At 67.4% G+C, this 113,160-nt stretch carries 107 protein-coding genes and 1 pseudogene (1 of these 108 only partly in view); 56 read left to right on the forward strand and 52 right to left on the reverse strand.

Annotated elements, in window-relative coordinates:
* Positions 1-1,055 (reverse strand): serine/threonine-protein kinase (locus tag A4X16_RS16190; protein ID WP_157560260.1); only part of this gene is annotated, 1,055 nt, incomplete at its 3' end.
* Between the two features lie 226 nt (positions 1,056-1,281).
* Here A4X16_RS16190 and A4X16_RS16195 point away from each other — a divergent pair.
* The 3 genes from A4X16_RS16195 to A4X16_RS16205 all read left to right on the forward strand — a co-directional run bounded on the left by A4X16_RS16195 (position 1,282) and on the right by A4X16_RS16205 (position 3,663).
* Positions 1,282-1,509, forward strand: coding sequence for a DUF2188 domain-containing protein (locus tag A4X16_RS16195; RefSeq protein ID WP_067122680.1), 228 nt, complete (start codon positions 1,282-1,284; stop codon positions 1,507-1,509).
* Positions 1,509-2,315, forward strand: coding sequence for a 3-keto-5-aminohexanoate cleavage protein (locus A4X16_RS16200; RefSeq protein ID WP_231880405.1), 807 nt, complete (start codon positions 1,509-1,511; stop codon positions 2,313-2,315). Before A4X16_RS16195 ends, A4X16_RS16200 begins: the two co-directional genes overlap by 1 nt.
* A 142-nt stretch (positions 2,316-2,457) precedes the next feature.
* Positions 2,458-3,663 carry a MalY/PatB family protein gene (locus A4X16_RS16205; protein ID WP_067122683.1) on the forward strand — a complete coding sequence of 402 codons (1,206 nt, stop codon included), beginning with the start codon at positions 2,458-2,460 and terminating at the stop codon, positions 3,661-3,663.
* A gap of 213 nt (positions 3,664-3,876) precedes the next feature.
* Here the strand turns inward: A4X16_RS16205 and A4X16_RS16210 are convergent, their stop codons facing one another.
* Positions 3,877-5,058 carry a MalY/PatB family protein gene (locus tag A4X16_RS16210; protein WP_067122686.1) on the reverse strand — a complete coding sequence of 394 codons (1,182 nt, stop codon included), beginning with the start codon at positions 5,056-5,058 and terminating at the stop codon, positions 3,877-3,879.
* A 268-nt stretch (positions 5,059-5,326) separates the two neighbouring features.
* Here A4X16_RS16210 and gnd point away from each other — a divergent pair, with 268 nt between their 5' ends.
* The 6 genes from gnd to A4X16_RS16240 all read left to right on the forward strand — a co-directional run bounded on the left by gnd (position 5,327) and on the right by A4X16_RS16240 (position 9,707).
* A complete protein-coding gene (gnd, locus tag A4X16_RS16215) occupies positions 5,327-6,436 on the forward strand; it encodes a phosphogluconate dehydrogenase (NAD(+)-dependent, decarboxylating) (RefSeq protein WP_231880406.1) in 1,110 nt (369 codons plus the stop codon).
* Positions 6,437-6,528: 92 nt separating this feature from the next.
* Positions 6,529-6,993 (forward strand): GNAT family N-acetyltransferase, encoded by a 465-nt coding sequence (locus A4X16_RS16220; protein ID WP_067122690.1) that lies wholly within the window; start codon positions 6,529-6,531, stop codon positions 6,991-6,993.
* A gap of 200 nt (positions 6,994-7,193) precedes the next feature.
* Complete coding sequence (locus A4X16_RS16225; protein WP_067122693.1) at positions 7,194-7,757, forward strand: dihydrofolate reductase family protein; 564 nt, start codon at positions 7,194-7,196, stop codon at positions 7,755-7,757.
* Positions 7,758-7,915: 158 nt separating this feature from the next.
* Positions 7,916-8,098, forward strand: a complete 183-nt coding sequence (locus tag A4X16_RS16230; protein ID WP_067122696.1) for a hypothetical protein — start codon at positions 7,916-7,918, stop codon at positions 8,096-8,098.
* A 169-nt stretch (positions 8,099-8,267) separates the two neighbouring features.
* Positions 8,268-8,570, forward strand: coding sequence for a hypothetical protein (locus A4X16_RS16235; RefSeq protein WP_157560263.1), 303 nt, complete (start codon positions 8,268-8,270; stop codon positions 8,568-8,570).
* 177 nt (positions 8,571-8,747) lie between these two features.
* A complete protein-coding gene (locus A4X16_RS16240; RefSeq protein WP_067122702.1) occupies positions 8,748-9,707 on the forward strand; it encodes a hypothetical protein in 960 nt (319 codons plus the stop codon).
* Positions 9,708-9,828: 121 nt separating this feature from the next.
* Here A4X16_RS16240 and A4X16_RS17945 read toward each other — a convergent pair whose 3' ends face one another.
* The gene (locus tag A4X16_RS17945) at positions 9,829-10,392 is read right to left on the reverse strand and encodes a hypothetical protein (protein ID WP_157560265.1); all 564 of its coding nucleotides are present in this window, start codon (positions 10,390-10,392) and stop codon (positions 9,829-9,831) included.
* Positions 10,393-10,496: 104 nt separating this feature from the next.
* On the opposite strand from A4X16_RS17945, the gene A4X16_RS16245 reads away from it, so the two are divergent.
* A complete protein-coding gene (locus A4X16_RS16245) occupies positions 10,497-11,066 on the forward strand; it encodes a TetR/AcrR family transcriptional regulator (protein ID WP_231880407.1) in 570 nt (189 codons plus the stop codon).
* Between the two features lie 72 nt (positions 11,067-11,138).
* Here A4X16_RS16245 and A4X16_RS16250 read toward each other — a convergent pair whose 3' ends face one another.
* The 3 genes from A4X16_RS16250 to A4X16_RS16260 form a co-directional block, all read right to left on the reverse strand.
* Positions 11,139-11,402 (reverse strand): hypothetical protein, encoded by a 264-nt coding sequence (locus A4X16_RS16250; RefSeq protein WP_197491862.1) that lies wholly within the window; start codon positions 11,400-11,402, stop codon positions 11,139-11,141.
* A 77-nt stretch (positions 11,403-11,479) separates the two neighbouring features.
* Positions 11,480-12,655, reverse strand: coding sequence for an ATP/GTP-binding protein (locus A4X16_RS16255; RefSeq protein ID WP_067122708.1), 1,176 nt, complete (start codon positions 12,653-12,655; stop codon positions 11,480-11,482).
* An 84-nt stretch (positions 12,656-12,739) separates the two neighbouring features.
* Entirely contained in the window at positions 12,740-13,732 is a 993-nt protein-coding gene (locus A4X16_RS16260; protein ID WP_067122711.1) for an SDR family NAD(P)-dependent oxidoreductase, read from the reverse strand.
* A 132-nt stretch (positions 13,733-13,864) separates the two neighbouring features.
* Between A4X16_RS16260 and A4X16_RS17625 the strand changes: the two genes are divergently transcribed.
* Together A4X16_RS17625 and A4X16_RS16265 are read left to right on the forward strand one after the other, a co-directional pair.
* On the forward strand, positions 13,865-15,142 hold the full coding sequence (locus A4X16_RS17625) for a DNA cytosine methyltransferase (RefSeq protein WP_231880408.1): 1,278 nt from the start codon (positions 13,865-13,867) through the stop codon (positions 15,140-15,142).
* Positions 15,143-15,145: 3 nt separating this feature from the next.
* Entirely contained in the window at positions 15,146-16,102 is a 957-nt protein-coding gene (locus A4X16_RS16265; RefSeq protein WP_067122714.1) for a NaeI family type II restriction endonuclease, read from the forward strand.
* 210 nt (positions 16,103-16,312) lie between these two features.
* On the opposite strand, the gene drmB is transcribed toward A4X16_RS16265, so the two are convergent.
* From drmB to A4X16_RS16290, 5 genes are read right to left on the reverse strand one after another with little or no spacing between them, the layout of a single operon-like run.
* Positions 16,313-18,229 (reverse strand): DUF1998 domain-containing protein, encoded by a 1,917-nt coding sequence (gene drmB / locus A4X16_RS16270; RefSeq protein ID WP_067122717.1) that lies wholly within the window; start codon positions 18,227-18,229, stop codon positions 16,313-16,315.
* Positions 18,226-21,744, reverse strand: coding sequence for a helicase-related protein (locus A4X16_RS16275; RefSeq protein WP_067122720.1), 3,519 nt, complete (start codon positions 21,742-21,744; stop codon positions 18,226-18,228). Before A4X16_RS16275 ends, drmB begins: the two co-directional genes overlap by 4 nt.
* Positions 21,741-23,441: a nuclease-related domain-containing DEAD/DEAH box helicase gene (locus tag A4X16_RS16280; protein ID WP_082914526.1), complete on the reverse strand. Its 1,701-nt coding sequence runs from the start codon at positions 23,439-23,441 to the stop codon at positions 21,741-21,743. Before A4X16_RS16280 ends, A4X16_RS16275 begins: the two co-directional genes overlap by 4 nt.
* The gene (locus A4X16_RS16285) at positions 23,429-24,943 is read right to left on the reverse strand and encodes a hypothetical protein (protein ID WP_067122723.1); all 1,515 of its coding nucleotides are present in this window, start codon (positions 24,941-24,943) and stop codon (positions 23,429-23,431) included. The genes A4X16_RS16280 and A4X16_RS16285 overlap by 13 nt, the downstream gene beginning before the upstream one ends.
* Positions 24,940-25,881: a hypothetical protein gene (locus A4X16_RS16290; RefSeq protein ID WP_197491863.1), complete on the reverse strand. Its 942-nt coding sequence runs from the start codon at positions 25,879-25,881 to the stop codon at positions 24,940-24,942. The genes A4X16_RS16285 and A4X16_RS16290 overlap by 4 nt, the downstream gene beginning before the upstream one ends.
* A 217-nt stretch (positions 25,882-26,098) precedes the next feature.
* Between A4X16_RS16290 and A4X16_RS16295 the strand changes: the two genes are divergently transcribed.
* Complete coding sequence (locus A4X16_RS16295; protein ID WP_067122930.1) at positions 26,099-27,184, forward strand: type I restriction endonuclease; 1,086 nt, start codon at positions 26,099-26,101, stop codon at positions 27,182-27,184.
* A gap of 493 nt (positions 27,185-27,677) precedes the next feature.
* Here A4X16_RS16295 and A4X16_RS16300 read toward each other — a convergent pair whose 3' ends face one another.
* Positions 27,678-28,346 carry a DUF6998 domain-containing protein gene (locus A4X16_RS16300; protein ID WP_157560267.1) on the reverse strand — a complete coding sequence of 223 codons (669 nt, stop codon included), beginning with the start codon at positions 28,344-28,346 and terminating at the stop codon, positions 27,678-27,680.
* 73 nt (positions 28,347-28,419) lie between these two features.
* Here A4X16_RS16300 and A4X16_RS16305 point away from each other — a divergent pair, with 73 nt between their 5' ends.
* On the forward strand, positions 28,420-28,998 hold the full coding sequence (locus A4X16_RS16305; RefSeq protein WP_231880409.1) for an HAD family hydrolase: 579 nt from the start codon (positions 28,420-28,422) through the stop codon (positions 28,996-28,998).
* Positions 28,999-29,055: 57 nt separating this feature from the next.
* On the opposite strand, the gene A4X16_RS16310 is transcribed toward A4X16_RS16305, so the two are convergent.
* The 6 genes from A4X16_RS16310 to A4X16_RS16335 all read right to left on the reverse strand — a co-directional run bounded on the left by A4X16_RS16310 (position 29,056) and on the right by A4X16_RS16335 (position 35,752).
* Entirely contained in the window at positions 29,056-29,940 is an 885-nt protein-coding gene (locus A4X16_RS16310; RefSeq protein ID WP_067122729.1) for a phosphodiesterase, read from the reverse strand.
* A 40-nt stretch (positions 29,941-29,980) separates the two neighbouring features.
* Positions 29,981-31,006, reverse strand: a complete 1,026-nt coding sequence (locus A4X16_RS16315; protein ID WP_067122732.1) for a LacI family DNA-binding transcriptional regulator — start codon at positions 31,004-31,006, stop codon at positions 29,981-29,983.
* Positions 31,003-32,829: an ABC transporter permease gene (locus A4X16_RS16320; protein ID WP_197491864.1), complete on the reverse strand. Its 1,827-nt coding sequence runs from the start codon at positions 32,827-32,829 to the stop codon at positions 31,003-31,005. Before A4X16_RS16320 ends, A4X16_RS16315 begins: the two co-directional genes overlap by 4 nt.
* 70 nt (positions 32,830-32,899) lie before the next feature.
* Positions 32,900-33,916: an ABC transporter ATP-binding protein gene (locus tag A4X16_RS16325; protein ID WP_067122939.1), complete on the reverse strand. Its 1,017-nt coding sequence runs from the start codon at positions 33,914-33,916 to the stop codon at positions 32,900-32,902.
* Between the two features lie 57 nt (positions 33,917-33,973).
* Complete coding sequence (locus A4X16_RS16330; protein WP_067122735.1) at positions 33,974-35,053, reverse strand: extracellular solute-binding protein; 1,080 nt, start codon at positions 35,051-35,053, stop codon at positions 33,974-33,976.
* A 189-nt stretch (positions 35,054-35,242) separates the two neighbouring features.
* Positions 35,243-35,752 (reverse strand): MarR family winged helix-turn-helix transcriptional regulator, encoded by a 510-nt coding sequence (locus A4X16_RS16335; RefSeq protein ID WP_067122738.1) that lies wholly within the window; start codon positions 35,750-35,752, stop codon positions 35,243-35,245.
* Positions 35,753-35,842: 90 nt separating this feature from the next.
* On the opposite strand from A4X16_RS16335, the gene A4X16_RS16340 reads away from it, so the two are divergent.
* The 4 genes from A4X16_RS16340 (at position 35,843) to A4X16_RS16355 (ending at position 38,544) form a co-directional block, all read left to right on the forward strand.
* Positions 35,843-36,772, forward strand: a complete 930-nt coding sequence (locus A4X16_RS16340; protein ID WP_067122741.1) for an NADP-dependent oxidoreductase — start codon at positions 35,843-35,845, stop codon at positions 36,770-36,772.
* Positions 36,773-36,875: 103 nt separating this feature from the next.
* Positions 36,876-37,199: a hypothetical protein gene (locus A4X16_RS16345; protein ID WP_157560269.1), complete on the forward strand. Its 324-nt coding sequence runs from the start codon at positions 36,876-36,878 to the stop codon at positions 37,197-37,199.
* A 248-nt stretch (positions 37,200-37,447) separates the two neighbouring features.
* A complete protein-coding gene (locus tag A4X16_RS16350) occupies positions 37,448-38,128 on the forward strand; it encodes a DUF433 domain-containing protein (RefSeq protein ID WP_197491865.1) in 681 nt (226 codons plus the stop codon).
* Positions 38,128-38,544, forward strand: a complete 417-nt coding sequence (locus A4X16_RS16355) for a hypothetical protein (protein WP_067122750.1) — start codon at positions 38,128-38,130, stop codon at positions 38,542-38,544. The genes A4X16_RS16350 and A4X16_RS16355 overlap by 1 nt, the downstream gene beginning before the upstream one ends.
* A gap of 42 nt (positions 38,545-38,586) precedes the next feature.
* Here the strand turns inward: A4X16_RS16355 and A4X16_RS16360 are convergent, their stop codons facing one another.
* The 3 genes from A4X16_RS16360 to A4X16_RS16370 form a co-directional block, all read right to left on the reverse strand.
* Positions 38,587-38,808: a hypothetical protein gene (locus tag A4X16_RS16360; protein ID WP_067122754.1), complete on the reverse strand. Its 222-nt coding sequence runs from the start codon at positions 38,806-38,808 to the stop codon at positions 38,587-38,589.
* 46 nt (positions 38,809-38,854) lie between these two features.
* The gene (locus A4X16_RS16365) at positions 38,855-40,561 is read right to left on the reverse strand and encodes a dipeptide ABC transporter ATP-binding protein (RefSeq protein WP_082914527.1); all 1,707 of its coding nucleotides are present in this window, start codon (positions 40,559-40,561) and stop codon (positions 38,855-38,857) included.
* A gap of 121 nt (positions 40,562-40,682) precedes the next feature.
* A complete protein-coding gene (locus A4X16_RS16370; protein ID WP_067122757.1) occupies positions 40,683-41,624 on the reverse strand; it encodes a LysR family transcriptional regulator in 942 nt (313 codons plus the stop codon).
* A 133-nt stretch (positions 41,625-41,757) separates the two neighbouring features.
* Between A4X16_RS16370 and A4X16_RS16375 the strand changes: the two genes are divergently transcribed.
* The gene (locus A4X16_RS16375; protein WP_082914528.1) at positions 41,758-43,071 is read left to right on the forward strand and encodes a glucarate dehydratase family protein; all 1,314 of its coding nucleotides are present in this window, start codon (positions 41,758-41,760) and stop codon (positions 43,069-43,071) included.
* A complete protein-coding gene (locus A4X16_RS16380; RefSeq protein WP_231880410.1) occupies positions 43,068-44,066 on the forward strand; it encodes a 2-hydroxyacid dehydrogenase in 999 nt (332 codons plus the stop codon). Before A4X16_RS16375 ends, A4X16_RS16380 begins: the two co-directional genes overlap by 4 nt.
* 9 nt (positions 44,067-44,075) lie before the next feature.
* On the opposite strand, the gene A4X16_RS16385 is transcribed toward A4X16_RS16380, so the two are convergent.
* Genes A4X16_RS16385 through A4X16_RS16400 form a run of 4 tightly spaced genes read right to left on the reverse strand, consistent with a single transcriptional unit; the run spans position 44,076 to position 48,352 of the window.
* Positions 44,076-44,801 carry a sulfite exporter TauE/SafE family protein gene (locus tag A4X16_RS16385; RefSeq protein ID WP_067122761.1) on the reverse strand — a complete coding sequence of 242 codons (726 nt, stop codon included), beginning with the start codon at positions 44,799-44,801 and terminating at the stop codon, positions 44,076-44,078.
* A 6-nt stretch (positions 44,802-44,807) separates the two neighbouring features.
* Positions 44,808-45,770, reverse strand: coding sequence for an ABC transporter permease (locus A4X16_RS16390; RefSeq protein WP_067122763.1), 963 nt, complete (start codon positions 45,768-45,770; stop codon positions 44,808-44,810).
* Positions 45,763-46,752: an ABC transporter permease gene (locus A4X16_RS16395; protein ID WP_082914529.1), complete on the reverse strand. Its 990-nt coding sequence runs from the start codon at positions 46,750-46,752 to the stop codon at positions 45,763-45,765. The genes A4X16_RS16390 and A4X16_RS16395 overlap by 8 nt, the downstream gene beginning before the upstream one ends.
* Before the next feature lie 31 nt (positions 46,753-46,783).
* The gene (locus A4X16_RS16400; protein ID WP_067122767.1) at positions 46,784-48,352 is read right to left on the reverse strand and encodes an ABC transporter substrate-binding protein; all 1,569 of its coding nucleotides are present in this window, start codon (positions 48,350-48,352) and stop codon (positions 46,784-46,786) included.
* Between the two features lie 260 nt (positions 48,353-48,612).
* Between A4X16_RS16400 and A4X16_RS16405 the strand changes: the two genes are divergently transcribed.
* The 5 genes from A4X16_RS16405 to A4X16_RS16425 all read left to right on the forward strand — a co-directional run bounded on the left by A4X16_RS16405 (position 48,613) and on the right by A4X16_RS16425 (position 54,067).
* Entirely contained in the window at positions 48,613-49,590 is a 978-nt protein-coding gene (locus A4X16_RS16405) for a 2-hydroxyacid dehydrogenase (protein WP_067122769.1), read from the forward strand.
* A gap of 116 nt (positions 49,591-49,706) precedes the next feature.
* Complete coding sequence (locus A4X16_RS16410) at positions 49,707-50,642, forward strand: 5-dehydro-4-deoxyglucarate dehydratase (protein ID WP_067122772.1); 936 nt, start codon at positions 49,707-49,709, stop codon at positions 50,640-50,642.
* A gap of 35 nt (positions 50,643-50,677) precedes the next feature.
* Positions 50,678-52,258 carry an aldehyde dehydrogenase (NADP(+)) gene (locus tag A4X16_RS16415; protein ID WP_067122775.1) on the forward strand — a complete coding sequence of 527 codons (1,581 nt, stop codon included), beginning with the start codon at positions 50,678-50,680 and terminating at the stop codon, positions 52,256-52,258.
* A complete protein-coding gene (locus tag A4X16_RS16420; protein WP_067122778.1) occupies positions 52,255-53,577 on the forward strand; it encodes an enolase C-terminal domain-like protein in 1,323 nt (440 codons plus the stop codon). Before A4X16_RS16415 ends, A4X16_RS16420 begins: the two co-directional genes overlap by 4 nt.
* Before the next feature lie 97 nt (positions 53,578-53,674).
* Entirely contained in the window at positions 53,675-54,067 is a 393-nt protein-coding gene (locus tag A4X16_RS16425) for a hypothetical protein (protein WP_067122781.1), read from the forward strand.
* A gap of 89 nt (positions 54,068-54,156) precedes the next feature.
* Here the strand turns inward: A4X16_RS16425 and A4X16_RS16430 are convergent, their stop codons facing one another.
* Complete coding sequence (locus A4X16_RS16430; RefSeq protein WP_067122784.1) at positions 54,157-55,659, reverse strand: SulP family inorganic anion transporter; 1,503 nt, start codon at positions 55,657-55,659, stop codon at positions 54,157-54,159.
* A gap of 154 nt (positions 55,660-55,813) precedes the next feature.
* Here A4X16_RS16430 and A4X16_RS16435 point away from each other — a divergent pair, with 154 nt between their 5' ends.
* The 4 genes from A4X16_RS16435 to panB all read left to right on the forward strand — a co-directional run bounded on the left by A4X16_RS16435 (position 55,814) and on the right by panB (position 58,992).
* Positions 55,814-56,299: a hypothetical protein gene (locus tag A4X16_RS16435; protein ID WP_067122787.1), complete on the forward strand. Its 486-nt coding sequence runs from the start codon at positions 55,814-55,816 to the stop codon at positions 56,297-56,299.
* Positions 56,300-56,498: 199 nt separating this feature from the next.
* Positions 56,499-57,278: a DUF2520 domain-containing protein gene (locus tag A4X16_RS16440; protein ID WP_067122790.1), complete on the forward strand. Its 780-nt coding sequence runs from the start codon at positions 56,499-56,501 to the stop codon at positions 57,276-57,278.
* Positions 57,275-58,126 (forward strand): pantoate--beta-alanine ligase, encoded by an 852-nt coding sequence (gene panC / locus A4X16_RS16445; protein ID WP_067122792.1) that lies wholly within the window; start codon positions 57,275-57,277, stop codon positions 58,124-58,126. Before A4X16_RS16440 ends, panC begins: the two co-directional genes overlap by 4 nt.
* Positions 58,126-58,992 carry a 3-methyl-2-oxobutanoate hydroxymethyltransferase gene (gene panB / locus A4X16_RS16450; RefSeq protein WP_067122795.1) on the forward strand — a complete coding sequence of 289 codons (867 nt, stop codon included), beginning with the start codon at positions 58,126-58,128 and terminating at the stop codon, positions 58,990-58,992. Before panC ends, panB begins: the two co-directional genes overlap by 1 nt.
* Before the next feature lie 115 nt (positions 58,993-59,107).
* On the opposite strand, the gene A4X16_RS16455 is transcribed toward panB, so the two are convergent.
* The 3 genes from A4X16_RS16455 to A4X16_RS16465 form a co-directional block, all read right to left on the reverse strand.
* On the reverse strand, positions 59,108-59,317 hold the full coding sequence (locus A4X16_RS16455; RefSeq protein WP_067122798.1) for a helix-turn-helix domain-containing protein: 210 nt from the start codon (positions 59,315-59,317) through the stop codon (positions 59,108-59,110).
* Positions 59,317-59,805: a DUF2975 domain-containing protein gene (locus A4X16_RS16460; RefSeq protein ID WP_067122801.1), complete on the reverse strand. Its 489-nt coding sequence runs from the start codon at positions 59,803-59,805 to the stop codon at positions 59,317-59,319. Before A4X16_RS16460 ends, A4X16_RS16455 begins: the two co-directional genes overlap by 1 nt.
* Positions 59,806-60,234: 429 nt before the next feature.
* Entirely contained in the window at positions 60,235-61,452 is a 1,218-nt protein-coding gene (locus A4X16_RS16465; RefSeq protein WP_067122804.1) for an MFS transporter, read from the reverse strand.
* Between the two features lie 105 nt (positions 61,453-61,557).
* On the opposite strand from A4X16_RS16465, the gene A4X16_RS16470 reads away from it, so the two are divergent.
* Both A4X16_RS16470 and A4X16_RS16475 read left to right on the forward strand, forming a co-directional pair.
* Positions 61,558-61,863, forward strand: a complete 306-nt coding sequence (locus A4X16_RS16470) for an ArsR/SmtB family transcription factor (protein ID WP_067122807.1) — start codon at positions 61,558-61,560, stop codon at positions 61,861-61,863.
* A 119-nt stretch (positions 61,864-61,982) separates the two neighbouring features.
* Complete coding sequence (locus A4X16_RS16475; RefSeq protein ID WP_067122810.1) at positions 61,983-63,359, forward strand: HNH endonuclease signature motif containing protein; 1,377 nt, start codon at positions 61,983-61,985, stop codon at positions 63,357-63,359.
* 23 nt (positions 63,360-63,382) lie between these two features.
* Here the strand turns inward: A4X16_RS16475 and A4X16_RS16480 are convergent, their stop codons facing one another.
* Positions 63,383-64,141, reverse strand: coding sequence for an SDR family NAD(P)-dependent oxidoreductase (locus tag A4X16_RS16480; protein WP_067122813.1), 759 nt, complete (start codon positions 64,139-64,141; stop codon positions 63,383-63,385).
* 1 nt (position 64,142) lies between these two features.
* A complete protein-coding gene (locus A4X16_RS16485; protein ID WP_067122950.1) occupies positions 64,143-64,418 on the reverse strand; it encodes a helix-turn-helix domain-containing protein in 276 nt (91 codons plus the stop codon).
* Positions 64,419-64,478: 60 nt separating this feature from the next.
* On the opposite strand from A4X16_RS16485, the gene map reads away from it, so the two are divergent.
* Positions 64,479-65,249 (forward strand): type I methionyl aminopeptidase, encoded by a 771-nt coding sequence (gene map, locus A4X16_RS16490; protein WP_067122815.1) that lies wholly within the window; start codon positions 64,479-64,481, stop codon positions 65,247-65,249.
* A gap of 56 nt (positions 65,250-65,305) precedes the next feature.
* On the opposite strand, the gene A4X16_RS16495 is transcribed toward map, so the two are convergent.
* On the reverse strand, positions 65,306-66,841 hold the full coding sequence (locus A4X16_RS16495) for a glycosyltransferase family 2 protein (RefSeq protein ID WP_067122818.1): 1,536 nt from the start codon (positions 66,839-66,841) through the stop codon (positions 65,306-65,308).
* Positions 66,842-66,942: 101 nt separating this feature from the next.
* Positions 66,943-67,083 carry a hypothetical protein gene (locus A4X16_RS17950; RefSeq protein ID WP_157560271.1) on the reverse strand — a complete coding sequence of 47 codons (141 nt, stop codon included), beginning with the start codon at positions 67,081-67,083 and terminating at the stop codon, positions 66,943-66,945.
* 43 nt (positions 67,084-67,126) lie between these two features.
* On the opposite strand from A4X16_RS17950, the gene A4X16_RS16500 reads away from it, so the two are divergent.
* Together A4X16_RS16500 and A4X16_RS16505 are read left to right on the forward strand one after the other, a co-directional pair.
* Positions 67,127-67,723, forward strand: a complete 597-nt coding sequence (locus tag A4X16_RS16500; RefSeq protein ID WP_067122820.1) for a PadR family transcriptional regulator — start codon at positions 67,127-67,129, stop codon at positions 67,721-67,723.
* A 24-nt stretch (positions 67,724-67,747) separates the two neighbouring features.
* Complete coding sequence (locus A4X16_RS16505) at positions 67,748-69,430, forward strand: ABC1 kinase family protein (protein WP_067122823.1); 1,683 nt, start codon at positions 67,748-67,750, stop codon at positions 69,428-69,430.
* 6 nt (positions 69,431-69,436) lie between these two features.
* Here the strand turns inward: A4X16_RS16505 and A4X16_RS16510 are convergent, their stop codons facing one another.
* Positions 69,437-70,606, reverse strand: coding sequence for a Fic family protein (locus A4X16_RS16510; protein WP_067122953.1), 1,170 nt, complete (start codon positions 70,604-70,606; stop codon positions 69,437-69,439).
* Positions 70,607-70,755: 149 nt separating this feature from the next.
* On the opposite strand from A4X16_RS16510, the gene A4X16_RS16515 reads away from it, so the two are divergent.
* Entirely contained in the window at positions 70,756-72,777 is a 2,022-nt protein-coding gene (locus A4X16_RS16515) for a BCCT family transporter (protein ID WP_231880411.1), read from the forward strand.
* A gap of 219 nt (positions 72,778-72,996) precedes the next feature.
* Here A4X16_RS16515 and A4X16_RS16520 read toward each other — a convergent pair whose 3' ends face one another.
* Positions 72,997-74,592, reverse strand: coding sequence for an SDR family oxidoreductase (locus tag A4X16_RS16520; protein ID WP_067122825.1), 1,596 nt, complete (start codon positions 74,590-74,592; stop codon positions 72,997-72,999).
* 90 nt (positions 74,593-74,682) lie between these two features.
* On the opposite strand from A4X16_RS16520, the gene A4X16_RS17955 reads away from it, so the two are divergent.
* From A4X16_RS17955 to A4X16_RS16530, 3 genes are all read left to right on the forward strand, one after another.
* Positions 74,683-74,937, forward strand: a complete 255-nt coding sequence (locus A4X16_RS17955; RefSeq protein WP_157560273.1) for a hypothetical protein — start codon at positions 74,683-74,685, stop codon at positions 74,935-74,937.
* A gap of 55 nt (positions 74,938-74,992) precedes the next feature.
* Positions 74,993-75,163 carry a CsbD family protein gene (locus tag A4X16_RS16525; protein WP_067122828.1) on the forward strand — a complete coding sequence of 57 codons (171 nt, stop codon included), beginning with the start codon at positions 74,993-74,995 and terminating at the stop codon, positions 75,161-75,163.
* A 100-nt stretch (positions 75,164-75,263) separates the two neighbouring features.
* Entirely contained in the window at positions 75,264-76,841 is a 1,578-nt protein-coding gene (locus A4X16_RS16530; RefSeq protein ID WP_082914531.1) for an MFS transporter, read from the forward strand.
* A gap of 57 nt (positions 76,842-76,898) precedes the next feature.
* Here the strand turns inward: A4X16_RS16530 and A4X16_RS16535 are convergent, their stop codons facing one another.
* Together A4X16_RS16535 and A4X16_RS16540 are read right to left on the reverse strand one after the other, a co-directional pair.
* Complete coding sequence (locus A4X16_RS16535) at positions 76,899-77,456, reverse strand: MarR family winged helix-turn-helix transcriptional regulator (RefSeq protein ID WP_067122831.1); 558 nt, start codon at positions 77,454-77,456, stop codon at positions 76,899-76,901.
* Positions 77,456-77,698, reverse strand: coding sequence for a hypothetical protein (locus tag A4X16_RS16540; RefSeq protein WP_067122834.1), 243 nt, complete (start codon positions 77,696-77,698; stop codon positions 77,456-77,458). The genes A4X16_RS16535 and A4X16_RS16540 overlap by 1 nt, the downstream gene beginning before the upstream one ends.
* 125 nt (positions 77,699-77,823) lie before the next feature.
* On the opposite strand from A4X16_RS16540, the gene A4X16_RS16545 reads away from it, so the two are divergent.
* From A4X16_RS16545 to A4X16_RS16580, 8 genes are all read left to right on the forward strand, one after another.
* The gene (locus tag A4X16_RS16545; RefSeq protein ID WP_067122837.1) at positions 77,824-78,264 is read left to right on the forward strand and encodes a MarR family winged helix-turn-helix transcriptional regulator; all 441 of its coding nucleotides are present in this window, start codon (positions 77,824-77,826) and stop codon (positions 78,262-78,264) included.
* Positions 78,265-78,338: 74 nt separating this feature from the next.
* Complete coding sequence (locus tag A4X16_RS16550; protein ID WP_067122959.1) at positions 78,339-78,671, forward strand: DUF7882 family protein; 333 nt, start codon at positions 78,339-78,341, stop codon at positions 78,669-78,671.
* Between the two features lie 2 nt (positions 78,672-78,673).
* Entirely contained in the window at positions 78,674-79,015 is a 342-nt protein-coding gene (locus A4X16_RS16555) for a hypothetical protein (RefSeq protein WP_157560275.1), read from the forward strand.
* Between the two features lie 108 nt (positions 79,016-79,123).
* On the forward strand, positions 79,124-80,347 hold the full coding sequence (locus A4X16_RS16560) for an MFS transporter (protein WP_067122843.1): 1,224 nt from the start codon (positions 79,124-79,126) through the stop codon (positions 80,345-80,347).
* 166 nt (positions 80,348-80,513) lie between these two features.
* A complete protein-coding gene (locus A4X16_RS16565; protein ID WP_067122846.1) occupies positions 80,514-81,821 on the forward strand; it encodes an ABC transporter substrate-binding protein in 1,308 nt (435 codons plus the stop codon).
* 64 nt (positions 81,822-81,885) lie between these two features.
* Positions 81,886-82,758, forward strand: coding sequence for a carbohydrate ABC transporter permease (locus A4X16_RS16570; protein WP_067122849.1), 873 nt, complete (start codon positions 81,886-81,888; stop codon positions 82,756-82,758).
* A complete protein-coding gene (locus A4X16_RS16575) occupies positions 82,755-83,648 on the forward strand; it encodes a carbohydrate ABC transporter permease (protein WP_082914533.1) in 894 nt (297 codons plus the stop codon). Before A4X16_RS16570 ends, A4X16_RS16575 begins: the two co-directional genes overlap by 4 nt.
* Before the next feature lies 1 nt (position 83,649).
* A complete protein-coding gene (locus A4X16_RS16580; RefSeq protein ID WP_067122852.1) occupies positions 83,650-84,375 on the forward strand; it encodes an alpha/beta fold hydrolase in 726 nt (241 codons plus the stop codon).
* Positions 84,376-84,601: 226 nt separating this feature from the next.
* Here the strand turns inward: A4X16_RS16580 and A4X16_RS16585 are convergent, their stop codons facing one another.
* Genes A4X16_RS16585 through hisD (A4X16_RS16595) form a run of 3 tightly spaced genes read right to left on the reverse strand, consistent with a single transcriptional unit; the run spans position 84,602 to position 87,446 of the window.
* Positions 84,602-85,342, reverse strand: a complete 741-nt coding sequence (locus A4X16_RS16585) for an HpcH/HpaI aldolase family protein (protein WP_067122965.1) — start codon at positions 85,340-85,342, stop codon at positions 84,602-84,604.
* A 17-nt stretch (positions 85,343-85,359) separates the two neighbouring features.
* On the reverse strand, positions 85,360-86,118 hold the full coding sequence (locus tag A4X16_RS16590) for an SDR family NAD(P)-dependent oxidoreductase (RefSeq protein ID WP_067122855.1): 759 nt from the start codon (positions 86,116-86,118) through the stop codon (positions 85,360-85,362).
* Positions 86,115-87,446, reverse strand: a complete 1,332-nt coding sequence (gene hisD, locus A4X16_RS16595) for a histidinol dehydrogenase (RefSeq protein WP_067122859.1) — start codon at positions 87,444-87,446, stop codon at positions 86,115-86,117. The genes A4X16_RS16590 and hisD (A4X16_RS16595) overlap by 4 nt, the downstream gene beginning before the upstream one ends.
* Before the next feature lie 100 nt (positions 87,447-87,546).
* Between hisD (A4X16_RS16595) and A4X16_RS16600 the strand changes: the two genes are divergently transcribed.
* From A4X16_RS16600 to A4X16_RS16615, 4 genes are all read left to right on the forward strand, one after another.
* Entirely contained in the window at positions 87,547-88,560 is a 1,014-nt protein-coding gene (locus tag A4X16_RS16600; protein ID WP_067122862.1) for a LacI family DNA-binding transcriptional regulator, read from the forward strand.
* A gap of 146 nt (positions 88,561-88,706) precedes the next feature.
* On the forward strand, positions 88,707-89,687 hold the full coding sequence (locus A4X16_RS16605; RefSeq protein ID WP_067122865.1) for a nuclear transport factor 2 family protein: 981 nt from the start codon (positions 88,707-88,709) through the stop codon (positions 89,685-89,687).
* 30 nt (positions 89,688-89,717) lie between these two features.
* A complete protein-coding gene (locus A4X16_RS16610; RefSeq protein WP_067122867.1) occupies positions 89,718-90,887 on the forward strand; it encodes a cupin domain-containing protein in 1,170 nt (389 codons plus the stop codon).
* A gap of 6 nt (positions 90,888-90,893) precedes the next feature.
* On the forward strand, positions 90,894-91,787 hold the full coding sequence (locus tag A4X16_RS16615; RefSeq protein WP_082914534.1) for a nitrilase-related carbon-nitrogen hydrolase: 894 nt from the start codon (positions 90,894-90,896) through the stop codon (positions 91,785-91,787).
* A 55-nt stretch (positions 91,788-91,842) separates the two neighbouring features.
* Here A4X16_RS16615 and A4X16_RS16620 read toward each other — a convergent pair whose 3' ends face one another.
* Positions 91,843-92,769 (reverse strand): LysR family transcriptional regulator, encoded by a 927-nt coding sequence (locus A4X16_RS16620; protein ID WP_067122870.1) that lies wholly within the window; start codon positions 92,767-92,769, stop codon positions 91,843-91,845.
* A gap of 76 nt (positions 92,770-92,845) precedes the next feature.
* Between A4X16_RS16620 and hisD (A4X16_RS16625) the strand changes: the two genes are divergently transcribed.
* On the forward strand, positions 92,846-94,168 hold the full coding sequence (gene hisD / locus A4X16_RS16625) for a histidinol dehydrogenase (RefSeq protein ID WP_067122873.1): 1,323 nt from the start codon (positions 92,846-92,848) through the stop codon (positions 94,166-94,168).
* A 102-nt stretch (positions 94,169-94,270) separates the two neighbouring features.
* Here hisD (A4X16_RS16625) and A4X16_RS16630 read toward each other — a convergent pair whose 3' ends face one another.
* The 4 genes from A4X16_RS16630 to A4X16_RS16640 form a co-directional block, all read right to left on the reverse strand.
* A complete protein-coding gene (locus tag A4X16_RS16630) occupies positions 94,271-95,023 on the reverse strand; it encodes an SDR family NAD(P)-dependent oxidoreductase (RefSeq protein ID WP_067122876.1) in 753 nt (250 codons plus the stop codon).
* Positions 95,024-95,307: 284 nt separating this feature from the next.
* Positions 95,308-96,111, reverse strand: a complete 804-nt coding sequence (locus A4X16_RS16635) for a hypothetical protein (protein WP_061016784.1) — start codon at positions 96,109-96,111, stop codon at positions 95,308-95,310.
* A gap of 72 nt (positions 96,112-96,183) precedes the next feature.
* Positions 96,184-96,903, reverse strand: a complete 720-nt coding sequence (locus A4X16_RS18440) for an RES domain-containing protein (protein WP_079112065.1) — start codon at positions 96,901-96,903, stop codon at positions 96,184-96,186.
* Positions 96,819-97,592 (reverse strand): hypothetical protein, encoded by a 774-nt coding sequence (locus tag A4X16_RS16640; protein WP_061016786.1) that lies wholly within the window; start codon positions 97,590-97,592, stop codon positions 96,819-96,821. The genes A4X16_RS18440 and A4X16_RS16640 overlap by 85 nt, the downstream gene beginning before the upstream one ends.
* 312 nt (positions 97,593-97,904) lie before the next feature.
* On the opposite strand from A4X16_RS16640, the gene A4X16_RS16645 reads away from it, so the two are divergent.
* Entirely contained in the window at positions 97,905-101,606 is a 3,702-nt protein-coding gene (locus A4X16_RS16645) for a hypothetical protein (RefSeq protein ID WP_061016788.1), read from the forward strand.
* A gap of 46 nt (positions 101,607-101,652) precedes the next feature.
* Here the strand turns inward: A4X16_RS16645 and A4X16_RS16650 are convergent, their stop codons facing one another.
* A complete protein-coding gene (locus A4X16_RS16650) occupies positions 101,653-102,303 on the reverse strand; it encodes a hypothetical protein (protein WP_061016790.1) in 651 nt (216 codons plus the stop codon).
* Between the two features lie 282 nt (positions 102,304-102,585).
* Between A4X16_RS16650 and A4X16_RS16655 the strand changes: the two genes are divergently transcribed.
* From A4X16_RS16655 to A4X16_RS16665, 3 genes are all read left to right on the forward strand, one after another.
* Positions 102,586-105,318 carry an NACHT domain-containing protein gene (locus A4X16_RS16655; protein WP_157560280.1) on the forward strand — a complete coding sequence of 911 codons (2,733 nt, stop codon included), beginning with the start codon at positions 102,586-102,588 and terminating at the stop codon, positions 105,316-105,318.
* Between the two features lie 76 nt (positions 105,319-105,394).
* On the forward strand, positions 105,395-105,712 hold the full coding sequence (locus A4X16_RS16660; protein WP_061016796.1) for an ArsR/SmtB family transcription factor: 318 nt from the start codon (positions 105,395-105,397) through the stop codon (positions 105,710-105,712).
* Positions 105,709-106,668, forward strand: a complete 960-nt coding sequence (locus A4X16_RS16665; protein WP_231728787.1) for an arsenate reductase/protein-tyrosine-phosphatase family protein — start codon at positions 105,709-105,711, stop codon at positions 106,666-106,668. Before A4X16_RS16660 ends, A4X16_RS16665 begins: the two co-directional genes overlap by 4 nt.
* Here A4X16_RS16665 and A4X16_RS17635 read toward each other — a convergent pair.
* From A4X16_RS17635 to A4X16_RS16690, 5 genes are all read right to left on the reverse strand, one after another.
* Positions 106,650-107,339, reverse strand: coding sequence for a winged helix-turn-helix domain-containing protein (locus A4X16_RS17635; protein ID WP_061016798.1), 690 nt, complete (start codon positions 107,337-107,339; stop codon positions 106,650-106,652). The two genes, A4X16_RS16665 and A4X16_RS17635, sit on opposite strands and share 19 nt — an antisense overlap.
* Positions 107,336-108,109: a phosphate ABC transporter ATP-binding protein PstB gene (gene pstB / locus A4X16_RS16675; protein ID WP_082738487.1), complete on the reverse strand. Its 774-nt coding sequence runs from the start codon at positions 108,107-108,109 to the stop codon at positions 107,336-107,338. Before pstB ends, A4X16_RS17635 begins: the two co-directional genes overlap by 4 nt.
* 92 nt (positions 108,110-108,201) lie before the next feature.
* Positions 108,202-109,116 (reverse strand): phosphate ABC transporter permease PstA, encoded by a 915-nt coding sequence (gene pstA / locus A4X16_RS16680; protein ID WP_061016800.1) that lies wholly within the window; start codon positions 109,114-109,116, stop codon positions 108,202-108,204.
* Positions 109,116-110,072: a phosphate ABC transporter permease subunit PstC gene (pstC, locus tag A4X16_RS16685; RefSeq protein WP_017201968.1), complete on the reverse strand. Its 957-nt coding sequence runs from the start codon at positions 110,070-110,072 to the stop codon at positions 109,116-109,118. Before pstC ends, pstA begins: the two co-directional genes overlap by 1 nt.
* A 14-nt stretch (positions 110,073-110,086) precedes the next feature.
* Entirely contained in the window at positions 110,087-111,067 is a 981-nt protein-coding gene (locus A4X16_RS16690) for a PstS family phosphate ABC transporter substrate-binding protein (protein WP_067122890.1), read from the reverse strand.
* 151 nt (positions 111,068-111,218) lie between these two features.
* Between A4X16_RS16690 and A4X16_RS16695 the strand changes: the two genes are divergently transcribed.
* Entirely contained in the window at positions 111,219-112,910 is a 1,692-nt protein-coding gene (locus A4X16_RS16695; RefSeq protein ID WP_442789449.1) for an FAD-dependent oxidoreductase, read from the forward strand.
* 62 nt (positions 112,911-112,972) lie between these two features.
* Here the strand turns inward: A4X16_RS16695 and A4X16_RS18375 are convergent.
* Positions 112,973-113,160, reverse strand: a pseudogene (locus A4X16_RS18375) (MFS transporter) (its annotated part continues 820 nt past the right edge of the window); the annotation flags it as partial.

A 113,160-nucleotide genomic window follows, 5' to 3' on the forward strand; every position in this document is an offset into this window, starting at 1 on the left:
GCGTCGTGACCGATGTGGCCGGCACCGATCCGGTCGCTCCCGTCGAGCCCGTGCTCGAACCGGCGGTCGACCAGCAGCCGAACGACACGGGGGATCCCGCGAACTCCGGGAACTCCGGGAACTCCCGAAACTCCGGGAACTCCGGGGATGGGGGCGGCGGCGGCGCGAGCGGCACGCCGGGATCCTGGGGGCGCGATGTCGTCGTGCTCGTCCGTCGCCTCGCCGCGCAACAGCTCCCGGGCGGCCCGCATCACCTCGCCGGCGCGAGGCCGGTCATCGGGCTCGAGGCTGGTCATCCGCGTCAGGAGGGCTCGCCACTCCTCGGGGACCGTCTCCGGGATGGACGGCGGGGTCAGCAGCCGTGACACCGTGGCCTGGCGGCTGGCCCCGATCGCGGGATAGCCCGGTTCGCCGGAGAGTGCCTCGAGGATGACGAGGCCCAACGCGAAGACGTCGACGGCGGGCGTGGGCTCCGCGTCGCGCAGCTGCTCGGGAGCCATGTAGGTGAAGGTGCCGAGCACGACTCCCGGTCGGGTGACGCGGGAGCTGCCGATGGAGCACGCGATGCCGAAGTCCGCGAGCTTCGCGGCCCAGGGTCCGCCGCGCTCGCGCGCGAGCAGCACGTTCGACGGCTTCACGTCGCGGTGGACGATGCCCGCCTCGTGCACGGCTGCGAGACCCTGCGCGAGATCGCGGAGGATCCGTGCGACCTGGCGTGGAGGCAGGGGGCCTTGCGCCATTCTGTCGGCGAGGGTCGGACCGTCGACGAACTCCATGACGAGGTACTGCGGGCGCCGCGGCTGCAGCTGGGCGTCGTACAGGGTCACGAGGCGGGGGTGGCTCACCGAGGCGAGCAGCAGCTTCTCGTTGTGCGCACGGTCGAGGGACGAGAAGGCGCCCTCGCCCTCGTGGATCATCTTGATCGCGACGGTGCGCTCGAGATGGGTGTCCTCGGCACGGTAGACGGTCGCCATGCCGCCGCGGCCGACGGGTTCGTGCAGCACGTAGCGTCCGTCGAGCAGCGCGGCCGTGGGAGACACCACTTCCAGCGTCATCGATCACTCCTCAGGACTGTGTCGGGTCACATCGCGCCCGACACTATGACTCGCTCGCAACCCGCGTCTTCGGCCTTGACGCGGACGCGTTTCCGTGGGTGAGATCCGGAGCGGAAGCCGATGGCACGGCCTGAGCGACGTTCGGCGAGAACCGCGCATCCTGTCAAGCCCCTCTTTCGATGTCCGACGCTCCGCGTAGGAAGGAGGAAGACAGAGAGGACGCGTCATGGCTGCAGGCGACATCGAGACGTTCCCGCGCGACGGCATCTGGTTCAACAGGATCGAAGGCGAATCCCGCACGCTGGGCTCGAGCTTCGAAGACCGCGAGGAGGCGATCCGCGTGGGGCGCGGAGCAGCCACGGCACGGCAGGTCGAGCACACCGTCCGCACCGAGGAAGGGCCCTCCGAGACGGGCAACCTCTACGACTGGCACCCGCGGGACCTCATGAACTGATGGGGCTCGGCTCCGACAGGATCACGACACGACGGATGCTGGTGCAGGCGTGCATCAACGGTGCGCGACCGGTGACGCATCATCCCGCGCTCAGTGCCGACGCCGTCCTCGCAGCCGCGGAGGCTGCACGATCGGTGGCTCTCGGCGCCGCGGAGATCCACGTGCACCCGAAGGATGCCGCGGGGCACGACAGCCTCGCGTCCGATGACGTCGCGAGGTGGGTGCGCGCGATGCGCGACGCCTGCCCGGGGACGCCGGTCGGCGTCACGACGGGTGCCTGGGCGGAGCCCGATCCGTCAGCCCGGCTGGCGGCGATCGACGAGTGGACGGAGCTTCCCGACTTCGCGTCGGTGAACTGGCACGAGGCGGGTGCCGACGAGGTCGCCGCCGCGCTGCGCAGGCGCGGTGTCGATGTCGAGGCCGGCATCTGGGACGGTGCCGGCCTCGAAGCCTGGCGGCGCTCGCCGGAGCGCGGCCGGTGCCGACGTGTGCTCGTCGAGCTGCCCGACGAGGCGGCGGAGTCGGTGCGCGCCCACGCCGAGGGCCTGATCGCGCACATCGAGATCGACGAGCCGCGGATGCCGATACTCCTGCACGGCGAGGAGAGGTCGGCGTGGCCGGCGTTTCTGCTCGCGATCGAGCTCGGCCATGACACCCGCATCGGGCTGGAGGACACGACCGCCCTGCCGGACGGGCAGACGGCGCCCGACAACGCCGCGCTCGTGCGGGCGGCGCTCGGTCTCGTCGCGGCGGCCGGCCGGTCCGACGCGGTGTCCCGGGCGGGTCGCCCTCCCGTCACGGACTGAAATGCGAAGTCGCCTCCCGTCGGCGGCATCCGTATGGTGGGAGTTTCCGCCGAGAGGAGTCGCCGTGTCCGAGAACGAGCCGCACCCGGACGGCATCCTGCCCGCGCCGCGATGTCGGCGGATCGGCTGAGGGCAGCACCGCATGACCGACCGCACGCCCCCTGCGCAGCATCCGCTCGACGCCCGCACCCGGTTCGACCTCGATCGTCCGGAGAGTAGGAAGTGGAGTCTGCATCCCGGTCGTATCGGAGCGTGGGTCGCGGAGATGGACTTCGGCGTCGCGCCGGAGATCGCCGCGGCGCTGCATGCCGCGATCGAGGAGGAGAACCTCGGGTACCTGTCGCCCGCGTCGGCGGCGAGGCTCGGCTCGGCGACGGCCGACTGGATGCACGACGAATACGGCTGGTCGGTCGATCCCGAGCGCGTGCATCCGGTGTCCGACGTGATGGCGGCGCTGCGGGTGGCCGTCGAGGAGTACGCGCCCGAGGGATCGGCCGTGATCGTGCCGACTCCGGCATACATGCCGTTCCTGACATATCTCCCCACGATCGGGCATCCGGTGATCGAGGTTCCCGGCATCGAGATCCCGGATGCCGACGGCACGAGGCGCTGGCATCACGATCTGCAGCGCATCGACGAGGCGTTCGCGGCGGGGGCCAGGACCCTGATCCTGTGCAATCCGCACAATCCGACGGGCACGATCGCGGGCCGAGACGAGCTCGCGGCCATCGCGGAGATCGTCGAGCGTCATGGCGGACGGGTCTTCGCCGACGAGATCCATGCACCGCTGCGCTTCGACGGCCGCCCCTTCGTCCCCTACGCATCGGTGTCGGAGCAGACCGCCGCGCACACCGTGACGGGGACGAGCGCGTCGAAGGCGTGGAACATCCCCGGCCTCAAGGCCGCCCAGCTCATCACGTCGAACGATGCCGACCAGGAGCGCTACCGCGCGTTCGGGTTCGCCGTGCAGCACGGCGCGTCGACTCTCGGCGTGGTCGCCTCGACCGCCGCGTACCGACAGGGCAGGCCCTGGCTCGACGGCGTGACCTCTTACCTGTCGGACTCGCGCCGGGAGCTGGCAGCGCTCGTCGCGGAGCACCTCCCAGGAGCCGTGTTCCGGGCGCCGGAGGCGACGTACATCGGATGGATCGACACGGGCGCGCTGGAGATCGACGGTCCGCCGGCGGCGTTCTTCCGTGAGCACGCGGGCGTCGTCCTCACGGAGGGAGCCCTGCTGGGCCGTGGCTTCGAGCGCTTCGTGCGCGTCGTCTTCGCGACTCCGCGGCCGATCCTGCGCGACGCGATCGCGGCGATGGGGAATGCCGTCCGCGGCCGTTCCGGGCGCTGAGCGAGCCGGCCTCCGGGGCTGAACAGGTATATCCGGGGCGATGGCCCGCTGCAGGGTGTCGTCGGTCAGCGAGACCAGCGCGACCCGGTCGAGGAGTCCTGCGCGGCGGCTGCGCTGACCGCCCGTCGGTCGGCCACGGCATGGAGCTCGACGACGAGAAGGTGGGACGCCACGAACCGGATGCCGGGAACTCGGCCGACGGATGCCGGGAACTCAAGCGACGTCGGATGCGGCGCGCTGCTGCAGTGCGGCGGCGATGCGCTCGACCGCCTCGACCATGACCGGCCGCGGCAGCGCGAACACGAACCGGGTGAAGCCGACGCCGGCCTCTCCGCAGGCGGCGCCGTCGGTCATCGCGACCCCGGCGTTCTCGCGGAACCACTCGCCGAGGTCGCCGGTCAGTCCGGTCTCCCGGAAGTCGAGCAGTGCGATGTAGCTGCCCTCGGGGGTGGTCATCCGCACGCCGGGCAGCTTCTCCGCGACGAGCTGCGCCAGCATCCGACGGTTGCCGTCGAGGTAGTCCACGACGCCGTCGAGCCATTCCCGGCCGGCCGTGTAGGCCGCGGTGTTCGCGAGGACGCCGAGCGTCGACGTGCCGTGTCCGGCCCAGAAGCCGACGCGCTCCCAGAGCTCGACGTCGGCGTCGTTCGACAGGATGATCTGCGCGCACTTCAGCCCCGCGAGGTTCCAGGCCTTCGATGCCGACGTCGCCGTCAGGGTGTGCGACGCGGCCGAGTCCGAGACCGAGGCGTACGGGATGTGCTGCGCCGGCGCGTAGACGATCGGGGCGTGGATCTCGTCGGAGAACACGCGGCCGCCGGCATCCGTCACCACCTCGGCGATGGCCAGAAGCTCCTCGCGCGAGGCGACCGTGCCGAGCGGGTTGTGCGGGTTGCAGAGCACCAGCATCTCGCCGCCGTCGCGGAACGCCTGCGCGACGGCCTCCAGGTCCATGACCCAGCGTCCGTCGACCTCGATGCTCGGCACCTCGATGACGCGGCGTCCGCGCATCGGCGGCACCATGAGGAATGGCATGTACGCGGGGGTCGGCACGATGACGGCGGATCCCGGGGTCGTGAAGTTCTCGATCGCGAGTTCGAACGCGGCGATCACGTCGGGCACGTGGTGCACGCGCTCGGGGTCGACGTTCCAGCCGTAGGAGTCGGCGTACCAGCGGACGGTCGCCTCGGACAGATCCTTCGCGACCTGCGTGGGGAGGTATCCGGTGAGTCCGCGGTCGAGAGCGCCCGAGATCGCATCGTTGATCGCCGGGGCGAGACCGAAGTCCATCTCCGCCACGAAGGCGCCGATCGTGTCGGGGAAGGTCGTCCATTTGACGCTGCCCGCGCCGCGCAGATCGTCTTGCGTGATCAGGTCGAACGTGCCGGGGGTCACGCGGGCTCCTCTGAGTCGTCGTACGGGGGTCCTTCAATCCTTCCAGTTCCGGACGCGGCCGGGGTCGCCCACGAGTCGGTGCCCGGTGCCCGCCCGCCGGTCGGTGCCCGTGCACGATTTCGGATGCCGGAGGCGACACGCCGCGCCCGACCCGGTGCCCCGCGGCGTGTCGCCTCCGAGCTCCGCAGCTGTGCCCGCGCGCACCCGCGCATGACACCGACTGGCCGGCACCGCAACGGCATTGAGTGCCCACCGGGTGCGTGCGAGGATGACCCCGACTCGGCTCGCGCAACCGTGGGCCGACCGTGACGAAGGGATCCTCATGCAGCTGGCGATGATCGGACTCGGCCGGATGGGCGCCAACATCGTGCGCCGTCTCATGCGCGACGGGCACGAGTGCGTGGTCTACGACGTGAACGCGGATGCCGTGAAAGGCCTGGTCGCCGAAGGGGCGGTCGGCGCGAGCAGCATGGCCGACCTCGCGTCGAAGCTCGAGGCGCCGCGAGCCGTCTGGATGATGGTCCCCGCCTCGCTGACCGGAGCGGTCGCCGACGAGGTCGCCGAGGTGCTCGACGAGGGCGACATCCTCATTGACGGCGGCAACTCCAACTACCGCGACGATGTCAGGCGTGCGAAGGCGCTGCGCGAGCGCGGCATCCACTACGTCGATGTCGGGACCAGCGGCGGGGTCTTCGGCCTCGATCGCGGCTACTGCCTCATGGTCGGCGGACCGGATGAAGCGGTGGAGCGCCTCGAGCCGATCCTGCGCACGGTCGCTCCGGGTGCGGGCGAGATCGAGCGCACGCCCGGACGCACCGGCGAGCTCACCCCGGAGGAGCAGGGCTACCTGCACTGCGGGCCGTCGGGCGCGGGGCACTTCGTGAAGATGGTGCACAACGGCATCGAGTACGGCATCATGGCGTCGATCGCCGAAGGGCTCAACATCCTGCACAACGCGGATGCCGGTGTGCGCGAGGCCGAGCACTCCGCGGAGATCGCCCCGCTGGAAGAGCCGGAGTACTACCAGTTCCCGATCGACACCTCGAAGGTGGCCGAGCTGTGGCGTCGCGGATCGGTGATCTCGTCGTGGCTGCTCGACCTGACGGCCGCCGCACTCGCCGACAATCCGACTCTCGACGGTCTCGCCGGACGCGTCTCGGATTCGGGCGAGGGCCGCTGGACGGTCAAGGCCGCCGTCGACGTGGGGGTGCCTGTTCCCGTGCTGGCGGCGTCGCTGTTCGAGCGCTTCGCCTCGCGGGGCGAGGACCACTTCGCGAACCAGGTGCTGTCCGCCATGCGGCTGCAGTTCGGCGGACACCAGGAGCTCCCCGCCGGCGACGTGCTCGAGGCCGGCGCCCGCAAGGCCGACTCGGACTGAACCGCGGCGGGCCGGCTCGGCCGGCCGGGCTCTCAGCCGGCCGGGCTCACGCCTCGCGCGACACCGGACACGACTCAGAGAAAGGCATCCGCATGACCTCGATCCCTCTGACCCGCCGGGCCGAACCCGCCGACGCCGTCACCGTCGCGCGGCTCCTGCACGCGTTCAACTCCGAGTTCGACACCCCGAGCCCCGGCGTCGACGTGCTCGCCCGCCGATTGACGCTGCTCCTCGCCGAGCCGACGACCTTCGCGATCGTCGGCGGCGCTCCGGCGGTGGGCGTCGCGCTCGTGACGCTGCGCGCGAACGTCCGGTCCGACGGCCCGGTCGCGCTGCTCGACGAGATGTACGTCGCGCCCGCCCACCGCGGAACCGGCATCGGGTCGAAGATCATCGAGCACATGGTCCGCACGTGCCGCGAGCTCGGCGTCGCGGAGATCGAGATCAACGTCGACGAGTCCGACACCGACACGATGCGCTTCTACGAGCACCACGGGTTCACGAACGGCGACCCCGACACCGGCGAGAAGGCCTTCTCCTTCTACAGATCGCTCTGAGTCGCGGCCTGTCCCGGCATCCGCCTGTCTTCGTCGCCTGCCCTGGCCTCGCGGGGTCACTATCGCATCGGATACCGGCGTTGCCGGTGCGCTTCTGACCCCGCATGCCGGCCCGGACGCGGTTTCGACCCCGCAGCCGCCGTGGCAGTAGCCTGACGGCGTTCGGCAACACACTGCCCGCATCGAAGGAGAGCGGCCCCATGAGACCACTGCGCTACGCGATCAACGTCACGCTCGACGGCTGCGTCCATCACGAGGCGGGTGTCGCGCCGGACGAGGAGCTGATGCAGTTCTGGACGGACCAGATACGAGCAGCGGATGCCGAGATCTACGGCCGTGTGACCTACGAAATGATGGAATCCGCCTGGCGGCGGCCGGCTGACGGCGTGTGGCCGGACTGGATGAGCGAATGGGAACAGCCCTTCGCCGACGCGCTCGATCGCGCGAAGAAGTACGTCGCTTCGAGCACTCTCACGTCGGTCGACTGGAACTCGGAGCTGATCCAAGGCGATGTCGTGGAGGCGGTGCGCCGGCTCAAGGAGCAGCCCGGAGGTCCGCTCTCGGTCGGCGGCGAGAAGCTCGCTCGCGAGCTGACCGATCACGGACTGATCGACGAGTACCTCTTCGTGGTGCATCCGATACTCGCCGGGCACGGGCCTCGGCTGCTCGACGGACTCCACGAGCGCGTGCGGCTCGAGCTCGTCGACCGGCGGGAGTTCGGGTCCGGTGCCGTCGCGCACACGTTCCGCTCTGCCGCGTTCTGAGGTTCTGAAATCCAGACCCGACAGGACACAGAATACTGCGGGCGTAGCCAAATGTGTGCTTTTCTTGCTCGCATGATACCCAAGGCACGTCGAATACCTCGAGTGTCGAGCAAGCTGACATCGCGGGGGCGAACTCAGCCGCGGCAGTCACTGCTTCGATGGCACCGGAAGCCGCGCTCGCGGCGCCTGGTGTTCTCGTCGGCGAAGAGATCGTGGCGACTGCAACCGTGATCGCCTCTCCCGCGAGTCAGCACGACTTCGAATACAGGACGGACGGCCATCTGCCGTACCAGTCCGGGTCGGGTGAAATCATCTTCCTCGACGACGAGGCGATTTCGTGAGCGTGGCTGCTCCGTGGGCAGTCGACGCGAACGGCGTCACCGCGGAGACGAGGTGCGAAATCCGAGGAGGCGATCTCGTTCACGTCGTTATGCCCAGCGCGACCACCGTGACTACGTTCATCTCGGGGCCGGATGAGGTGTCGGCATGATTGTTCACTCGCTAGTCGTCGTGCTCGCCGTGATCGCCGGGGCGATGTTCGGGGTGCAGGTTCGAGCCCCTCTTCAATGGATCGGTGCGGTCGTAGGCGTCCTCATCGCGGGCGTCGTCGCGGCTGCGGCAATCTTGTCGGACGTCGGTTCAGCATGGACCGGACCGTTGTTCGCGATCGTCGCAGCTGTGACCGCAGTGCTGATCAGCGCGCAAGCCCGGCGCGATCATCCCGGCTTCGAGGGCGAGGGGTACTGGCAGCGAGTGCTCCTCGTACTGAGGCCGCGCCATGCGCGCGCCCGTCAGGACCGGTCGGGCGGGTGAGGTGCGCGTGAGACTCGCGCGTTTCCTCGCCGAGAAGGGATAGACCGGGGCGCCGGTGGGCTCCGTTCGTCGGACGTCGACCGGAGCCCACCGGTGGGCTGTCCGCGACCAAGCGCGCCACGCTTTTCGAGGTCTGGTGAAACGCCTGGGGCCAACCGGTGTGCCAGGCTCTCTCCCGTGACCGTCTCCACCCCGATCGCCCACGCGACACCTCCGGCCCGCCTCCTCCCGTTCCTCATCGGCGTCGGTGGCGGACTCCTCGGCATCCTGCCGTGGCTCGTCGGCGGTGCGCGCCTGCCGCTGCAGAACCTCTGGACCGTCGCCACCATGCCCGACGCGATGCCGATCGTGCTGCTGCCGGTCAGTCAGTACTTCGCCATCCTTCTGTTCTCGCTCGTGCTGCTCGGCGGCGTCTTCGCGGGCTTCGCGATCCGCATCGTCGCTCGGCGCCGAGCCGTGGCGGTGTGGGCCGCATCGCTCGGAGTCCTCGCCGTGCACGTCGTGGCAGCGGTGGAGAGCTTCGCCGTTGTCGCGAGCGGTCTCTCCCTCGGATACGACTCACGCGCGGCGGTCTACCTCGTCGGGATGCTCGGCGGAACCTTCGCCGCCATCCTCCTCGCCCAGCTCGGCTTCTGGATGGCCTCGCGCCCGTCCGTCGGCATCGCCGCGTTCGGCGTCGCGCTCGCCGCGGTGCCGTTCGGACAGTGGGTGTCGCGGTGGTTCCTCGCATTCACAGGCGACGCCTTCGCGCCGGCGTTCTTGCCCGAGCTGACGCGATGGATTCCCGCGGTCATCGTCGGAGTCGCGCTCGCGTGGTGCGGCATCCGTCCGGTGTGGCGGATCGTCGTGTGGGTCGTCTCGCTCCTCACGCTCGCGCTGCTTCCGTCGCTCTTCGGTGCCATCCAATACGGCCTCGGCTCGCGCATCCTCGGCGGCAACCTCGTCGAGATGGCCTCCGCGTCGGCGCAGATCTTCCCGCTGCTCTTGCAGGAGACCGGGCTTCTGCCGGTCGCGGTCGCGCTGGTCATCGGAATCGTCGGGACGGTCGTGCGGATGCTGATGACGACTCAACGAGAAGTGGATACTGGGCAGCAGCAGGCCGTCGAGGAGCCGTCGCCCTACGCCTCCGGTCGTTGAACCTCCCGCCGGATCCGAGCGCGGCGAAGCGCGGTGGCATTCCGGACTCGCTATTCGGCGAGGGACACCAACTGGTTGCGTCGGCTACGTGACCGGGGCTGAGAGCGAAGCAAAGAGATCGTCATCGCGACATCTCCGTGGACAGCGGACGCAGGATTTCGATGTCACTCAAAGCGAGTCCAGCAGTGTCGATCACCCATTCGTTCTCATCGCGCCAGTTGGTGCTGTGGATGTGCGCCAGAGCGCGGCTGGCCGAGGCGCCTTCGAGCATTAGAAGCGTCGCTGCTCGCCCCGCACAAACGTTACGGTCGAGAAAGACCTCAGCTTTGCCTCGATCGTCCGTCCACGACATCCCAAGCTCATGCCCCTCCGCCGCCGCCCGGAACAGTGGAGGCAGTTCCAGTGGAGAAGGAGCGGAGACACCGGTTTCGCAGAATCCGGTTTCCGAGAAAAGCGTTCGCCAGTGGACAGTGGCGATGCGTCGTTCTGGGTAGTCGGTACTCACCCATGTGTGCGCGAGCGCGACCCCTAGGAGATCGGTCCGATCGACGAACGCGCCCTCACGGTAGAGCGCCCAGAGTTCAGTCGGCAGGTCTTCCGGAAGGGGCTCGCACCCATTGCGCTGCGAAGCGAGACTCAGCCACTCGCCATACTCTTCTATTCCGAAGTCCTTCGCTATGGACATGGCTCACTCCCGAGTGCGTACGATTCACCCTCACGCTATCGGGCGGCGACAGGAACATCGCGTTGACAGCCGCCTGCAACGGTGCGAGCGCATACGCTTGACGGATGCCCCGTCCTCGTAGCGAAGCCGCGCGCCAGTCCGTGCTCGAGGCGATGCGCGCCGCCGTCATCGCCGGGACGTACGAGTCGGTGACGATCGAGGGCCTCGCCGAATCCGCGACCGTGTCGAAGCAGACGATCTACCGCTGGTGGCCGTCGAAGGCGGCCATCCTCGGTGAGGCTCTGCTCGAGGGCGACCTTCCGGGTGCGGACGTGTCCGTGCCGATGACCGACGACATCCGCGCCGACCTGCACGCGTGGTTCACGGCGATGTCGAGGGGACTCGGAAGTCCGAAGGGCGTCGCCCTTGCTCGTGCGCTGATCGCCGTGACGGCGACCGACCATGAGTTGGGGCTGGCGCTCAACGAGAGGCTGGCAGCGCCGATCCGGACGTGGGTCGCCGAGCGGGTTGCCCGCGGACAGGTCGACGCGCAGGTACGAGCAGACGTGGATGCTGACGCGATCGCCGATCAACTCATCGCGATGGCGTCATACGCGGCGCTGATTGGGCAACCGTTGAGCGCGGATCGCGTCGAGGAGACGGTGATGCGGTTGCTGCGAGGGATCACGCGGTGAGCGAGAGACGCGCGAATCCCGTTGCGCAGCTGACTACCGACTCGGTCGTTGTGCCCTGACCTGACAGGGAAGTCAGGACTCAGATGCCGGCGGGTCGGGAAGCGCCCATATCCGCGAGTACTCGTCACTCACCTCGGGCCAGACGATGCGAAGGCCATCCTCCACGGACTGAACTGACGCCGCGGTGTCGCCGAGCAGCACGAAGTCGTGCGTGATCGGGCGGCCGGAGCGGTCGAGTCGCTGGTCTGGGTCGCGAAGCCGCAGAGCACCGCGCGTACCCACCGCGCGGTAGGAGTCGGCCTCGAGATCCAGTGAGTCGAAGACGGACTCATACACGGCGAGCGCATCTGTGATGCCGCCTGTGCGGAGGAACCGAAAGCCCCATGACCGCCCGCGAGCGACCCAGATGAATGTCACTTACGGCTCCGCAGCAGCACCTTTGCGTGCTCGGCGTCCTCCAGGTCGATGCGGAAGCGTGTCAGCACAGCAGTCAGGTAATCGTGGCGGGCGAGCGCCTCAGCCTTGGCCTCCTCGAGCTTCGCACGCCCGGCGTCGAGAATCTTGTCGATGGCTTCCTTCGAGATCAGCGCAGTAAGACCGGCGGCCAGCACGGCAAGAGGTCCGGGCAGTTTCACCTTCTTGATGAAGGGCGCAATGAGAGCGAGTGCTGTGGCGACTTGCTCGGCGTTGTTCAGGAGGTGTTCCCCGACCTTCGGGGGAAGCTGCATGGTCCGCGCCCAGTTGGCGTGCCTCTCGAACGGGAGCACAGCTGCGATAGGCAAGAGCAGATCGACGCCCACCCGCTGACTGACCTCGATCTCGTCAGGGCGGAACTTCGCGGACGAGAGCAGGAGGAAGTCCTCACCGACAGAAAGGGCTTCGGGCGCCGCGACCATGCTTTCGATCGTCCTCCGCAGGCGGTCGAGGTCGCCTGCGCTCTTCTCGATGATCAACTCTCTGAACTGCTGCACGTCGGTGTCGGGCATCAGGTCCGACTTCGACAGTGCGACGATCCAGATGCGAGGGAAGACGACGAGCGGTTTGCCATCGACGAGGATGTCGTCGCGGAGGCTCTCCAGACCTGTGCGGTAGTTGTGGAACAGCGACTTCAGGTAGGCCTCCTCCTGCCCGGCGTTGTCGAGCAGGAGCTGAGCATCGACGAGAAGCACGGCGACGTCTGAGCCGAGGAGAGCGCGGAAACCTTCCACGCGGCGGGCCGCTTCTTCGCCCTCGACTCCTTGGGTGAACCATTCACCCGGATAGTCGTGCCAGACGAGCCGCACCTCATCGACCGGCGGCTTCCGCTTCGGATCGGAGGTGAGTCCCTTCGCGCGCTTCACCGAGAAGGAGTACGAGATCGACTTGAACTTGTTCGGCTCGGGCACTCGGGCGGAGTTTCTCATCCCCAGATAGTTCTGGAAGAGCTTCGCTCCCTGCCCTGCGTCGCCTGCGACGACGTCGAACAGATTGCGCTCGCCGTATCCGTCTTCCTGCGTCGGACCGAAGAAAGAAGACAGCAGAACTGTCTTGCCGCTCCCGCTCTCACCGAAGACCGCAATGTGCTGCTCGAGCCTGTTCTTTGTCGCCACCGTCGTATCGCCCTCTCCCCTGGGAACGGAACACCCCGTTATTCGATCACCGTAGCGGAGAGAGCCGACACTGCCCCGCTATGACTACTGAACCGACCATCCCCCATCCGACGCCAGCACCGCACCGTTGATGTTCACGCCGTCGTCCGACAGCAGGAACGTGATCGACGCAGCGAGCTGTTCCGCGGTCGCGACGGTCGGGATCGCCTGCTGGAACGGTGCCAGACGACCGGAGCCGTACTCCGACATGTTCGGGGGCATCGGGATGCCGGTGGCCACTCCGCCGGGAGCGACGCTGTTCACGCGGATGCCCTTCGGCCCGTACATGAACGCGGCGGACTTCGTGACGCCGATGATGCCGTGCTTGCTCGCCGTGTAGGCGTTGCCCGACGCGTTGCCGCGCAGACCCGCTTCGCTCGAGACGTTGAGGATCGAGCCGCGGCCAGCCTTCTCCATGATCGGCAGCACCGCGCGCATGAGCTTGAACGGCGCGGTGAGGTTGATGGCGATGACGCGGTCCCAGACGGCATCCGTCGTCTCGCCTGCGGGGGAGAAGTCGTCGTTGATGCCGGCGACGTTCGCGAGACCGTCGATGATGTCGCCCGCGGCAGCGATGACGGCGTCGATCGCGTCCTGCTTGGTGAGGTCTCCGGCGACGACGGTGATGTCGGCGTCGGGAAGCTCAGCCTTCAGCGCATCGAGCTTGTCGGCGGCGATGTCGGAGGCGATGACGCGTCCGCCTTCGCGGGCGATGCGGGTGGCGGTGGCCTTGCCGATTCCGGATGCTGCGCCCGTGACGATCACGGTCTTGCCGGCGAAGCGGGCTCCGGTCGGGACCTCGGGGGCTGCCTCCTCGACGGGGAGCTCGCCGCCGTTGGCCGCGCGGACGAGGTCGTCGACGACGGACTGCGGCATCGCGCCCTGGCTCATCGCGACGAGCTGCTGGAGGGGGAGTCCGAGGACCGGGGTGAGGAGCTCGGGGTCGGCGCCCGTCTGTTCGAAGAGGCTGCGGATGAGCGGCCCTCCGGTCGGATCGTTCATCCACTCGCCGATGGTGGAGTGTGCGGTGAGGGCCATGGTGGAGCTCCTTCAATATATGTTTCGCAACGATGCGTCTACTTACTTCAAGTGTAATCCTCAGCTGTCGCCGAAAACTCGCGCGCGGCGGTGCGACGCGGCGATGTCGGTGGCCAGACTTAAGATGAACGGGTGGCAGACTACAAGCGATCAGGCGACCAGATGTTGAGCCTCGTCGAGGCATGTGCCGGCGCTGGCGGGCAGTCTCTTGGCTTGCACAAGGCAGGATTCTCGCACTCGCTCGCCATCGAGATCGATGAGACAGCCGCCGAGACTCTTCGCTCAAATTTGCAGGTTCGCGTAGCGGTTGGTGACGTTGCCGACTCGTCAGTCTGGGACCCTCGGTGCTACGCAGAGGTCGATCTTTTCGCGGGCGGAGTACCGTGCCCACCATTCTCTGCCGCTGGTAAGCAGCTGGGGACCTCCGACGAACGCGATCTTTTTGCATGGGCAATTGAGCAGGTTGCGATGCTCCAGCCTCGAGCTGTGATGCTGGAGAACGTCCGTGGTCTCGCGGCACCTCGGTTCGCCGCATACCGTCAACGGATCTTGGATCGTCTCGATGAGCTCGGATACGTCGGCGATTGGAAACTCCTTCATGCTTCGGACTTCGGCGTACCGCAGCTCCGGCCGCGTTTCGTGCTCGTCGCGATGCCTGCAAGCGAGATGCGATTCTTTCAATGGCCCGAGCCACAGGTCGGCGCTCGACTCACAGTCGGGGCGGCACTTTATGACTTGATGGCAGCCGAGGGCTGGAAGTACGCGGACGCTTGGCGGGAAGCCGCAGACGACATCGGCCCGACCCTGGTCGGAGGTAGCAAGAAGCACGGAGGGGCTGACCTCGGTCCGACACGGGCTAAGGCGGCATGGGCCAAGTTGAGCGTCGACGGCCGGGGCATCGCCGACACTCCACCAGACCGAAGGTCGCCTTCGTTTCGAACTGCTCCGCCGCGCTTGACGATCGAAATGGCAGCTCGAATTCAAGGCTGGACTGCGGAAGACGGGTACGAGTTCGTCGGCCGCAAGACCTCGCAGTACAGACAGATCGGGAACGCTTTTCCACCGCCTGTGGCGGAAGCGCTTGGGCGAAGCATTCGTGCAGCGCTGAACCACGAAGGGTCCGAAACCCTCCGCAGTTCCGGCACTCTGAGCCTTCAGGACCCGGTCTATCGTGCTCTCGCTCGCAGCGACGAGCCTTTGAGTTTGGAGGACTTGATAGGCGCTTATAACGAGGGAAGTGCGTCAGCCGTGCAGCAGCGCCTTGCGGCTATCAGACACGATTTTGATTTACACACGATCTATGTCGATGGAATCGAACGTTATCTCCTCGGTGAATTCAAGGGGTTCACAGGTCAGGCTGATCACTGGCGCCACGAAGTCGTGACACGCTTCCGGAACCGCGTCAGCTGATTCATGAGAGTTGAACTGCTCCAGGCGTGGGAGCCGGATCCACTAGAAGGTGAGAGCGACGAGGAGTTGATCTCCGTTTTCAACGCGCTACGCCAGGCAGACCCCGACGGCACGCGAGTCGGCCGTCTGATGCGACGCACGTTAGATCAGCTCTACGACGGGCAACGAACGGGGCGATACTCGTGGGAGCAGTTGCATAAGACAGAACGAACTCATTTCGGCACGCTCTTCGAGATAAACCTTCGGCGTGAGTTCGATGATGTGATCGACGAGGGCTCGAATCTCGATTACAAGATCGCGGGCGTCGACGTCGATTGCAAGTTTTCGCAGCGGATGAATGCGTGGATGATCCCACCCGAGGCTCTCGGGCATCTTCTTGTCGTTGGCTATGTCAACGACGCCACGAGCGAGTTTGCGTTTGGGGTGGTCCGTGCGGCGCCAGACCACTGCAGGATCAGGTCAAATCGAGATGCGAAAGTACAGCTGAATCAGGCCGGGAGAGACGCCGTCAGGTGGCTGCAGCGACCCGGGGACCTGCCGCCGAACGTGCTCCTTGGGTGTGACGCTGAGACACTCGTGGCGATCTTCGCTCCCAGGTCGGGCCAGAAGCGCGTGAATGAACTATTCCGCCAAGTGACCGGGCGAAGAATTGGGCGCAATGTGATCGCGACTGTGGCGCAGCAGGACGACTTCATGAAGAGAGTGCGCGCGAATGGTGGCGCACGAACCGCGCTACGCGGCGAGGGCTATATCATCCTTGGCGGTGACTATGAGAAGCATCGCCTTGCGGCTCGCCTCCTCGGCCTTGAGGTACCGGCGGCGGGCGAGATGGTCAGTGCGCGAGTAGTGATGGCGGCAGAAGGAGAACCCTTCACCGCTGAACTTGCAGGTGAACGGTGGCGATTAGCATCAAGCGGTGAGTCGGCTCAGCGCGTCGCGCCCGACGTGCCGTTCAAGTAGGCGACTAAGAAGCTTGCATCTCCACGCCGACGTTCGAACTCGCGCTCGCGTTGGAGGATGCGCTCAGTCGGGTGCAGTGTCGAACAGTAGGGTTCAGCCATCCGTGCATCAATTCCATGAGCTCGCCCCGCCTACCCCGGCGGAGCCTCTTTCGCAGCGATTGAACTTTGGCGTAAGCGCTCAGGAGAACGCCATAGTGACGACCCGAGGTTAGCTCAGCTCCGAAAAGAAGCCGAGGCTCGGGTCGTCGAACGTGCCGATAACCAAACCGCGGTCGAGGAACCGATTGAACTCTTCGCAGCTCGTTTCCGGCAGAAGCGCACAACCGTGGCAAGCCGCGAGATTGCATGAGTCCGGCCCCTGCGCTGCGTCCATGCACACCGGATCGGTCGAGCACCAGTGAGCGTCGCTGAGCGCCGCAGCGAAGACCGGTTGCAAGCGGTCGGGTCGTGACATGCGGACTAGGCCGCCCATCGTGCCTTCGGAATCACCGGCGGCCGTGTAGATCAATAGCCCGGCCATGTCACGGCCGCCGTCGCGTGACACGTACAACCGCTCTCGGAGCGAGGCCGAGCTGTAGCCGCACGTGAAGACAAGTTCGTTTATCAGCAGGTGCGCGAAAGTATGCAACATGACCATGCGTGGCGAAATGTCCCGCGGGCGTCCACCTCGAGCGGTGATTACCTGCTCGTACTGATTCGCAATGAGATCTGCCCGCGCCTGCACTTCGCCGCGTGCCTCCCAGGCCGCGAGGCGATCGCTGTCGAGCTCGAAGTAGATGCCTTCGCCCTTGACCACGTATGCCGGTAGCCAATCCTTGTCCGGCGGCAGGGGGCGACGTCGTAGTAGGGCTTTGCCCTCCGCGATCTTCAGGTTGTTGTCGCGCCCCCGGGCAAACCCCCGCAGCACGCGTGTTTCGCGGAGCACCGTGACGCTGCGCACTCGGTCGACGTGTGCGGCGATAGCGGCGTGGACACCGGGATCTGATGCGCGCAACTCGTCGTCTTGAGGCGTCTCGCGGAGCAGCTTGAACTCCGGGTGGCGCCAAATGTCGAGGTCGCCGGATTCATCGATGTCACCGTCCTCTCCCGCGGAACCAATGCCAAAACGGTCCTGGAAAGCCGCGAGCAGTTCGTCGTCGGAGAACTGATCGAAGAGCTCTCCTGCGCCTCGGGTGGCCTGGCGGATCTCGGCCACGGTGGCGTCCTTGCCCCGCATGGTGAAGAGGAAGGCCATCGTCGGTTCGACGTCAGCGCGCTTCATCAAGTCGCGCAGCGCGCCGCTGACCGCACCAATTTTCTGCGGCAGAAAGATCGAGGACTCGACATACGGAAAGTAGACGTTGCCGCTCGCGCGGAGCGCTCCCTGAACCGGCTGGTCGCAAGGACCATCCTCCTCATGCAGCCAGGGCCGAGCGCCTGTGCACAAGTACGGGTCAGATCGGCCCGCCAACTGCTGCGTCAAGAAAGTGCCCTCTCCTGACTCGTCCTTCATGCCTCCGGTCGTGATGCCTTGCAGCGACCGGGATGCGCCACACCCCTTACTCTCGTCCCGCTGGTTTTTCGCATCGTAGCCGCACCGGACGACCTGCCCCTCAAGTCCGCCGCCTCCGGTAGAGAACAGGCGCAGCACTCCTGCGCAGCTCGGGTTCTTCGACCGGTGCACCCACTCCCTGAAGGGAAAGTCGTCGATGTGTCCCTTGCCGCAGATGGCTACGAACGGGACCTGCGACATCTTCGGCCCGAAGCGTCGCTTGCCGACGCAGGTGGGTTCATCGCATCGAACGGCGTCCTGGAAGCTGAGGGGCACCTGCTTCAGGCGCTTGCAGTACATGCAGAACGAGTAACTCGGGAATCTCAGGGCAGGGACGCTAAGTTTCTCGTTCCGGTGGTCCTCCGGGGACCCCTTCCGGTAGTCCGGAGGCAGCCGGAACTCCTGGACCTTCAGCCGTGCTTCGAGCCGCCAGTCGTTGACGCGGAAGTCCTCCAGAGCCAGGTCGGCGTTGTTGCGCGGGAACCAGTGGTCGAGCCCTGCCGTGATCACGGAGGTTCCGTCGACGAGCACGCTCATGGCGCCGACGCCGAAGGGCGACACCAATTGGGCTCGACGCATGCTGCCTGATGTCATGCCTGTACCTCCGGCCCTTCCAGGTCCTCAGTGAGGTAGTCGAGGGTGACGGAGAGTTGGCACTCGGCGTCGACGCTGCGCATGCTCATTGGCGTTTCCCATGTGATGTTCTTGTTGCCAGAATCTGCGAGATCGCCGGCCGGGCGCATCAAGCCCTGCTTTGGGTCGCCGTTGAAGTAGTTGGCAGTCGCCCATGTCGTGCGCTCCCCCTTCGCCCACTGGCGGGAACGCTCGGCGACCCATTGGTCGAACACGGCCAGTTCGTCCCTATCGACGATCGCCGCCCGAGCGCGGAGAAGTGCGATCGATTCATCGAACTCGACTTGTGGGAACGGACTTGGGTCGAGCGTTGGATTGAGTTGGCGCATGCGAGAGATTGCAGCCGCGTGGAGCGCCCGCTTCAGGACCGGCTCGGCGAAGGGCGTCACGGAGGTTGGCTCCACCTGTGCGTAGAGCTGCTGGTGGTAGGTCCGGAACCGTTCGTAGTGACTGCGGTCGCGGGGCTTTGCGGCGCCGTAGATCGTGATGACAAGGCCGGGCGTCCTCACGTTGCGCCCCACTCGACCGCTCACCTGGATGTACTGAGCGGTGGTCTTCGGTTGGCCGACGATCGTCATGAGTCCAAGCCTGTCGATGTCGACGCCGACTTCGATGATGTTTGAGGCCAGGCAGATGTCGACGCACTTCACGTTCTCAGGACACGATCCGCTGCTGACACACTTGGCGCCGTCAACGCAGTCAGGGTGTGGCAGCCGCAGTTCGAGTTCCTCGATTGCCTTCGGGATCTCGTCGCTGCGGCGACGCGAGGTGAGCTCCATCTTGTTGCGGGGGTAGCGCGGCGTGATGCCGTCGCGCCGCTGTAGGCCGACCAAATAGTCAGGAACGTCGGAGTCCAACAGCGAGAGCGTGTTTCCGAGCTCTCGGAGACTGTTGAGGAAATTGAGGTTGGTCCAGTAGCCGTCCCGATCGTCCGGGTTAGGGATTTGCGGACCAGCCTGGAGCGTTGCGGCCGCGACTCGTGCCTGAACGGTCTGCATGGATCCGAGAGATGGGCTCATGACACCGAGGTACCGCCGACCTGGCGCTGGCTTGCCGTCTGGAAGCCGGGCGGGTTCGGCGAAGAAGGAACGCCCCTCCTCAAGGCCGTGGGGGGGAAAGAGTGCGACTTCCTTGCGGCCAAACAGCCCAAGGATCTGATCCTCATAGCGACGCACGGTGGCGGTCGACGCGATGATCTTCGCAGGGATCGCCGGATCGGTGCGCCGATCTGTCGTCAGGTCATCGATCACGGGCTCGTACAGGCCAACCATGGAGCCGAGCGGTCCTGAGATGAGGTGGAGCTCGTCCTGGATGATCAGGCCCGGTGGCGAGTACAGCCGTTCGCCGTGGTCGCCGAGTCCGAACACAGTGCGCGCGGTCGGCTGCCACGCCATGGTTGCGAACTTGTCGACGGTGCCGATCACGATCGATGGACGCGACTCGTAGATGTCCTCATCGACGACGTGGACAGGCAAGCCTTCTCGGCCGCTGTATCGGCACAGTTCGTCTTGGCAGCGGAAGAGGAAGCGGCCCCCTGACCACACGTACCCAGGGGTGTCCTGTCCGCGTGACTTGCTGACCGGACCCATTCGCGTGCCGCACCACGGGCACTTGAGGAGCAGGAACTTGTTTGAGGCTCGCGAATCGCGTCGCAGTTCGCCGAGCGCCCGCTTGGCGGCGGTCCACCGGTTGGGTGTTGAATCGCCGCCCAGCCAGACCCCAATTCCGAAGGGTGCCGTTCCGAGCTCGTCCTCCATGCCAGACCGGACATCTTCTAAGACGCAGATCAAGGAGGAGGCGCGCAGGAACTGCTGGGCCGTGAGCAACCGCAGTGTGTAGCGCATGAGCGTGTCGGTGCCAGCGTCGGCGGGGTCGCGGAGTCGACGGGCGAGTAGCGAGATGGCTGAGGCGCCGAGGTAGGCCTCGGTCTTTCCGCCACCGGTCGGGAAGAAGATCAGGTCGACGAGGGTCCGCTTCGGATGGGTCGGGTCGACGAGTTCTGGGAGGCTCGCCAAAATGAAGGCGATCTGGAAGGCGCGCCAGCGCCCACCCTTGGGATCGGGCGTGGCTGTTGGGTGAGCCCCGTCTGGCCGGTAAACCCCTTGCTTGTCCTTGATCAGATCACGTGGCTCAAGACGTGACCGGATCTGCTGGTACAGCATTGCGAAGTTCGCGAGTTGGAACGCCCGAGCAGCGAGCGGGTCGTTATGCACGAGGCGCCACCCCTCCTGCATGCGTTCCAGCGCCTCGGTGCACTTCTTGACGTGCTCCCGCGCTGCCGTTTGGTAGCGAGCTGGCAGATCATCAATCGACGCCTTTCGGTTGTTAATCCACTGGGCATACAACTCGAGGACCTTCTCGACTTGGGCGTCACCGACGTCCGTTGTGTTGCCAAGTTCCTCCATGCTGACGCTCACGGGCGTCCGCGTGCCGTCGGGGTGCTCCTCAAAGACGTCGGGCGTCAGGCTGGTGACCTCGTAGGCGGGCAGCGCGTCTGCCTTGACGAACGGGACCGTCGGGGTTCCGTCCTCGCCCGCTGCGTCTTCCCAGGTCGCGGCGCAACCGTGACCGATCGCGAAGGTGCGTCGGTGGCGGTAGAGGAGTGCAATCGACTCCTCCTCGTTGTCGCTGTCAAGCTGCTCCACACCCGGGTATGGCTCGATGCGCAGCCCCTCCGCTGCGGTGGCGGAGAAGGCAACCTGAAAGAACGCACTTCCGGGCCCGGTGCCAACGGCGTCGTCGACGACGGCGAGGGTGACAAGGCGAAGGTCCGCGTCAGCTTCGCCGGGCACGGCGCGGCTAAAGATAGAAACACTGGGTTTGATTCGAGGCTCGATCTTCGGTTCGACGACGACGGCGGTTGTGGTCAGCGAGGAGCGCTTGCGCTCCCTTCTTAGTACGTCTGCTGAGGCGACTGCGTCGAGCACGAAGGGCCGTCGAACCCACCAGTTCAGCGGGGGCATGTGCGGTGCAGTGATCTTGATGGGGTCATAATAGGCGCCAGTCACGCGGACCTTGAGTGCCGCCCCTTCCGTGACCCGGACCTTGAAGGAGATCGCCATGGCCGATGGCTTCCTTCGGTTGGCGTCGGACAGGTCGAAGTCGTCGGAGTCAGGTTGGTCCTGACGGCGCGGACCGCGCACTTCTGTCGGCGGCTCTCCTGGGTTCTCGTCGTTCTCTGCCAGTCCTGGAATTACGGCGGAATCGTCCCCTTCTGCTGCCAGTCCGCCCGTCGGCGTGCCACCGCTGTAGAGCACGCCAACGCCATAGCGGCGCAGCGGGTCGGAGCGGGTCAGCACCTCTTCCAAGGTGTCGCGATCGTGGAACTGTCCGCTGCTTTCGTCCTTCGTCTGGAAGGTCAGGGACGGTCCGGAGCAGTCGACCGGAATGCCGATGGGCGGCTCGCCGTCGGGCGGCCCGAACAGCTCGCGTCGTACTGCGGCCTCCACGACGTCACGTGCTTCAACCCCGCTCATTGGTTCCTCACCATTCCTGCCAGCCCGGTGCTCTCCTCGATGACACCGTAAAGACGATCGGTCGCTCTGGTCAGGCCGACGTACAGGACTGACTCGAAGTTCGGCACATTCACCCGGTCTAGGTCGGTGACGATGACGGCCGACGCTTCGAGGCCCTTGAAAGCCTGGATCGATGAGAAGCGGATCCTCCCCTTCTTGACGGCGTCGCCGTCAGCTTGGACAAGCACACTCTTCAGCCATGGGTCCGTCGTCGTGGCAGCTGCTGAGCCTGCGCTCAGCGGACTCAACACAACAATCTCGCTCAGGTCGAATGACTCTTCCCGCAGCGCCTCAACCGCCTGGCGGAGCAACGGCGATTGGTCCTCACCACGCACGTACTTCAGGAGGACCGGGTTGGCGCCATCGTCGTCCCGCCGGAACTTCTGGTAGCCCGGAGTGAGTCCGCTGAAGAAGTTGACGCTATACCCGATCCTTGGAAGGTTTCGGCAGTTCATCGTGAGCCGGTGGGACGGAAGTTGGGGCACCCGCTCTTTGAGCAGCTCGCGACCACGGCCGTCGTCGTAGATCGCTTGGCGTTCGAAGTCGCCAAACATGAGGACCCGGCCGCCGGACACTCCGCCTTTGACCAGCAGCTCGAACACGTCAAGATAGGCCTCCGTCAGGAGGTCCTGAATCTCATCGACGATCAGGAAGTCCGCCGGAGGCTCGCCCAGCTCAAGTAACACCTCGATCGCACGCTCTGGAAGCTCAGATGACCAGAACGACGGGCTGGCGTCACTTGGCGCCTTGAGTCCGATCAGTGCCAAGAGCTGGCTGTGGAAAGTGCCGACAGATAAGCGCGGATCGGTGATGTCCGCCGCTAGGCGTCGTCCGAGGAGCTTGTTGAAGCACATAAGGCTTCCTGTCCGCCCGTCGGCCAGCTCACGCCGTGCGGCCTCAAGAGCCAGAAGCGTCTTGCCGGAGCCCGCCGGGCCAGTGAAGAGCACGCTCTGGTTGTCGGACATGGCGTCAAGCGCGATGCATTGCTCCTCAACAAATTGAATGAGCTCGTGCTCGCGGGCCGAGCGCATGTCTCCGGCTACGATGCCGAACTCGAAGCTGGGTCGCAGCAACATGGCGATATGCTTTGCGGTCGCTCGGTCCGGCCCCACGCCGCCGTAGGAGAAGCCGCGGAACGTGGCGTCGAGGTTAGCTATTCCCCCGGTGAAGGCGCGACGGATCGCGCCAATCGGATCGTTCTTGAGGTCTTCCGAATCGAGAACTTGCCAATCGAACCACTCGTTCGTTGGTCTGAGCATCGTCCGTGCACGGGTGGTGGTGAACCATGCGGCGCTCAGGGTCGGGATCGAACGAAGATCGACCCTCTTCCTCAGCAGGTCCTTCCGAATCGAGTACATCGCTTCACTGGCCTGCTTGAACGGTCCGCGGGCGGTTGGCGCTTGATTGCCGAGCTTCCAGACGCCTTCGTCGAAGGTGAAGTGATCGTGCGACTTCACCTCGATCACCAGAATTCCTAGCTCTGGAGCGATGACGACGAAGTCGGCCTCGCCCTCGGGGTTCCGGACGTGTTCAGCGATGTTGAGCGAGTGAAGAATGATCCAGTCGTCGGTTGTCTGGTCTTCGGCAAACTTCCGGTAGACCGCCTTTTCCCCGGGCGCGGCGCCCTCGGGGAAGAGGGCTGGAATCAATCGAGCCACAGGGCGCTCCCATCAATGAACGGCACTCGTACCTGATGCCTGCTTACGATCTCTGAGAACGGGGCCTTTGCGACAACACGGGCGACTATCATTCCGCGGAAGCCCTCACGGGGAAGGTCCAGGTGCAGAGTCCCATCACGCTCGAGTACGCGCAGATCAGTTTTCCTAACTGCCGTCTCAAGCTCCCTGCGAAGATCGGCACTCGCTCTGTAGATCGCTCGCCGTAGCGTGATGGCGTTGCCGTACGTCGGTCGGGACGGCTCGCCGAGCCAGTCGAGGAGAACCGCAAAATCAGCGTCGCGTTGAGGGCAGACTAGACGCCGGTCGGTCCAGGCGCGCACTTGGCCGAACGAACGCACGCCGAGTCGCTCGAGTTCGTCCATCGCCTGACGGGAACCGATGCAGGCCAGTCGTTCCGCGAGGCGAGCCTTCCAGCGTGCCTGGGTTGCAACTATGCCGGGTGCTCGTCCGCCAAGCGCTGCAACGGCCTGGTCATACATGGCGCCTCGTTCGGTTTCGCCCTGCCGCAGAACAAGGTATGTGCCCGGGACGACGCCACTCACAGCCTCGTAGCCAATACGGGTGCCCTCGGGCTGCTTCGGGTCCATGGACCGGATCCGGTCTCCATCGTCGAGCCACAAGGCCTGGCCGCCGGCGAGAAGGATCTTCCGGGCCTCCACTTCGTCGCCGGTGGGCTCACGATCAGTGGAGATGCGCGGCCCCCAAGACGGCTGAGGGAAGTAAACGTCGTCGATCTCGTCGCTGTTGACGACGGCGATTTCTGGCTCGATCGAGTCACCGATCTGATGCACGGTCGCCTTCACCAAGATCCGTCCCTCTGCGTGTGCACCAAATGTGGATGACGGCACGGACCGGTTGCCAAACCAGGCGGGCATCAGAAAGGTAACTTCGGGGGTCACGGGGGCCGTTATAATCGAAGGCGGCATAAAGGTTGGCGGCGCGACGATGTAGCTGACCTCGATGTCTCCACGAACCGCGTTGAGTTCGCTCGGAACGAGAACGGTGGCACCAGCCTCATCGAGCCACCCAGCAAGGGCTGCCCGAGCGGCCCCCTTGGTTGCAACGACAACACAGTCCCCCGTACCAACCTCCCGAATCGAATCGAGTAAAACGGCTCCAACCGGCGAATCTGACTCTCCCACCGCAATTGCGCCTTCCGCGATCTGATCCAGCAACGCACTATCGCTGACGAGGTTCCGGAGAAGGCGGGCTTGTCGTAGGACTTCGTCGATGACTGGTTGCTGCTTCTGGAACTCTCTCGGTTGAGGCTGCGTCATGCGGCGCCAGCGCAACGCATTTGCCGCCTGAAGAACGCCGTCCCAAACCTCGGTACGTTCGTTCCCAAGCGTGAATAGGGTGTGGCGGATAGCAGTGTCGAGCTGCTCTCCGGCAGGATCGCCGACGGCGAATATCGAGACGCCTTGGCGCATCAGGGAACCTGAGGCGGCATAGCGCTGCGCAACATCCTGAGCCCGACTCATATGGCTACCGTAAAAGCCATGACCTCAACTGCAGTGGGCGGTTGCCAGTGAAGTTCATCGACTACTGAGATCGGCTGACTGTGGCTATGGCGCGCTTCGATGAGCGTCTCGGCCGCCGACTCGTCCGCCACGGAACGGTCCACGATGCACACGACGATCGGCACCGTCACGTCGTTCAAGTACTTGATGGCACCATAGCGATCGAGGATTGCCATCAAGCAGGATTCGGAAAGCAGTTCTCCTTCGCCGAGACGAGACGCCGAGACGATTGACGTGGACCACGTCGCCGCGCGGGGTTCGAAGGGCAGAACGTACGTGCCGAGTCTCGTACCCAAGGCTCCTTCGGCGGTTCCGTCGCCGATTACTGCTTCAAGATCCTCTCGAATCCACTTGCTGGTCCCGACAAGCGCGAGGTCCATCGGCGGTGCAGCGAGCCGCTCGAGCCAAGACGCCGAAGCGCCCGTCAGATCTGCCAGATAACCACCAGCGGGAACCTGACCAACGACGGACTCGCACTCTTCGTCGAGCACGGAAACCGCCCGATAGCGGTCGACTGGCAGATACTTTCCGCCGGTACGAACCCGGGGGCCGCTGGAATGTGCTTCAAGGTTCGTGAATCGGCCGGTGACGATCAACTTGTCTGTGACTGCTCGCAACCAAGTGGATCGATCTGATGCCTCGAACACTGCGAGAGGTTTATCCAGGCCAGCCACAGGACTCGAGAGCATCCAGCCAGACCCGATGAGCGCGCCGACATAGTCCCGCCGAGGCACCGAAATAGCCACTACAAGCTGTCGTTCGTCGAGCTTCGCGAGATAGCGGCGAAGTAGAGATCCGAGGCTAACGAACGAGCCGATCCAGGATCCGGCGACCAGGGGCTCCGCGTGCGCGTCCGCGAGGCCCAGGAGTATACGTGGACGCGCGGGTGAGTCGACCATTGCTCTCCCCCCGCAGTTCACCGCGTCTGACGCCACGTCGACGCACCTCAATCTTGATCCATCATGCCGCTGCGATGATCAGTCACCAGCGGGATGATGCTGATTGTTGCATACGAGTGCCGACGCCGCGGCATTTCAAGCATGTCGGGTTCCTCTGCGGTGTGGTGGAATTCCGCTATCGTCTGGATGAATGCGTTCGACGAAGATCGGAGTAGCGGTGGAGTTCGCGGAGCGTCTCGATTCCCTGGCGACCAAGGTGAAGAACCAGGCAACGGCAATCGGGACTGAGGAGGCGACGAAGAACGCCTTCGTCATGCCGTTCATCTCGACGATTCTCGGATACGACGTCTTCGACCCGCTGGAGGTCGTCCCGGAGTTCACTGCAGACGTGGGCACTAAGAAGGGTGAGAAGGTCGACTACGCCATCATGCGCGACGGCGAGGTGCAGATCCTCATCGAGTGCAAGCCGTCGATGGGCGCGCTCAAGATCGAGCACGCATCGCAGCTGTTCCGCTACTTCTCTGTCACCAATGCCCGGATCGCAGTCCTCACGAACGGTGTGGTCTGGCAGTTCTACACCGACCTCGACGCACCGAACCGCATGGATGCCAAGCCGTTCCTCGTTCTGGATCTGCTCGACATCGACGAGACGCTCATCCACGAGATCCAGAAGCTCAGCAAGGAGAGCTTCGATCTCGACTCGATCATCAGCGCTGCGGAAGAACTCAAGTACATCGGAGCGCTCAAGCGGGAGATCGCGGCGCAGTTCCGCGAACCGAACGACGAATGGATCAAGTTCTTCGCGACGCGCGTATTCGACGGATCCTACACACAGAAGGTCCGCCAGCAGTTCACGATTTTGGTGAGCAAGGCGGGTCAGCAGTTCCTTACGGAGAGGGTCAACGAGCGGCTAAAGACCGCGTTGGGAGTCAGCGGCATCACTCACAGCGCACCGGCGCCCGCACCGGCGAGCGCGGAGGTCGCCGAGGCGGACCTCGACCGAGACACAGAGATCGAGACGACTCTTGAAGAGCTCGAGGGGTACCAGATTGTGAAGGCGATCGCCTGTGGTGAGGTCAAGCCGCAGCGAGTGACCCATCGCGACGCGAAGAGCTACTTCGCCGTGCTGCTCGATGACAACAACCGCAAGCCGATCGCGCGTCTCCACTTCAACGGCAAGCAGAAGTATCTCGGCTTGCTGGATGAGGGCAAGGTCGAGACGCGGCATGCGATCGAAGAGTTGGACGAGATCTACGCCCATGCGGAGCCGATCAGGGACGCCGTTCGGCGATACAAGGATTGACGGCGTTGGGCGCCTCGTCGACTCTCAGCACTCTGCACATTGGAGCGGCCGGCGAGCTTCTTACCCAATACAAGTTGCTGAAGATGGGGTTCGATTCGGCGCGCCTCACGACAGACTCCGGGGTAGACCTCGTCGTGTACGCGCCGGGAGCTACGCGGGCAACAACGGTTCAAGTAAAGACGAAGTACACCCCTACTCCGGCCGGCGGTACGGGGCGGCTGTCTCTCGGGTTCACATTTCCACATGACCTTCGGGCGGAGACCCTCGTTCTCGTCGATCTCAGTTCAGATCGTGTGTGGTTGATGACTCGCGACGAAGCTCTTGCCCTCGCGCAGCAGCATCGCCAGGACGGTTCCCGGCACCTTTATTGGTATGTGGGGTCCGATGTACAGGGCGCGCGATCCGCTGACGACCTCGAGCCTTATGCTTTGGAGCTGAGAGCCGTCCCGATCTTCGGCGGACGGCAAACCTCGCCCTGATCGGAGGTGAACCTCTAAGATCCCGCCAACTCCAAGACGCGTCGAAACTCCGCCGTCACGTCTGTACCTTCACGCTCGACGACGGCCCTGGTCAGATGATCGCCGTTCACATGGTCCGAGTGTCGAGCCAGCGAGCGCGCGACGTCAGGCAAGAGTTCCCGTGCCCAGATGAGGTCGTACGTGCGGGAATCGAACAGGAGGAAACAAGCGAGGTCGAACTCGAATGACCGAAAAGTCGAGAACTTCGTTGTGCGGTTGCTCGCCCTTCCAACGGCTCGCGCCTTCACCTGGATGCGCTGAGATGCTTCGCTCAGCAGGTCATGGGACTTCACGGAGCTGTTCGCGAGCGTCCCGCCGTATACCTGCTGAGCGATGTGCTCTGCGTAGTCTCCGACGGGCGCGTTGGCCGTCCGTATGACACCGCGTGCCCTCAGCTCGGCAAGGATTCCTGCATACTGGCCGAGGAGGGCGGGCGTCGAATGGGCCTCGAGCGGGCGCGCGCTTTCGGCCGGAAAGCTAGCCAGGATGTGGGCGACGTGATCGTCATGCAGCTCAAGCGACTTCGGCATCCCGCGTAGCTCGGGGTACTTCGACCTCAGAGCGGACCGAATGTTCGCGATCGGGATGTCGTAGCGGCGCGAGATCTCGATTATGGAACTCGGGAGAGTCGTCGAAGCTTCCATGCTCTGATCATGGCCCACGCCGGTCGGTGACCGTATACACCGGTACCCTGTTCCGATGCCTCCCATCCGTGCCGTGCTCTTCGACCTCGATGGCGTCGTCCGTCACTTCGACCCCGAGAATGTCGCGGGTATCGAGCGGGTTCACGGACTCGAACCAGGCTCGATCGAGGCCATCGCATTCGCTCCACACCACCTCGAACTGGTGACGACCGGCCGCATCTCTCGCCGCGAGTGGGTCGAGCGCGTCGGCGTCGAGCTCGGCAACGCTGAGGCTGCTGAGGCGTGGGGGAGTCAGCCCTTCCATGTCGACGAGGAGGTGCTGGGCCACGTCGATGAACTGCGAGCGAATGGCATTCGCACCGCCATCCTGACCAACGGGACTGACACGATTCCGGACGAGATCGCTTCCATCGACCTCGGCTCTCACTTCGAGGCTGTCTTCAACTCGGCGGAGATCGGGTGGACGAAACCTGACGTACGGGCTTTCCAGCACGTGCTTGACGCGATGCAGCTCGCACCCCACGAGGTGTTCTTCATCGACGACTCGTTCGGCAAGCTCGCCGGGGCGGAGGCACTAGATGTGCCGACGCATCACTTCACGGGAGTGGCGGGACTTCGCGAGGCTCTTCGTTCTGCGGGAGCGCTCCACTAACTGCGGGCGTTTCGTCTCGCTCGGCTCAGCCTGGCTCGCTCAACAAACGGGGTGAAACTAGCCCCGCTCTCGCCAGTCGATGCCCCGCCCAGCGATCCTTCGCCCAGACTCATCCGCCGTTACAGGCTCCCCAACATCCGCCCCGACCTCAAGCCCCACGACCGAGTGCACGATCGTCCCGTCGTACACGTGCACGAGGTTGTAGCCCTGCGCAGCATCCTGCCCCCGCGTCGCCCCCACAGGCTGCGCGAGATCCTGCCCATACGCACTCGACGACGCCACCGCGACGGGGATCCCGACGAACGTCCCGAATGACGGGTGATGCACGTGCCCTGACAGGATCCCCCGCACATCCGAACCACGCAGCACCTCAGCCAGCGCCGCCTGGTTCCGCAGCTCCACCGTCACAGCCAAATCGAGCACCGTAGGCAGTGGCGGGTGATGGATCAACAGCAGCGACCCCTCAGGCGCCGGCGAAGCGAGCTCCGACGCGAGCCACGCCAGCTGAGCGTCATCGACCTCACCCCAATGCGCTCCCGGAACGGTCGAGTCGAGCACGATGACCCGCATCCCACCGAACCAGCGCACCTCGGTCACCGGCTCATCACCAGACCCCGACAACCCCAGAACAGACCGCATCACCGCCCGGTCATCATGGTTCCCCGCGACCCACACGACCTCGCACCCCAGCGCCTCCGCCGCGGGCGACACCAATTCCACCAACCGCTGATACGCCGACGCATCTCCCCGGTCCGTGAGATCTCCGGTCAGCAGCAGCGCATCCGGCCGCAACCCCGACGCCACCAACCGCGACAACATCAGATCGAGGTTTGCGTCAGCATCCGCCCCGCTCCCGTACAGCGGCGACCTCTCACCCGGCAGGTGCGTGTCGGAGATGTGCACGAACGTGTGCGACGGACGGGGGTGTTCGGTGAGGATCATGTCTCTTCCAGTAGTGCGACGAACATGTACAAGACAGAGGTCAGCGAGCCGCGGCGGTCGTCCCGACGACGAGCTCACCCGTGAACCCGCGCCGCACAGGAGAGGAGTCAGAGTCAGACGAAAGCAGCCCCTGCATCGTCTCGACAGCAGCGGCCGCGACGGCCTCCACCGGAATCCGCACGGTCGTCAGGCCCAGAAGGTCGGCACCGGGCAGGATGCCGTCGCACCCCGTCACGCTCACATCGCCGGGCACAGACAATCCAAGCGAACGCAGAGCGCGCATCACCGCGAGCTGCCGATAATCCGACGCGCACATCACCGCCGTCGCCCCGGCCCGCACAGCGGAAAGCGCCTCAGAGACACCCTCATCCGGCCGTGCACCGGTCGACACGAGATCCACCTCGACCCCGGCATCCGCCAACGTCGACTGCATCGCCAACGCGCGCAGATGCTCCGGAACCGACGCCTCCTCGTTCCCCGCGAGCACGACCACCCGACGGTGCCCCAACCCCGACACATGCGACGCCAGCAACCGCCCATGCGCCGCGTCGTCGTAGTGCGCCGAGTGAATCCGCCCCGACGTCTCCGCCCGCCCGGCGCGCAGAATCGGCACCTGGTCGGCGAACGGCTCGAGCTGCGCGGTGGTGATGCCACCGGTCGCGACGATCAGCCCGGCGACGCGCATCCCGAGCAGTCGGTGCAGCGCGTTCACCTGCTTCGCCCCCTGCACGTCGGCACCGATCGTCACGGTCAGCAGGTCGAGTCCCCGTTGGTGCGCCTCGTCCTGCAGCCGCGAGAACAGCAGACCGTACGCGGGGTTGCTGGCGTCGCGCAGCATGAGCCCGACGGTGCCGGTGCGCCCGGCGGCGAGCTCCGCTGCCATCGTGTTCGGCACGTATCCGAGGCGCTCGGCCTCCGCGAGGATGCGCTCCTGCGTCTCGGGAGCGAACCGTCCCTCGCCCTTCAGCGCCCGGGTCGCGGTCGCGCGAGAGACCCCCGCAGCGGCGGCCACGTCACTGACGGTGACCCGCAGCCCCGGAGCATCCGACGACGACGACGAGCTCATGCGCGCGTCTTCCGAGCCTTGCGGGGCGCTCCAGCGCGCGATCCTCGTCCATACACGAGATACATGGTGACACCCATGATGATCATGAGCAGCACTGTATAGACGAACGTGATCGGCATCGCGTCGAGGTTGTTCTCGCCGCGCGTGCTCTCCTGAATGGCGACACCCAGCGGCTTGTACAGCGGGTGGTAGAGGAAGATCGCGGCGTCGTAGTCGTCGAGCAGGCTGTTGAAGTTCAGCGCCGTGATCGCGGCGGCGGTCGGCAGCACGAGCGGGATGAGGATGCGACGGAACGTCGTGAGCGACTTCGCCCCGAGGATGCGCGAGGCGTCTTCGAGCGAATCGGGCACCGACGCGAACCCGGCCTTGAGCAGCCGCAGCGTGAACGGGATCTTCACCGAGATGTACGCGATGAGCAGCAGAACCGGGGTTCCGGTGAGCACGAACCCGGCGACGATCGACCGCGGCTGATCGAACGCGGTGACGAGGGCGAGCGCGATCAGCACGATCGGCAGGATCCACGGGATGTGCAGCACGTACTCGATCGCGGTCGTCAGCAGGTTGCGGTGCTTCTGCAGCATCCGCGCGACGAACAGCAGACCGCCGACGACGATGAGCGACGCGAGCGCGCTGTACACGACGCTGACGATGAACGGACGGATCGCCGCCGCGCTCGAGAACACGGTGATGTAGTTGTCGAGCGTGAAGCTGTCGAGCGTGATGGACCCGGCGAGGATGCTACGGGCATCGACGAACGAGAAGATCACGATCAGCACGACGGGGATGAGGTAGATCACCCACATCAGATACGCGATGACGTGCACGACGACGTTCGCGAACGGGTTGCGGATCCGCTGCTTCTGGATCGGCGTCGCGACCTTGGCGACCGAGAAGTACACGCCCGACTTCTCGAAGCGGTTCATGATCGCGAGCAGGATGATCGTCGCGATGCCGAGCACGATCGCCAGGAGCGCCGCGATGTCCCGGGTGATCGGGCTGCGCGACAGGTCGATGATGAGGGGCGCGACGGTCTGGAAGTCCGGCCCGCCGAGCACGAGGGGAGCGGTCAGCGCGCCGAGCCCGATCAGGAACGTGAGCACCGTGACCGCGAACAGCATCGGCTTCATGACCGGCAGCACGATGCGGCGGAGGATCGTCCAGGTGGAGGCGCCCATGAGCTTCGCGGCCTCGATCGACGCGTAGTCGACCTTGCCGAGCGACGACGACAGGAACAGCATGTGGTTGGTCGTGGTCGCGAACGTCATCACGAACACGACGGCGAAGTAGCCCGAGAACCAGTCGCGGTCCATGTCGGGCCAGATGTTGACCATGAGGTTCGTGAAGAACCCGAACCGGCCGTAGATGAAGTTGTAGCCGGCGGCGAGCACGATGCCGCCGTAGATGAGCGTGGTCGCGTAGCCGAGCCAGAGGATCTTCGCCCCGCGCACCTGGAAGTACTTCGTCACGAGCACGATGAACACACCGACCACGTTGACCGTGATCGAGAGCGTGACCGCGAGCAGGAAGCTGTTGCCGAGCGTCTTCAGCGCACGCTCGCTGCCGAACAGCTTCTCGACGGCACGGATGCTGAACTGCCCGTCGGGGAAGAACGTGACCCCGAGCAGCGCGGCGTTCGGCAGCACGAGGAACGCGGCCGCGAACCAGATGACGATGATGCCGGTCACCCAGGCGAGCGGCGAGCGCAGCATCGCGCGGATGCTGCCGGGGCGGCCGCGCCCGCGGGTTCGGGTGCGGGGCCGCGGCCCCGACGTCTGCTCCTCGACGACCGCTTCGGTCGTGAGAGCGCCAGCCCCTCCGATCATGGCTGCAGACGGCGGGACCGCGGGGTCTGTGTGGTCGGGAGAGCCGGCCGGCTTCTGAGCGTCCGACATGTCAGGCCGCCGGGTACTGCAGGATCCAGCGGGGGTCCACGTCGACGCGCACGGCGTCGCCCGGGTTCCACTGGCGGGCGCTCGCCGCAGCGGGAACGCTGACGCGCAGCGTCGCATCCTCGGCCGAGACCGTGTAGACGCTGTGGCTGCCGTGGTACGTGCGGTCGACGATGGCGCCCTCGAGGGATGCCGGCGCGGACGAGCTGTCCGCAGCATCCGCGAGGTGCAGCTTCTCGGGCCGCACGTAGCTCTCGGCGGTCGCATCCAGTCCGCCGCCGAGGCTGACGAGCTGCACCGGGCTGAGCCGGTTGTTCTCGCCGATGAACCGGCAGACGAACGGGGTGGCGCTGCGGTCGTAGATCTCCTCGGGCGTGCCGACCTGCTGCAGCGTGCCGGCGTCGAGCACGGCGATGCGGTCGCTGAGGGTCAGCGCCTCCTCCTGGTCGTGCGTGACGTAGACGGTCGTGACGCCGACCTCGTGCTGCAGCTCCTTGAGCTGCTCGCGCAGCTGAACGCGGAGCTTCGCGTCGAGGTTCGACAGCGGCTCGTCGAGCAGCAGGATGCTGGGGGTCAGCGCGAGCGCGCGGGCGATGGCGACGCGCTGCTGCTGGCCGCCCGAGAGCTCCGACACGTTCTTGTCGAGCTGCGACTGCGCGAGGCCGGTGCGATCGGCGACCTCGTCGACGCGGCGGCGCTGCTCGGCCTTCGGCGTCTTCTGGATCGAGAGGCCGAACCCGATGTTCTCGCGCACGTTCATGCTCGGGAACAGCGCGTAGTTCTGGAACACCATGCCCACGCCGCGCTTCTCGCTCGGCACGCGGGTGACGTCGCGGCCGTTGATGTGGATGCGTCCGCCGGTCGGCTCGACGAACCCGGCGAGCGCGCGGAGGGCGGTGGTCTTGCCGCATCCGGAGGGACCCAGGAGGGTGAAGAACTCACCCTCCCGGATCTCCAGATCGAGGTGCGAGACCGCACGGTGGTCGCCGAACGCGACCTCGACATCGTCGAAACGGATCACGGTGTCTTTCTCGATCGTCACGGGGGTGTGCCTCTGCGGTGCGGTCTCGCGGCCGGATCAGCCGATGTACTCGAGCGTGACCTTCTCGACCCAGGCGCCGAGGTTCTCGCTCACGAAGCCGAAGTCGATGTCCTGACGGTCGAGCGTGCCCATGAGCTCGACGACCTCGGGGTTGGCCTGCTCGACCGCGCCCTCGTTGACGGGCATGGAGTTGAACTCGGCCGCGAACTCGCCCTGCACCTCGGCGCTGCCGAACCAGTCGATGAACTCCTGGGCCTTCGCCTCGTTGCCGGTGCCGTTGATCTGCGCGATCTGCTCGGTCACGTAGGGGACGCCGTACTCGGGGACGATCATGCCGGTCGTGGTGCCGTACTCCTCGTCGCGCGCGGCGATGCCGCTCGAGGGAAGCACGCCGTAGTCGATCTCGTCGCGCGTGATGCGGGCGTAGAGGTCGGTGCCCTCGACCGCGGGCGAGCCGTTCGCGTAGTACGACTCCACGAGCTCCCAGCCCTCGTCGCTGACGCCGAGGTCGCCGTCCTCGTCGAGGTGGCGGGAGAGGATGCTGGCGAGCACGAGCTGCGGGGTCGCCTGGCCCAGCGCGGGGTTGACCTCGTAGCGGCCGGCGAACTTCTCGTCGGTCCAGAGGTCCTCCTCGTCGGAGGGGGCGTCGGTGATGCGGTTCTCGTCGTAGACGGTGACGATGGCCTGCTCGACGAGCGGCCAGAAGGCGCCGTCGGCCGGGTCGCCGGCATCCGCGGGGACCTCTCCGCTCCACTCGGGCTCGTATGCGGTGATCGCGTCCTCGGCCTTGAGCTGCTCGAAGAACATGTTGTTGAGACCGAACACGACGTCGCCGACCGGGTTGTTCTTCTCGGCGATGATGCGGTTGGTCAGATCGGCGCCGCCGAGACCCACGATCTCGATGTCGATGCCGGCATCCGCGGCCTGCTCGGTGATCCACTCGCCGCGGCCGTCGCTGTTGGAGTTCGTGTACACGATGAGTGTCTCATCGGAGCCGCCGCCCTCGCCCGAGCCGCCCTCGGACTCGGTGCTGCCGCCTGCGCACCCGCTCAGGGTCACGGCCGCGATCGCCGCGATTCCCAGGAGAGACCAGCGCTTCTTTCGGATGTCGACCATGGTCGCCCTTTCTCGTCATCGAGGTATGTCTGAGTCGACTGTACCCCGGCTTTGTGGTGTCCGCACAATGAATCGGCAATTTTGTAGCCGCGTTCGCGCGACCGCACTCAAGATAGGGGGCGCAGATGAACGCCGGAGGAGCGTCGGGTGAACAGAGCGGATGCCGCGAACGTTCCGGTCAGGCCCGTCTCACTCGGAACGGGTGGCCGACCGCTTCCGCGGTGCCGCGCTCCGCGGCGGGTTCGCGCGCAGATGTCCGCTGACCTGCGTCATGACGCGCTGCAGCATCTCGACGTCCTCCGCGCTCAGCGATGCGAACAGATGCGCCTTCACGGCCTCGATGTGCCCGGGGAAGACTTTCGCCAGCACCTCGCGCCCCTCTTCCGTCAGCGTCAGCAGCGTGCTGCGCTCGTCCTCGGGTGACGGCGACCGCGTGACGAGCCCGCGCTCCTCCAGTGACTGCGCCTGATACGTGAGCCCGCTCCGGCTGTACACGACGCCGTCTGCGAGGTCGGTCATCCGCTGCGCCCCGTCCGGTGCGTCGCCGAGTCGCGCGAGCAGCTGGAACTGCACGTAGCTGAGCTTGCCGACGTCGCGCAGCTGCTTCTCGACCGCGTGCCGCAGCAGGCTGCTCACCTCGGTGAAGGCGAAGTAGGCCGAGAGCTCCGTCGGGGTGAGCTGAGGAGGGCGAGTGGTCATGCATCCAGTATACGTGTTGCTTCGAATTCGAAGCAGTGCTACAGTCGCCTTACTGCTTCGAATTCAAAGCACATGTCGAGAGGAAAGATCATGAAGGCAGTACGGTTCCACGAAGTGGGCGGCCCCGAGGTTCTGCAGTACGAAGAGATCGACCAGCCGACGCCGGGCGCCGGTCAGGTGCGGCTGCACGTCGCAGCATCCGCGTTCAATGCCGCCGACAACGGCATGCGCGCCGGATTCCTGCCGATCCCGGTCGTGCTTCCGCACGTCCCCGGCTACGACGTCTCGGGCACGATCGATGCCATCGGCGAGGGCGTCGAAGGGTTCGCGATCGGCGACGCGGTGATCGGCTTCCTGCCGATGACGGACGACGGCGGAGCGGCGGAGTACGTCCTCGCCCCGGCGGATGCGCTCGTCGCGGCGCCGACCAGCGTGCCGCTCGCGGATGCCGCCGCGCTTCCGTCCGTCGCGCTGACCGCGCGTCAGGCGCTCTTCGACGACGGCGGCCTCACGGCGGGACAGCGCGTGCTCATCGTCGGCGCCGGCGGAGTCGTCGGCAAGTACGCGATCGCCCTGGCGACGCGTGCGGGCTCCTACGTCGTCGCGACGGCGAGCCCGCGCAGTGCGGATGCCGTGCGCGCGGCGGGTGCCGACGAGATCATCGACCACACCCAGACCGGTGTGCTGGATGCCGTCTCGGAGCAGGTCGACCTGTTGCTCAACCTGGCTCCCATCGAGCCGGACGAGTTCACCGCCCTGGTGAGTCTCGTGCGGGACGGTGGGGTCGTGGTCAGCACCACCGCCTGGATGCCCGCGCCGGACGACGCCGATCGCGGTGTGACCTCCGTGGTCGTCTTCGTGCAGAGCGACGCGGAGAAGCTGCGGGAACTGGTCGGGCTGGTAGACAGCGGAGACCTCACGCTCGAGGTCACGCGGCGCATCCCGCTGAACGATCTCCCGGCGCTGCACGCGGAGGCAGCCGAGGGACGGATCGCGGGCAAGGTCATCGTCATCCCGTGAGTGAGCGAGCGTGTCTCGCTCGCCCCCTCCGGTCCGGCGGCACGCCGGACGCTCCGGTATATCGCTAGGGTGATCGCAACACCATGACCGGAGGGGGATCACGATGTCTTCTGCTGCAACCACCATTTTCCACTCGAATGCGGATGCCGCGACCACGGCCGCCGCTGTCCAGAAGGTGCTCGCCGACAACAAGGCCACCGTGCTCGGCCAGGCACCCGACGGCACCACGATCGACTTCCAGACCAAGAAGACCCTGTTCAACTGGGAGCTTCTCGGTCGTGCGACCACGACCCCGGCGGCATCCGGCTCGGACGTTCACCTGTCGCTCGACGTGCACCACAACCGTCCGCCGGCACTCATGGACGGCATGAAGAACAAGAAGGCCGTCGAGAAGCTGGCGGGGCAGATCCAGGCCGCTCTCGGCTGAGGGTCGGAGTCGGTCGCTGAGCGAAGACGACGGAGTCGACAAGCGCGATCGAAACGAAACGTGGCGACGCGCGCTGCTCTGTTCCGGTGTACGGCGCGAGTCGGAGGCGCGTCACACGAGGTGAGTCGCGGACCCGTCGGTACCGTCATCGCGTGCAGCTTCGATCCGTTTCCGCCACCGCCACTACTCGCGAATCGCTTCGTTCTCCAATCACCGCCGGCCCACCCAGGGCTGTCATGATTGACGCCATGACCACCTCGATGCTCGACAGGGCGATCTACTCCTACTCGGATGTCGATCGTCTCGTCGGTCTGCACAGTGGGACCGCCCGGCGCTGGCTCGATGGATACACGCGGGCGGGGAAGTTCTACGAGCCGATTCTTCGTGAGGCATCGACAGGTGCGGAGGTCGTCACGTGGGGAGAGATGGTCGAGGCGCGACTTCTCGCGGAGTTTCGAAGTCGGGACGTCACGGTTCAGCGTCTGCGTCCCGCGATCGAGCAACTGCGGGAACGATTCGGTCGTTACCCGCTCGCGCTCGCGAGGCCGTTTCTCGAGATCGAAGGACGAGAACTCGTTCAGGTCGTCCAGGAGGAGGTCGGGCTCGATCGGGCCCTCCGACTTGTGGTGGTGCGCAACGGGCAGAGCATGCTCACAGCGGCGACCGAGCGATTCAGCGGCGCGGTGCGCTACGTGGGCGGCGCAGCAGGCAGCGTCCAACCCGATCCGCGCACCCCATCCGTCGTCATGGATCCTGCGCGCACCTTCGGGCAACCTTCGGTGCGCAATGTCCGCACCGAGGTTCTGGCTGGAGATTACAAGGCGGGCAGTTCGAGAGACGAGCTCGCCGACCTCTATGAGTTGACGCTCGATCAAGTCGATCAGGCTCTGCGCTTCGAACTCATCGTCGGCAGCGACCGAGCAGCGTGATGACTCCGTTCTCGCCGGTTTATTTCGCGGACGAGAACACGTTGGGCCTGGCGAAGGTGCTTCGGCGCTCCGGCCGCACGGACTTTTTGTCCCCGGGGCATCCCGATCTGCCTGAGGTACCGCTCGGTGCTCTCGATCTCGAGTGGATGCCGATCGTGGGCGCACGTGGATTCATCGTCGTGACCCGAGACCGTCGTATCCGTACGCGCCCCGCCGAACTTGCGGCCTACCGCGAGTACGGAATCCGATCGGTATGGATCGGAGCCAAGCGGGACATGCGTCCCGAGGACCAGGCTGCTCTTTTCCTTCGCCACGAGGAGCGGATCGTGAGGGAGATCATCAAACGCGGGTCAGGGCCGTGGGCGCTCTCGCTGAACGTGTCAGGGCCAAGACCGATGCGCCTGGGTGACCTGTGATTCAGTCGGGGAGTTGACGGGCCCGATGAACCCTCGACGGCGTCAGTTGCGCTCGTCGGACTCGTCTCGGCGGCGGGGGCTGACGAACGGCGCGAGAATCGTGCCGCCGATGCATGCGCCGAGCACGGCGCCGATCCCGAGACCGAGCAGCTGATTCTCGAGGATCAGCGCCGTGACAGGTGCGGCGACGACCGCTCCGATCGCGGCGCCGATGACGATGCCGGTGCGGGTCGGCTTCGGCGGTGGAGTCTGCGGAGTGGTCACATCTCGAGCCTACGGGCGGGAGGCCATCGGTCGTTGAGGAGCGGGATCAGGCGGAGAACGCGGGGACGGCGTCGATCAGCATCCGCGTGTACTCCTCCTGCGGATCCGTGAAGATCTGCGCGGCCGCGCCGCACTCGACCAGCTTCCCGTGCTTGAGCACGGCGACGCGGTCGGCGGTCTCGGCGACGACCCCGAGGTCGTGCGTGATGAAGAGGTAGCTGAGCTCGCGTTCGCGCTGCAGTTCGTCGAGGAGCGTCAGGATCTGCGCCTGCACCGACACGTCGAGCGCCGACACGGCTTCGTCGAGCACGAGGAACTCGGGGTCGAGCGCGAGAGCGCGGGCGATCGCCACACGCTGTCGCTGACCGCCGGAGAGCTCGTCGGGGAAGCGGTCGAGCATCCCGTCGGGAAGGGCGACCTGCTCCGACAGCTCGACCGCGCGCGTCGACCGCGACTGCCGATCCCCCTCACCGAACGACAGCAGCGGCTCGGTGATGAGCTGCTCGATCGTCATGCGCGGGTTCAGCGAGTCGAACGGGCTCTGGTAGACCATCTGGAACCGCCGCCGCAGCTGCCGCAGCTTCTCGCCCTTGATGTGGGTGATGTCCTCGCCCGCGAAGGAGATCGCGCCGGAGGTCGGCTCCTCCAGGCGCAGCACGAGGCGGGCGAGCGTGCTCTTGCCCGATCCGGATTCGCCCACGACCGCGAGCGTCTCGCCGCGCCGCACCTCGAGCGAGACGGCGTCGACGGCGGTCAGGGTCCGCCGGTCGCCCTCGCCCTTGGGCAGCGGGAAGACCTTGGTGAGATCGGTGACCCGCACGATCGGCTCGCCGCCGAACTCGATGCGGGCCTGGGTCGACGCCGTGCGCCGCTCGTGCGCACTCAGCCGCGGAGCCGCGGCGATGAGCTTGCGCGTGTACTCGTGCGTCGGCGAGGTCATGACCTGCGCCGCGGGCCCGGCATCCACGATCTCGCCCTGCTTCATGACGACCACGGTGTCGGCGCGCTCGGCGGCCATGCCCAGGTCGTGGGTGATGAGCAGGATCGCGGTGCCCAGTTCCTGCGTCAGACGGGCGAGATGGTCGAGGATCTGCTTCTGCACCGTCACGTCGAGGGCGCTCGTCGGCTCGTCGGCGATGATCAGGCTGGGCTGCGCCGCCAGTGCCCCGGCGATCAGGGCGCGCTGCTTCATGCCGCCGGAGAACTGGTGCGGATACTGCTTCGCCCGCTCGGCCGGATACGTCAGCCCCGCCATCTCGAGCAGGTCGACGGCGCGGTCATGCGCCTCGTGCTTCGTGGCGAGGCCGTGCACGACGAGCGGCTCGGCGACCTGCACGCCCACTCGGCGCACCGGATTGAGCGACAGCGCCGGATCCTGCGGGACGAGTCCCATCAGCCGCCCGCGGATGCCGCGCCAGCGCCGCTCGCTCAGGCCGATGAGGTCCTGTCCGTCGAACTCGATCCGCCCGCCGACCACCTCGGCGTTCGGAGCGAGGAGGTTCATGATCGACTGCGCGACCGTGCTCTTGCCCGAGCCGGACTCCCCCACGATCGCGACGACCTCGCCGCGGCCGACGCTCAGGCTGACGCCGCGCACCGCGTCGACCTCGCGATCGCCGATCCGGTAGGCGACGCGCAGGTCCTCGACGCGCAGGATGTCGTTCCTCACGGCGCGCTGCTCGTTCTGCGTCGGGCCGGCGGAATCCCCGAGCCGGTCGGACTCATCGGCGGTCGCGGCGATGTCCTTCTGCATGCGTCCTCCTCGTCGAGCACGGGTGTCGTCATCAGCACTGGTGTACTGATTCACGGTATGCGGGCCTATTCATCCCGATCAAGCACCACATGGGCATTGGGCAATGCACGACCCGCATCGATCAGGCGTCGCCGTCGGCATCGTCCGGGTCGCCCTGCGGGTCGCGGTCCGGATCCTCGACCAGCCGCAGCAGGCGCTCGACGAGCGGATTCGGGGACTCCGAGTTCCAGGCGATGTCGAGCTCCACGCTGTTGACGCGCGACGACGGGTCCGCCTCGCTGATGGGGAGCAGCGTCACCGAGGCGGGGGAGATGCGCGCCGCCGACTCCGGCACCAGGGTGAAGCCGATGCCGGCGCTGACCAGAGCGAGCAGCGCGGGCACCTGCCCTGCGTACTGCACGATGTGCGGATGCACGCCGCTCGCGACGAACATCGACAGCAGCAGGTCGTGGAAGTAGCGCGCCCCGCTCGGCGAGTACATCAGCAGCTGCTCGTCCTTGAGGTCGATGAGCTTCAGCGGCTCCTCGTGCTGCGCGAGCGGCGAATCGCTCGGCACCGCCACGGCGAGCCGCTCGCGGTACACCGCCCTGGTGCTGATCTGGGGTCGGGCGAGCAGCGGACGCATGAGGCCGATGTCGACCGTGCCCTTCTCCAGCTCGTCCATCTGGTCGAGCGAGACGAGCTCGCGCAGCAGCAGCGTGACGCCGGGCAGCTCGACGGAGGCCCGACGCAGCAGATCGGGCACGACCGCCTGCCCTGCCATCGCCGTGTACGCGATGGTCACGGTGCCCGCCGCGCCCTCTCCGACCGAACGGACATCCGAGACCGCCTTCGCGGCGAGGTCGAGGAGTCGTCGCGCGTTGGGCAGCAGCGCCCGGCCGGCCTGCGTGAGCGCGACGCGGCGACTCGTCCTGTCGAAGAGCCGGGTCGACAGCTCGCGCTCGAGCTGCTGGATCTGCCGGCTGAGCGGCGGCTGCGTCATCTTCAGCCGGGTCGCAGCGGCGCCGAAGTGCAGCTCCTCGGCGACGGCCACGAAGCATTCGAGTTGTACCAGCGAGATCATCGATCCACTCCCGATATCAATCAGTGCGAGTTTTGGTTTGTCTGCGCATCCGTCCCCACCATAGTGTCGGAGCACATCGATGACGCGGAATCCGACGACGCGGGGTCCACGGAATCTCACCAATGGAGGCGCGATGTCCGAAGAGTTCCTGCTGTCGGTCCCTGCGGCCACGCGGCTGTCCGAGAACGCGGTGCGGTCGATCCGCATCACCCCCGTCGCTTTCCAGGACCCGCCCCTCCTCAACACCGTCGGCGTGCACGAGCCGCTCGCCCTGCGGGCCATCGTGCAGGTGACCACCGAGTCGGGGGTGCTCGGACTCGGCGAGACCTACGGCGACGCCGCGCACCTGCAGCGTCTGCGGATCGCCGCCGAGGCGGTGCTGGGCTGCGACGTGTTCGCGATCAACGACCTGCGGCTGCGGGTCGAGCGCAGCATCGCCGGCGATGCCGTCCGCGGCGGACACGGCATGTCGGGCATGGTCACGGGCACGAGCACCGGCGACCGCGTGCTCTCGCCCTTCGACGTCGCCACCGTCGACATCCGCGGCAAGATCCTCGGCGTGCCCGCCAGCGAGCTGCTCGGCGGGCGGGTCAGAGACGCCGTGCCCTTCAGCGGGTACCTCTTCTACAAGTGGGCGGGCCACCCCGGCGCCGACGCCGACGACTGGGGCGAGGCGCTGACGCCCGAGGGCATCGTGACCCAGGCGCGTCGCATCGTCGACCAGTACGGCTTCACCGCGCTCAAGCTCAAGGCCGGGGTGCTCCCTCCCGACGACGAGGTCGCGGCGATCCTCGCCCTGCGCGAGGCCTTTCCCGACCACCCGCTGCGCATCGATCCCAACGGCGCCTGGACCGTCGAGACCTCGCTGCGCGTCGCCGACGCCCTGAAGGACGTGCTCGAGTACCTCGAGGATCCCACGCCCGGGCTCGAGGGCATGGCCGAGGTGCGCCGGAACACCGACCTGCCGCTCGCGACGAACATGTGCGTCGTCGCGTTCTCGCACATCGCCGACGCCGTGCGCCTCGGCGCGATCGACATCGTGCTGTCGGATCACCACTTCTGGGGCGGCCTCGAGCGGTCGCGGCTGCTCGCGGGGTTCGCCGAGACGTTCGGGTGGGGCCTCTCGATGCACTCGAACTCTCATCTGGGTATCAGCCTCGCCGCGATGACCCACCTCGCCGCGGCCACCCCGGGCGTCGGCTACGCGTGCGACACCCACTGGCCGTGGAAGCGCGAGGACGAGGACGTGATCGCCCCGGGCGCGCTCGCCTTCTCGGAGGGCTCCCTCGCGGTGCCGACCGCGCCGGGTCTCGGCGTCGAACTCGACGAGGAGGCGCTCGCCCGGCTGCACCGGCAGTACCTCGACGGCGGCATCCGCGAACGCGACGACACCGGCTACATGCAGCGCGTCGACGCGGACTACGTGCTCGAGAGCCCGCGCTGGTGAGCCGTCCGCTGCGCATCGCCGTCACCGACCCGATCATCTCGGCGTTCGCCGACGATCTGCGACGCACCGCGCGCGAGCACGAGTGGGTGATCGCCGACCCCGAGGTGCCCGGATCGGCGCGTGCGGCGATCGACGGCGCGGACGTCGTGATCTGCTCGCGGCTCACCGTCGACGACATGACCGGCGGGACTCGCGTGCGTCTCGTCCACGCGACGGGCGCCGGAGTGGACCGGGTGGATGCCGGGGCCGTGCCCGACGGCGTGCCGCTGTGCAACACGGGTCATCACGGACCGGCGATCGCGGAGCACGTGATGATGACCGCGCTCATGCTGCGCCGTCGTGCGCTCGAGGCCGACGCGCAGATGCGGCGGGGGGAGTGGCGCACGGTCGCCACGGTGCCTGGCTCCGCGCCCGACGCCGTGCCGTACCACCGCTCGCTCGCCGGCAGCACCCTCGGGCTCATCGGCTTCGGCGAGATCGGGCGCTCGATCGCCCCGCTCGCGACGGCCTTCGGGATGCGCGTGGTCGCGCTGCGGCGGCATCCGGATGCCGGGGGCCCGGGAACCGAGCTGCTCGATGCCGTGTACGGGGATGACCAGCTGCACGCGCTGCTCGCGGAGAGCGACGTCGTCGTCGTCACCGCGCCGCTCACCGAGAGCACGCGCGGACTGATCGATGCGGATGCGCTGGCGCAGCTGCGTCCCGACGCGCTCGTCATCAACGTCGCCCGCGGCGCGCTCATCGACGAGGACGCCCTCTACGACGCCCTCGCCGAGCGGCGCATCGGGGGAGCGGCGATCGACGTGTGGTGGGGTGCGCCCGAGGGCACGCAGGCTCCGCCGGCGGTGCACCGGTTCGCCGAGCTCGACCGGGTCGTGCTCACCCCGCACTTCTCCGGCCATGCGCGCGAGGTCTTCACCGACCGGGCGGCCGACATCGCCCGCAACATCGACCTGCTCGACGCCGGCCTCCCCCTCGAGCGCCGCGTCCGCTGAGCGCCCTGCTCAGAGCATCTCGACCACACGGGTCGCGATCAGCGTCAGCGCCCCGAGCGCCGATGCGCCCAGGGCGATCGCGCGCGTGCGCCGTCTGTTGAGGAACCTGTTCAGGTACCGCGACAGCACGACGCCGACGATCGCGACGGGTGCCATCCATCCGGCGGTGACGAGCGCATGCGACGGCACGGCGCCCCAGAGGAACAGCGCCACGAGCGAGAGCGACGAGCCCACGAGGAAGAACGCCGACATCGTGCCGCGCAGCCGCGGTCCCTCCGACGACTGCCAGATGATCGCCATCGGCGCGCCGCCCACGGACGTCGTGGTGCCCATGACGCCGGACAGAGCCCCCGCGACCGCCTGCGTCGTCCTCGTCACCCGCGGCCGCCAGCCGCGGAGCGACACGACCACGCCGAGCAGCACGACGACCGCGACGGCCCACGACAGCAGCGTCGTCGACATGACCGCGACGAGCCAGGCGCCGACGGCCGTTCCCGGCACCCGGCCCGCGAGCGCCCAGCCGGCTCCACGGAGGTCGAGGGCCGCGCGATCCATCACCGCGACGATCAGCGTCACGACCGTCGCCAGCATGATCACGATCACCGGCAGCAGGCTCGCGTCGATGAGGGCGATGAACGGCGCCGCCAGCATCCCCATGCCGAAGCCGATCGAGCCCTGCAGGCAGCTCGCGGCGAGGATCACCGCGGCGAGCAGCGCGACCTCGAGGGGCGTCACCGGAGATCAGCGTCGCGGGGCGACCGCGCCGATCACGCGGCGCCGCTTCTTGGTCTGCAGACGCCAGCGCTGTCCGGGGTCGGTCGCCAGACGCAGCCACGCGGCCAGCACGTTCGCGCAGACCGTGGTGATCACGATCGCGAGACCCGGGAGCACCGACTGCCACCACGCCTCGGCGAGGTACTGGCGTCCCTGCGAGACCATGAGGCCCCAGCTGACGTCCGGCGGCTGGATGCCGATGCCGAGGAAGCTCAGCGACGACTCGGCCAGCATCACGTAGCAGAACTCCAGCGTGGCCAGCGTGACGAGCGTGGGCAGGACGTTCGGGACGATGTGCCGGAACACGATGGCGCTGTTCTTGGCGCCGAAGTTCGTCGCGGCATCCACGAACATGCGCGAGCGCAGCTCTGCGGCATCCGCCCGCGCGGTGCGCAGGTACAGCGGGATGCGGGTGATGGCGAGCACGAGCACGATGTTCGCCGCGCTGGGGTTGAAGACGTAGAGGATGACGACCGCGAGCAGCAGCGAGGGGAAGCTCATGATGACGTCGGCGATGCGCATGGACACCGACTCCCGCCATCCGCGGTGGAAGCCCGCCCACATGCCCCAGATCGAGCCGATGACGGCCGAGACGAGCACCGCGGCTGCCGCGACGCCCAGCGTGGTGCCGGCCGCGGTGATGATGCGGGCCAGCAGGCTGCGCCCCAGCGAGTCGCTGCCGAGGATGTACTCCCATCCGAGCTGCAGGCTGAACGGAGGCATGTTGCGAGCGCCGAGGTCCTGTCGCTGCGCCAGCTCGCCGAACAGCGGCGGGCCGACGATCGCGGTGAGCACGATGAACGCGAGCACGATGGCGGCGGCGGTCGCGACCTTGTCCTTGAGCAGCAGCCGCCAGAGGTTGGCGCGGCCCGACCCGCGGTTCTGTCGGGCCTTCTGGGTGAGGACGGTGACGGTGGATGCGTCAGACATTGGTCAGCACCTCTGCCTTCGTGTCGGAGAGCGCCCCGGGTCCGCGGCGGCGGGCGCGGGATCGGGATGCGGGCCGCACGCGGGGATCCAGCAGCGCGTACCCGAGGTCGATGAGGATGTTGAGCGCGAAGATCGCGAGGGCCGTGATGAGCACGGCCGCCTGCAGCACGGCGAAGTCCCGCTGCAGGATCGAGTCGATCATGAGCTTGCCGATGCCGGGCCAGCCGAAGATCGACTCGACGACCACGGCGCCGTTGACGAGACCGACCGTGAGGTCGCCCGCCACGGTGAGGGCGGGGGCGGCCGCATTGCGCAGCGCGTGCCTGGAGACGATGTGCATCTGACCGGCGCCGCGGCTGCGGGCGACCTGGATGTACGGCTGGCCGAGCACCGTCACCATAGACCCGCGCACGACCTGGGCGAGCACGCCGACGGGGCGCAGCATGAGCGTCGCGATCGGCAGGATCCAGACCAGGGGGCCCGAGGTGCCCGAGGTCGGCAGCCAGCCGAGGGTGATCGCGAAGATCCAGATGCCGAGGATCGCCACCCAGAAGTCCGGCACGCTCGCGGCCGTCATCGAGAAGAAGCTGACGATGCGGTCGGCGATGCCGTTCGGCTTCAGCGACGCCCAGCTGCCGAGCACCACGGCGACGACGATCGCGAGGATCATCGTCACCGCGGCGAGCTGCAGCGTGGCCGGGAAGGCGCGCAGCGCCATCTCGGCGGCGGGCTCCCCGGTGCGCAGCGACTGACCGAAGTCGAGCTGCAGCACCCCGAGGAAGTAGTCGCCCATCTGCTGCCAGAGCGGGAGGTCGAAGCCGTTGCGGGCGGCGAAGTCCTCGCGCATCTGGTCGGTGGCGTTCAGCGGCAGGTACAGCTGCGACGGATCGCCGGTGAGACGGGCGAGCACGAAGACACCCAGTACGACGGCGATCAGCGGCAGAGCGCTCTGCAGGATTCGTCTTCTCAGGTAGGTCCACATGGTCGCCCGCCTCTCTCACTCTCGCTCGCGGTCAGCCCGCGAGCGAGACCTCCTTGATGCGCAGCTCGTCGCCGGTCGACGAGTTGGGCTCGTACGTCACCCGGTCCGAGAGGCCGAGCATGACGGTCTGGTGCGCGATCGGGGCCAGCGCGACCACGTTCTCGCGCTCGTACGAGAACACGTCCTCGTAGGCCGACTGACGCTCGTCGTCGGTCAGCGTGCGGGCGGTGGTGATGAGCTCGTCGAGACCGGGGTCGCCGAACTCGGCCTGCGCGCCGCCCGTGAGCATGTACTGCTCGACGGTGAACTGCGCGTCACCCGCCTGGTTGCCGTGCTGGATGAGCATCGCGATCGGCCCCTCGTTCGTCACGAACGGGCTCAGCTGGTACTGCAGGTGCTGCGTCGTGTCGACCATGCGCAGCTCGACGTTCAGGCCGACGGCGGCGAGCTGCTCGCGCAGCACCTCGCCGAGCTCGCTGACCTTGGGGAACTGCGCGGTGCGCACCGGCATCAGGATCTTCGTGTCGACGGGGACGCCGTCGGCCTTCGCCTCCTCGATGAGCGCGGTCGCCTGCTCGGGGTCGTACTCCCACGGCTCGAGATCGGAGTTGAATCCGACGATGCCCTCGGGGATCAGCTGCGCGGCCACCTTGTCGCCGTCCGGGTAGAGCGACGAGACGATGCCCTCGCGGTCGATGGCGTAGTTGATGGCCTGACGGACGCGGATGTCGTCGAGCGGAGCGGTCTGGCCGGAGAAGCGCAGGGCGATCGTCTCGTTGTTCGGGTAGCTCACGCCGAGGTCGCCGATGCCGTCCTCGGCGCTGAGGCCCAGGGCGATGTCGGCCTCGCCGCTGGTGATCATCGCCGCACGCACGGTGCCCTCCGAGCGCCACTGGTACTCGACCGCGGCGAACTCCGGAGCGTCGCCCCAGTAGTCGTCGTTGCGCTCGAGCGTCAGCTTGGTGCCGGCCTGCCAGTCGCCGATCGCGTACGGGCCGGTGCCGATCGGCTCGCGCACGAACTCCGTGTTGGAAGTCTCGGGCGAGACGATCTCGATGAACGAGAGCTTGAGCGGCAGGATCGGGTCGGGGCTGGGCGTCGTGACCGTCAGGGTGGTGGCGTCGGTGGCGGAGACCTCGAGGTCGTCGTCGCCGAAGATGTAGCCCTCGACGTTGCAGCCGAGGTCGCCGTTCACGGCTCGATCGATGGAGTAGGCGGCCGCTTCGGCGTCGAAGGGCGTGCCGTCCTGAAAGGTGACGTCGTCGCGGACGGTGAAGGTCCACTCGGTGTCGCCGGTCTGCTCCCACTCGGTGGCGAGCAGCGGCTCGAGATCACCCGTCGACGGGTTGCGCTCGACGAGCGGCTCGGTGACCGTGCTGCGCACGACCACGCCCGTCGAGGTGAGGTTCGCGTCGCACGCCTCGAGCGTGGGGGGCTCCTGGGTCAGCACGACGCGGAGCGTGTCGGCGGCGCCGCCCTCGCCGCCGCCCTGCGACTCCGAGTTGGCGACGGAGCACGATGCGAGCAGGGCGATCGATGCGATTCCTGCGGTGACGGCGGACGCCCGGACGGCTCTGCGTCGGGGGGAAGAAAGCTTCATCGGTTCCTCCAGGTAGGGGATGGCCGCGGCCCACGGTGGCACTCGGCTCGTTTGTGAATGTCGCAGACCGCTCGGCGAGCGTCAACCGATGCGTCGGGCGCATCGGCGGCTCGTGTCGAGCATCCGCGCCCCGTGCCGTCCGGAGGCTCGGACGCGATCCGCGGTATTCCGCCGATCTCTCCCCATAGATACAGGGCGGGCATCAATCAATGCAAGTTCGCTTATGGAACTGCATCGTTGGCTGGTCGTAGTCTCGCGCCATGACGAACTCTCCCGACCGCCCCTCGCCCATGGCCCCCGGCACCGTCGCCCAGGCGGGTCCGCTGCTGGATTCCCTCGAACGGATGCTGAAGGACGAGTACTCCGTCGTGCGTCTCCCCGACGACGTCGAGAGCCTCGATCCCGCGGAGGCCGCGAAGGTCCGCGCCGTGGTCACGAGCGGGAGGGTCGGGGTGCCGTCGGCGCTCATGGCGGCGCTCCCGAACCTCGAGATCGTGACGAACTTCGGCGTCGGCTACGACACCACCGACGTCGCGCAGGCGGTGGCCCGCGGCATCCGGGTCACGAACACGCCCGACGTGCTCACCGACTGCGTCGCAGACACCGCGCTCGCGCTCATGCTCGACGTCTTCCGGCGCTTCGGCGCCTCCGAGCGGTTCCTCCGGGACGGGGAGTGGGAGTCGCGCGGGTTCCCGCTGACGCGCCGGTTCTCGGGCAGCACGGTCGGCGTGCTCGGCCTCGGCCGCATCGGGCAGGCGATCGCCCGACGGGCCGCCGCCTTCGACGCGACGATCCTGTACACGACGCGCCGCCCGGTCGAGGGGGTGGCGTGGGAGCACGTGGCATCCGCCGTCGACCTCGCGCGACGCTCGGACGTCCTCGTCGTCGCGGTGCCCGGCGGCGCGGCGACCGAGAACCTCGTGGATGCCGAGGTGATCCGCGCCCTGGGTCCGGACGGCTACCTCGTGAACATCGCGCGCGGCTCGGTCGTCGACGAGGACGCGCTCGTCGCGGCTCTCGAGAGCGGCGAGATCGCGGGAGCGGGCCTCGACGTCTTCGCGCACGAGCCCCACGTGCCGGAGCGGCTGATCCGCGACGATGTCACGCTGCTGCCGCACGTCGGCAGCGGCACGCACGAGACCCGGAACGACATGCGCGACCTCACCCTGGCGAACCTGCGAGCCCACCTCGCCGGCGATCCGCTGCCGACGCCGGTGCCCGAGATGGCCGCCGTCTGATGTCGTCACGGTATTGATCCATCCACCATTTGGTTTGTAGGCGCATCGTTTCGCGCATAGCGTGACGATTGTTCAGATCCGAGCCGGACACCGGCGCGAAACCCCAGGAGTGCACCGTGGCACGATTCACGCCCAGCGAGCTGGCCGACCACCTTCGAGAGGGACTCCTCTCGTTCCCCGCGACGGCCTTCACGCCGGACCTCGAGTTCGACGACAAGCGCTACCGCGAGCACGTGGAGTGGCAGGCGGGATTCGGAGTCGCCGGTCTGTTCGCCGCCGGAGGCACGGGCGAGGGCTTCAGCCTCGACGCGGCCGAGTCGGCCGCGGTCGTCCGGGCGGCGGTGCAGTCGTCCCGTCCCGAGGTGCCGGTGCTCGCCTCCGCCGGCGGCTGGACCCGGCATGCGGTCGCCAACGCGCGAGCCGCCGAGGAGGCCGGCGCCGAGGGCATCCTCGTGCTGCCGCCGTACCTCACCGAATGCGACCAGCGCGGCCTGCTCGACCACGTCTCGGCGATCGCCTCGGCGACGCGGCTCGCGATCATCGTCTACAACCGCGGCAATGCGATCTACTCGGCCGAGACCATGGCCGCCCTCGCCGCGCGACACGAGAATGTGATCGGCTTCAAGGACGCGACGGGCGACATCGAGCACCTCGCCTCGGTGTACGTGCGCAACGGCGAGCGGCTCTTCTACCTCGGGGGGCTGCCCACCGCCGAGACGTACGCGCTGCCGCTGCTGCAGATGGGGATGAGCACGTACTCCTCGGCGATGTTCAACTTCGTCCCCGAGTTCGCGCTCGAGTTCTACCGCGACGTGCGCGCACAGGACCGTGCGGCCGTCACCGACAAGCTCGGTCGGTTCGTGCTCCCGTACATCGCGATCCGCGACCGCGGACGGGGATTCGGCGTCTCCATCGTCAAGGCAGGGCTCCGCCTGACCGGCCACGGCGTCGGGCCGGTGCGCCCGCCGCTGCACGACCTCTCCGAGAAGGACGACGCCGACCTCGCCGAACTCCTCGAGCGCTCCGGAGTGCTCGCCTCGGTCCCCGCCTGACCCCATCCCTCTGCCGCCGACCCCCGGAGCGTGACATGACCACCGCCGTCCTCACAGGGCATTCCTCCATCGCCGGACGCTCTCTTCCCGGCACCGGCGACGCGCTGCACGCCATCGCGCCCGACACCGGGGAGGAGCTCGATCCGCCCTACTCGCAGATCGACGTCGAGCAGCTCCGCGAGGCGACGGCGGCAGCAGCGGACGCCTTCCCGTCGTTCTCGCGCCTCGAGCCCGAGGCCCACGCGACGTTCCTCGACTCGATCGCCGACGAGATCGACGCGCTCGGCGACGCGCTGATCGAGCGCGGCATGCGGGAGACCGGGCTGCCGCAGGCGCGACTCGTCGGCGAGCGGGCGCGCACGACCGGACAGCTGCGGCTCTTCGCCGAGGTCGTCCGCAGCGGCGAGCACCGGGGAGTGCGGATCGACCCGGCGCAGCCCGACCGCACCCCGCTGCCCCGTGTCGACATCCGTCAGCGCAGGATCCCCCTCGGCCCCGTGGCCGTGTTCGGGGCGTCGAACTTCCCGCTTGCGTTCTCTACGGCCGGCGGCGACACGGCATCCGCTCTCGCCGCCGGCTGCCCGGTGGTGTTCAAGGCGCACAGCTCGCACCCCGGCACCAGCGAGCTCGTCGCCTCGGCGATCGCCCGCGCCATCGCCACGCACGGCCTGCACCCCGGCGTGTTCTCGCACGTCTTCGGTCCGGGTCGCAGCGTCGGCCAGGCCCTCGTCTCCGACCCCGACATCCACGCCGTCGGCTTCACCGGATCGCGCGAAGGCGGACTCGCGCTCGTGCGGACGGCGCAGCAGCGGCCCGTGCCGATCCCCGTCTACGCCGAGATGAGCTCGGTGAACCCGGTCTTCATCCTGCCGGGCGCTCTCGACGGCGACGTCCAGGCGCTCGCCGCCGGGTACGTGCAGAGCGCCACCGGCTCCAGCGGGCAGCTGTGCACGCAGCCGGGCATCGTCTTCGTGCCGCGCGGCGAGCACGGCGACGCCTTCCTGCGAGCCGTCGCCGAGGCGCTGAACGCCGCCACCGGTCAGACCATGCTCTCGCCGAGCATCGCCGCCGCCTGGCGCGAGGGCGTCGCGACGAGGGACGCCCACGCCGAGGTGCTCGCGCGAGGTGCCGACGGCGAGGGGCCGCACGCTCCGGCGCCCGTGATCCACGCCGCCGACCTGCCCGCGTTCGACACCGACCACGTGCTGCACGACGAGATCTTCGGCGCGGCGTCGCTGGTCGTGCGATACGACGACGTGGCGGACCTCGTGCAGGCGGCCTCGCGGCTCGAGGGCCAGCTGACCGCCACGCTGCAGCTGAGCGCGGACGACCACGAGCTCGCATCCGCTCTGCTGCCCGTGCTCGAGCGGAAGGTCGGGCGCATCCTCGCGGGCGGATGGCCCACGGGGGTCGAGGTCGGCCACGCGATGGTGCACGGCGGGCCGTTCCCGGCGACGAGCGACTCGCGGACGACGAGCGTCGGCACGCTCGCGATCGATCGCTTCCTGCGGCCGGTGGCGTACCAGAACATCCCCGACGAGCTGCTGCCGGAGGCGCTGCGCGACGCGAACCCGTGGCACGTGCCGCGCCTCGTCGACGGGCGGCGCGAGTCATGACCTCGGTGCCGATCATCGAGCGGATCGAGGTCGTCCCGGTCGCGGGCCACGACTCGATGCTCCTGAACCTCTCGGGCGCCCACGGGCCCTTCTTCACCCGGAACATCGTGATCGCGACCGACTCCGACGGGCGGGAGGGGCTCGGAGAGGTTCCCGGCGGCGAGTCCATCCGCCGCACGATCGAGGAGGCCGGCGGGATCCTCGACGGTCAGCCGGTCGGCCGCTACCGATCGCTGCTGCGGTCGATCGCGACGCGGTTCGCCGACCGCGACGCCGGCGGCCGCGGAGCGCAGACGTTCGACCTGCGCACGACCGTGCACGCGGTGACGGGCATCGAGTCCGCCCTCCTCGACCTCCACGCGCAGCACCTCGGCGTGCCGGTCGCGGAGCTGCTGGGCGACGGCCAGCAGCGCGACAGCGTGCCGATGCTCGGCTATCTCTTCTTCATCGGCGATCCCGACCGCACCGACCTCCCGTACCTCCGTGAGAGCGGCGATGACTGGGAGAGCGTCCGGCGGGAGGAGGCGATGACCGCCGACGCCGTCGTGCGCCTCGCCGAAGCCGCGCAGGCGCGATACGGCTTCTCCGACTTCAAGCTCAAGGGCGGCGTGCTCGACGGCGACGCCGAGGCCGACGTCGTCACCGCGCTCGCGCAGCGGTTCCCCGACGCGCGCATCACGCTCGACCCCAACGGCGGATGGCTGCTCGAGGATGCCGTGCGCATCGGTCACCGCCTGCGCGACGTGCTCGCGTACGCCGAGGATCCCTGCGGAGCGGAGGGCAGGTTCTCGGGCCGTGAGGTGATGGCGGAGTTCCGTCGGCGCACCGGACTGCGGACGGCGACGAACATGATCGCCACCGACTGGCGCGAGATGGCGCACGCGATCCGCTCGGATGCCGTCGACATCCCGCTCGCGGATCCGCACTTCTGGACCATGGCCGGCTCCGTGCGGGTGGCGCAGCTGTGCGCCGACTTCAACCTCACGTGGGGCTCGCACTCCAACAACCACTTCGATGTCTCCCTCGCGATGTTCACGCAGGTGGGGGCCGCGGCGCCGGGGGAGATCACGGCGCTCGACACGCACTGGATCTGGCAGGACGGTCAGCAGCTGACCGTCGACTCCCCGGAGATCCGCGACGGAGCGGTGCGGGTTCCCGACCGCCCTGGACTCGGCGTGACGCTCGACCGCGCGCGGCTCGCCGAGGCCCACGAGCTCTACGTCGAGCACGGGCTCGGTGCCCGAGACGACGCGGTCGGGATGCAGTACCTCGTGCCGGGATGGACCTTCGACAGCAAGCGCCCCTCGCTGGTGCGCTGAGCGGCCGGGCTCGCGGCGGCGTGCCGGCTGGGGACAGAGGCCGGATGCCGGTGAACTGCTGAGCCGGCAGCTCGTCCGACAGGCGCTGGCGAGCCAGTTGTTCGCGTGGGTCGCGTCGCGGATCGTCGACGACCGGGCCGTCGCCTACGGCGCGGTCGTCGTGAATTCGTCGGTGCAGGCGATCTACGACGTCACGGTCCGCGTGACGGGAGCCGACGGAACGGAGCGGCGCCCCGTCGCGCTGACCATTCTTCCGCCAGGCGCGTACCACCCGGAGGAAAGCGCCGAGGCCTACGGACGGGAGTTCGCGTCGCGGCTTCGCTCGTTCACGAACTCTCCCCGACGCAGGTCGATGAAGCGCTGCGATGCGAGCCCATCGCCGGCGCCGATCGCGCGGCGTCGGTGTGCGGACGCTGCAGGTTCACAATTCAGCAAGAACGTCGCATCAACCCGGCCGGCCGCGCGTGAACTCGGGTGCGCATCGACCTGAGCGCAGCAACCTTGCTGAATCGTGCACCGCCGCCCGGCGCGCTCAGTTCCGGCGGCGTTCCCCCGGATGCCCTATTCCGCGCCGCCGGGCTACTCGAACCCGCCGGTCAGTCGTCCCCGCATCCGCTCGCTGCTCTCGTTCATCCCGACGATCTGCACCGTCTTGCCGAGTGCGTCGTACTTCGTCTCGATCGCATCCAGCGCGGCGACGGTCGAGGCGTCCCAGATGTGCGAGCCCGACAGGTCCACGACCACCCGCGACGGGTCCTCCGTGTACGAGAACAGCGTCGTCAGGTCGTTGCTCGACGCGAAGAAGAGCTCGCCGTTCACGACATACGTCACCGATTCGCCGTCGTCCGCGACCGTGCGCGACACCGACACGAAGTGCGCCACGCGCCGGACGAACAGCACGGATGCGACGAGCACTCCACCCACGACGCCGATCGCGAGGTTATGGGTGATGAGCACGAGCACGACGGTCGCCACCATGACGAACGTCTCGCTCTTCGGCATCCGCTTCAGGGTCGACGGCTTCACCGAGTGCCAGTCGAACGCTCCGATCGCGACCATGATCATCACGGCGACGAGAGCGGCCATCGGGATCGTGCCGACGAAGTCGCCGAACACGACGACCAGCACGAAGAGGAAGATGCCGGCGCAGAAGGTGGAGATGCGGGTGCGGGCTCCCGAGGCCTTGACGCCGATCATGGTCTGGCCGATCACCGCGCACCCGCCCATGCCGCCGAAGAAGCCCGACAGCATGTTCGCGACGCCCTGCGCCCACGACTCGCGCGTCTTGTTCGAGTGGGTGTCGGTGATCTCGTCGACGAGCTTGGCGGTCAGCAGCGACTCCATGAGCCCGACGAGCGCGACTCCCAGCGCGAACGGCGCGATGATGCCGAACGTCTCCCACGTCCACGGGATGTCCGGAAGGAACAGCGAGGGCAGGCTGCGCGGCAGCTCGCCCTGATCGCCGACGGTCGGCACGGTGAGGCCCATCGTCAGCACGACCGCGGTCACGATGATCACCGACACGAGCGGCGCCGGCACGATCCTCGTGATCCGCGGCATCACGATCATGACGACGATTCCCAGCGCCACCAGCGGATACACCAGCCACGGCACATCGATCAGCTGCGGGAACTGCGAGCTGAACACGAAGATCGCGAGCGCGTTCACGAATCCGACCATGACGCTGCGGGGGATGAACCGCATGAGCTTCGCGACGCCCAGCACTCCGAGGATCACCTGGAAGACCCCCGCGAGGATGACGGTCGCGATGAAGTAGTCCATCCCGTACGTCGGCGCGACGGGGGCGATCACGAGGGCGACGGCTCCGGTCGCCGCGGTGACCATGGCGGGGCGTCCGCCGAGGAACGCGATCGACACCGCCATGATGAACGACGAGAACAGTCCGACCTTCGGATCGACGCCGGCGATGACCGAGAACGCGATCGCCTCGGGGATCAGCGCGAGACCGACGACCAGGCCCGCGAGGACCTCGCGCGTCAGCATCCGCGGACTCCGCAGCGCCTGTAACACGGTCGGGTTCGCCCGATAGCGGGCACGATCATCGATCGCAGATGCAGACATGGGGATGCTCCAGAGGACGCGGCCGGGGGCGGGCCGAACACTCAAGGGTACGGCGGATGCCGGGGAGTGTCGCGCCGCCGCTGCCCGGCGTCGGCTGCGGGCGGTGTGCGCCCCGTCCCTGTCCGGTGTCGACGGCCGCGGCTAGAGTGCGGACATGGAACCCGTGCCGACCGACTTCTGGGGTGTGGTCGTGCCGTCGTGGCTCGGTGCCGTGGCGTCGATCGCGGCGTCGACCGTCGCCGTCATCGCCTTCCTCAACAGCCTGTCGGCGAAGGGCGGGGTCACAGAGATCGGCGACGCGTTGAACCGCGAGCCGTCGGTGCGTCGAGGCGCTATCGGAGGACTCGCGATCGGCGGTGCGGCGACCGGCACGGACCCGCCGGAGCCGTGGGCCGTCGAGCGCGACCGTCGTGTCGGGATCTTCCGCAACACCAGCGGGCGATCTGCGGTGGTGTCGGGCATCGACGTGGTCGGCGGCGTGCACGCCGCTCTGGATGCGCAGCTCCCGCTCGAGGTGCCGCCGACCGCCTCGTTCGAGGTGCGTCTGCGGAGGGATCTCGGGGGGCCGGCCGTCCGGGGAGTCACGCTGCGGTGGACGGACGGCGACGGACGGCAGGCCTCGCGGATCTACTACCTGTAGATGTGGCGCGTGCACGTGCCGGGATCGGAAGCCGACGGCTCGATGAACGGGACGCGGATCGAAGTGGCAATCGAAGAGGAGGTATGAGCTGCAATCTGCCTTGTCTTTTATGTGCGCTGCATGGCAGATTGCTCCGTGATTTGGAGCTGCTTCCTGCGCGGGCGGATACTCGTGGCATCTCCGCCTGATCCGGGATCCCATGAATGACACCCTCTCCCCTCGCGACACGACCATCGCCGTCATCGGCGCGGGCCGTCTCGGCGTCGTTCTCGCGACGGCTCTACGTGCGGCGGACTTCGTCGTCATCGGCCCGCTGCGCAGGGACGATCGGCTCCCGGATGCGGATGTCTCGGTCCTGTGTGTTCCCGACGCGGCGATCCCGGCCGTGGCCTTCGCCGTCCGCCCTCATTCGACGCTCATCGGTCACGTCTCGGGGGCCACGCCGCTGACCGACGTCGACTTCAGCATCCACCCTCTGCAGACGTTCACCGGAGACGAGACGCCCGATGTCTTCCGTGGCATCGGCGCCGCGATCGACGGGCGCTCAGCCGATGCGCTCGCCGTCGCCGAGGCGCTGGCGCGGGCGCTCGGTGCGCGTCCGTTCCGCGTCGACGACGAGCATCGCGCCGGGTATCACGCCTCGGCATCCTTCGCCTCGAACTTCGTGCTCACGGTGCTCGATGCGGCCGAGCGGCTCGGCGCGACCGCAGGGCTCGAGCGCGCGCACCTCGCCCCGCTCGTCCGTCGGACGGTCGACAACTGGGCGGCATCCGGCACGGCGGCGGTCCTGACCGGGCCCATCGCACGGGGCGACCACGACACCGTGGCTCGGCAGCGCGCGGCATCCGGAGACCTGCAGCCCCTGTTCGACGCGCTCGCCGCCGCCACCCGCGACATCGCGAGCCGTGGTGCCGCGAGCCGTGGCGCCGGGGAGCGGAGCGTCGGGGCGACGGACACGACCGGGAAGGACGACGCATGAGGATCCTCCGCACGATCGCCGAGGTGCGCGGCACCGTCCGAGAAGCCCGCACCGCCGGGCAGTCCGTCGGACTTGTGCCCACCATGGGCGCGTTCCACGAGGGCCACCTCTCGCTCATGCGCGCGGCCCGCGCGCAGACCGGGCTCGTCGTCGTCTCGCTCTTCGTGAATCCGACCCAGTTCGCCGCGAACGAAGACCTCAGCACCTATCCGCGCGACGAGGCCCGCGACGCCGGGCTCGCCGAGGCCGAGGGCGTCGACATCCTTTTCGCTCCGGAGCCCTTCGAGATCTATCCCGATGGCTTCGCCACGAGCATCCACGTCTCGGGCATCACCGACGTTCTTGACGGCGCGAGCCGCGGAGCCCACCACTTCGACGGCGTCGCCACCGTGGTCACCAAGCTGTTCGGCATCGTGCGCCCCGACGTCGCGTACTTCGGACAGAAGGACGCCCAGCAGGTGCTCGTCGTCCGTCGGGTCGTGCGCGATCTCGATCTCGACGTGCGCATCGAGGCCTGCCCGATCGTCCGTGAACCCGACGGGCTCGCGATGAGCTCCCGCAACGTGTACCTCGACGCGGATGCTCGCGCCCAGGCGACGGCGCTGAACCGGGCGCTCGACGCGGCCGCGGCCGTGCGGCGAGCGGGGGAGCGCGATGCGGACGGCATCCTCTCCGCCGCGCAGGCGGTGCTCGCGGAGGAGTCGCTCGTGCCCGAGTACCTGGAGCTCCGGGATGCCGAGACGCTGCATCCCGTGACGCGCATCGAGCGGGATGCCCTCCTGCTCGTCGCGGCCCGTGTCGGCGCGGCACGGCTGATCGACAACCACATCCTGAAAGGTGACGCGTGATGAGCGCCCATGTCCCGACGAAGCGGCTCACGATCGCGGATCTCGCGACGAAGAAGCGCGCCGGCGAGCCGATCGTCATGGTGACGGCCTACGACCACCCGAGTGCGCAGATCGTCGAGACCGCCGGCGTCGACATGGTGCTCGTCGGCGACTCGGCGGCGATGACCGTGCTCGGATACGACAGCACCGTGCCGATCACGACCGACGAGATGCTGATGCTGACCCGTGCGGTGCGCCGCGGTCTCACGCGGCCCCTGCTGGTGGGCGACCTGCCGTTCGGGTCGTACGAGGCGTCCGACGAGCTCGCCCTCGCCACGGCCCAGCGCTTCATCAAGGAGGCAGGGGTCGATCTCGTCAAGATCGAGCGCGGCGGAACGACCGTCGACCGTGCCCGGGCGTTGGTGAATGCCGGCATCCCGGTCGTCGGGCACGTCGGCCTGACGCCGCAGACGGCGACCGCGCTCGGCGGGTTCCGGGCGCAGGGGCGCACCGCCGAGGCGGCCCTGTCGGTGATCGACGACGCGCTCGCGCTGCAGGATGCCGGAGTGTCGCTGATCGTCGTCGAGGCCGTGCCGTCGGAGGTCACCGCCGCCCTGATGCCGCTGCTGACGGTTCCGGTCATCGGGATCGGAGCGGGGGCGGATGCCGACGGCCAGGTGCTCGTGTTCCACGACCTGCTGGGGATCTACGACGGTCCGGCCGCTACCTTCGTCAAGCGCTACGCCGAGGTGCGGTCGGCGTCGGTCGACGGGGTCGCGGCGTATGCGGCGGAGGTCCGGTCGGGTGCGTACCCCGCGCCCGAGCACGGATACCGGATGCCGGAGGCGGAGGCCACGCGGATGCGGGAGCTGCTCGCCGCGCGGTGAGCCGGGTCGGCCTTCCCGTGGCTGCCCGTGCCGCGGACGTTTCCACTTCGCTCGGTCGAATCTCGTGACGGCGTCCGAGGGAACTGCCTGGGTCCGAGGGAAGCGCGCATCCGGCTCAGGCCTCGGGGACCCACCGCAGGAGGTCGCCGGGCTGACATTCCAGAACTTCGCAGAGGGCGTCGAGGGTCCCGAAGCGCACGGCCTTGGCTCGCCCGTTCTTGAGCACCGCGAGGTTGGTCGCGGTGATGCCGATGCGCTCGGCGAGTTCGCCCACACCCATCTTGCGGCGCGCGAGCATCACGTCGATGTCCACGACGACGGGCATCAGATGACTTCGTTGTCGAGTTCGGACTGCAGCGCATTCGCCCGCGCGTCACGGTCGATCGCCTGTCGCAGCAGCGCCTTCATCACGACGACGAGCAGCGCCATCCCGCCGAGCACGAGCGCGGCGCCGCCGATGAGGGCGACGACTCCCGGCGCGATCGATCCGGGAGCGAGCAGGATCGCCAGGATGAGCATCAGCACGGCCGCCGCGGCGATCGCGCCGATGATCACGTCGACGTAGCGGAAGGATGCCGACGAGAAGATCGACCCCCGACGGACCTTGCCGAGCAGCATCCACACGCAGACCCCGAAGACCTGCAGCGTCAGGATGCCGAGCACGGCGATGGTCACGAGCGCGATCCGTCCCCACAGCACCTCGCCCGCCAGATCGGCCCAGACCAGCGGCATGATCACGGTCTGCACGACCAGCGACCCCAGCAGTGCCAACGCGATCACGACCTGCAGCACGACGATCGTCGACTTGCCCATGACTCCACCTCTCATCGACCAACGGTAGAAATCTATCGTTAATCGTTCGATCAGGGAAGGGGGGATGCCGGTCACGCCTGCCCGGGAGGGCTGCGCTCCGCGTCATCGGGGCTCCGCTGTGTCCGGCCCGCCCACGGCGTTCGGCTCCGGGTTGGGGCGGACGACTCCGGGTGGGACGGACGCGTCGCTGCGCAGCATCCGTCCATCGCGGAGTTCTCCGCCGGGCGCCGCGCCTGCTCGTCGCCTCTCCGGTTCTGAAGGAGAACACCGCACCCATCGCGTCGGGCGGAGGACTCCCCGTCGGGCGGACTCATCGCGCCGCAGCATCCGCCCATCGCGGAGTTCTCCGCCCCACACTGTGCCCGCCGCACAGGCCCGCTGCGCGACCAGCACTAACGGCCCGCCGCCGGTAAGCCCCCCGCGCCCCGTCTACTCCGCCCGGCGCACCCGCAGCACGAGCGCCACCGCCGCGAGCAGGATCACGACGACGCCGTACCCGACGACCACGGCCTCGAGCCCGAAGACGCCGACCAGCACGCCGGCGATCACCGCGGGAACGCCGAAGGCGAGGTAGGCCAGCACGTAGATGACGGCGAACGTGTCGGCGCGCTCGGTCGCGGGGATCCGCGGCGCCAGGGATCCGACGACTCCTGAGAAGGCGGTGCCGAAGCCCATGCCGGTGACCGCGGTCGCGGCGAGGTAGAACGGTAGCGAGGTGACCGCGAGAGCGGCGAGCGACAGGGCGGTGCCGGCGGCGAGCGCAGCGGTGCCGAAGATCACCGACGTGCGCGGTCGGCGGTTGCGCATCACGAAAGCGGTGACCGCGCCCACGCCGGCGAGCATCGCGACCGCCAGGCCCTGCCAGACGTGCGCCTCGCCGCCGAGCTCGGTGCGCACGATGTTCGCGCCCAGGGAGAGGAACAGGCCGCCGGTCGCCCAGCCGGCGATGACCGCGGGGGCGCCGCGCCAGAAGTCCGAGCGGATGCCGGACGGGATCGACAGCCGGAAGCTCAGCGACCTCCACACTCCCGGCCGCAGGGGTGCGGTCTCCGGAGCGAGGAGGAACAGCGCGGCGAGGACGATGTAGACGGCGGTGAGGGGTGCGAAGACGTCGAGGAGCGGTTCTCCCGTGACGTCGAGCACGACCCCCGAGACCAGCGCGCCGAGGGCGAGGCCGATCCCGGGGCTCAGGGCGTTCCACAGCGCGGCGGTCCGCGCGCGGCCGTGCGGCGCGAGATCCAGGGCGGCGGCGGACAGTGCGGAGATCAGGACGCCGCTCGCCACGCCCTGCAGCACCCGGGCGAGCACGAGTGTGGCGACCGTGTCGGCGTGCCAGAACAGCACCATGCTGGCGGCGAGCAGCAGGAAGCCGCCGATCGCGACCGGGCGGCGGCCGATGTGATCCGACAGCGAGCCCGCCGTGAGGAGGGCGAGGAGCAGCGCCACCGCGTAGACGGCGAAGACGGCGCTGATGATGATCGCGTCGAATCCGATGTCTGCCGCGAGCACCGGATAGAAAGGCGACGGCGCGCTCGCTCCGCTCATCATCGCGATCTGCGCGGCGATCGCGAGCGCGAATCCGAATCGAGCGCGGCGGACGGTCGGGGCGGATGCCGGCGCCGTGGGCGTCGGTGCGGTGATGGTCATGCGGGCTCCTCGGTGTCGCATCCGCGGGGACGCGTGTGGGTTCGATAATCATCGAACTATCGGAGCGTACTCGCCATTCCCGGATTGTTCAACTATTCTCGAACCATGCCTGGCGACCTCCCGCATCCGGATCGCTCCGAGATCCAGCTGACCGACGTGCTCTTCGCGCTCAGCGACCCCGAGCGCCTCGCGATCACCCGACAGCTCGCCGACGGCCCGCTCGACATGGCCTCCTGCCACGCCACCGATCCGAACCTGCCCAAGTCCACGAAGTCGCACTTCATGAAGGTGCTGCGTGAGGCCGGCGTCATCAGGAACGAGCCCCACGGCCGACGACGGATGCTGACGCTGCGGCGGGACGACCTCGATGCCCTGTTCCCCGGCCTGCTGGACTCCGTGCTGCGGGGGTAGCGGGGCCGTCGACGCGGGTTCCCGGAGGTGCCCCGCCCGCCGCGGTCGGCATATCGGAGTCCCGGAATTTGTTAGTACAAAGCTTCGAATGTCCCGTTCGACGCCCGTAGAATCTGAGCATGAACCCGCTCACCGAACTGCACGAGGCGATGACCCGCTTCGCTGCGACGTGGGCGGGATCGGGCGACGCGCGTGGCCTGTCGCGTGAGGATCTGCTGGCGGCGAACGCCGCGATCGATGCGCTGAAGCGGCAGCTGGACGCCGTCCACACCCAGGTCGCGGCGGGCATCGCGCACGAATCGCGCGCCGAGCTCGGGGCCGGAGGCCTTGCGAAGGAGCAGGGGTATCGCTCGGCGGCTGCCCTGCTGGCCGCGACGACCGGGATGTCGAGGGGCGACGCATCGCGCCTGATCAGAGTGGGCGAGGCTACCGCGCCACGCACCGATCTGCTCGGCTCGCCGCTCCCTTCGAGGTACCCCGCTGTGCAGAAGGCCCTGCAGTCGGGCACCCTGGGGGTCGCGGCCGCTGCGCTGATCATCGCCCTGCTCGAGCGATGCCGCGTGAAGATCGGCGCCGAGCGCACGGCCGAGGCCGAGGCTTCGCTGGTGAGATCGTCCATCGGTCTTCCCCTCGACGACGTCCGCAAGGTCGTCGATCGCGCCGAAGCGTGGATCGACCCCGACGGCACCGAACCTCGCGATGACGAGCGCCGCAGCCGCAGGTCACTGACCCTGTTCGAGCGCGACGGGATGGTCCACCTCAACGGTCGGTTCGATGTCGAGAGCGCCGCTCCGATCGTCGCCGCGATCCGCGGGTACGTGAGTGCGGCCTTCGCCGCGCGGAAGGATGCTCCGGACCCCGACGCGCCCGACGCCGACCGCCGAAGTGTGTCCATGATGCAGGCTGACGCCCTCGAGGTGTTCTGCGCCCACGTGCTCGGCTGCAAGGGCGAGCGTGTGCCGCTGGCGGGCGCCACGGTCGTGGTACGGGTGACGCTCGATGACCTCGTCTCGGGGGAGGGGTCGGCGGAGGTCGACGGGATCGGTCAGCGGATCAGCGTCAGCGCGGCGCGACGGATGGCCGCCGGCGGGGGAGTCATCCCGTGCGTGCTCGGCAGCGACAGTCAGATCCTCGACTGGGGGCGACAGAAACGACTGTTCACGCGGTCTCAGCGTCTCGCTCTGGTGGAACGCGACGGCGGGTGCGCGATGTGCGGACTGCCTCCCGAGATGACGAAGGCACATCACATCCGCTGGTGGAGCCGGGACCACGGGCCGACCGATCTGGCGAACGGCGTGCTGCTCTGCGAGACCTGTCATCACCGGATCCATGACAACGGATGGGAGATCCGCATCGATGGGGTCGGGGTCGGCGCGGAGGTGTGGTTCATCCCGCCGCCCTACGTCGATTCGCGGCGCACGCCGAGGCTGGGCGGCCGGGCGAGATTCGAGGGCGGTGCACGGAACGATCGTGTCCCGTGGGTGCGTGCGGCATGATCACGCCGCGAGAGGTCATGGCCTCAGCGGAAGTACGAGGCGCCGTTGAGGTCCAGCACAGTGCCCGACGCCCAGATGGCCTCGGGCGAGGTCAGGTACGCGACCGCTGCGGCGACCTCTTCGGGGATGCCCACGCGACCGAACGGGCTCTGACCGCGGATGCTGTCGCCCTGCGCGCCGTCGAGCTTCGCGGCCTGCCTGTCGGTCGAGACCATGCCGGGTGCCACCGACGCGACGGCGATGCCGTGCGGGGCGAGGGCGAGCGCGAGCGACTGCCCGAGCGCCTGCAGTCCGGCCTTCGTCGCGGCGTACGCCGGGTGGTCGAGCTCGCCGCGGAACGCGCCGCGCGACCCGACGTTGACGATCGCCCCGCCCTCGCCGCGCGCGACCAGGTGCTGTGCGACGAGCATCGACACGTTCGACGCGCCCACGAGGTTGACCGACACCATCCGAGCCCACGACTGCTGCCAGTCGGCGTAGGTCGTCGCGTCCACGCGGTGTCCGTTCGCCGCGGTCGGCGCGACGGCCGCGTTGTTCACCAGGACGTCGAGATGCCCGAGAGCGGTGATCGCCTCGTCGACGATGCGCTGCGCGACCGTCGGATCGCCGATGTCCCCGCCGACGACGGCATGACCCGATCCGTCGAGGGACGCGACCGTCTCCTCGGCGGCATCCCGGTCCCGGCCGTAGTGCACCACGACCCGGTCGCCGCGCCGCGCGAAGGCCTGGGCGATGGCGCGTCCGATGCCGCGGGAGCTGCCGGTGACGAGAGCGTGCGCCATGTCAGGAGGCGACCCGCGACCGGCCGGACTCCCGGGCCGGCTCGACCTCGGCCCACACGGCGTCGAGCGACAGGTGCAGCACGCCGGCGATCGCGGCGATGGTCGAGAACGCCGGGGTCGCGACGCGGCCGGACTCGATCTTGCGCAGCGTCTCGGGAGAGACGCCCGCATCGAGGGCGACGCTCAGCATGGAGCGATCCGCCCGCGCTCGCCGCAGCAGTGCGCCGAGGCGCTCGCCGCGTTCGACCTCGGCGGGGGTGAGCGGCATCCGAACCATCATGGCGCCCATACTAATCCCGGGATAGTATTACCGGGATAGTTATTGGAGAGCAGCATCATGATCGAGATCCTCACCCCACAGCAGATAGACCGCGCCCGAGACACAGGCGCCCTCGTCGGTCGCATCCTGCAGACGCTGAAGCAGCGGGCGACGGTCGGGGTGAACCTGCTCGATCTGGACCGCTGGGCGAAGCAGATGATCGAGGACGCCGGCGCCGTGTCGTGCTACGTCGACTACGCCCCGTCCTTCGGCCGCGGGCCGTTCGGGCACCACGTCTGCACGGCGGTCAACGATGCGGTGCTGCACGGGATGCCCCACCACTACGTCCTCGCGGACGGCGATCTGCTGACGCTCGACCTCGCGGTCACGCTCCGCGGAGTGGCCGCCGACGCCGCGATCAGCTTCGTGGTCGGCGAGCGGGCGGCACCGGAGGACCTGGCTCTCATCGAGACGATAGAGCGAGCGCTGGCGGCGGCGATCACCGCCGCACATCCCGGCAACCGCATCGGTGACATCTCGCACGCGATCGGATCGGTGCTGACGGCCGCCGGGTACCCGATCAACAGGGAGTTCGGCGGCCACGGGATCGGCTCGACGATGCACCAGGACCCCCACGTCGCGAACGACGGCCGCCCCGGCCGCGGGTACCGGCTCCGGCCGGGACTGCTCCTCGCGCTCGAGCCCTGGGTCATGGCCGACACCGACGTGCTCGTCACGGATGCCGACGGCTGGACGCTCCGCAGCGCGACCGGCTGCCGCACCGCGCACACCGAGCACACGATCGCGATCACCGAGGACGGCGCGGAGATCCTGACGCTCGCGCGCTGAGTACCCCGCGACAGGAGTACCCCGCGACGGGAGCATCCAGCGGCGGGCGGAACGGGTCAGCGCCCGCGCGAACGGCTCCGCACACGTCGTGCCGCGCGTCCGGCGATGTCCTTCAGTCGACCGCTCGGCCACACCCGGCGCAGCTCGACCGCCCCGCTGCGGGTGGTCACCGGCGTGCAGGTGCGTCCGGCGAGCAGCGGCGAGTGCCCCGCGCCGGCGAGCGTCGCGGCATCCGCCGTCAGCGGCACGTCGAACGTCCAGCCCGCACGTCGCACCTTCGCGACGAGGCGCGCACCGCGGGACTCGTCCGTCGGTCCGAACACCTTGAGCGGATCGACGGCCACGGTGACGGTGTCGCGGTTCTGCAGGTGCGCACCGGCGATCCTCCGGTCGACGCCCTTCGCCCTGTCGCGGAGGAAGAGCTCGACCTGGTCGTTGCCGAGTTCCCGTCCGGCGACGAGCAGGTCCGCCGGGAGGGCGGCGGTCGAGAAGGGCAGCGACGTCAGGCGCCCGGACCCCGGCTCGAAGACCAGGGCGTCCTGTCCGTCGCGTCGCACCGACACCCGGACCGTCAGATACAGCCCGCCGCCGCGCGACCAGCGCGCGGCGGTGACCACGGCGCGGCACTCCATGTCGGCCTCGAACTGGGCGAAGCGCACCAGATCGTCGCGACGGTTCGCACGCAGCAGCGCGGCGCGGATGCGCTGGGGGAAGGCCAGGCCCGCGTCGACGCCCGGCCCGAACCGATGCTGCGTCAGCGGCACCAGCACGTCGAGCAGTCGCGTGCGGTACGACGCGGAGTGCGACAGCATCCGCTTGCCGGCCAGCCGCTTCAACACTTTGCCGCGGAACCAGTGCCGCAGCAGCCGATCACGCAGCCGCCCCGGCGTCGTGTAGTGCTCGACGAGGTCGAGCACGGCCTCGAGGTGCGGGAAGTACGTCTCGGGGTCGATCCGCGACGAGCTCGCACTGCCCTCGCGCTTCACCCAGGCGTAGCAGGGCTCGCTCGCGAAGATCGAGATCGTGTCGGCCTCGAAGTACGCCCGCATCACGAAGAGGTGATCCTCGAGGCGGACCTTGCCGTCGGGGAACCGGATCGAGTGCGCCCGGAGGAACGCCGTGCGGAACATCTTGTGCGGCGTGAGCATCTCGAGCAGCGGATCCTCCCCGAGCCGGGCATCGGGGACGTCGTGCCGGAAGATCCGGGAGGGCAGCGGTCGGCCGATCCCGACCTCCTTGCCGACGACGACGTCCGATCCGTGGAGGTCGGCGTAGTCGCACAGGCTCTGCAGTGCGCCGTCGAACAGCCAGTCGTCCTGATCCACGAACTGGACGTACTTGCCCCGAGCCTCGTCGATCCCGTGATTCCGCGGCGTTCCCGGCCAGCCGGAGTGCGGCAGCGGGATCACGCGCACCCAGGGGCGGTCCTTCGCGACGGCGGCGAGGAGCTCGGCGGTCTCCGGCCCCGATCCGTCGTCGCACAGCAGCACTTCGAACCGCGTGTGATCGAGCGTCTGCCGGTCGAGCGACGCGATCAGCTCGTCGAAGGCGGCCCCCGGCTTGTAGACGGGAACGACGACACTGACACGCACAGACGGATTCGACATCCTCCGCAGTCAAACACCCGCACCTGTGCACCGCACGGGGCTTGCGTTCAGGGCACCGTGCGTGCAGTCGGAGCCAGCGGATGCCGTCACCGCGCGGCGCGGGTGCGGAGGAAGGCGGCGACCGCGCCGTCGTCCGCGAGCTCCGCGGCGCGGCGGTACGCCGCCGACGCATCGCGCCCTGCGGCCGCGAGCAGCTCCGCCGGATTCCCACCCCATACCCATCTCAACGATATATCGTTGACTATCGCTCACCACTCCAGGGAGGTCACCATGAACAACGCATTCCCCTCGAACCCCTTCGGCGGATCCGGCTTCGGTTCAGGCTCCGGAGGTCCGGCATCCATGATCTTCGACGCTATGGACCAGCTGCGCAAGAGCTTCGAGAAGTCCTTCGAGCAGCGCCCCAGCGGCGGCTCGCGCATGGCCAAGGGCGACGTCCGCACCGCGGTGCTGTCGCTGCTCGCCGAGAGGCCCATGCACGGCTACCAGATCATCACCGAGATCGCCGATCGCAGCGGCGGGTCGTGGAAGCCGAGCGCAGGCTCGGTCTACCCCACCCTGCAGCTGCTCGCCGACGAGGGACTCATCGAGGCCGAGGAGCAGAACGGTCGAAAGACCTACTCGCTCACCGAGGCCGGTCGTGCGGTCGCGGCGGAGAACACCGAGACGCCCGCGCCGTGGGAGTCGCAGTCCCAGCGCGACAGGCACGACAACCCGCGCTACAGCGCTCTGCCGAAGGCCGGCGTCGACCTGGCCGCCGCCGCCGCGCAGGTGGGTCGCAGCGGCAGCGAGGAGCAGGTGCAGCAGGCGGTCGAGATCCTCGACGAGGCCCGCCGTAGGCTGTACACGATCCTCGCCCAGGACTGATCTCCACCGACCCAAGGAGAATCGATGACGGATGCCGCGGCGCAGGGCGCCCATCGCGCCCGCTACCGCCGCATCCTGTCGTTCGCGGCACGCGAGTTCCTGAAGATCTGGTGGTTCGAGCTCGTGCTACCGCGCTTCGGCATGTCCTCGATCTCGGAGCGCACGCGCGGACCACGGATGCAGCGGTTCGCGCGGCGCTTCCATGTTCTCGCCGTCGACCTCGGCGGACTCATGATCAAGGTCGGGCAGTTCATGTCCTCGCGCCTCGACGTCCTGCCGCCGGAGATCACGAAGGAGCTCGAGGGGCTGCAGGACGAAGTCCCCGCGGTGCCCTACGCGGACATCCGCGTGGTGGCCGAGGCCGAGCTCGGGCACCCGTTCGCCGAGGCCTTCGCGTGGTTCGACGAGACGCCGGTCGCCGCGGCATCCCTCGGTCAGGCGCATCGCGCCCGCCTCTCCGCGCAGGATGCCGTCGACACCGGTCTCGCGAACGTCATCGTCAAGGTGCAGCGACCGGGCATCGACGAGATCGTCGCCGTCGACCTCGCCGCCCTCCGCCGGGTCGCGCGCTGGGCGATGCGGGTGCGCCTGGTGGCCGACCGCGTCGACGCGCCGGCCCTCGTGGAGGAGTTCGCCCAGACGAGCTTCGAGGAGATCGACTACCTGCACGAGGCGTCGAGCGCCGAGCGCTTCCGCGAGAACTTCGCCGACGACCCCCGCATCGGCACCCCGGAGATCGTGTGGGAGCGGTCGACCCGCCGCGTGCTGACCCTGTCGGACGTCACCGCGATCAAGATCAACGACACGGATGCTCTGCGCGCCGCCGGCATCGATCCGGCCGAGGTCGCCGACGTGTTCGCCGAGGTCATGTTCGACCAGGTCTTCACCCACAGCTTCGTGCACGCCGACCCGCACCCGGGCAACATCTTCGTGACGCCGCTCACGGCATCCGCCCCCGGCTCGCGGAACTTCCGGCTCACGTTCATCGACTTCGGCATGATGGCCGAGGTCCCGGACAACCTCCGCGACGGCCTCCGGATGCTGCTGATCGCCGTCACAGGTCGCGACAGCCGCGGACTCGTGCGCGCGGCGCAGGAGATCGGCGTCCTGCTGCCGTCGGCCGACACCGCCGAGCTCGAGCGCGCGCTGTCGACGCTGTTCTCGCGCTTCGGCGGCATGGGGTTCGCCGAGCTCGCGAAGGTCGACCCTCGCGAGTTCACCGACTTCGCCGACGAGTTCGGCGACATGGTGCGCTCCCTGCCCCTGCAGCTGCCCGAGAACATGCTGCTGCTGATCCGCGCGGTGTCGCTCACGTCGGGCATGTGCAGCAGCCTGGATCCGTCGTTCAACGTCTGGGATGCCGCCGAGCCGTACGCCGGGCGACTGCTGCGCGACGAGTCGGCGGGGCTCATGCGCGACATGGCGAACGACGCCATGGAGACCGCAGCCGTCACGTATCGGCTGCCGAAGCGCATCGACGCGATCATCACCCGCGTCGACGACGGGAACGTCACGTTCGACACGTCGCGCCTGGAGCGTCGCCTCGACCGGCTCGAGGGCATCGCCCGGCGCATCGGCTCAGGAGTGCTGTTCGCGGCGATGCTCGTCGGCGGTGCGCTGCTCGTCCCGACGCTGCCGCCCCTCGGCATCACGCTGCTGTGCGTCTCGGTGCTGCCGCTGCTGCACTCGGTGTTCGCCCGTCGCTGATGTCGGTCAGTTGTCCTCGGTGAGTGTCAGCAGCACGCGAGGGGCAAAGAATCGCCGATCGTAGGTGTCTCCGGGGACCTGATGAAGAACGCCCAGGTCGACGAGCTGCCCCACCAGCTTGTTCGCCCTTGTATACGAGAGGTTCAGTTCGGACTCGACCTTCCGGACAGTGAAGGAGGGGTTGGCAACGGCAAGATCCACGAGGGCGTGTGCGGAGTCTGCGCGGAGGTTGGAGGACCTCACGACCTCCTTGAGCTCTGCCTGCACACCGACGAGAGCCACCATCTGCCGACGAGTCTGATCCGCGGCTGCCTGCAGTCCGCGAGCGAAGAATCGCACGAATCGATCCCAATCTCCGTCGGCACTCACCCCGAAGAGCACGTCGTAGTACTCGTGTCGTCGCGACTCGAACCACGGAGACACTGTCAGCGTCGGCTCCTCCAGGACGCCGCCCAACTGAAGATGCAGCACGATCAAGAATCGCCCGAGTCGTCCATTGCCATCCCTGAAGGGGTGGAGGGTCTCGAATTGGTAGTGAGACATCGCAGCCGCGACCACCGGATCGATCAGCGCGCCGTGAGGCTGCTGCATCCAATCGGTGAGGTCGCGGAGATTGGCTTCGAGCTGCAGACCCGGAGGGGACGGGATGAAACGCGCAGCGTGCGCCGGGAAGCCGAGGCTGTCTGCGTCGGGACGTCTGCCGATGACGACCTGATTGTCCCTCACTCGTCCCGACACGGAGTGCAGCGGAGTGCCTCGCATCAGAATGCCCTGCAACTCGCTGAGCATCGAGACGGAGATGGTCTGTCCGCGCGCGACCTTGTCGAAGCCGATATTGGCCATTCGCACGTAGTTCAAGACCTCGACGAGCTCCGCCGTGGGGGCGTTGTTCTCATCCGCTGTGAGGACGGCAGCGAGAGGCGCGTACGTTCCTTCGAGCGCCGAGGTGCTCTGCGCCTCTCGTCGAAGTGTGGGCAGACGGAGCAGTTGAGGATTGGGCAGCTGTCGAGAGGTGCTGTCCAGTGCCGCGAGTGCTGCTCGAGCGTCCGATACCGCCAGGAAGGTGGCCGGCGTGAGATCAGGCATTTCATCGCTCAGGGGGACCGGAACGAAGGCCTTGTGATCCCACGCTCCCAGGTGGGGGTCGTGCCCGTCGATGGGGACGAGCGATCCCATAGTCGAGTTCTGGAACATTTGGAGGTCCACTATGTAACTCTACTGCCGATTCAGGAACATTTGGGGTGCTTCTATGTTCCTTAACGAACCCGACGAGGCGGAGTGGTCCATCCCGACCCCAGAATGCCGGCATGGGAGAATCGGTTGTCATGGACACTCGCGACGAGAAGCCCACCCCACGCACTGACACGCATAAGACGACCACCGAGACACTGCGTCAGGCGGGGAAGCAGGCGGGCAGGATCGTCCGCGACATCACGAAGGTCCCGCCGCGCAGTGTGCATCCGGCTCTCGTCCCCGGGGTCTCGGTCGAGGAGACCGGACGCACCTACCGCACCGACCCCCTCGTGTTCGGTGTCGCCGCCTCGCTCACGATCGCGTTCATCGCGTGGGGCGTGTTCGCGGGCGACAACCTCGCCGGCACGACACGGACCGTGCTCGACTGGGTCGTCGAGTACTTCGGATTCTTCTTCACCACGATCGCCACCGTCATCCTCGTCTTCATGCTGTTCGTCGGCTTCAGCCGGTACGGGCGCATCCCGCTCGGCCGCGACGACGAGGAGCCCGAGTTCTCGATGTTCTCGTGGATCTCGATGCTCTTCGCCGCCGGCATGGGCATCGGCCTGGTCTTCTGGGGCGCCGCCGAGCCGCTCACGTTCTTCGAGAGCCCGCCGCCGGGCACGGTCGAGGCGAACACCCTCGAGGCGATGCACACCGCGCAGGCCCAGGTGCTGTACCACTGGGGCCCGCAGGCGTGGGCGTTCTACGCCCTGGTCGGCGGCGCGATCGCGTACGGCGCGTTCCGCCGCGGCCGCACCCCGCTGATCTCGTCGATCTTCGCGCCGCTGCTGGGCGAGGGCCGCACCACCGGACCGCTCGGCCGCACGATCGACGTCTTCTCGATCATCGTCACGCTGTTCGGCACCGCCGCCTCTCTCGGCCTCGGCGCCCTGCAGATCGGCCACGGCGTCGAGATCGTCGCCGGCATCGGCGAGCTCGGCAACGGCGTCCTCATCGCGGCGATCGCCGTGCTCACCGCGTGCTTCATCGCATCCGCCGTCTCGGGAGTGAGCAAGGGCATCCGCGCGCTCTCGAACATCAACGCGGTCATGGCGCTGGTGCTCGCGTTCTTCGTGTTCTTCGTCGGTCCGACGCTGCTGATCCTCAACGTCATCCCGTCGGTCGCGGTGCAGTTCCTCGGCGACCTGCCCACGATGATCGCTCGGTCGGCGTCGCAGGGCGACGAGGCGCAGGCGTTCCTGTCGAGCTGGACGATCTTCTACTGGGCGTGGTGGATCTCCTGGTCCCCGTTCGTCGGCATGTTCATCGCCAAGATCTCGCGAGGCCGCACGCTTCGCCAGTTCGTGTCGGTGGTCATCGTCGTGCCCGCGGCGATCTCGCTCGTCTGGTTCGCGATCTTCGGCACCACGGCGATCCAGCAGCAGATGGACGGCGCCGGCCTCACGGTCGACCCGCCCGAGGAGGTGCTCTTCGGAGTGCTCGAGAACCTCCCCTTCCCGCTCATCACGAGCATCCTCCTGATCCTGCTCATCGCCATCTTCTTCATCACGGGCGCCGACTCGGCATCCCTCGTGATGGGGACCCTCTCGCAGCAGGGACGGCCGGAGCCGTCGCGCTGGGTGTCCGTCGTGTGGGGATCGCTGGTCGGCATCATCGCCGCCGTGCTTCTCGTCTCGGGCGAGGAGGGGAGCGGCCTGCGCTCGCTGCAGAACGTCACCATCATCGCGGCGCTGCCCTTCGCGGTCATCATGGCGTTCATGATGATCGCGTTCATGAAGGATCTGCGGCGCGACCCGATGATCCTGCGCGAGCGTTACGCGCGCATGGCCGTGCGGCACAGCGTCATGGCGGGACTCGAGGAGTACGGCGACGACTTCGCGCTCGTGCCCGTGGAGTACGACCACTCCGAAGACGACCTCGCCTGGATCGACGAGGCCGACGTCGACGACAGCCTCGCCGAGGTCTACGCGACGGCGACCGAGGCGATCGACATCATCCCGGATGCGGGAGCTGACGCGGATGCCGGTGCCGACGCCGGTGCGGGTGCGGATGCCGGTGCGGACCCCGCCGGACTCGCGGAGCAGACCGCCGAAGCATCCGACGCCGTCCACGGCTCGACCCCGCGCAAGGACGACCGCCCCGTCGACTGACCCGCGCCTCCCGCGCCGTGCGATGCCGTCGCGCGGGGTCAGAACCGCATCTGTGCGGGCCGTTCGGGGTGTGGAATCGACCCCGCACGCGGCGCACCTGCGTTTTCGACCCCACAGCCGGGGTCCCCAGTGCGGATGGATGGAAAACGCCGCTGGGAGATGCCGCGGAGAGGCGTTTTCCATCCATCCCGACCCGGTCCAGCCCGACCCGGTCCGTGCTCAGGCCGAGGCGGACTCCGGCTCGACCGGCACCGCCGCCGGGACCTCCGCCGCCGCGGTGATCCGAGCGGCCATGCCCGCGAAGATGAAGCCGTGAAACGGCAGCACGGCCAGCCAGTACAGGCGCCCCGCGAGCCCGCGCGGGAAGAACACGGCGCGCTGCTCGTAGCGGGCTCCCTCTCCGTCCGGCACGGCGCGCAGCTCGAGCCACGCCTCGCCCGGCACCTTCATCTCCGCCCGCAGTCTCAGCAGTCCACCGGTCGCCGACGACGCATCCCCCGCGCGCCCCGGCTCTTCCACGGCCTCCACGCGCCAGAAGTCGATCGCGTCGCCGACCCGCGCCGCCGCCTTGCTGCGCCGACCGCGCCGCAGACCGACGCCCCCGACGAGGCGGTCCATCCAGCCGCGCACGGCCCAGAGGAACGGTGACGAGTACCATCCGTTCGACCCGCCGATGCCGATGATGATGCGCCAGAGTTCGTCGACCGATGCCTTCGACCGCAGAGTGCGCGCGTCGGTGAACACCGTGCGTCCCGCCCAGTCAGGATCGCTCGGCAGCGGATCGCTGGGGGCGCCCGACACCTCGGAGTCCTGCCAGCTCGTCTCGATCGTGTCGGCGTCGACCCGTCCGAGCGCGAGCGCCACCGCGCGACGGTACGGCGTGAGTCCGCCCTCGGGGCGCGGGATCAGATCGTCCACGGCATGGTCCTTGACGATGCACTCGTTCTGGAGCGACGCCACGAGCGGCCGGGCGATCGATCGGGGGACCGGCGTCACCAGGTTGACCCAGTGCGAGGCCAGTCCGGGCGTCAGCACCGGCAGGGCGGCGATCGCCCGCTGGGGGAGTCCCGCCTCGACCGCGTAGCCGTTCATCATCTGCCCGTAGCGCAGCACATCGGGTCCGCCGATGTCGACCGCGCGATTCACGTCGCCATCGAGCCGCGCGGCTCCGAGCAGGTAATGCAGCACGTCGCGCACGGCGATCGGCTGGATGCGGTTGCGCACCCACTTCGGCGCCGGCATGTAGGGAAGCACGTCGGTGAGGTGGCGGATCATCTCGAACGACGCCGACCCCGATCCGATCACGACCCCGGCCTGCAGCACCAGTGTGGGGACGCCCGATCGGAGGAAGATCTCGCCCACGTGCACGCGGGAGCGCAGGTGCGGGGACAGCTTCACGTCGTCGGGGTGCAGGCCGCCGAGGTAGACGATCCGATGCGCACGCGCCGCCACGGCGGCATCCGCCACGGTCTGCGCCGCGCGCTCGTCGCTCTCCTCGAATCCCCTGCCCGCGGTCATCGAGTGGATGAGGTAGTAGACGACGTCGACGTCGCGGAAGGCTTCGGCGACCGCATCCGCATCGTCTGCCGAGCCTTCCACGATCTCGCAGTCGGGTCCCCAGGGGAAGGATGCCGCGCGAGCGGCGTCGCGGGCGAGCACGCGCACGCGGTATCCGCCGTTCAGCAGGCGGGGCGTGAGGCGTCCGCCGATGTAGCCGGTGGCGCCGAGGACGAGAGCGCGCGGCGGGGTTCCGTCCTCCCTCGGGACGGCGCGGAGAGCGTCTTCGAGACCGGTGGGCTGAGTGAGCTCCGTCATGAGTCGAGGGTAGGCCGAGGCACGGACTTTTACCTAGGCTGGTATATGACTAGTTCATCTAGTAACCTTTGTGCCGAGGAAGGTGATCAGATGTCCGAAGCAGCGGATTCCCCCAGCCGTGTCGACCGAGAACGACGACCCGCGCCGCCCACGCTGTCGGATGCGGTCAGCCTCGCACCGCTCCCCGCAAGCGAGGCTGTGGGGCGCGCGACCGGGATGGGTCGCGCGCCCCTGACCCCCGCCCGCCCGCCGCTCTGGCGGGCCGCCGGGACTGTCGGCCTCGTCGCCCTCGTCGCCGCCGCCACGATGCCCCTCGTGGCCGCCGCGCTCGCGATACCGCTCTGAGCTCGCACTGCACGTATCTCCGAGATCCGGAGACCACCGAAGAGAAAGGATCCCCATGGGACTCGACGACAAGATCAAGAACGCCGCCCAGGACATCGCCGGCAAGGCGAAGGAGACCGTCGGCAAGGTCACCGACAACGAGCGGCTCGAGGCCGAGGGCAAGGCCGACCAGGCCAAGGCCGATGTCAAGAAGGCGAGCGAGAACGTCAAGGACGCGCTCAACTGAGACCGGTGGCACCATGCGGGGAGGCGGCATCGGCCGCCTCCCCGACGTCTGTCCGGACCGCTCCCGGCGGCCGCGGCAGGAGAGAGAAGAGAACAGCATCATGTCCGATCCCGTGAAGACCGACTCCCTCTGGCGACGCCTCGGACGCCGTCTCGGCCTCCCCTTCGGCCGCGTGGAGGACGAGCCGCGGCGCCTCACGGTCGAGGACGTCACCGTCGTCGACCGCCCGATGCTCCGCCGTGCCGTCGCCGGAACCGTGGTCGGCAACCTCATGGAGTGGTACGACATCGGCGTCTACGGCTACCTCGCCGTCATCATCGGCCGCGCCTTCCTGCCGGACGCGTCGGCCGGCGCGCAGTCGCTGTTCTCGCTCGGCGTGTTCGCCGTCACGTTCGTCGCACGGCCTCTGGGCGGCATCGTGCTCGGTCAGCTCGGCGACCGGATGGGTCGCCAGCGGATCCTCGCCTTCACGCTGATCATGATGGCCGCGGCCACCTTCCTCATCGGCGTGCTGCCGGACTACTCCGTGATCGGCGTCTGGGCGCCGATCCTCCTCATCGTGCTCAAGCTCGCACAGGGCTTCTCGACCGGCGGCGAATACGCCGGCGCGACGACGTTCATCACCGAGTACGCGCCCGATCGGCGGCGCGGGTTCTACGCCTCACTGCTCGACCTGGGCTCGTACATGGGCTTCGCGATCGGAGCGGCCTTCGTGTCGATCCTCCAGCTGACGCTCTCGGCCGACGCGATGCAGGGCTTCTTCTGGCGCGTCCCGTTCCTCGTCGCCCTTCCGCTCGGGCTCGTCGCGATCTACTTCCGCCTCAAGATCGAGGACACCCCGGCCTTCCAGGAGGCGCAGGATGCCGCCGAGCGGGCGGCCGACGAGGCACAGGCGGCTGCGGATGCGCCGAAGGGCGTGATCGCACTGATCCGCGCGTACTGGCGCGAGCTGCTCACGGCCTTCGTCCTCGTGGCCGCCGCGAACACGGTCGGCTACGCGCTCACCTCGTACATGCCCACCTACCTGACGGGCACCCTCGGCTACGACGAGGTGCACGGCACTCTCCTGACGCTGCCGGTGCTCGTCGCGATGGCGCTCTGCGTCCCGCTCACCGGACGGCTCTCCGATCGCATCGGCCGCCGCACGGTGCTGTTCATCGGGTCGGTCTCCGCGATCGTGTTCGCGGTGCCCGCGTTCCTGTTCATGATGCACGGCGAGATCTGGTCCACGGTCCTCGGCCTGGTGCTCCTCGCCTTCCCCGTCACCTTCTACGTCGCGAACCTCGCGTCGTCGCTGCCCGCGCTCTTCCCGACGTCCTCCCGGTACGGAGGCATGGGCATCTCCTACAACCTCGCCGTCGCCCTGTTCGCCGGCACGGCGCCGGTGGTGATGGAGGCGCTCGTGCAGCTGACCGGATCGTCGCTGGCGCCGGCGTTCTACGTGATCGGCACGTCGATCGCCGGATTCATCGCCGTGGTCGTGCTCAAGGAGTCGGCACGGCGACCGCTGCCCGGAGCCATGCCGAGCGTGCAGACCGTCGAGGAGGCGGTCGAGCTCGTCGAGACGCAGGACGAGAACCCCGACCTCGACCTCGACGAGCTCTTCCCCGAGCGCGTCGAGACCGAGACGGAGACCGACGCCGAGACGACCACGAAGGGCGAGCTCGAGCAGAGCTGAGCCCGGTCAGGGCGGGCGGAACGGTGTCCGCCCTGTCGGGACTGCGAGGCCTGGAGGCTACTCGCCCGAGGACTCCGCCTCTTCGTGCGAGCGGATGACGTCGCGCAGCTCCTGATCGAGATCCGAGGCCTCTTCGATCGCCGAGGTCATGCCTGCGAGGAAGCGCGTGACGACCGCGCGCTCCTTGTCGCTCATCTCGTCGACGAGCGCCAGCATCCGCCGGTGCATCGCTCCGAGCGTCGCCCGGACCTCGTCGTCGCTGCTGACGGTGGGGACCACGACGCCGGCACGGCGATCGGTCGGGTGCGGCTCGCGGCGGGCGTGGCCGCCCTTCTCGAGCCGGTCGATGAGCGTGGTGGTGGAGGCGGTGGAGATGTCGAGCATGCGCGCGATGTCGATCGGCCGCACGATGCGCCCGGCCCGCTGCTCGCGCAGCAGGAAGCGCAGGGCGACGAGGTCGGTCTCGTTCATGCCCATGGAGGCGCGGGTGCGCGCGCGCATCGCAGTCTCAGCCGAACGGTAGCGACGCAGCAGGTTGAGCACGTCGACGGTGCTGGCCGTGTCGGCCTCCGGGTACCAGTAGCCGGAGCGGCCGTACTCCTCGGAAGAGCTCATCACGCCACCTCCCCGTCTTCCTCGAGATCCCCCTGCACCTCGCGGTTCAGCATCTCGACGGCGCCGGCCTCGACCTCGGCGGGCACGATGCGCAGCACGCCACCCGTGATCGCGTCGTGCTCGGCGGACACGATCTGATCGAGCCTCCATGAGGGGACGGACGGGAACTGCGTACGCAGTCGATCGAGCATGTCGGCGTACAGGATGTACCCCGCCTCCTCGAAGGTGAACGGCTCGACCATAGGATCCTCTCCCCTGCCAGGCTCCCATCCTCTCATCCGCAGGGAGGGGCTGGTCGCATTGGCATTCGCTAGCCAGCCTGCTTACGTGGTGATCGAGTAGAATGGTTGGCGTCAGGGGGTGACATATGGCTATCAGAACCGACACGACGACGCATCTCGTCCAGCTCGTCGACGCATTGCGGCGCGCCGAGGCGCAACTCGCGCGTCGTCTGGCGGCTGTCCGCGCTCCGAACGACACCGATCGCGAGGCGATGCGCTTCATCCTCGACGCCCCGAAGGAGTCGCCGGTCACGCCCGGCGACCTGGCGACGCATCTGAATGTCAGCACGGCGGCCGTCACGAGCATGCTGCGACGGCTGCAGGATCGCGGCCAGATCGTGATCGCTCCGCACCCCCGCGACGCCCGGTCCAAGGTGCTGCGCCCGTCGCTGCGCGATCTGACCTCCCCGGCCGACGAGCTCACCCAGCGGATCGACGCGCTCTCCGAAGAGTTCACCCCCGAGCAGAGCGAGGCGATCTCGCGATTCCTCCGCCGTCTCACCGAGGAGATCGACGACCTTCCGTGACCCTCACGTTGCGAGATAGCTAGGTAGCCTAGTAATCTTTCTCTCAAGCGAAACACGTGAGACGAGGAGAGATGATGGGCTATCTGACCTACGGCAACACCGGAACCCGCTTCGAGATCGACGACGAGCTGATGGATCATCTGCGCACGGTCGTCGTCACCAAGCTGCGGCGCAACGAGTCGTTCCCGCTGACGGTCCGCGCGGCGTCGGGCGCGTCCGAGACGCTCTGGATCCACGCGTCGATCCCGATGCGCTTCATGACCGAGAACGAGGAGGCGGCCCTCGACCGCACCGTGCTCGTCAGCATGATGAACGCCGCGAACTCCGCACGCGGCCTCGACCTGACCCGCGACGAGTTCGCGACCGCTCCCTCGAAGGCGCGGCGCCTGCACGCCCTGAGCGCCTGACCGTGTCAGCACGAATCAGGGCGGCCGCGAAAGCCGCCGCGGGAGCGAGAGCGAGAGGCGCGGCCAGGTCGCGCGGTCTCTGGGTCGAGGTGGAGCCCGGCTTCCACGTGGGCAACGACCGCCGCCAGTTCCTGGGGTCCGTCACCGGCACACTCGCCGAGGGCTTCACCGCCTTCGGCCCGCAATCGGACTTCGTCGGACGCTTCCCCTCTCTCGACGAGGCGAAGGCAGCCGTCGCCGCGGCATCGGCATCTCGTCCGGATGCGGGGGCGGCAGCATCCGCGTCTGGTCCGGCTGCGTCCGCATCGCGCTCGGATGCCGGGGTGGAAGCGCAGCCGGCGTAAGCGCGGCCGACCGGCGCGAACGGCCTCCGATGCCGGCAGCGGTGACCGCGTCGCGCTGCCTCTGACCGCCGATCCGCAGGCGGTCGCGTTACGTGTACGATCGTACGCATGACTTCCGCCGAAACGATTCGACGCACCTCTCCCGATCGCGCCGCGCGTCGTGCTCGCATCGCGGTCTCGGCGCTGTTCCTCACGAACGGCGCTCTCTTCGCGAACATCCTGCCGCGCTACCCCGAGATCAAGTCCGCCCTGGGGCTCGACAATGTCGCATACGGTCTCGCGATCGCGGCGTTCCCTGCGGGCGCCATCGCGGCGGGACTCCTCGCCGCCGTGCTCATCCGTCGGCTCGGCTCGGCGCGCGTCGCCGTGTTCGGGACCGTGGCGACCGGACTGGGACTCCTCGCCGCGGTGTTCGCGCCGTCGGGATTCGTCTTCGCCGCCATGCTGCTGCTCGGCGGGGCGTCCGACGCCATCACCGACGTCGCGCAGAACGCGCACGGTCTCCGCGTGCAGCGCCGCTACGGCCGCTCGATCATCAACTCGTTCCACGCCATCTGGTCGATCGGTGCGGTGCTCGGCGGGGGCATGGCCGCAGCCGCCATCGCGCTGCAGCTTCCGAGCGGCGTGCACCTCGGCATCTCGACGGCCGTCTTCGCCCTCGTCGCCCTCATCGCCCTCGGCTTCTGCCTACCGGGGCGGGACGAGGAGGAGGACGCGGAGGCGACAGCCGATCCCGCCGAGATGACCGGTGCGGTGCGGCGCGGTGTGCGCCCGCGCACCGTGATGGTCATCATCGCACTGACACTGATCGCCATGGCCGGGGCGGTCGCCGAGGATGCCGGCAACTCCTGGGCGACGCTGTACCTGGCCGACTCCCTCGGTGCGGCGGCCGCGGTCGCACCGCTCGGCTTCATCGCGCTCGTCGGGGCGCAGTTCGTCGGGCGGATGCTCGGCGACGGGATGACCGACCGCTTCGGTCAGCGCGCGGTCGCACGGGTCGGGGGGCTCATCGCCGCGCTCGGCATGACCCTCGCGCTGCTCTTCCCGAGCGTGCCGGGCACCATCGCGGGATTCGCGGCGGTCGGATTCGGCATCGCCACCCTCATCCCGGCGGCCATGCACGCGGCCGACGAGCTGCCCGGACTCCGCGCGGGCGTCGGTCTCACGGTCGTCTCATGGCTGCTGCGGCTCGGATTCCTGCTGTCACCGCCCTTCGTCGGCTTCATCGCCGAGAACGAGAGCCTGCGGGCGGGACTCATCGTGGCGCCGGCCGCCGCCCTCGTCGCCGTCCTGCTCGCGGGGGTGCTCGAGGGCCGGAAGACGCGGGGCTGACGCGCGGTCGGGTGTGTGTGCGAGGATTCCCTCCGGATCCCGCATCTTCTCGATGGGGCGCTCGCCGGGCGCACGAGGGCATGCGTGCACTATACGTATTCAGGGGGCGAAGAATCCGCGAATAAAGGCTTCCCTAAGTCGACTGCATACGTATACCATCAGCGTCATGGGACACATGAAGCATCGGGCACTGCCGGTACTCGCCCTCGCAGCCGTGGGCATGGTCGCCCTCGCCGGCTGCGGCGCCGGGACCCGCACCGACAACGAGAACGCGACAACGGTGTCGTGCGACTACACCGCTCCGGAGGGCAAGACCACGGTCAACGTCCTCGCCTACAACTCCTCGGCGATCGACCCGTTCACCGACACCATGGTATCGAGCTGTTCGACCGACGACGTGACGTTGAAGCACGATCCGATCGATTTCGGAGGGCAGGTGACCAAGACGACGGCGACGCTCGCCGGCGACTCGGGCACGTACGACATCATCGAGACCTATGGATTCGTCATCCCCGGGTTCGGCGAGGAGGAGAAGCTGGTCCCGCTGAACGACCTGTGGGATCAGTACGCCGACGACTACGGCCTCGACGAGATCAGCGAATCGATGGTGGAGGGCATGTCCTATGACGGCGACATCTACGCCATCCCCATGCAGGCGCAGATGTTCGTCATGGCGTACCGCACCGACATCTTCGAGGACCTGGGGCTCGAGGTGCCGACCACCTTCGACGAGATGATCTCGGCGGCCGAGGCGATCAAGGCGGAGGGCCTGATGGAATACCCGATCGCGCTGCCGTGGCTCGCCACCGCCGACGTCACCACCGGGTTCGAGGGTGCGATGAACTCCCTCGGCGCCGACTTCGTCACCGCTGACGGCGAGGTCACGTTGGACACCCCCGAGGCGAAGCAGGCCGTCGAGGCCATGCTCGCGCTGAAGCCCTACATGGACCCGCAGGTCACGACCTTCGACCAGCCGAAGGTGCAGCAGCAGATGTTCAACGGCACCGCCGCCATGTCGATCATGTTCTCCGGTCGCATGTTCGACCTGACCCTTCCCGAGAACTCCAAGCTCTCGGACTCGTTCGGCTTCGCCGGAGCGCCGAAGGTCACGGACGACGCGGAGTACTCGTACAACCGACTGTCCATCGACGGCTGGTCCATCCCGTTCAACACCAAGCTCGACCACGACATGATCTTCCAGATGATGGCCTCCGCGGTCAGCGAAGACGCCTCGAAGGCATCCGTGCCGGCCGCATACCCGGCGAGGGAGGGCATGGTGACCGAGGAGAACTCTCCGTACGGCGCCGCCGCCAACGACTCGATCGCCAGCGCCATGCCGCCGATCGTGTCGCCGATCATCGCCGACATCACCAACGAGATCCGACCGATCCTGGTCTCGATCCTCAACGGCCAGGTCTCGGTCGACGACGGCCTGGCGCAGATGCAGACCGCGGGCGAGAAGATTGCCGGCTGACCGACGGTCGACGACTGTGGCCTGAGCGCGAGTTCAGGCCACAGTCCGTCCAGGAAGGACGCACATGAAGGCACGCGAATTCTGGCTGCTCTTCTTCCCGAGTCTGCTGGTGATGGGCGCACTCCTCGTGCTCCCGCTGGTGCGCACGGTGCAGTGGAGCTTCGAACAGGTTCGGTACGGCAGCCCGGGGACCTTCGTCGGGCTCGAGAACTTCACCGACGCTCTCACCGATCCGCGCTTCCACAAGGCGGTCCTCTTCACCGTCACCGTGACCGTCGTGACCACGGTCATCCTGCTCGTGGCGGGCTATCTCATCGCCACAGGCATCAACCGCATCACGACGTCGAGGCCGCTGGTGCTCGGCATCATGCTCGTCTCATACGTGCTGCCGAACCTCGTCGGGGCGGTGGCGTTCTCGTGGCTGTTCGACGACAACTTCGGCGGGGTGGTCAACCGGCTGATCGCGTTCTTCGGAGGCACCCAGGTGCTGTGGTTCACCGACCAGGTGCCCAACGGCATCCTGGTCATCGCGAACACCGTATGGCACATGCTGCCGTTCGCGATGCTGATCATCCTGGCGGGACTCCAGGGTGTTCCGAACGAGCTGAAGGAGGCCGCCAGGATCGACGGCGCCAACGCCGTGCAGACCCACGTGAGCGTGATCATCCCGACGATCCGCGGGGTGCTCGGCTTCGTGACGCTCATCACGATCATGGATGTGCTGCGCATGTTCGACAACCTGATCCCGCTGTCGCCGCAGGCGCAGAACATCGGCAACGAGTCGATCATGCTCTACGTCTATTCGGTGGCGTTCGCCGACGGCGCCGAGAACCTCGGGCTCGGCAGCGCGATCAACGTCCTGACGATCGTCCTGATCCTCATCATGCTGATCCCCTTCATCCAGGGGATCTTCAAGGAAGCGAAGGCAGAGCGATGAGTCTCACCACTTCCGAGCTCTCGACGAGGGCCATCGTCACGAGCGGCGCATCGAAGCGTCGGCGTCGCGGCCCGCAGCGGCCGCCGGTCGTCACGGGACTGCTCCTCGGCGTCCTCTGCGTGGTGATGCTGAGCCCGTTCATCTGGATGACCCTCTCGGTCACCAAGCCGACCGACGTCGCGTTCGCGAATCCGCCGGTGCTCTGGGACTACCAGCCGACGCTGCAGGCGTTCGTCGACCTGTGGGAGACCACATACTTCGCGGACTACCTGGTCAACACGCTCGTGGTGGCGGTGGTCTCGACCGTGATCGCCCTCGTCATCGGCATCCCAGCGGCGTACGCGCTCTCGCGGTTCCCGAGCTACGTCTCGGCGCTGCTGCTCGTGCTCGCGTTGATCTTCCGTGCGCTGCCGCGCTTCTCGGTCGTGCTGCCGATGTACGACATCAGCCGTGCGCTGGGCATCTACGACACGACGTTCGCGCTGGCCATCGCGCTGGTCGCGATCAACCAGCCGTTCACGATCTGGCTGCTGCGCAACTTCTTCGCCGAGATCCCGCGGGAGCTCGACGAAGCCGCGATGATCGACGGCTGCACGAGGATCGGGATGCTGCGACGGGTCATGATCCCGCTGATGGGACCGGGCATCCTCACCGCCGGCATCTTCGTCTTCCTGTTCGCGTTCCAGGAGTACCTCACGGCGCTCGTGCTGACCGACACCTCGTCCAAGACGGTGCCGGTGTTCATCGCGACGCAGCTCGGGCAGACCCTGCCGATGCTGCAGCAGGCGGGAGCCGCGTCGATGCTGCTCACGATCCCCGTGTTCGTGATCGCCTTCATCGCGCAGAAGTATCTCGTCGCAGGGCTCAGCGACGGCGCGGTCAAGGGCTGACATGCCGCCCCTGGTGCTGCTCGCTGGCATGAACTGCACGCAGGACCTGTGGGCGGATGCCGGATTCGGCGCGGAGGTCGGCGGGGTGGTCCGGCCCCTGTTGGACCACCCCGCCATGCCCGAGCAGGTGGACGCCCTGCTCGCCGAGCTGCCCGAGACGTTCGTGCTGGTCGGGCACTCGCTCGGCGGGATCGTCGGCATGGCGCTCGCGCTCGCCGCACCCCACCGGGTGGCCGGCCTCTGTCTCGTGTCGACCAACGCGAAGGCGCCGACCGAGGCGCAGCGCGACGGATGGCGTTCGTGGCTCTCGCAGCTCGACGGCGGCCTGTCGCCGCGCGCGCTGCAGCAGAGCATCCTCGACCCTTTGCTGGGGGAGGCATTCGCGCACCAGCGTCCCGACCTCGTCACCCGCGTGCTGCGCATGGGAGACGACACCGGTGCCGCCGTGCTGCGCGCCCAGCTCGAGATGCAGCTCACGCGCTCCGATCTGCTGTCGCGCCTCGACGAGCTGCGGATGCCGGTGCTCGTCGTCTCGGGACTCGACGACGTCATCTGCCCGCCGCACTTCCACACCGAGATCGCGTCGCAGGTCGCGGGTGCGCGCCTCGTGTCGCTCGATGCCGGGCACCTGCTGCCGTTGCAGAGGCCGCGGGAATTCGGCGACCTCGTGCGGTCGTGGGGTGCGCAGCACCGGTTCGCCGTGCCCGCTGCATCCGTTCGCCGGTAGGCGGCACCGCGCGGTCCCTTCCGGAATGGAGGAGGACTGCCCGCATGAAGGAGCGGATGCCCGAACCGCTCCTTCATTCCGGTGTCCTCTTTCAGGGCAGGTGCGCGTCCGCGACGCGATGGGCGGAGAACGCCTCGATGGGCGGACGCTCTCGCCGTGAGCATCCGCCCATCAGGGAGTTCTCCGCCCGCGGCGACGTGCTTTCGACGCGGGGCGGGTGCGGGCGTCAGCGCGCGGGCGACGCCAGGCCGCGCAGATGCGCCATGAGCGACGACGTGAGGTTGTAGACGACGAGGTCGGCGCCGTCGGCGAACGCCGCGCTCGCCGCATCCCGCGTGCCGACGATGTCCATGCGCAGCGAGCCGGCCTGGGCGAGCGCCGAGTGCACGGCGTCGATCGCCTCGAGCACGGGGGGATCGTCGGCGGTCGAGGATGCCGCGAGGTCGGCCGGTCCGACCATGACGCCGTCGAACCGGGGCACCGACGCGATCGCCTCAGCGTTCCCGACCCCCCGGGGCGACTCGATCATGCCCATCACGAGCGTGTTCTCGAGCCACCACGCGAGGTGGTCCGCCGGAGCGACCAGGCCGAACCGGCCCGCACGGCTGTACGTCGCGAACCCGCGACCGCCGAGCGGCGGGTACATCGCGGCGTCAACGAGCGCAGCGGCATCCTCCTCCGTGTCGAGGTGCGGGGCGAGGATGCCCTCCGCGCCCTGGTCGAGCACACGGAGGATCTGTCCGCGGTCCCCCTCGCCGACCCGCACGATCACCGGCACGCCGTGCGCCGCGGCGACGGCGATGTGCTGGCGGAGGGCGGCGATGTCGGCCGGTCCGTGCTCGCAGTCGATCAGCACGAAGTCGAAGTCCGCGACGGCGAGCATCTCGACGAGCTCTTCCGAGGGCATCCGCAGCAGCGCGCCGACGAGCTTCTCGCCGGCGCGCGCCCGCGACCGCAACGATGCCATCACGCGATGCTGCTCGATCACGCGACCATCCCCGCCGACAGGTCGACGTCGGCGCCGCACATGCCCGGCATCCCGAGCATGGCGATCACCGCGGCGCCGACCTCCTCCTCCGTGACCATGCGCCCGAGAGCCGCGCGTGAGACGAACGCCTGCTCGGCGTCGTCGACGCTCGTGCCCGATCTCTCCGCCTCGAGGCGGAAGTTGCGCTCCATCCGCGGCCCCTGCACCGGCCCAGGCGACAGCGTATTGACGCGCACCCCGGCCGGCCCGACCTCGAATGCCAGCGTCGACGTCAGGCCGATCACCGCCATCTTCGATGCGCAGTACGGCGTGCGGTGCGCGAGGGGGCGCTTGCCCGACACGGATGAGACGTTGATGACGTCGCCGCCGCCGCGCGCGACCATGCCGGGCAGCAGCGCTTTGCACAGCAGGAACGTGCCGCGCACGTTCACCGCGAACACCTCGTCCCAGGCGTCGACGTCGATGTCGGTCAGCGCCGCGACCGGACCGGGGATGCCCGCGTTGTTGACGAGGATCGACACCTCGGTGCCTTCGAGCCGGCAGCGGAGCGCGTCGACGGATGCCGTGTCCGATACGTCGCACGCGATGCCGCGAGCCCGTGAGCCGAGCGCCGCCACGACGCCGTCGAGCTTCTGCGCGTCTCGCCCGACGACCACGACCTCAGCGCCGGCGGCATGCAGCGCACGGGCGATCGCCGCCCCCAGCCCGCTGCCGCCGCCGGTCACCACGGCCGTGCGACCGGCGAGGTCGGTCATCGCGACTCCGCGCCGACGGCCGACTGGCTCTCCTCGATCCACGGGAACTCGGCGCCGGTGTGCCGCCAGACGCGGGCGTCGCCCGAGCGGGCATGACCCTCGAACAGCTCGACGCGGGCGGCCCTGCCGCACACGGCGCCGAGCTCGGCCGACGACTCGGTGTTCCGGATCTCCTGGTACGTCACGGTGCGCAGGTACTTGCCGACCCAGAGGCCGCCCGTGTATCGGGCCGCACCGAGCGTGGGGAGCACGTGGTTGGTGCCGATGACCTTGTCGCCGTAGGAGACGCAGGTGTTCTCGCCGAGGAAGAGGGCGCCGTAGTCGTGCATCCTCGTCAGCGCCTCGCGAGGGTTCTCGGTGAAGATCTGCACGTGCTCGAACGCGAAGTCGTCGGCGATCCGGTAGGCCTCGTCGAGGTCGTCGGCCACGATCACCTGACCCCAGTCGCGCCAGGCCGGACCGGCGTAGTCGCGCGTCGGCATGCCGGGGAGGATCCTGTCGATCCAGTCGATGACCTGTTCGGCGAGATCCTTCGAGGTCGTGATGAGCACGGCGGGGGAGTCGGGTCCGTGCTCGGCCTGTGAGAGCAGGTCGACCGCGGTGAAGAAGGGATCGGCGTGCTCGTCGGCGACGATGAGGATCTCGGTGGGTCCGGCGAAGAGGTCGATCCCGACCTCGCCGAACAGCTGGCGCTTCGCCTCGGCGACGTAGGCGTTGCCGGGGCCCGCGATCATGTTGACGGGCTCGATGGTGTCGGTGCCCACCGCCATGGCCGCGACGGCCTGCACCCCGCCGAGGATGTAGATCTCGTCGGCGCCCGCCAGCTTCATGGCGGCGACGGTCGCGGCGGGGATCTCGCCGCGGATCGGCGGCGTGCACGCGACGACCCGCGGAACGCCGGCGACCTTCGCCGTGATGATCGTCATGTGCGCTGAGGCCGTGAGCGGGTACTTGCCTCCGGGGATGTAGGCGCCCGCGGCCTGAACCGGCACGTGCTTCTGCCCGAGGAAGACGCCGGGCAGGGTCTCGACCTCGATGTCGACGAGTGAATCGCGCTGCGCCCGGGCGAACCGCCGCACCTGCGCCTGCACGAACTCGATGTCGGTGATCACCTGCGGGTCGAGCGTGCCCATGATGCGGTCGATCTCGGAATCCGACAGCCGGTAGGACTCAGGGCTCCACTTGTCGAACTGCTCCGCGTAGCGGCGCACGGCGGCGTCGCCGTTCTCGCGGATGTCGCCGATGATCGACCGTACGCGCTCAGCGACGTCCTGCTGAGCGGTGTCCGCGAACGTCTTCGTCGGCGCGGTCTTCAGATGCAGGGGCATGGCCCTTCCTCTCTTTGCATACGTATGTGTCGATTATGACCGCGTATGCATTCGGAGGTCAAGAGCAGTAGAATCCGGGGGACAGAGGGGGAGGCGTCAGATGGTCGTCACCAGCCGTGATGTCGCTCGCCTCGCGGGCGTGTCCCAGCCGACCGTGTCGCGCGCACTCCGCGACGACGCGCGGGTGTCCGAGGCGACGAAGCTGCGGGTGCGCGAGGCGGCCCAGCTGCTCGGCTACGTGCCGAGCGAGGCGGGGCGCGCGCTGTCGTCGGGGCGCACGCGCCGCATCGGGCTGCTGCTCACCGACCTCGACAACCAGTTCTACTCGCACATCATCGCGCCGGTGCACCGCGAGCTCGAGGCCCTCGGCTACCAGCTGATGCTGCACACCGAGACGGCCGACAACGACACGATCGTCGAGCGCCTGCTCGCGAACGGTCTCGACGGGGTGATCCTCGCCACCACCACCGTCGACTCGGTCGCACCGCTCCGCCTCAAGGATCGCGGTCTGCCGTTCGTGTACTTCAACCGCACGGGATCGATGGTCGACGCGGACGCGACGGTGGTCGACCCCGCCCCCGGATATCGGGATGCCGTCGCCCGGGCCGTCGAGCTCGGGCACCGTCGTATCGGCGCGGTGCTGGGCCCGAGCAACACGAGCACGGCGCAGAGCCGCGAGGCCGCGCTGCGCGACGCCCTTCTCGCGCATGGCCTGTCCTTGACGGAGCGGGCGACGAGGCGGGTGCCGTACGGCGCGGAGGAGGGCGAGGCCGCGGCTGCCGAGCTGCTGTCGCTGAGTGACCGGCCGACCCTGCTGGTGTGCGGCAACGACGTCGTGGCATACGGCGCGCTGAACGCCGCGCATCGCGCCGGGCTCGCCGTGCCGGGAGATCTGTCGGTGATCGGCTTCGACGACCTTCCCGAGGCGGCCTGGCCCATCATCGACCTGGCGACCGTGGGGTACGACATCGCCGGCATGGCCCGCGCTGCGGCGGACCTCATCGTCCGCCGCATCGAGGACCCGACCGCCGCTCGCGAGCACACGCGGTTCGAGTCGACGTTCGTGCCGCGCAGCACGCTGGCCGCGGCATCCGCGGACCGGCGCCCCGCCTAGGGCCGCGACAGGGAGGCGGCCGCCCACTGTCCACCGTGTGCGCAGCGTCCTCTCTGGCGTCGTTGTGTGCATACGCATACACTGGCGATCACGAAGCCTGCGATCACCGATGAACCGCTGGCTCGGATCTCGAAGGAGTGAAACGCGTGTCTCTCGACCCGGTCGCCTATCTGCCGTACAAAGACCCCGACGACTTCATCCGTGAGGTGACCGATCTGATCTGGGTCGACCGGTCGATCAGCTACATCCGTGAGAACTACGAACCCGATTCCATCGTGCACGGCGCCTACGGCACCTCCACGACCCGTCAGGAGGTGATCGAGGGGACGCTGATGCGCATCTCCGCGACCCCCGACCGCACCGGACAGGCGGAGGACGTGATCTGGGAGGCCCGCGGAGACGACGCGTTCCTCAGCTCGCACCTCGTGCTGTCGGGGCACCTGCAGACCTCGTCGCACAGCCGGACGATCGCCAACTGCCTCTACCGCAAGGGGCGCATGGTCGAGGAGTGGGTCGTGCGCGACTCGCTGGCGGGCGCGCTCGAGCGCGGCGACGACCTCGACGAGCTCGCGAGGGCGCAGGCCTTCCGCGGGTACACCGGGTCGTGGACCGAGCCCGCACCCGCCGACCCGATCGCGAAGGGCGACTCGGGTGTGCGCCCCGACGAGTACCGCTCCGAGATCGAGACCGTGATCGACATGATCCAGACGGTGTGGAACGACCGCGATCTCCAGAAGGTCGAGAAGTTCTTCCACCGCGACCTCGTGCTCCTCACCGTCGGCAACCGGGTCGTCATCCGTCCCGAGGGCTACCGCCGGGCGCTGCTGCGATTCCTCGAGGCCTTCCCGGCCGGTCAGTTCGAGATCCGCGACATCCAGACCAACTACGACGTGCGATACGCCGGCCTCCGGGTCGCGGTGACCTGGAAGTTCACCGGCGCGTACAACGGGGTGCCCAACTACGGCCCGCTCACCGGCAAGCCGGTCGACGTGCTGGGCATCTCGCAGTTCACCTTCCACAACGGCGCCCTCGTCAAGGAGGTGCGCCTGTGGGACGACATCGCCCTCCGGGCCCAGATCGCCGGCATGCGCGGCGACGAGCCGGTCGGCCCGAGCAACATCTACTGATCAGCGACTGATCGACAAGGAGAAGAAGGAATGAGCAACGCCATCGTCGACACGACCGACGTCATCGTCGACGCGAACGAGATCGAACGCCGCACCATCCGTCGCACCGACTGGGTGCCGTGCAACTCGGCGTTCATCGACTGCCGCACCCCGGGATCCGACCGCAAGGAGAACTACTCCTTCATCGGCGTCGGCGTCTCGCAGAACGCGAGCCAGTATGTGAACCTCGAGGTGAACCACGGCTTTAACACCGGTGCCGCGGGCATGCCCAACGGCATCTCGAACAACCTGCACCTGCACTTCACCGCCGAGGTCTTCATCAACCTCGGCGGCGCGTTCCGCCTGCGGTGGGGCGTCGACGGCAAGCAGGGCGAGTACATCAGCCACGACGGCGACATCGTCACGATCCCCACCTGGATCTTCCGCGGTTTCACGAACGAGGGGCCCGACGACGGCATCCTCTACACGGTGCTCGGTCGCGACGACAACGGCGGCATCATCTGGGGTCCGTCGGTGCTGCGCGAGGCGGAGTCGTACGGTCTGCACCTCACCGCCGACAACAAGCTGATCGACACGGTCGCGGGCGACGAGCTGCCCGACGATGTGGCGCTCATCGAGCCCATGAAGCAGCACTACATCGACGAGCTCACGACGTACACGCTCGACGACATGCGCTCGCGCGTCATCCAGCCGGGCGACCGCAGGTACTCGGCGGCCGCGCTGCTGTGCGCGGCGGTCGACGGCGGCCGCGTCGAGCTCGCCACCGCCATCGGCTACGGCATGAGCGAGAACCGTCGCCAGGTTCCGAACGTGCACGAGCCCCACTCCTTCAACCTCGCATGGGTCAAGGCCGAGCCGGGGCAGGGCGTGCTGCGCCACCGTCACGAGAAGACGCAGGCGCTGCTGTTCAAGACCGGCCGCTGGGAGGTCACCCTCAACGGCGACCCGTCGACGACCGTGAACCTCGGCGCCGGCGACACGTTCTCCGTGCCGGAGGGCTCATGGCGCTCATACGTCTGCGTCGAGGGTGACGAATCGGGCTCCGGCACGGTGCTCGTGATCAACGGCGGCGACGACCGCGTCTACCTCGAGTGGGCGCCCGAAGTCGTCGAGGCCGCGGCGGCCGCCGACTGGACGATCGACCCCAACGGCTACCTCGCGCCGCTCGGCGTCATGGTCACCGCCACGGAAGACGACTGAGCCCGGATGATCCACGACGAAGGGGCGCGGGGAGCCGATGGCTCTCCGCGCCCCGCGCTTGCCGCCGGACATGCGGATGCCGAGTCGGATGCTTCCGCGGATGCCGCCGCGTTGCGGGTCGCCGCGCTCTCGCCCGAGATCGTGATCGGCGACGTCGACGGCAACCTCGACCGCATCCGCTCGGCCATCCTGGCCGCCGCGCGACGCGACGCGCAGCTCATCGTGCTGCCCGAGCTCGCGACCAGCGGATACGTCTTCGCCGACCGCGATGAGGCGACGGCCGCGGCACTGACCGTCGATGATCCGCGATGGACCGCAGTGCAGGAGGCGATCCCCGCAGGGGGGGTCGTCGTCGTCGGATACGCGGAGATCGACGGGCCCCGCCTGTTCAACACGGCGGCCGTTCTGACGCCCTCGGAACGTCTCGCCGACTATCGCAAGGCGCACCTGTGGGGAGCCGAGAAGTTCGTGTTCGACGTCGGCGCCGAGGCCGGCGTGGTGGTCGACGCACCCTTCGGGCGGCTCGGGGTGGCGCTCTGCTACGACAACGAGTTCCCGGAGGTGCCGAGACGCCTGGCGCTCGACGGTGCCGACGTGCTGGCTCTGCCGGTGAACTGGCCGCTCGTGCCGAGACCCGAGGGCGAGCATGCGCCCGAGCTGATCCAGGCGATGGCCGCGGCGCGGTCCTCGCGCGTGCCGGTCGTGATCGCGGATCGCTGGGGCGCCGAGCGCGGCGTCGACTGGACCGACGGCACGGCGATCATCGATGAGCAGGGCTGGATCGTCGCGTTCCGCGCGGTCATGGGGGCGACCGCGGTGCTGTCGATCGACGCGGCGCGCGAGAAGTCGCTGCCGCCGCACAACCACCTGTTCGACGACCGCCGCGCCGACCTGTACTGACGCGATCCGGGTTTCCTGACGCGCGGTGCGGGGTCCTGAGCCGGTCGAAGGGCGGTCAGACCGCGGGTGTGCGCCCCTCGTGCTCCGGCAGGCGCTCGCGCAGCATCCGCTCCGCGAGCTCCACGAGCCGTCGCGTCGCGGATGACAGCAGCATCCCCTCGCGCTGCACGAGGGCGATCGTGTCGTGCATCGGCTCGGCGAGGGGGAAGGTGCGGATGCCGGTGGGGAAGCCGTCGGACTCGGCGATCGAACGCGAGACGATGGTGTCAGCCGTCCCCGCCGCCACGAGATCGAGTGCCGTCTCGACGTGCTCGACCTCGAGCGCAGGCTCGATGGTGAGACCGCGCAGCCGGGCGCGTTCGAGCAGCTGCCGTCGGGTGGGGTCGTCCCATCCGGCGAAGGCGTCGTAGAGCACGAGCTTCGCCTCGGAGATCTCGTCGATCGTCGGCGGGCCGCTCTTCTCGTCGCGGGTCGTCGATGCGTAGAGCACCTCGTCGCGGAAGAGCGGGCGCACCTCGAGCCCCTCCTCGTCGACGGGCAGCACCAGGAGTCCGGCCTCGAGCTCGCCGGCGGCGATCGACCGAGCGACGTGCGCCGAGTTGATGCCGACCAGGCGCAGACGCACGTCCGGATGCCGATGATGGAACGTCTCGGCGAGGTCGGCGAGCGCGTAGTAGGCGGCGTTGCGCAGCACGCCGAAGGTGCAGGTGCCGCGGTCGAGCGAGGTCAGCGCCCGGATGGTGTCGACGCCGTTCTGCACCGCGCTGACCGCCTGCGTCGCGTGCGGCCTCAGCTCGATCGCCGCCTCGGTCGGCACCAGCCGACGACTGCCGCGCGCGAAGAGGACGACGTCGAGCTCGCGTTCGAGGCGGGCGACCAGCTCCGACACCGAGGCCTGTGTCGTGTCCAGGCTCCGCGCAGCCGCCGTGAACGAGCCGTGCTCCATCGCGGCGAGGAACGCCGTGAGCTGCGTGATGGTCATATCCAATGGTAAACCCGATGGATCGTGAAGGATCATCAGGCTTGTCGCATGGATGCGGCGGATCTAGCCTTCCTGCATGCGCTACTCGTCTGCAGTCCTCGCCCACCTCGACGGCGACTTCCACCACCTCAAGACACCCCTCGTCGACGCCCCGGCCGCGCAGCGCGACCCCGCGGTGATCGACACCGTGACGCACATGCTCGCCGACATCCGTGAGCGCGGCCTCGACGCCGTGCTCGACTACGCGCGCCAGCTCGACGGATACCGGGACGGGGCCATCGAGCTGACGCCGGAGCAGATCGCGAGCAGCGGTGAACGACTCGCTCCCGACCTGCGCGAGGCCATCGAGCTCGGTGCCGCCCGCACGCAGGCCTTCGCGCGAGCATCCCGCGAGCACCTGACCGACTTCGAGACCGAGTTCGTGCCGGGCATCGCCACGGGCGCGAAATACATCCCGGTCTCCCGGGTCGGCGCCTACCTGCCGGCCGGACGGTTCCCGCTGACCGCGAGCGCCTTCATGACCGTCGGCGTGGCGAAGGCGGCGGGCGTTCCGACCGTGATCGCGTGCACGCCGCCGCAGCCCGACGGAGGGGCGAACGACGCGGTCGTGTACGCCGCGCACCTCTCGGGCGTCGACCGTGTCTTCGTGCTCGGCGGGGTGCAGGCCCTCGCCGCGATGGCCTACGGGCTGCTCGGCGATCTGCCCGTCGACATGCTCGTGGGAGCCGGCAATGCCTTCGTCGCCGAGGCGAAGCGCCAGCTGTTCGGCACCGTCGCGATCGATCTGCTCGCCGGCCCCAGCGAGGTCGCGGTGATCAGTGACGAGACCGCCGACCCCGTGCTCGTCGCCGCCGACCTGCTCGGCCAGGCGGAGCACGGCCCGAACTCGCCGGCCGCCCTCGTCACGACCTCGGAGGAGCACGGGCGTGCGGTGATCGCGGAGATCGACCGTCAGCTGTCGACGCTCGCGACGGCCGCGATCGCCGGAGCTGCGTGGCGCGACTACGGCGTCGTCACGGTGGCGAAGGACCGCGAGACCGCGGTCGCCCTCATGGACGACCTGGCCCCCGAGCATCTCGAGCTGCTCGCGGCCGACGACGACTGGTACCACGAGCGGCTGCGCAACTACGGGTCGCTGTTCATCGGCCCCTGGAGCACGGTCGCCTACTCCGACAAGGGCATGGCCGGCACGAACCACGTGCTGCCGACGGCCGGCGGCGCGAAACACAGCGCGGGCCTGTCGGTGTCGCGCTTCCTCAAGCCGCTCACCTACCAGCGCATCACGCGTGACGCGACCCCCGAGCTGGCGAACGCCGTGCAGGTGATCTCCGACTCGGAGGGCATGGCCGCGCACAGCGCCACGGCCACCCTGCGGTTGGAGCGTCTGGGGCTGCGGTGACGTCGGCCTGACCCGGGCGGCCAACCCGGCGCCTTCTCGGCATCCGTCGTTCGGCCCCGAGCTGGCGATGCAGGGCAGCGGTCGCGACAGTGTCGCGCCGCGTCACTGCGCGGTGTAGCCGCCGTCGACCAGGTGGTAGCTGCCGGTGATGAAGCTGGCGGCGTCGCTGGCGAGGAAGGCGATGAGGTTCGCGACCTCGTCGGCCTGGCCGAGGCGCCCGATCGGGTGCTTGCTCACGAGGAACGCCTTCGCCTCGTCGCCCATGGTCGCGAGCAGCGGGGTGTCGATGAAGCCGGGGCCGACCGAGTTCACGCGCACGCCCTGCGCCGAGTACTCGAGCGCTGCGGACTTCGTCATGCCGACGACCGCGTGCTTGGCGGCGACGTAGGCGGGGGAGTCGGCGAAGCCGACGCTGCCGAGGATCGACGCGATGTTGACGATCGAGCCGCCGCCGTTCGCGAGGATCGAGGGGAGCTGCGCCTTCATGTTGCGGAACACGGCGTTGAGGTTGATCGAGATGACCTTGTCCCACGCGGCGTCGTCGTACTCCGCTGTGGGGGCGGATGCTCCGCCGATGCCGGCGTTGTTCACGCCGATGCGCAGCGGTGCGAGCGAGTTCGCGAGCTCGATCGAGGAGGCGATCCACTCGGTGTCGGTCGCATCGCCGACGGATGCCTCGGCGGTGCCGCCCGCGGCGCGGATCTCCTCCACCACGGCGTTCGCGTGCTCGGCGTTCAGGTCGTTGACCACGACGGCGGTGCCGTTGGCGGCGAGGAGCAGGGCGGTGGAGCGACCGATGCCGCTGCCCGCTCCCGTCACGATCGCCGAGCGGTTCGAGACATCGTACTGAGCCATGGGTGGGCTTCTTCCCGGGCGGTCACGGTGCCGGGAGATCTTCTCGGACGGTCCGTCCTTCTCTCCAGCCTACGCCTGATCCGCATCGATGGATTCACGTGAATGAATGTCAGAATCGCGATGAAATCGGACTAAGTCCGATGTAAAGCGCTAAGTTCACTGCCTCACGAAGGGGCTGATCCGATCATACGGATCGGGTCGGACATCTCGCCTCACGGAGTTCTGAATCCCCATGGCGCGCATCTCGGCGACCCAGCGTTCCCCGTCGGCCAAGCAGGACAGCTCTAGCGTCGAAGCTCGTAACCCTGTTCGTTTAGTAGGTTGATTGCGATCTCGAGCAGCGTCCCAATGAACTCGATGAGGTCTGCAATCAGCTCCTCGTCTGGTTCGTACAGAGCCCCGCCCATCTGAGGCGTAGATGGGGGCGTCTCGATCGCGTGGCGCAGAGTGGTGATGAACTGCCCGTGCGCGTGGGCCGAGGTTATCGCCCAATAGTTGAAGGTCTGCAATGTGGGGCCCGGAACGCGACTCGCTATCTTCCTTGTGATCGAGGAGGGATCGATCAATGGTGCGCTGAGAACGTCTTCCGGATCGGATCCGAGGTTGCTCGCCGTGGTCCTGAGAAAACGTCCGAGTGCTGCTATTCCCTGTTCGGTCTTGTCATCCGGCGTTCGCGCTTTGCGCAGAGCGTTGGTCAGCTTCAGCCCGTGCCTGTGCTCGATACGAGCAATCTCAAGTGCCCTGCGGACTCTAGAAGGGGAATCGGTACCATCCAGAATCCAGATCACCTCCACGAGCCCCTCCAACACAGGACGGAACAAGGTGTAGTCAGCCTGCATATGAAGGAGCAACACGTCCTCTTCGGGGCTGGCGGCAAGCTCCGCCCAGGCGGATACGTGGTCTGCAACGGTGAGGACGAGCCCGGAGACTATGGCATGAGGGATGACGATGTTTCCTGCGAGGGCTTGATCTTCCTCCGCCATCGACCCCTTTCGAACCGTGGGCACTCCACTCTTGATCGCCGCCGCGAAGTCCCGGAATCCTTCGACAGCACCGCTGAGAGTCTGCAAGGTGGAACGCTGTGTCATAGCACTGAGCGTACGGGGGGATCGAGCGTCATCTGATAATCCGAGATCGCAGATTGCCGTCCTGGGGTGGTTCTACTTCTTGACGCGGTAGCCGAGTCTCTTCACGGCTTTCGCGAGGTACACGTTCGCACTGGAGGAGTCCAGTCGGGTGTGCACCAACGGCAACTGCGGGAACGAGTCCTCGGCAGGCGAGAACAGCGTCACCATCGGGCCGAAGTCGATCGATGACACGTGGTAGAGCCCGTCGATGCTCGACCCAAGTTGGTCATGGATCGCATTCGCCCAGTTCCGTGTGTATCGCTTAGGCCCCATCTGGATCGAAGAGGTCGTCCCGTTGATTACAGGCCAGTTGCTGGTGAGATCCAGTAACCGAAGCTCACGCGTCGGACGCCAAGCCGCGAGGGTGTTTCCACGAACGCGCCGATTGATTAGTCGGCCCTTCTGAAAAACCTCGCCGAGAGCTGTCGTAGATCCAGCAGCTGCGTACATCACGCCATAATCAGCATGATGCTGCTGTGGCTCGGGATGCGGGTCAAAGCGCATGGTTCTGATCGGCCCGAAGTGCCGCAGCTCATCCCACGCCTGCGGGTGAGGACCTCTTGTAGCGAAGACCCGCCAGAGGATCCCATCGAATGATCTCAGGTGCTCACGAGCGTCGAGTGTGAGCGGCGCCGGGGGTGTTGCGGGGACTTTCGCGTTCGACGGGCTCACGTGATGTCGGCGTCTTCGAGGATGTCCACTACGGGTGCAGGATCCTTCGCGGCAGCCAGCCACTCGATCGGCGTCATCCATTCCTGGGGGTCGACAGACTCATCGCTCGACCGCAAGTCGTCTTGAGGTGTAGTCATGAAGCCTTCGACGTCGGCCGGATCCCAGTCGGACGGGATCGCTCGGACGAGCAGGGGAAGGTGGGGGATCGTCGAGACCTTTTCGCCGGGAATGAACTGCCATCGAGGGTAGAGGCGGATCCTTCCCGCCCGGAAGCCGTACAGGGTGTTCTTGCTCTGGCGGTGACGCACACTGGAGGCATCGATGCCGAGGAGCGCTGCGACTTCGGATGCGGTGTAGGTGTTGGTTAGGGCGCGCACGTGAGTCTCGCGTTCGAGTTTGGCGAGCCCACCGCTGGTGACGAATGCGGCTGCCTCGGCGAACTCCTCCGGAGTGAAATCGCCGGACTCGATCAGGAAGTCGGCTTGCTGCTCTGTGAGGCCCAGCTCGGTCGATTGACGGTCGGTCATGGCATCGGCGAGCTCGTCGATGAGTGCGTTGAACACGGATACGTCGACGTTTGACGTCTTCGCCACCTGTGCAAGGCGCTCAACACCGGCTTGTACGTCGGTCTTTTCTGGGGCCTTGGTCGCCACGACGAGCTTCGGTTTCCCGTCGAGGAATCGACCTGTCGCGGTGCCGCGGTTCACAGTCGTCTCGCGGGCGGCGACGCGAGCTGAGGAGGCACGGGTGCGACTCTTCTTCACAGCCATCTTGCCTCCTCGTGGCGGCATCTAGTTAGTGCGTACACGCATTATCTTACGCGCGCTTTTGCGTGTATGCATCCCCGTGTGGTGCCGAAGGTGAGAGCGGTCAAGCGCTCCTGGACCGGGAGCAGCGGCGTTGTAGGGGGCATGTCGTGCGCCTTCAAGGCGGCTCCCCAACTCTTGCCACCTTCCTGCCCGGCGCAACGCTTTCAACGCGTAGCAATCAACGAGGATGTCGTTGGCCTACGCTTGAATGCTTGCGTGGGGAAGAGCAAAAACACTCGTAGAAACAAGCGGCCTCGATCTCAACGGTCGGCGGTGAGCACCGTGCAACGGGAGCCAGACGCACTCGAACTGGCCTTGTCAGCGTACGATCCGGACGAGCTCTGGACGTTGATTTTCGCCGCCGCCACGTCCCCGGGCAACAGGCATCGGTCGGTGACATTGGGAAGCAGCTTCGCGGCTGCGCTACGAGCCTCCGCCGCTCCGGCGCCGGACGAGTACCAACCGCTGCCGTCGATCCAAGCACTGTCCGATCTAGCGGCTACCACCTATGGGATCGGACTGGAGCGTGAAGATTTTATCGCCACCGACCCCACCCGAACTGTCTTCCTCGCCGTCGGCGCTGAGCCGCTGCGCGCGGTGCCTGGCCTCACCGAACGGCCGGTCGCCGACCTCACGCGTGCGCTCAGAATGGCGGAAGCGGTAGACGGTCGCCTCCACCGGCGATTTCGATTCGGTATCGCGAACGTGGTGAACGTGGCGATGAGGTACGGCGATTTCTGCGTGCGCCACCTTGCGGACGCATGGGTACCAGCCCCGGACCTGGAGCTCAACGATGAGGTCTCATTGCCGGACGTTGAGTATGAAGCGACGCGGGCCTTCCTCAACCTGGATCCCCTCGACCACATCGAACTCGGTGAGGCTGACAAAAGGGCGTTGGAATGGATGACGAACTCCGCAAGTAGGGCAGCGTTCGACGTGGAGAGTCTCTCCAGTCCGTTCGAAAGGTTCCTTCGCTTTGCTGACACGGCGGGTGGACACCGATGGGTGCCGCCACTCTTCATCCCGGAGATCATGGCTCATGCCGCCCGAGAGCTGGTGTCTGCGCTCGACCGAGACAGCCAAGCACGAAAGGCCCTCCGGAGCTCTTGCCTGAACCAGATCCGTCAAGCCCTGTGGCGTTTCTCCCACCAGTTGATCGAACCCCCGCCCTCCAGCGAAGGCGCCGCCATCCCGCTTCGAGGGATTGACGTTCAGTGGTTGGTACCAGTGAATCCGTCCACTTTCATCGCCGTCTCGGTCATCTACGTCCCCGACCTGGGGGCCTCGCCGCCGCCATACATCGGCTCAGTGGAGCTGGCGAAACAGGTGAGGGCGCAATCCGGCCCTGTGCCGGTGCGGATGGCGGGCGGGCGACGCGGAACCATCAAGTCGGGCGCGGAGGTCATCCCGTTGACGGTGTTCGCGGCGCCCGGTCACATCGCTGTGCCGCAGGCGGTCGGCGAGGCAAAACTCGCGCTTGAAGACCTGACATGGATTGCGGAAACTGCCACGTCCGACGATGATCTTTACGCATTCGCGCGGGATCTGAGCGCTCCCGATTTCCCTGAGAGCTTCGGGTGGGAGGCGATCAACTACTGGGAGCCGTGGAAAGCTAATGGCAAGTCTTTTTTCAAGGGTGGTGTGGTACCCAATGCCGTCTACTTTGAAGCGCACGCGGGCGAGGCCGAGTGGGATCGAGCGGTAGAGCTATCGGATCTCGAAGTGGCGCTCATCGGGGTTGGGCTTCCACCGATTCGAGACCTCCGAGCGGCAGAAGTCGCCCCGGGGCCCGTCGCAAACGTCGCGATAATCGCAGGCGACCCCACGTATGACGCCACCCGCGGTGTCAACACCGCGCCGAGTGTTGACGGGTGGTCGCTCGCTCTCACCGAACCCCCCGTTGCCGTGGCACGGGGGGTTCTAGAGGCAGCATCTACCGACCACCGACGGTTCGTCTTCGACTTATGCGGCGGGCTAATCTACGGCTTCGCTGCGCTTGGTGATCGATGGCGTTCCGCGCACCAGGCGATCGATGTGCCCGGATACGTCCTCTACCTCCACGTATCGGAAGCAGTCCCGGGTGAATCGTCCGGCGTGGTCACGCCGTATCTCGACCCGCATGTGCGTGCCATCGACGAACCGGTCAACGTTTTGTGGCGCATCGATGTCGAGGGCTTCGCCGACTCAGCGAATGGAGATCCGCAGGCGGCGAATCTCCTAACAGCGGACGCAGTGTTCGATCTGCTCCGCGCGGGAGGCATGGATGTCGACACCGCAGCGGCGCTCCGCGACCAGTGGCGCACAGCGAAACCCTTTCTCATCTTGGAGATGAAGCAGGCACGGACCACTCTCAATCACCTGCCTGATCCGTGGCGTCTACGACCCTCTGACGAAAGCCGTATGGTTGCGGCGTTGGGGCGACGACTCCACGATGCCGGCGTTCAACCTGGCGAGTACCGAGCGGATGATGCGAATCGACTTATCCGCGAACATCTTGCGCCCCTTGCTCTCGAAACCCTGACTGAAGGAATCAAGAGCCACGATGGGAGCGAGGTGGTGCTGACGGGTATGGAGCAACTGGCGAGGGTGATGGACAGCGCCATTCATCAGCAAGACGATCTATCCCGAGTCGCAGCGAATCTCTCGACCGAATGGGATCCGCTCACCCGCACGGCCGAACTCTCGGCGGAGACACTTCAGCTTCGTCAATGTAACGAGATCGTGGTGGAAGCCGCCCTGCGCATCCTGGACAAGCCGGCGGCGACGAAGCCGATCACTCCTCAGGCATGGAGCGGTCTCCTTGCCGCCGCAGATGCGTACCTCACCGCGACCACATTGAGCGAGCGGATGTATCACCAAGTCGCGCCCGCAGTCATCACCCTCAGCCCGATGTACGAGCTGACCGTGGACGACGATCCGCATCCCGACGCATCGGCGTGGGGCCTACGAAACGACGAACTGACCCGTGCAGCTGCGGGCATTCGGCTGCACGGCACGCAAGACGACGACTCGCTGCAACAGGCGAACGAAGAAGACCACGTCGAAGATGCGTTCCAGCAGGCATGGGGAGCGACGTCGCAGGACATGTTCTCCACCCTCGCCGCGCTCGCAAAGTGGGAGACGTTTGAGCCAGGCAGGACGACTGCCCACGTCACCGTGGCCGAGGCCACAGTGTGGGTCTGTGATGCGCTGGGCTCGGGCGCGGATGAGTCGCAAAGATCGCGTGTCGAAGCTGCCATCGAGATGCTCACGAGCACGGCCGTCCAGATGCAAGCCGTGGAGTGGAAGCCCTGGCAAACGCGCACTCGGCGCCATCGGCTCCTCGTGCAACCGCTGGTGCAAGATTCGGATGGACGACTCATTGTCAGCCCCCAGTACCTGCTGACCTCCTTTCAGGTCTACTACCGCCACCTCCTCCAAGGGGTTCTTCCCTGGGCGGGAGACGTTCCTCAGCCTGTCAGCAACGCGCTTGCGGACCGCCGTGCGCGCCGCAATATTCGGTTCGAGAGATTCCTTCAGAACCGGCTAGAGGAACTCGGCTACACCACGGTCGCCCGCGTGAAACCCAACGACCACGCGCGGCTCGGCGTGCCGACTCTCACCACCGAGGTCGACCTCGTGTGCGGACGCCCTGGCGATAGCACCATCTGGTTGATCGAGGCGAAGGACCCTGCGTCGGTGCATGGATTCGCTGAGACGGCGCGACAACTGCGCACCTTCTTCCGCGACCAGGTAGGAGACCGCGGGACCAAGCCCAGCTACACAACTCAGCTCGCCCGCAAGGAGAGCGAACTAGCGCCCCACGTCGCGAGCATTGCGACGCGTCTCGGGATCGGCGACCCCCCTGACGGCGAGGAGTTTCACCTAAGCACCCTCTTCGTAACCCGAAACCTCACTCCGGCAAGCTACGTCGACGAGCAGTTTCAGGTTGAGACGGCGACGGAGTTTCTCGCAGCTCGAGGCCACACACATTAGACGACGTGTGAGCGGTGCGCGCTACGCCGTTGCGTTGCCACGAGCTCTATCGCCACTTCTGACCTTCGATAATCCGGGCCAGAGCTGCTACGTCGCCGCCACGCCTGAACCATTCCACAGGGCTGTGCTGACCGTCGGTGACCATGGTCGACTGCGGCGTCGCCATCAGAGCAGATACCGACATCCATCCCTTGTCTTTTACGATGTCGATGATCTCGGTTAGGTGCGGTAGGAGTTTCCCCGGCGAGGAGAGGCTGAACTGCCACGACGGAAAACGCCGGGACTGTGCAACATCGACCATGTACAACTCGCCGCGGTCGGCGGCAGCAAAGAGCGACTCTTCGTCCATATGCAAGAAGCCAGCGGCTGCGGAAGCAGATACGGTCTGGAGCACGCTCGTCAGAAGAGTGCTCGCTACACTCGCGAGAAGACCCCCGCGAGCAACTTCGATCGATGTCGCCTCGAGCGACTCTGGCGTGAACGCCTTGGACTGGATGAGATAGCTGACCTCCTGCGGAGTCAGCTCTTCCTGATCCGCGATCGGTCGCTCTGCGCGGAGCTGGTCAGTCAGCGCTCGAACGATGAAGTCCCCGTCCGCGTTCAACCGGCCGACGGCGTCGACGAACGCCGCGATCGCATCGGTGGATGGCTGTGCCTGCCAAGGGCGGGTTCGTGGCTGGCCTTTGGTTTCATCCATGTGCGACAGCGTAGATGAGCCTCCGCTGGAAGGGGAGGTCTCCCGGGGAATCGACGGCGCGCATCCCATAGAGCCGATGACAGTCGGCGAGATCGCAGACGTCGTCTGCTGGGCCCGGGCGCGCCTGCGGGTCTGGTTGGGGCGCGTTCGCTCGCTACCCAAGAGAACCCCGACGCTATCGAACGCCTCTGCTTGCTTGGTTCAACCGGATGGGAGAACAGCACTGGTGCAGAATGTCACTGGAGCGCCTGTTCGGCGTCGACGTTGACCCGGAAGGACTTCGTGGGCCACTACAACCTCAACCGAATGGGCTGGCAGCAATTCGAGCACATGCTCCAGGCGCTCGCGAAGGCTGAGTTGGGCAATGGTGTCAGGCCGTTTGGTTCAGGTAGGGACGCGCAGCGCGACGCTACGTTCGACGGCCGCGTCGACTTCCCGGTCGGGGCGGGCGCGAAATGGGATGGCTACGGCGTCATTCAAATGAAATACAACGAGAAACCGGTCTCAACGACGGCTGACTGGCGGTGGTTCCTTGACGAGGTCCGCTCCGAGCTGCGTGGCTGGCTCGTAAAGAAGAGGGTCGGCGAGAAGACGCCGGAGTACCTGCTTTTCTCCACCAACGTCGTGCTGACCGGGACGAAAGACACTGGCGGTCGTGACCAGTTCGACCAGCTTCTTGCCGCCAACGCAGAAGACTTCGGGCTGCGTGGATGGTACGTGTGGGACTACGACGAGATTCGCGTCATGCTCGACACCCACACGTCTATTCGACAGCGATACCTAGAGCAGATCGTCACCGGCGACTTTCTTGCGCAAGTCGCCGAATTGCTCCCCGAGAAGACGGCTCTCGAGGCGGATCGGCTCGCTGGGCACGCCGTCGCCGAGCTGATCAACCGGCAATGGGTTCGAACGGGCGATGCGGGGTACAACGATGCGTCGAAAGTGACACTCGCGGACATTGCAATCGATCTGCCCTTCACGGCGGGCGTGACCGCGGACGCGGAAGGCCAGTCGCGGAGGATGACCGCCGCCGAGACGGTGCGCATCGGCGACCTCCACCTGTCAACCACCGCCGGCCGTGGGCCCCATGGGGTGGTCATCGTCGGAGGCCCGGGTCAGGGCAAGAGCACGATCGCCCAAGTGATCGCCCACACGTATCGTGTCGCCTTCCTCGCTGACACGAACGTCGAGGAGTACGGCGAGAGGGCTAAGCGCGCCTTCGATGGCCTCGACACACGGCTCAGGAAGGCGGGTATCCCGAACCCGCAGAAACGTCGATGGCCGTTCGTGATCGAACTGGCGAAGGCGGGGGCCGTGATCGCATCCTCCCCGTCGACGTTTTCGTTGCTCACCTACATCGCCGATTCCATACTGATTCGGGGGAAGAAGTCGGACCCGAGTGCGTTGCTGGACTGGTTGCGCACCTGGCCGTCATGCCTCGTGCTCGACGGCCTTGATGAGGTGCCTGACGCGAAGATCCGCAGCCGGCTCATCGAGGCGGTCACAGCGCTGGTGAGCGAGCTGAGCTCGGAGAAGGCGGACGTGCTCTTCGTCGCCACAACACGCCCACAGGGGTATCGACGGGAGTTCGACGACGCGTTTCCCTGCACGCAGATCACCCTGTCTGAACTCACCGAGACGGAAGCGATCAGCTACTCGGAAGCTCTCACCGCGTTGCGGGCAGCCAATGATCCAGACCTCGCTGAGCAGGTTGCACAAAGGCTCATCACGGCGGTCCACGAACGAGTCACGCAACGACTGATGACCACACCGTTGCAGGTGACGATCATGACGGCTCTCGCTGAAGAGGCAGTCGACCTTCCGACGGATCGATTCGAGCTGTTCGACCGGTACTATCGCGTCGTCTACGACCGTGAACTGGCGAAAAGCGAAGCCTTCACGGAACTGAAGTCGCTGCGCCCCCACATCGACCATCTTCACGAGCAGGCCGGGCTCAAGTTGCAGGCACGAACTGAGCGACCAGGGAACTCGGACGCTGTCCTCACGAAATCCGAGATCTCGCGTATTCTTCGCCACCGGCTCAGCTCGGCCGGATTCGAAGAGAGTGAATCGGAGTCGATCGCGACGACCCTCCTCAAACTTTCGACGGAACGACTGGTCATGCTCGTCTCTCCGAAGACATCGAAGTACGAGTTCGAAGTGCGATCGTTGCAGGAATATATGGCGGCTCGCGCGATCACCGATGGTGACGAACAGGTCGTCTTGCAGAACCTGCGCGAACTCGTTCCATCGAGTCACTGGCGCAACACGTGGCTGCTCGCGGCGGGACGCCTGCTGAAGCGTCGAGAGCACCTCATCGATGACGTCATCGACATCGTCGTTCGATACGACATTCAATCTGCCGAGTCGCCGATCACAGCCCTCGGCGCGAGCCTCGCTGGCGACCTCTACCTAGACAACTTCGGGATCGAGTTCCCGGCGACACGACGCAAACTCCTCAGCGCCGCTGTGAACCAGTTCGCAGATCTCGCTGATGGCATGCCGGCCGGCGTTGCGAACCTTCTGGCGACTGCGTTGGAACAAAGCGAGCGAGAGCACGCCATCGTGCTTGATGCCCTGCACGAGCTCAGCCGCGAGAACCCGTCCAACCTTGCCACCCGCGCATTGAGCGACAATCGCACCGGTATGTCAGATCTCGCCAAGCAGGCACGAACGACGTTGACCGAGGGTCGGAAGTACATTAGACCCGAACCCGGACCGATCCACGCTGATGCGGCGATCCTCGCACGTGCTCTCGCCCGGGCATCCAACCCAGGCGCGGAGGTCCTACTCCTTGTCGAGCAACTGCAGACGCCTGGTGCTGTCTGGCGGGGACGTTCGCTCGGAGTCTCGGTCGACATGCTGATTGCCCTTGAGAGAGACGCCGCTCGCCCCGCCCTTGCAGCTGCCGCGAAGAGCTTGTCTCAGAGCAGCCCGGCAAGCGCCGCCCTCAGTATCGAGCTCCTCCGGTTGCACGCCGCGTCGAAGCTTCGAGGCGACACGTTCGCAAAGTAGTCACACCGCCGTCGCGCACGACTCAAGCACAAGCACAGCTGAGAAGCACGCAACGTTCGGCAACTAGAATCATGCCGTGACCGCTCAGCCTGCACCGAAGCCTCGGCTCGGAGGTGCGCTCGAGCGCGGTGCGGCCGAGGAACTTGCCCGCACGCTGCGAGCTGTCGCCGACCCGACTCGCCTGCAGATCTTGAGCATCATTCTGGGATCCGCGGACGAACGTGCGACTGTCGGGCAGCTGGCGGACATGCTCGGTTTGCGGCAACCAACGGTGACGCACCACGTCCGGATACTCCTTGATGACGGGTTCGTCACGAGGGTGCAGGATGGCAAGCTCGGATGGATCTCCGTCCATCCCGAGCGTCGTGCCGCGGTCGAAGATTTTCTCCGATGAGCGAGAAGCACACGCACCGTGTCGGGCGACCACTCGACGAGCAGGCGGCTCGGGATCGCGCGGTGCAGGTCGCAGTACTCGGTAACCCCGAGACCCTGCGCACCCTGAGCGCCTTGGCATCCGGTATGCACGAATCTGACCTTGCCGGCGAACTCGGTATCGATTCCACCGGTGTCGATCAAGCGCTCAGGTCATTGCAGATGGCCGGTCTCATCCGGCGCGAGAAGAGCGATGCATGGATGCCAACGATCGACGCGTGGGTGCGTTTCGGACGTCTGCTCAGCAGCGATTCTCTGACAGCGGGATCCCCAGAGAATCCCGTGATGGCGCTTCCTCGTGCGGTTGGCACCGTGGTTGAAGACCTCGCGTATCGCTTCAGTTCTACGTTCAGTCGAGAAACGGTCGCAGGATACGTCGCTCAAAGCTATCGGCTGCTGAGCCAACGGACGCGGGTCCGTGAGCACCTGTTGACGATGACGGCGCGGTACGCCGCGGACCGCCTAGACGCTCTCGCCACGGCCCAAGGCCTGGTACTACGGGACACCCCGGAGGTGCTATTCGTCTGCGTGCAGAACGCTGGGAGGTCGCAGATGGCGGGGGCGTTCTTGCGGCATTTCGCGGGCGGACGTGTTCACGTGCGCACCGCCGGGTCTGCTCCATCGGACACAGCGCATCCTCGCGTGGCTGCGGCGCTGAGCGAAGTCGGGGTTGAGCTGTGGGGCGAGTTCCCCAAACCGCTCACGGATGAAGTCGTGCGTGCGGCGGACTACGTCATCACGATGGGGTGCGGCGACTCGTGCCCGATTTTCCCCGGGCGACGCTACATGGAATGGGATCTCGCCGATCCGCTCGAGCTCGATGATGTCGGTCTTCGCGCCGTGCGTGATGAGGTCCGCTCACGGGTTCTTGACCTTCTTCAGGAACTGGGCATCGAGGCTCAGGAGGCGAGCCGGTAGCCGGCGACGCGGACAGTTTCGATCAGCGCCTGTGCTGGTGCGAAGGCGGCCAGTCGCGAGCGGAGTTTTGTCATTGCTACCCGCACTGAGGCGTGGGGATCTTCGAGGTCGGATCCGAAGGAAAGTGCTAGAGCGTCGATGCTCACACTGTCTGGGTAGGCGCGGATGATCTGATGCAGCAGCTCGAATTCTCGTGCGGGTAGCAGCAGCGCGTGATCTTGCCAGCGCAGGCTTCTGTGCGAGACGTCGAGCGTCAATTCCCCGATACGCAGTGTGCGATCTGGAGGGGCGGATCGTGGATGCAGCCGTGACACTTCGCGCAGTCGGTCCGGGGTGACGGGGAGTCGGACGGTACCGCGCACTCCGGCACTCATCGCCGCTGCGATTGTCGCGGTTTCCGTCGCATCGGAGATACCCAGGAATAGGGCACCGTCGCACACGGGACCCGCGATCTGGATGATCGCGGCGAGCTTCTCGAATGGTTCTCCGCTGCCGAGGACGAGGGATGCGTGATGGTCGTGCGCGAGGTCAGCGAGCGCTTCGACGACTTCTGCGTGGACGGTAACGGGGACTCCCGCATGGCGGAACTCGGCAAAGCTCCCGCGCAGTACGTCGGGTCCGCGTCCGTGGAGCACGAACCGCGGGTTCCCATCCCTGCCGGTGTCGGTCATCCGAATCGTCCGCTGATGTAGTCCTCGGTCCGCTGGTCTTGTGGCTGTTCGAAGATGTTGCGGGTGAGGTCGTATTCGACGAGCACGCCGGTGCGGTCACCGGTGCTCTCGTCGGCGAGGGCGGTGAAGAATGCGGTGCGATCGGCCACGCGCGCTGCCTGCTGCATGTTGTGGGTGACGATGATGATCGTGTAGTCCTTGCGAAGCTCGTGCATGAGGTCTTCGATCCGAGACGTGGCGATCGGGTCAAGGGCGGAGCAGGGCTCGTCCATCAGGATCACGTCGGGTTGTACAGCGATCGTCCGCGCGATGCACAGGCGCTGCTGTTGACCGCCGGAGAGGCCGAACGCGGATTGCTTGAGCTTGTCCTTCACTTCGCCCCAGAGGGCGGAGCGGGTCAGTGCCTCTTCGACGAGGTCGTCCATGTTGTCGACTTTCATCCCGGTGACCCTAGGGCCGTAGGCGATGTTGTCGTAGATCGATTTCGGGAACGGGTTGGGCTTTTGGAACACCATGCCGATCCGCCGACGGACCTCGATCGGATCCACGGCTTTGGCGTAGATGTCCTCGTCTTGGAAGAGGACGGTGCCTTCCACGCGGGCACCGTCGACGAGGTCGTTCATGCGGTTCAGGGAGCGCAGCAGCGTTGATTTTCCGCATCCGGAGGGGCCGATGAGCGCGGTGATCTCGTTACGCCCGAACTCGAGGTTGACGCCGGTCACGGCCCGGAACTCGCCGTAGTACACGTTGACGTCTTCGCAGCGGATCAGGCCACTGGGGGTGGCGGCGAGCCGTCGTGTTTCGGCGGCATGGAAGTTCGTGTGCGTCGCTGTCGCGGCGCTGCCTGTGGGAGTGCTCATGGTTACCACCGTTTCTGGAACTTGTTGCGGATGAAGATCGCGAGCGCGTTCATCAGGATGAGGACGGCGAGCAGCAGGATGCTGGTGGCGCCGGCGAGTTCGTGGAAGCCTTCTTGCGGGCGGCCGGTCCAGTTGAAGATCTGGATCGGCAGCGTGGTGTAGCCGCTGAGGAGCCCGTTCGGGTCGAAGGTGATGTACACCAGCGCGCCGAGCACGAGCAGCGGGGCGGCCTCCCCGAGTGCGCGGGAGAGCGCGAGGATGGAGCCGGTTGCGATCCCGGGAACGGATGCGGGGAGCACTTGTCTCCACGTGGTCTGCCATTGTGTGGCGCCGAGTGCGAGAGATCCGTCGCGAATCTCTCGCGGGACCGCGCGCAGTGCTTCTCTGGTCGCGATGATGATCACCGGCAGGATGAGCAGTGTCAGGGCGAACGCCCCGCCGATGACGATGTTCTTGTTGGTGACGCCGAGCATCGAGAGGAACGCGAGCGCGAGGAGCCCGTACACGATCGAGGGCACTGCGGCGAGGTTCTGCACGTTGAGTTCGATGAACCGGTTGAACCACCGCTTCCGGTCGGCGAACTCTTCCAGGTGCACGGCGGCGGCGATCCCGAGCGGGAGTGTCATCACGGCGGTCGCACCGATCGCCCACACGGATCCGAGGATGGCGGGCCGGGCTCCGGCCTCGTCGGGGTCGGCGGAGGGGAAGTTGAACAGCAGCGCCGTGGAGAGCTTGTTCTGCCCGGTGAGGAAGATCGTGATCAGAAGGGTGATGAGCACCGCGAACGCGACGAACAGGGAGAGCCACAACAGCAGCAGGAACGCCAGTGCGCTCGGGCGCATCTCACCGTTGCGGCCGGTCGCGATGGGGGCCGAAGCGCGCAACGGCTGCGTCGCGGTCGTCGAGGTGGGGGACATCAGTAGGCCTCCCGGAAGCGGCGGACGAAACGGATGCTGATGAAGTTGATCAGCAAGGTGATGAGGAACAGCAGCAGCCCGACCGCGAACAGGGTGTTGTATTCGAGGCTCCCGACCCGGGAGTCGCCGAGCGCGGCGTTGGCGATGAATCCCGTCATCGTCTGCCCCTGATCGAGCGGGTTGGTGACGAGTTGCGCTTGGTTGCCGGCGGCGATGGCGACGATCATGGTTTCGCCGACCGCTCGGGAGATGCCCAGTACGACGGCCGCGACGATCCCGGACAGGGCGGCGGGGAACACGACGCGGAGGGTGGTCTGCATCCGGTTCGCCCCGAGCGCGGCGCTGCCCTGGCGGAGCGCCTGCGGGACAGCGGACATGGCGTCTTCTGCGATCGACGCGATCGTCGGGATGATCATCACACCCATGACGAGGCCCGCCGCGAGAACACTGAACGCCCCGGTTGGAAGGTGAAGCCAGTCCCGCAGGACGGTGCCTTGCACGAACTGCAGGGCGAAGAACCCATACACGACCGTGGGGATGCCCGCGAGGATCTCGAGCAACGGTTTGAGAACCTTGCGGACGCGGGGGCGGGCGTACTCAGCGAGCAGCGTTGCAGCCCCGAGCCCGAACGGCACCGCCACGAGCAGCGCGATGAGCGTGGTCCACAAGGTCGCGGTGACCAGAGGCAGCACGCCGAACGACGCGTCCGCGAAGCGTGGCGCCCACCGGGTGCCGAACAGGAACTCCAGGACCGGGACCTCGGCGAAGAAGCTCAGCGACGGGATAAGCAGCGCGATGAGGATCCCCACCGTCGTCACGACGGTGACGGCTGCAGCCAGGCGCAGGGCGAGCTTGATGAGGAACTCGCCGGGGCGGCGGCGGCCGGCGAAACTGCTGGCGGGGGCAGGGGCCCGGCCAGAAGCCGGACCCCCACGCCGTTCAATGATGGCGGTCATGGAGCGTGCGGTGCTCAGCCGAGCGAGGCGAGCTCGTCGGTGGCGGTGGTGACCTGGTCCTCGGTCAACGGCACGAACAGTGCACGCTCAGCGATCTCCGCGGAGTTGGCGACGTAGAAGTCGATGAACGACTTCACCTGCTCCTTGTCGACGTACGAGGCGTTGTTCACGTAGATGAACAGGGGGCGACCCAGCGGGGTGTAGGTGCCGTCCTGCACGGTCTCGGTGCTCGGCATCACGCCGTCGACGGCGACTGCCTTCACGACACCTTCGTTCTCTTCGACGTAGCTGAGGCCGAGGAACCCGATCGCGCTGACGTCTCCCGCAACGCCCTGGATGGTGATGTTGTCATCTTCGGAGGGGCTGTAGTCGGTGCGGATCGCACCGTCTTCGCCGTTGATCTCCTCGGTGAAGTAGTCGAACGTGCCCGAGTCGGTGCCGGCGCCGAAGAGCGTGATGGCCTGGTCGGGGAAGCTGGGATCGACCTGGTTCCAGTTCGTGATCTTGCCCTCCGCCTCCGGCCCCCAGATCAGGTTGAGCTGCTCAACGGTCAAGTCCTCCGCCCAGTCATTCTCCGGGTTCACGATGACTGACAGGCCGTCGTTGGCGGCGACGATCTCGGTGTACTTGATGCCGGCGGCCTCGCAGTCCGCAGCTTCCTCGTCCTTGATCGGACGCGACGCGTTGGACACATCCGTCTCGCCGGCGCAGAACGTCTTGAAGCCACCACCGGTACCCGACGTCGCGACCGAGACGTTCACGCCGCTCTCCTCATCGCGGAACAGGTCAGCGGCGGCCTCAGTCAGCGGGGCGACGGTCGACGAACCGTCGGTGTTCACCGAACCGGTCAGTCCGCCCCCGCTCGCGCCGGATCCAGAGGTGTCACCACCGGAGGGCTGCCCGCCGCACCCGCTCAGGGCTAGTGCCCCGACCAGGACCAATGCGGTGGACGCGAAGATCTTTGCTGTGGACTTTCGCACGTGTGCTTCCTTCATCTCAGGTATTCGAGGGATGAAGCAGCCGAGTCGCCGCTTCACATAGATGCTTGTCTATCCGACGTAGTTATAGAAGGCTATCTATATGAACGTGAGGTGAACGGCGACGAAAGGGTTCGTTGATCTTCCCGCCCGGGTGTCGGATCGTGCCGTGATCGACGCGATGATCAGGTGCGCGGATGTCGCGCGTCGTCAAGGCTTCGCGGGCGGCGAGATCTCGACAGAAAGGACTCACATGCACCTGGTCGTGATCGGAGGAAGCGACGCGGGAATCTCCGCGGCGCTCCGTGCCCGAGAGGTGGACGAATCCGCTGATGTGACGGTCGTCGTTGCCGATGCGTACCCGAACTTCTCCATCTGCGGCATCCCTTATTACTTCTCGCGGGAGGTGCAACCGTGGCAGTCCCTCGCACATCGCACGCTCGCCGATCTGGAAGCGGCCGGCCTCCAGGTGCGCACCAACACGCTCGCGACAGGCATCAGCGTCGACGCCCGCACCCTCGCGGTGCGGACCAGCGATGGAGCGGGGTCCGCCATTCCTTACGATGCGCTCGTCGTCGGGACGGGTGCATCCGCGTCGACGGCGGGTATCCACGGGACCGACCGGCTCGGGCCTGCGGACGGTGTGCATACGCTCCACACGATGGGTGACACCTTCGCTCTTGAGAGCTACATCGATGAGCATCAACCGTCGACGGCGATCATCATCGGCGCGGGGTACGTCGGCCTCGAGATGGCCGAAGCGCTCACCATCCGCGGACTCCAGGTCACGCAGCTGCAACGCGGACCCCAGGTGCTCTCCACCCTCGACACGGAGCTCGGAGCGCTCGTGCGCGACGAGCTCCACCGCAATGGCGTCACGGTGGAAACGGGCATGCAGGTGCACGATATCGGTCGCGACAGTGGGCTCCTTGCGGTCCAGGGCACCCGCGACGGTGCCCCGTTCGTGCGTCGCGCCGAGCTGGTCCTCGTCGTGGTGGGTGTGCGCCCCAATGTGGAGCTCCTCACCGGAATCGGGGCACGAACCGGAGCCGGCGGCGCCGTCATCGTGGACGAACGGATGCAGACAGGGATTCCGCAGATCTGGGCGGGCGGGGACGGTGTGATCACCCGTCATCGCCTTCTCGGCGACACGTATCTTCCGCTCGGCACGACCGCGCACAAACAAGGGCGCGTCGCGGGCGCGAACGCGGTCGGCGCCGATGCGCGATTCCACGGCAGCCTGGGAACCCAGGTCGTGAAGGTGTTCGACCTGGTAGCTGCACGCACGGGCCTTCGCGATCATGAAGCCGAGACCGCGGGGCATCGGCCGCACAGCCACACCGTCACTGCCGACGACCACAAGCGCTACTACCCAGGCGCCACCCCGATCCATATCCGTGTGACCGGAGACCTTGAATCGGGGCGTCTCCTCGGCGCGCAACTGGTCGGATCGCGCAGCGCCGAGATCTCCAAGCGCGTCGATACATTCGCGACCGCACTGCACCACAGCATGTCCGTAGATGCGATCAGCGACCTCGACCTGTCTTATACCCCGCCGCTCGGCTCCCCCTGGGATGCGGTGCAGATCGCTACCCAAGCGTGGAGCACGTCAACCCGCGCAGCGGGATCGACGATCCCCGCCCACGCCGATACGTCGCGCAGTTTGGAGGCGGACGGCATCGACGGGCGGAGAGATCAGGTGAAGCGGGCGAAGGTGAGTGACAGCCCGGCGAACCCCACAGCAACCCACGCCATGGCGGAGTACGACCCCGTCGCCACCGCGATGAGTGGGCCGAGCGCGGGACCGACCGCACCGATCGCCGTGATCGGTGCGGCGAAGACACCATTGATCGAGCCGTAGTTCCGGGTGCCCCACCGGTCAGCGACGGCAGAGCCCTGCACAAGCGTCTGTGCACCGCGCACGGCTCCGACCCCCACGCCGATACTGATGAGCAGCCACGGCGGGCCGGGCACGATCGCGATCAGAGCAAGCCCGATGGCGCTCAGCCCTGCCGTCGCCGCCAACGCCACCCAGGGTGCGGCGGTGTGTGGGACGGCGACATACAGCAGTCGGCCGATCACCTGGCCCGCGCCGAGCAGCCCCAGCGCCC

The sequence above is a fragment of the Microbacterium sp. H83 genome (assembly GCF_001650405.1).
GTDB lineage: Bacteria > Actinomycetota > Actinomycetes > Actinomycetales > Microbacteriaceae > Microbacterium.

What these genes read in the sequence shown, in the direction of transcription:
- A4X16_RS16575 (WP_082914533.1), top strand. Translation starts at nt 82,755, where the DNA reads ATGAGTCTCACCACTTCCGAGCTCTCGACGAGGGCCATCGTCACGAGC.
- A4X16_RS16265 (WP_067122714.1), top strand. Translation starts at nt 15,146, where the DNA reads ATGAGAGTTGAACTGCTCCAGGCGTGGGAGCCGGATCCACTAGAAGGT.
- drmB (WP_067122717.1), bottom strand. Translation starts at nt 18,229, where the DNA reads ATGACATCAGGCAGCATGCGTCGAGCCCAATTGGTGTCGCCCTTCGGC.
- A4X16_RS16505 (WP_067122823.1), top strand. Translation starts at nt 67,748, where the DNA reads ATGACGGATGCCGCGGCGCAGGGCGCCCATCGCGCCCGCTACCGCCGC.
- A4X16_RS16440 (WP_067122790.1), top strand. Translation starts at nt 56,499, where the DNA reads ATGAATGACACCCTCTCCCCTCGCGACACGACCATCGCCGTCATCGGC.
- A4X16_RS16585 (WP_067122965.1), bottom strand. Translation starts at nt 85,342, where the DNA reads ATGGCATCGTTGCGGTCGCGGGCGCGCGCCGGCGAGAAGCTCGTCGGC.
- hisD (WP_067122873.1), top strand. Translation starts at nt 92,846, where the DNA reads ATGCGCTACTCGTCTGCAGTCCTCGCCCACCTCGACGGCGACTTCCAC.
- A4X16_RS16665 (WP_231728787.1), top strand. Translation starts at nt 105,709, where the DNA reads ATGAGCGAGAAGCACACGCACCGTGTCGGGCGACCACTCGACGAGCAG.
- A4X16_RS16630 (WP_067122876.1), bottom strand. Translation starts at nt 95,023, where the DNA reads ATGGCTCAGTACGATGTCTCGAACCGCTCGGCGATCGTGACGGGAGCG.
- A4X16_RS16390 (WP_067122763.1), bottom strand. Translation starts at nt 45,770, where the DNA reads ATGTCTGACGCATCCACCGTCACCGTCCTCACCCAGAAGGCCCGACAG.
- A4X16_RS16560 (WP_067122843.1), top strand. Translation starts at nt 79,124, where the DNA reads ATGACTTCCGCCGAAACGATTCGACGCACCTCTCCCGATCGCGCCGCG.
- A4X16_RS16310 (WP_067122729.1), bottom strand. Translation starts at nt 29,940, where the DNA reads ATGATCCTCACCGAACACCCCCGTCCGTCGCACACGTTCGTGCACATC.
- A4X16_RS16365 (WP_082914527.1), bottom strand. Translation starts at nt 40,561, where the DNA reads ATGCAGAAGGACATCGCCGCGACCGCCGATGAGTCCGACCGGCTCGGG.
- A4X16_RS16460 (WP_067122801.1), bottom strand. Translation starts at nt 59,805, where the DNA reads ATGGGCAAGTCGACGATCGTCGTGCTGCAGGTCGTGATCGCGTTGGCA.
- A4X16_RS18440 (WP_079112065.1), bottom strand. Translation starts at nt 96,903, where the DNA reads ATGGATGACGCCGATCGAGTGGCTGGCTGCCGCGAAGGATCCTGCACC.
- A4X16_RS16420 (WP_067122778.1), top strand. Translation starts at nt 52,255, where the DNA reads ATGACCTCGGTGCCGATCATCGAGCGGATCGAGGTCGTCCCGGTCGCG.
- A4X16_RS16350 (WP_197491865.1), top strand. Translation starts at nt 37,448, where the DNA reads ATGACCACCTCGATGCTCGACAGGGCGATCTACTCCTACTCGGATGTC.
- A4X16_RS16220 (WP_067122690.1), top strand. Translation starts at nt 6,529, where the DNA reads ATGACCTCGATCCCTCTGACCCGCCGGGCCGAACCCGCCGACGCCGTC.
- A4X16_RS16540 (WP_067122834.1), bottom strand. Translation starts at nt 77,698, where the DNA reads ATGGTCGAGCCGTTCACCTTCGAGGAGGCGGGGTACATCCTGTACGCC.
- A4X16_RS16430 (WP_067122784.1), bottom strand. Translation starts at nt 55,659, where the DNA reads ATGTCTGCATCTGCGATCGATGATCGTGCCCGCTATCGGGCGAACCCG.
- A4X16_RS16580 (WP_067122852.1), top strand. Translation starts at nt 83,650, where the DNA reads ATGCCGCCCCTGGTGCTGCTCGCTGGCATGAACTGCACGCAGGACCTG.
- A4X16_RS16470 (WP_067122807.1), top strand. Translation starts at nt 61,558, where the DNA reads ATGCCTGGCGACCTCCCGCATCCGGATCGCTCCGAGATCCAGCTGACC.
- A4X16_RS16375 (WP_082914528.1), top strand. Translation starts at nt 41,758, where the DNA reads ATGTCCGAAGAGTTCCTGCTGTCGGTCCCTGCGGCCACGCGGCTGTCC.
- A4X16_RS16245 (WP_231880407.1), top strand. Translation starts at nt 10,497, where the DNA reads ATGCCCCGTCCTCGTAGCGAAGCCGCGCGCCAGTCCGTGCTCGAGGCG.
- pstC (WP_017201968.1), bottom strand. Translation starts at nt 110,072, where the DNA reads ATGACCGCCATCATTGAACGGCGTGGGGGTCCGGCTTCTGGCCGGGCC.
- A4X16_RS16640 (WP_061016786.1), bottom strand. Translation starts at nt 97,592, where the DNA reads ATGGCTGTGAAGAAGAGTCGCACCCGTGCCTCCTCAGCTCGCGTCGCC.
- A4X16_RS16530 (WP_082914531.1), top strand. Translation starts at nt 75,264, where the DNA reads ATGTCCGATCCCGTGAAGACCGACTCCCTCTGGCGACGCCTCGGACGC.
- A4X16_RS16635 (WP_061016784.1), bottom strand. Translation starts at nt 96,111, where the DNA reads ATGACACAGCGTTCCACCTTGCAGACTCTCAGCGGTGCTGTCGAAGGA.
- A4X16_RS16515 (WP_231880411.1), top strand. Translation starts at nt 70,756, where the DNA reads ATGGACACTCGCGACGAGAAGCCCACCCCACGCACTGACACGCATAAG.
- A4X16_RS16480 (WP_067122813.1), bottom strand. Translation starts at nt 64,141, where the DNA reads ATGGCGCACGCTCTCGTCACCGGCAGCTCCCGCGGCATCGGACGCGCC.
- A4X16_RS16230 (WP_067122696.1), top strand. Translation starts at nt 7,916, where the DNA reads ATGGCACCGGAAGCCGCGCTCGCGGCGCCTGGTGTTCTCGTCGGCGAA.
- A4X16_RS16330 (WP_067122735.1), bottom strand. Translation starts at nt 35,053, where the DNA reads ATGGTCGACATCCGAAAGAAGCGCTGGTCTCTCCTGGGAATCGCGGCG.
- A4X16_RS17635 (WP_061016798.1), bottom strand. Translation starts at nt 107,339, where the DNA reads ATGACCGACACCGGCAGGGATGGGAACCCGCGGTTCGTGCTCCACGGA.
- A4X16_RS16205 (WP_067122683.1), top strand. Translation starts at nt 2,458, where the DNA reads ATGACCGACCGCACGCCCCCTGCGCAGCATCCGCTCGACGCCCGCACC.
- A4X16_RS16395 (WP_082914529.1), bottom strand. Translation starts at nt 46,752, where the DNA reads ATGTGGACCTACCTGAGAAGACGAATCCTGCAGAGCGCTCTGCCGCTG.
- A4X16_RS16545 (WP_067122837.1), top strand. Translation starts at nt 77,824, where the DNA reads ATGGCTATCAGAACCGACACGACGACGCATCTCGTCCAGCTCGTCGAC.
- A4X16_RS16455 (WP_067122798.1), bottom strand. Translation starts at nt 59,317, where the DNA reads ATGCCCGTCGTCGTGGACATCGACGTGATGCTCGCGCGCCGCAAGATG.
- A4X16_RS16610 (WP_067122867.1), top strand. Translation starts at nt 89,718, where the DNA reads ATGAGCAACGCCATCGTCGACACGACCGACGTCATCGTCGACGCGAAC.
- A4X16_RS16520 (WP_067122825.1), bottom strand. Translation starts at nt 74,592, where the DNA reads ATGACGGAGCTCACTCAGCCCACCGGTCTCGAAGACGCTCTCCGCGCC.
- A4X16_RS16550 (WP_067122959.1), top strand. Translation starts at nt 78,339, where the DNA reads ATGGGCTATCTGACCTACGGCAACACCGGAACCCGCTTCGAGATCGAC.
- A4X16_RS16315 (WP_067122732.1), bottom strand. Translation starts at nt 31,006, where the DNA reads ATGAGCTCGTCGTCGTCGTCGGATGCTCCGGGGCTGCGGGTCACCGTC.
- A4X16_RS16620 (WP_067122870.1), bottom strand. Translation starts at nt 92,769, where the DNA reads ATGACCATCACGCAGCTCACGGCGTTCCTCGCCGCGATGGAGCACGGC.
- A4X16_RS16405 (WP_067122769.1), top strand. Translation starts at nt 48,613, where the DNA reads ATGACGAACTCTCCCGACCGCCCCTCGCCCATGGCCCCCGGCACCGTC.
- A4X16_RS16475 (WP_067122810.1), top strand. Translation starts at nt 61,983, where the DNA reads ATGAACCCGCTCACCGAACTGCACGAGGCGATGACCCGCTTCGCTGCG.
- A4X16_RS16370 (WP_067122757.1), bottom strand. Translation starts at nt 41,624, where the DNA reads ATGATCTCGCTGGTACAACTCGAATGCTTCGTGGCCGTCGCCGAGGAG.
- A4X16_RS16400 (WP_067122767.1), bottom strand. Translation starts at nt 48,352, where the DNA reads ATGAAGCTTTCTTCCCCCCGACGCAGAGCCGTCCGGGCGTCCGCCGTC.
- A4X16_RS16650 (WP_061016790.1), bottom strand. Translation starts at nt 102,303, where the DNA reads ATGGATGAAACCAAAGGCCAGCCACGAACCCGCCCTTGGCAGGCACAG.
- A4X16_RS16335 (WP_067122738.1), bottom strand. Translation starts at nt 35,752, where the DNA reads ATGACCACTCGCCCTCCTCAGCTCACCCCGACGGAGCTCTCGGCCTAC.
- A4X16_RS16600 (WP_067122862.1), top strand. Translation starts at nt 87,547, where the DNA reads ATGGTCGTCACCAGCCGTGATGTCGCTCGCCTCGCGGGCGTGTCCCAG.
- map (WP_067122815.1), top strand. Translation starts at nt 64,479, where the DNA reads ATGATCGAGATCCTCACCCCACAGCAGATAGACCGCGCCCGAGACACA.
- A4X16_RS17955 (WP_157560273.1), top strand. Translation starts at nt 74,683, where the DNA reads ATGTCCGAAGCAGCGGATTCCCCCAGCCGTGTCGACCGAGAACGACGA.
- A4X16_RS16290 (WP_197491863.1), bottom strand. Translation starts at nt 25,881, where the DNA reads ATGGTCGACTCACCCGCGCGTCCACGTATACTCCTGGGCCTCGCGGAC.
- A4X16_RS16200 (WP_231880405.1), top strand. Translation starts at nt 1,509, where the DNA reads ATGGGGCTCGGCTCCGACAGGATCACGACACGACGGATGCTGGTGCAG.
- A4X16_RS16340 (WP_067122741.1), top strand. Translation starts at nt 35,843, where the DNA reads ATGAAGGCAGTACGGTTCCACGAAGTGGGCGGCCCCGAGGTTCTGCAG.
- gnd (WP_231880406.1), top strand. Translation starts at nt 5,327, where the DNA reads ATGACCCCGACTCGGCTCGCGCAACCGTGGGCCGACCGTGACGAAGGG.
- A4X16_RS16225 (WP_067122693.1), top strand. Translation starts at nt 7,194, where the DNA reads ATGAGACCACTGCGCTACGCGATCAACGTCACGCTCGACGGCTGCGTC.
- hisD (WP_067122859.1), bottom strand. Translation starts at nt 87,446, where the DNA reads ATGCCCCTGCATCTGAAGACCGCGCCGACGAAGACGTTCGCGGACACC.
- A4X16_RS16195 (WP_067122680.1), top strand. Translation starts at nt 1,282, where the DNA reads ATGGCTGCAGGCGACATCGAGACGTTCCCGCGCGACGGCATCTGGTTC.
- A4X16_RS16355 (WP_067122750.1), top strand. Translation starts at nt 38,128, where the DNA reads ATGACTCCGTTCTCGCCGGTTTATTTCGCGGACGAGAACACGTTGGGC.
- A4X16_RS16345 (WP_157560269.1), top strand. Translation starts at nt 36,876, where the DNA reads ATGTCTTCTGCTGCAACCACCATTTTCCACTCGAATGCGGATGCCGCG.
- A4X16_RS16415 (WP_067122775.1), top strand. Translation starts at nt 50,678, where the DNA reads ATGACCACCGCCGTCCTCACAGGGCATTCCTCCATCGCCGGACGCTCT.
- A4X16_RS16590 (WP_067122855.1), bottom strand. Translation starts at nt 86,118, where the DNA reads ATGACCGACCTCGCCGGTCGCACGGCCGTGGTGACCGGCGGCGGCAGC.
- A4X16_RS16500 (WP_067122820.1), top strand. Translation starts at nt 67,127, where the DNA reads ATGAACAACGCATTCCCCTCGAACCCCTTCGGCGGATCCGGCTTCGGT.
- panB (WP_067122795.1), top strand. Translation starts at nt 58,126, where the DNA reads ATGAGCGCCCATGTCCCGACGAAGCGGCTCACGATCGCGGATCTCGCG.
- A4X16_RS16565 (WP_067122846.1), top strand. Translation starts at nt 80,514, where the DNA reads ATGGGACACATGAAGCATCGGGCACTGCCGGTACTCGCCCTCGCAGCC.
- A4X16_RS16615 (WP_082914534.1), top strand. Translation starts at nt 90,894, where the DNA reads ATGATCCACGACGAAGGGGCGCGGGGAGCCGATGGCTCTCCGCGCCCC.
- A4X16_RS16285 (WP_067122723.1), bottom strand. Translation starts at nt 24,943, where the DNA reads ATGAGTCGGGCTCAGGATGTTGCGCAGCGCTATGCCGCCTCAGGTTCC.
- A4X16_RS16465 (WP_067122804.1), bottom strand. Translation starts at nt 61,452, where the DNA reads ATGACCATCACCGCACCGACGCCCACGGCGCCGGCATCCGCCCCGACC.
- A4X16_RS16485 (WP_067122950.1), bottom strand. Translation starts at nt 64,418, where the DNA reads ATGGTTCGGATGCCGCTCACCCCCGCCGAGGTCGAACGCGGCGAGCGC.
- A4X16_RS17945 (WP_157560265.1), bottom strand. Translation starts at nt 10,392, where the DNA reads ATGTCCATAGCGAAGGACTTCGGAATAGAAGAGTATGGCGAGTGGCTG.
- A4X16_RS16260 (WP_067122711.1), bottom strand. Translation starts at nt 13,732, where the DNA reads ATGGCCCTCACCGCACACTCCACCATCGGCGAGTGGATGAACGATCCG.
- A4X16_RS16525 (WP_067122828.1), top strand. Translation starts at nt 74,993, where the DNA reads ATGGGACTCGACGACAAGATCAAGAACGCCGCCCAGGACATCGCCGGC.
- A4X16_RS16435 (WP_067122787.1), top strand. Translation starts at nt 55,814, where the DNA reads ATGGAACCCGTGCCGACCGACTTCTGGGGTGTGGTCGTGCCGTCGTGG.
- A4X16_RS16320 (WP_197491864.1), bottom strand. Translation starts at nt 32,829, where the DNA reads ATGATCGGAGGGGCTGGCGCTCTCACGACCGAAGCGGTCGTCGAGGAG.
- A4X16_RS16275 (WP_067122720.1), bottom strand. Translation starts at nt 21,744, where the DNA reads ATGAGCGGGGTTGAAGCACGTGACGTCGTGGAGGCCGCAGTACGACGC.
- A4X16_RS16570 (WP_067122849.1), top strand. Translation starts at nt 81,886, where the DNA reads ATGAAGGCACGCGAATTCTGGCTGCTCTTCTTCCCGAGTCTGCTGGTG.
- pstA (WP_061016800.1), bottom strand. Translation starts at nt 109,116, where the DNA reads ATGTCCCCCACCTCGACGACCGCGACGCAGCCGTTGCGCGCTTCGGCC.
- A4X16_RS16510 (WP_067122953.1), bottom strand. Translation starts at nt 70,606, where the DNA reads ATGGGATCGCTCGTCCCCATCGACGGGCACGACCCCCACCTGGGAGCG.
- A4X16_RS16535 (WP_067122831.1), bottom strand. Translation starts at nt 77,456, where the DNA reads ATGAGCTCTTCCGAGGAGTACGGCCGCTCCGGCTACTGGTACCCGGAG.
- panC (WP_067122792.1), top strand. Translation starts at nt 57,275, where the DNA reads ATGAGGATCCTCCGCACGATCGCCGAGGTGCGCGGCACCGTCCGAGAA.
- A4X16_RS16300 (WP_157560267.1), bottom strand. Translation starts at nt 28,346, where the DNA reads ATGGAAGCTTCGACGACTCTCCCGAGTTCCATAATCGAGATCTCGCGC.
- A4X16_RS16690 (WP_067122890.1), bottom strand. Translation starts at nt 111,067, where the DNA reads ATGAAGGAAGCACACGTGCGAAAGTCCACAGCAAAGATCTTCGCGTCC.